This window comes from Verrucosispora sp. WMMC514, assembly GCF_027497295.1.
Taxonomy (GTDB): domain Bacteria; phylum Actinomycetota; class Actinomycetes; order Mycobacteriales; family Micromonosporaceae; genus Micromonospora; species Micromonospora palythoicola.
Genome location: NZ_CP114906.1, coordinates 57,672 through 173,014, shown reverse-complemented (window position 1 = coordinate 173,014; position 115,343 = coordinate 57,672). Strand labels below are relative to the sequence as shown.

Sequence of the window (115,343 nt, the reverse complement as noted above, 5' to 3'; positions counted from 1 at the left end):
CGGCGTCATCGACACCACACTCTCCGCGGCGCGGCCGACGGAGAACGTCGACGTCTACGACGGGGATCCCTACGTCAGCCCGGGTAACAACTCGCCGTACTACGGGGACTCCCGGGGCGTGGTGAAGTTCCCGACGCTGAGCGGCATCCCGACCGACGCCAGGGTCGTCGGCGCCGAGCTGCGGATGTACAACAACGCGCTGTTCCCCGGCACGGACACCGACGAGTACGTCGACGTCTACAAGCTCAAGCGCGCCTTCAACGAGACGAAGGCAACGTGGAACACCTACGACGGGGTGAACGCCTGGACCACGCCGGGCGGTGACTACGACGCCGCCTGGAAGGCGAGCTTCAACGGCTTCACCAACGACCCCGAGTGGGAGACCTGGGACGTCACCGCCGCCGTCGACGGCTGGGTGAAGACCCCGGCCAGCAACTACGGCCTGCTGCTGCGCCAGCGCGACGAGGTCAACCAGACCGCCCGGGCGATGCTGCTCTCCTCCGAGGGTGCCGAGCCGATGCTGCGGCCGACGCTTGAGGTCACCTACCTTGAGCAGACCGCCGAGTCGACGTACTACGCCGCCTCGACCCCGCAGGTGCTCACGCCGAACACCACGTACACGCTGCCGGTGACCGTGTCGAACCCGACGCTCGCGGCCTGGAACACCAGCGACTGGGAGCTGTCGTACGACTGGAAGCGCGCCGACGGTGTCACCGACGGTGCCGACGCGAGCTTCGAGCTGCGCACGCCGCTGCCGAAGAACGTGCCGGCCGGCGGCACGGTGGACGTCGCCGCCCAGGTGAAGGCCCCGCCGTCGTCGACGGAGGGGAGCAAGCGCACGCCCTACGTACTTCAGTGGGAACTGCGTAACAAGCTCACCGGCAAGAAGCTGTCGGAGACCACGCCGATCAAGGCGCTGCCGCAGAACGTGGCGGTCGAGGAGCCGACCTCCGATCAGCTCGGCCTGGAGAAGTTCTACTCGTACGCGGGCAAGAACACCGGCGCCGGCTCCACCGTGATGAACAACCTGTACGCCGGCAACACCGTCTGGTCGTACAACGCGTTCACCAACCCGTCCCGGGGTCTGTCGACGTTCGTGCGGCTGGCGTACAACTCGCTGGACACCTCCGACACGGTCGCCGGCTACGGCTGGTCGCTGCAGGCGTCGTCGCTGATGCGGCTGGGCACCCCGCTGGACTTCCACCCCAACCCGAACCCGACCAAGATCACCCTGACCGATGGGGACGGCACCAGCCACTGGTTCACCTGGGACGCGGCGGCGAACGAGTGGAAGAGCCCGAAGGGCGTGCACCTCTACCTGCAGAAGCACACCCCGGTCGACTGCAAGCCCAATACGCAGGAGCCGCGGGCCTGGGTGCTCACCAAGCCGGACCGGACGCAGTTCTTCTACGACTGCGAGGGCTTCCTGTCCAGCGTGGTGGACAACAACGGCAACGAGATGCGCTTCGTGTACGAGGAGCGCAAGTCCAACAACAAGCCGACGAAGTTTCTCCGCTACATCACCGACGCGGCCGACCGACGCACCCTCACGGTCGACTACCACGCCAAGGGCCAGGCGTTCGACTACATCGATGACACGACCTGGACGCGGAAGTCAGGCACCAACCTGACCAACCCGCACATCATCGACAAGGTCTCGCAGATCACCGACATCTCGGGCCGTAAGCTCACCTTCACCTACACAGACAAGGGCCTGCTCGGTGAGCTGATCGACGGTGCCGGCTCCACCAACGGCGCGCCGAAGACGTTCAAGTTCGCCTACGACATGACCCAGGGCAACAAGAACGTCAAGCTGGTCAAGGTCACCGACCCGCGGGCCAACGCGACCAACCTGGTCTACAACTACCCGCAGACCGGGGACGACCCGAAGTGGCACTGGACCACCAAGTCCTACACCGACCGGCTCAACCACGCGACCCAATTCGCGTACACCGACCCGGACGGGCCGCAGGGCAACAACATCGACACCACTGTCACCGACGCGGAGGACCACGCGACGGCGTACCGGATGGACGGCTACGGCCGCCCGTACCAGACCACCAACGCGAAGAACGAGATCACCAAGCTCGGCTGGGACGACGACCACAACGTCACCCGGCTGGAGGAGGCCAACGGCGCGGTCTCGACCTGGGCGTACGACGCCAAGACCGGCTACCCGACCGAGATCAAGGACGCGGAGGCGGTCAAGAACGGCACCTCGGGCACGGTGCTCAACTACCAGCGCCAGCTCAACGGCTATGTCGCCGATCTGGTCGAAAAGACCAGCCCGGAGGGGCGCAAGCACACCTTCGGCTACGAGGCCGACGGTGACCTCGCCTGGGTGGTCGACCCGATCGGCAACACGACGTCGGACCCGGAGGACTACAAGACCTCCTACACCTACGACGCGTGGGGACAGATGCTGACGGCGACCGACGCCAACGGCAACACCACCAAGAACGACCTGTTCGACGACAACGGCTACCCACAGAAGATCATCGACGCGAAGACAAAGGCCACGACGTTCGTCTACGACGTGCGCGGCCAGGTCACCAAGGTCACCGACGCGTACGGCAAAGACACCACGCAGACGTACGACACGTTCGGCCGTCCGCTGGAGAACCGGGTACCGAAGGACCAGGCGGCCGGCGACTTCGTCGTCACCCCGGCCCCGGAGTACGACCAGAACGACAACGTCGTGAAGTCGTACGCCCCGAACGGCGCCCTCACCACCGCGTCGTACGACAAGGCGGACCAGCTGACCTACACGCTGGCGCCGGTCGACCAGACCGGTGACCCGGAGCGGAAGACGTCCTTCACCTACGACAAGGTCGGCAACCTGCTGACCGCCACCGAGCCGAAGGGCAACCTGACGCCGACGGTGGCCGGCGACTACGTCACCACCAACGCGTACGACCCGATCTACCAGCTCACCAGCGTGACAAACGCCGAGGGGCACCGCATCACCTACGAGTACGACAACGTCGGCAACGTGAAGAAGGTGGTCGACCCGCGCAAGAACGCGTCGGCGCCGACCACCGACTACACGACCCTCTACGACTACGACTGGGCGCACCGGGTCACCAAGGTCACCGACGCCATCGGCAAGTTCACCACCAGCCGGTACGACCGGGACGGTCTCGTCACCGCGACCATCGACCAGCTCGGCAACACGACCGAGGTCACCCTCGACCGGCGGGGCAAGCCGACCGAGGTGAAGGTGCCGCACAAGAACGACAACGGCGACATCACCTACCGGACGACCAAGTACGAGTACGACGAGGTCGGCAACCAGACGCGGGTGATCAGCCCGCGCGGTGTGGCCACCACGGACGACCCGGACGACTTCGCCACGGTCAGCGTCTACGACGAGCTGAACCGGGTGAAGGAGACCCGCACCGCGTACGACAAGGACGACGCCCGCTACAAGACCGCGGACGTCACCACCTACCACTACGACGACGTGGGCCGGCTGGCGAGGGCCAGCATGCCGCCGTCGGCGGGTGAGTCGGTCCGCAACGACACGACGTACTCGTACTTCGACAACGGCTGGACCAAGTCCAGCAGCGATCCGTGGGACATCGTCACGACGTACGACTACAACAAGCTCGGCGCGCAGACGGCGCGGACGGTGACGTCGGCGGGTGGATCGTCGAACCGCACGATGACCTGGTCGTACTTCCCGGACGGCAAGCTGGCGTCCCGCACGGACGACGGCGTGCCGGTCGGCAAGCACGTGGTGCTGGTGGACAACTCCGATTTCAACAACGTCACCACCACCGGCACCTGGACGGCCGCGACCACGGCCGGGAACAAGTACGGCCCGAACTACGCCACCCGGCCGGCGGGCACCGGCACGAACACCTTCACCTGGCAGCTCAACGTGCCGCAGGCCGGCACGTACGAGGTGTTCGCCCGCTACCCGCAGGTGTCCGGCGCCGCCACGGACGCTCGATACACCGTCAAGCACGGTGGCGGGGACACGGTGAAGACGGTCAACCAGACCGCCAACGCCGGGACGTGGGTGAGCCTCGGCTCGTACAGCCTCACCGAGGGCAACAGCCACACGGTGTCGCTGTCCGACCAGGCGACAGGCACGGTCGTCGCGGACGCGGTGAAGGTGGTGCGGGACACCACCGGTGTGACCGACAACGAGAAGGTCGACTACGCCTACCGGTACGACCCGAACGGCAACCTGCAAACCATCACCGACTCGTCGCCCAACGCCCGAGTGGACACGTACTCGGTGGCCTACACGGGCCTCAACCAGGTGCAGACGGTGACCGAGCGGAAGTCGGGGACGGTCAAGAACACGACGTCGTTCACCTACAACGAGAACAGTGCCCCGCTGACCACGGAGCACGACAAGCAGTACGCCAGCTACGGCTACGACGAGCGTGACCTGGTGTCGACGGTGGTCAACGGCAAGTCCGCCACCGACGCCGACAAGAAGACGACCACCTTCATCTACACCGATCGGGGTGAGAAGAAGCAGGAGACCAAGGGCAACGGCAACACCGTCGACTACTCCTACTACCTCGACGGACTGTTGAAGTACCAGGTCGAGAAGAAGTCGAACGGGACGTTGGTGTCCGAGCACACCTTCACCTACGACCTGAACGGCAACCGTTCGCGGGACGTCGCTAAGAAGATGAACGCCGACAACAACTCGGCGTATCTGAACACGACAAGCGAATACACCTACGATCCGCGTGACCGTGTGGTGTCGGTGAACAAGAGCGGTGACACGCCGGGCGACGAGACGTACGTCCACGATGCCAACAACAACGTCATCAACCAGACGATCAAGGGCGCCTCAACCACCTTCAACTACGACCGCAACCGGCTGCTCACGGCCACCACGGGTGGCGCGACCGCGTCGTACAACTACGACCCGTTCGGTCGGCTGGACACGGTGACCGCGGCCGGTGTGGTGATCGAGAAGAACCTGTACGACGGCTTCGACCACGTCATCGAGAACCGCAAGAACATCGGCACCGGCACCACGGTCACCAGGTACACCTACGACCCGCTGGACCGCACGGCGACCAAGACGGCCGACGCTGGCGGGGCGAAGGAGAAGACCACCACCTTCAACTATCTGGGCCTGTCGTCGGAAGTGCTGGACGAGGAGGTGGCTGGCGAACTCACCAAGTCCTACCAGTACTCGCCCTGGGGCCAGCGGCTGTCGCAAATCACGCACAAGGACGACGGCACCGAGGAGGAGGCGTACTACGGGTACAACCCGCACACCGACGTCGAGCAGCTGACCGACGGAACCGGCAACACGAAGGCCACGTACGGCTACACCGCGTACGGGAAGAACAACGAGGCCGAGTTCACCGGTATCGACAAGCCCGACGCCGCGGATCCGACGAAGGAGCCGTACAACGCCTACCGGTTCAACGCCAAGCGGTGGGACCAAGCCTCCGAGTCGTACGACATGGGCTTCCGCGACTACAGCCCGGGCCTCAACCGGTTCTTGTCCCGGGACAGCTACAACGGGGCCCTGGCCGACATGAACCTCGGTACGAACCCTTGGACCGGCAACCGCTACGCCTACGGCGGCGGCAACCCTGTCAGTGCGATCGAGATTGATGGTCATGACTTCTTTAGGAGCCTCGGTGAGTTTGTGGCCGGAGCCAGAGCTGGCTGGGACAACTGGGGTGCGGACACGGCGAGCGGCCTGATCTCTTTCGCGAAGGATCCGGTGGGAGCCTTTAAGGGGATGGCTGAGGAGTCGATCAACTGGAGCCAGAAGTACGGGCACGCTCCCGGGACTCCGATGGGGAACGGTATCGGTTGGGGCTGCACCCTCACCGGCGCCTGCGAGATCTACGAGAATATCAAGGCAGGGAATTACTACGAGGCCGGATATCAAACGGGAGGGATGGGGCCTGAACTGGCGATCAGTGCCGGGACAGCGGGAGCCGGTGGCGGAATCAGCGCTGGTTTAAAGGCGCTCAGGACGGCGGCCAAGGCCGGCCGGCCGGATCCTGCCTATCCCAAGCCGAAGGCCAAGGCGGGCGTGGCCCTTCCGGACAACCCGTTGGACCTGGTGCCGGCATCCGCGTCGAAGCGGGATCTTACCCCTCACTCCGGTGGTGGTGCTCAGTACGGTGTGGAGTACAAATGGTTGCAGGATGGGCAGACGATTCGTCTTCGCATCCACGGCCCTGATTCGACGGCGCCAGCCGGCTCGAACGCGGCCAGTGGTGTCACCTACCGCGTGCAGGTCGGACAGCGGTTTCTCGACCCGGCTGGCAATCTCTACCCGAGTGGAGTGCACAATCCACGGAGTTCGAACTATGATCCGGCTGCGGCCAACGCGACCCACATCCCCTGGCCGTCGAACGTTCCGTATCCGTGGAGCTGATAATATGGTCGAAGCGTCCTATCTAATCACGACACTTGTCCGCAGCATAAGAGAGGTAGGCTTCGATGAAGGTGACCTTTTAGACTCCTTCACGGACCAGCTCGGTGCCTACTCGGATGATGAGGCGTACCTGGTCGTATGGTGCCTGACACGAATGGTCATCGAGGGTTTGAGCGCTCGTCCTCGAGAAGCGGCATTGCATGCGATGGCTGAGGTTGTCGAGTGGCATCCATCGGCACTTCAAGCTGCGCACGGTATCTGTGGTTTGGACCGCTCACGCTGGACGGCATCCGAGGTGGAGTACGCCGAAACGATTTGTCGTAACGCGACTGGTTCCTGAACGGTGTGACGGGTGCGTCGGCTGTCTGCCGGCGCACCCTTCACCTCCCGCTTGGGAAATCTGTAGGGGTTTGGGCGTCGGACCTGCCGGCCGACGCGAACGGGACGGTGACCGTCGCGTTGTTGAGTTGCGGCGCGGGCGTGGGAGCCGGTGAACTGTACGTATTCAGTTTGAGGTGAGTCGGCGGCGTTAGTCCACTCTGGTTGATCGGATGGCCTGATCATGGTGTGTCGTCTGCCTCGTGGGTCCTGCCCTCGTACGAGGAGCTGTTGGCGATGCTGGTTGAGCTGCGGGAACGGGTGGATCGGCTGGAAGCCGAGAACGTGGAGCTGCGGCGCCGGCTGGGGTTGAACTCGTCCATACCGCGTCTTTTGACGGGCTGGCGAAGCCGCGCCCGCAGCCGGGCGAGAGCAAGCGCTGTGGTAGGCGGCGCGGTAAGCAGCCGGATGCGTCGGGATCGACGTTGGAGTTGGTAGCCGACCCGGATCAGGTGGTGGAGCGTCGGCCGCAGCGGTGCTGTTGCCCGAAGGTTGGGAGGAGGAGACCGTGATCGCCGGATGCGAAGAGTTCCCGTTGACCGATGGTGCGTCGATGCTTCAGGATCCCCTGTTCTGGCCGACCTACCTCTCGGCCACGATGGCGCCCCACCGGGATTCGCTGGTCACCGAAGCTTTCGCGGTTGACGTAGCCGCCTGCTTTGAATACTTCGATCGGCTGACCGACCCTGACGAGTGGCCGGTGTTTCGGATCAGCCTGAATAACGGATACGAGATCGATCTGGTCTACTGGAACGAGCCGGACGACAACAGTACGGAGTTCGTCTTGAGTCGACCTGGCCAGAATTCCAAGCTGGATCTGGCAAGTGTGGGAGGGCACGAGTTCCGGCCGGGAATGAGTTGGCCGGAGTTCGTTGCCGCCGCCAACCTCTCCGGCGATCCGCATGGGATCGTCGAGCCGCATGCTCGACTGCTGTTGCTGCTACCCGCCTTCGGGGACGCGGACCTGCCGGCCGACGCGAACGGGATGGTGGCCGCCGCGTTGAGGAGTTGTGGCGCGGGAGTGGGAGCGGGTGAACTGGCCGCGTATATGCTGCGGCAGCCGGAGAGGTGGCCTCGCTGGCGGTCCGACGTCAACGGTGCGCTGGTGTGCGATGGGCGACACAGTCGGCGCAACCCGGCGGGACCAGCTGCGCATTCACCCGCCGACCTGCTCGAGATCTCAACGGCGCTAGCTGCAAGATGATCTGTGTGAGAGCGGGCCTGGCCTGCATGGGTTTGCTGGCTAGGCGTTTTTACCCGCCGGATCGTTACGCTGACGCGCCGTCGTAGCCGATAGACAATCGCCACGATTGTCGTCGATCGATGCATCTTGTTGTCGCCTGCGGCCGGCATTTAGCCTGAGCGCGCTCGAAGGCTCAACGGGGGAGCGAAACATGCAGGTTGACCTCAGGCTACTCGGCCGGATGCAACTGATCGTAGACGGTGCCACCGTCACGCCGGGATCCGTGAAGCGGCAGGCGGTCCTCGCCGCCCTGGCCCTGGCGGCGAACCGGCCGGTTTCGCTGAACCGTCTCTCCGAAGTGGCCTGGGGCGACGAGCCGCCGCCTTCTGCGGTGGCCAACCTGCGGTCGCACGCGATGAGGCTCCGCAAGGTGCTCGGTGACCGGCTGGTCGCCCGTCCCAACGCGTACGAGTTGTGCGTGGCTGACGAGGAACTGGACGTCGACCGGTTCCAGCGGCTGGCCCGTGCGGGCCGGGTGGACCTGGCGGCCGGGCGTCACGGCCCGGCGGTCGCCTCGCTGACCGGTGCGCTTGATCTCTGGCGGGGCCGCGCCGGTGACGGACTTCCGTCGGGTCCGGCGTTGGACGGCCACTGGGCCAGCCTGGAGGAGCAGCGCCTTCAGGTGTTCGAGGAGTGGGCGCAGGCGCGCCTGGCCGTCGGCGAGCACGGCGATCTCCTCGGTGAACTGCGGCGCCACCTCGCCGCGCACCCGCTGCGGGAGCGCGCGTGGGGGCAGTTGATGCTCGCCCTCTACCGGTGCGGGGACATGCCGGCGGCGCTCACCGCGTACCAGGAGGCACGCGCGGCGCTCGACGAACACCTTGGTATCGAGCCGGGGGAGGACCTGACAGCGCTGCACCGGTCGATGCTGGATCGGTCGCCCGATCTGGCGCACGGCGACAGTGCCCGGAGCCGGCCGGACGAGAAGTCCCGGCTCGTGACCCCGGCTGCCCTCGTACCCCGGGAACTGCCGGCGGACCTCACGACGTTCGTCGGGCGTACCCGGGAAGTGGCGGACGTGGTCGCGGCCGCGCGCGGCGGCAGGCCGGCCGCCGTGGTCGTCAGCGGGCCGGCCGGCAGCGGGAGGACGGCGGTCGGGGTCCGGGCGGCGCACGCGGTCGCCGCGGAGTTCCCGGAGGGGCAGGTCTTCGTCGACCTCGGGTCCCGGCCGTCGGTGACCTCCGGTGAGGTGCTGGGCCGGGTGCTGCGCGCCCTGGGTGTGCCGGCGGACGAGGTGCCGGAGGATGTGGACGAGCGGGCCGGCTGGTACCGGACCCGGGTCGCCGGCCGGCGGATCCTGCTGGTGCTCGACGGGGTGATCCGGGCGGAACAGGTGCGACCGCTCGTCCCCGCCGGGCCCGGTCCGGCGCTGATCGTCGTGGGCCTGCGGAAACTGTACGGCCTGGACGACGTCACGTCGGTCGGGTTGCGGCGGCTTACCGACTCCGAGGCGCGGGCGCTGCTGGCGGCCCATGTCGGCGCCGACCGGCTCGAGGCGGAACCCGCCGCCACGGCGAGGCTCGTCCGGCTCTGCGCCGGTTCGGTGCTGGCCCTGCGGATCGCCGCCGCACGGTTGGCGAGCCGTCCGGAGCTGCCGGTCGGCGTTCTGGCGGAGCGGGCGGACGACGGGCGCGGCCGGCTGGACGTTCTGGCGTTCGGTGACCTGTCCGTGCGGAGGAGTCTGGCGACCCGGGTCGCCGCGGTCCGCGCCACGGACGAGGTGACCGGCCGGATCCTCGCGCTGCTCGGGGAGTCACCTGAGGCGTCGGTCGCTCCCGAGCAGACCGCGGCGCGGCTCGGCGTCACCACCGAGCGCGTGTGGCGGGCACTGGAGGGCCTGGTCGACGCGCACCTGGTCTACCGGGACGAGCCCCTCGGTTACCGGCTGCCCGCGCTGGTCAGCGACTACCTGGCCGAGCTGGTGGCCCGGCCGAGGACGGAAGCGCGGGCGAGACCGGTCGCGGCATGAACGTCAGGTGACGGCGCCCCGGACAATAGCGACCGCCACCCGGCACAACTCGTCCATGTCCGGTTCGAAGCCGGCCGCGATGTCGGGGTGCAGGCCGGCCCGGGTCTCGTCGAGCAGCCGCTGGCAGACCTGCTCCACCGGCTCGCCGGCGTAGCTGTCGCGCACCCGGTCGGTGGCCACCTGCAGGGCAGAGGTCAGCTGCTCCTCCAGCGGCCCGCGCAGCTTCTCCTGCACCGGGTCGTGGGGATCCAGCGTGACGTGTGGCTCCGACATTGGTGCTCCCTTCATCGGCGGCTGCGGTACCCCACCGCTGCCGTCGGTCAAACCCCGTCCGGCACGGCGGCGACGCGCACCTGGTACGAGAACTCCTCGGCTGGCTGTTCCAGGTAGGACAGCCGGCGGATCTGCTTGTCGTCGTCGTAGAGTGCGACGTCGACCAGCACGCCGAGGTGGGCCAGTCCGATGCTGGCGACCCGTTTCTTGTCCTGGAGCACCGCGCACACCCCACCCAGCAGGGTGCTGGCGTCGGAGGTGCGGTGCCCGGACGGGCAGCGCAGGGTCAGGTCGATCTCGATCGGGCCGGACAGTGGCGTCCAGCCGGTCTCCTGCGCGGCCGCGCAGGCGGCCTGCAACAGGGCGCGCACCCTCGTCGCCTGCCGATGTCCGGCGGCGAAGATGGACAGCGCTTCGGTCTTGACCGGTGGCAGGCCGCTCACCTCGAACGTCAGGGTGAGAGCGCGGGTGTCCTGCACCACGGCGGCACCTCCTCGTTGGGGACGATCCTGCCCAACCGGTAACCGGTGAGGGGCTGTTCCCGCGAGAACCAACCGATCGGGCGGGTCGGGGTCGGCCGGTGGCGTATCGACGGCGACGGCGTACGCGCTGGCGGCGGAGCTTGTTAAACGCTAGTCCACCTGACGGTCGCCCGGTAGCACCGGCCGGTCAGTCCCCCGGTGGGAAAGCGCAGAATTCGTTGCCCTCCGGGTCGGCCAACACCCACCAGGACACCGCGTCGTCCGGCTCCCGCAGCAGGGTGGCTCCGGCCCGGATCAGTGCGGACGGCTCGGGGTCGGTCAGGTCGACGTCCCAGTGCATCCGGTTCTTGACGCTCTTGCGCTCCGGCACCGGGTCGAAGACCCAGTGGTCCCAGGGGAAGCCGGCCGCGCCGTTGACCGAGGCGTACCCCTGCTCGCTGACCTCGACCTCGCCGCCGACGACGCCGGCCCACCAGGTGGCCTGGGCGCTCGGGTCGGCGGAATCCACCACCAGCTCGAACGGCCCCGGGCGGGACTCGTCTCCGGGAGCGAACGCGCAGAACAGGTTGCCGTCGGGGTCGGCCAGCACCCACCAGCTGATCTCCGAGTCCGGCTCGCGGACCAGCCGCGCGCCGGCTTCCAGCAGCGCCGCCGGGCTCGCCTCGGCCAATCGGAGGTCGAGGTGTACGCGAGTCTTGACGGTACGCGGTTCGGGCACCCGGTTGACCCAGATCGATTCCGCGCTGGCACCGGTGGGCGGGTCGACCCGGGTGTCGCCGTCACCGACGTCGACACGCTCCCCGTGCAGAATTCGGGCCCAGAACCCGCCGAGGGCGTGCGCGTCGGCGGCGTCGAGACAGAGGTCCTTGAAGCGTGCGATCATCCGCCGATCATGCCGGCCGGCACCGACATCCGCCGCCGGAGGGCGCGGCCCCGCCCGTGCCGCGGCTGCCGGTGCGCCGTGACATGGGCCACACACTTCGGTGTTTAGCGCGCCTCGGCTCGGGCAGGTTTCGCGGCTCCCCCGCTCGGGCAGTGTTTCAACCACGAAACGCAGGGGTGCGAAACCGCAGGTCACACGCCCTGGCAGTCTCGCCGTGCGCCGGGGCACGGAGACCTCCCCGGCTGTTGGCCGAGATCGAGGGGAGGGTCATGAGCGAGCGGAGTGATCCGGTCGGCGTTCGACGCCGGCCCCGCGTGCGGATGGCGGCGGCAGCCGCGGCACTGACGTTTGTGGCACCGATGGCGGCGTGTGCCTCCGGCGACGACGGCGGGGTGCCCACGATCAACCTGTACTACCCGCCGGAGCAGAACCTCCAACAGGTGGTCGACCGGTGCAACACCGAGGCGGGTGGGCGGTACCGCATCGTCAACCGGGTGCTGCCGCGGGAGGCCGACGAGCAGCGGGTGCAGATGGTGCGCCGGCTCGCGGCCGAGGATGACGGCATGGACGTGCTCGGCCTCGACGTGACCTGGACCCAGGAGTTCGCCAGCGCCGACTGGATCCGGGAGTGGACCGGGCAGGACCGCGCCGAGGTGGAGGACGGCACCCTCGAAGGGCCGTTGGAGACCGCCCGGTACGAGGACAAGCTGTACGCCGCGCCGAAGAACACGAACGTCCAGTTGCTGTGGTACCGCAAGGACCTGGTGCCCGAGCCGCCGACCACCTGGGACGAAATGATCTCGATGGCGCAGCGGCTGCGGGATCAGGGCCGGCCGCATCAGGTGCTCACCATGGGCGCCCAGTACGAGGGACTCGTGGTCCTCTACAACACCCTCGTGGCCAGCGCGGGCGGCAACATCCTCAACGACGAGGGCACCGAGGCCGTGGTGGACGACGGCGCCGTCCGGGCGCTCGAGGTGCTGCGCGACTTCGCCACCTCCGGGGTGACCTCGCCGTCGTTCAGCAACGCCACCGAGGATCCGGTGCGGCTGGAGTTCCAGAGCGGCAACGGCGCGTTCCAGGTGAACTGGCCGTACGTCTATCCGGCGATGCAGGAGGCCAACCCGGAGCTGGCCGAGCAGGTCGCCTGGGCCCGGGTGCCCGGGGTCGAGGAGGGCACGCCGGGGCGGGTCACCATCGGCGGCATCAACCTGGCCGTCAGCCGGTACTCGGAGCACCCGGCGGAGTCTTTCGAGGCGGCCAGGTGCCTGCGCAACGCGGAGAACCAGAAGTTCTCCGCGATCAACGACGGGGTGCCGCCGACCATCGAGAGCGTCTACGACGACCCGGAGATGGACGAGGCGTACCCGATGAAGGAGACCATCCTCGAACAGCTGCGGGACTCGGCGGTGCGGCCGTTGACCCCCGCGTACCAGAGCATCTCCACCGTGACCTCGGCGATCCTGTCGCCGCCGTCGGCGATCGACCCGCAGGCGACCGCCGACGAACTGCGCGAGGCGGTCGCCGCCGCCCTGGAGTCGAGGGGAGTCCTGCCGTGAGCGAGCACCGCGAGCGAACCATCGGGCTCAGTGCGCCGGTGCCTCAGGCCGGCCCGGAGCGGAGCGGAGGGACGGCATGAGCGTCAACTCGACCCCGGCCGGCGCGGACGTGGCCGCCGACGGCACCGACACCCGCAGCGGGGGGCACGCCGCGGTGCCCGCCCAACGCGACAACCGGCGCGGCAAGGCGGCGCTGAGCGAGAACAAGCGGGCCGAGCGCCGGCTGGGTTGGCTGCTGTGTGCCCCGGCGGCGCTGGTCATGCTGGCGGTGACCGCCTATCCGATCCTGTACTCGGTGTGGCTGTCGTTGCAGCGTTACGACCTGCGGTTCCCCGCCGAGCGGGAGTTCGTCGGTCTGCAGAACTACGCCACCGTGCTCACCAACGAGTTCTGGTGGACGGCGTTCGGGGTGACCATGCTGATCACAGTGGTCACCGTGGCCGTGGAGCTGGTGCTCGGCATGGGCCTCGCGCTGATCATGCACCGTACGCTGGTCGGGCGGGGGATCGTCCGGACCTCGGCGCTGATCCCGTACGGCATCGTCACGGTGGTGGCCGCCTTCTCCTGGCGGTACGCGTGGACGCCGGGCACCGGGTACCTGGCCAACCTGTTTTCCGACGGTGCGCCGTTGACCGAGCGGGCCAGCTCGCTGGCGATCATCATGCTGGCGGAGATCTGGAAGACCACGCCGTTCATGGCGCTGCTGCTGATGGCGGGCTTGGCGCTGGTGCCGGAGGATCTGCTCAAGGCCGCCTCCACCGACGGCGCGACCGCCTGGCAGCGGTTCACCAAGGTGATGCTGCCGGTGATGAAGCCGGCGATCCTGGTGGCGCTGCTGTTCCGCACCCTGGACGCGTTCCGGGTCTTCGACAACATCTACGTGCTCACGTCGGGGGCCAACGAGACCTCGTCGGTGTCGATGATCGCCTACAACAACCTGATCCGAGGGCTGAACCTCGGCATCGGCTCGACCATGTCGGTGCTGATCTTCATCACCGTGGCGATCATCGCGTTCGTCTTCGTGAAGCTGTTCGGTACCGCTGCCCCGGGCAGCGACGACGGAGAGAGGCGCTGACATGGCTGACACCACCACCCGGGCCAAGGTGCGCTGGGGCCTGCTGGACGTCGCCGTGGTCGTGTTCGCGCTGACCCCGGTGCTGTGGATCATGTCGCTGTCGTTCAAGACGCCGGCGACGCTCACCGACGGGAAGTTCATTCCACGGGAATGGACGCTGGAGAACTACCGGACGATCTTCGCCACCGACCAGTTCGTTCGCGCGTTGGTCAACTCCATCGGCATCGCGTTGATCGCCACCGCGATCGCCGTGGTGCTCGGCGCGATGGCCGCGTACGCGATCTCGCGGTTGGACTTCCCCGGCAAGCGGCTGCTCGTCGGCGTCTCGCTGCTGATCGCGATGTTCCCGCAGGTGTCGCTGGTCTCGCCACTGTTCGAGATCGAGCGGCAACTGGGCCTGTTCGACACCTGGCCGGGCCTGATCCTGCCGTACATCACCTTCGCGCTGCCGCTGGCGATCTACACGCTGTCGGCGTTCTTCAAGCAGATCCCGTGGGACCTGGAGAAGGCCGCCAAGATGGACGGCGCCACCCAGGGGCAGGCGTTCCGGCGGGTGATCGCCCCGCTGGCCGCGCCGGGACTGTTCACCACGGCCATCCTGGTCTTCATCTTCTGCTGGAACGACTTCCTGTTCGCCATCTCGCTGACCTCCACGGAGCGTTCGCGCACGGTGCCGGTGGCGTTGTCGTTCTTCACCGGTGCCTCGCAGTTCGAGGACCCGACCGGCGCGATCTGCGCCGCCGCCGTGGTGATCACGGTGCCGATCATCCTCTTCGTCCTCTTCTTCCAGCGCCGCATCGTCTCCGGTCTGACCTCCGGCGCCGTCAAGGGATAGGTGAGAAACTCGTGGCTGACATCGTGCTGGACAAGGTGAGCAAGAAGTTCCCGGACGGCACCACAGCGGTGCGCGACGTCGACCTGGAGATCGCCGACGGCGAGTTCGTCATCCTGGTCGGCCCCTCCGGCTGCGGCAAGTCCACCACCCTCAACATGATCGCCGGGTTGGAGGACATCAGCTCCGGTGAGCTGCGCATCGGCGGGCAGCGGGTCAACGACAAGGCCCCCCGCGACCGGGACATCGCCATGGTGTTCCAGTCGTACGCGCTCTACCCGAACATGACCGTCCGGGAGAACATGGCCTTCCCGCTGCGGCTGGCGAAGCTGGACAAGGAGACGATCGCGCAGAAGGTGGAGGACGCGGCGAAGGTCCTGGAGCTGACGCCGCTGCTGGACCGCAAGCCGGCCAACCTCTCCGGCGGGCAGCGGCAGCGGGTGGCGATGGGCCGGGCGATCGTCCGGCAGCCCAAGGCGTTCCTGATGGACGAGCCGCTGTCCAACCTGGACGCCAAGCTGCGGGTGCAGATGCGGACCGTGGTGTCCCGCCTGCAGAAGCAGCTCGGCACCACCACCGTCTACGTCACCCACGACCAGACCGAGGCGATGACCCTCGGCGACCGCGTGGTGATCATGCGCGGTGGTGCGGTGCAGCAGGTCGGTCCGCCGCAGGAGCTGTACGACCACCCGAACAACCTCTTCGTGGCCGGGTTCATCGGCTCACCGTCGATGAACTTCCTCACCGCCACGGTCGAGGACGGCACGCTGCGTACCGCCCTGGGTGACGTGCCGATCGGCGACCGGATCCGCCGCGAGCTGGAGGGGGCCGACGCCCCTCGGGAGCTGATCCTCGGCATCCGTCCGGAACACTTCGAGGACGCCGAGCTGGTCGACGAGGAGACCCGCCGTCGGGGCACGGAGTTCACCGCCCCGGTGGACATCGTCGAGTCGATGGGCTCGGACAAGTACGTCTACCTGAGCGTCGAGGGGGAGCGGGCCACCTCCGCCGAACTCGAGGAGTTGGCCGCCGACGCGGGCGCGGCCGACTTCGGCGGTGCCGGGTCGAACCTGGTCACCCGGCTGTCGGCGGAGTCGACCGTCACCGAGGGGGAGGACCGGCGGGTCTGGTTCAACCTGGAGAAGATCCACCTGTTCGACCCGTCCGACGGCCGCAACCTGACGCTGCACGAGGGCCGCGCGGCCGGCACCCTCGCCGACTGACCGGTCGCGATGGCCACTGGGTACATCTGTTGTCGTCCCAGCGACAACAGATGTACCCAGGCGACCGGTCAGTGCGAGTGCCGGGGCACCGCGCTGCCGCTGCCGCCGACGAGGAAGTCCAGGTCGGCGCCCTTGTCGGCCTGCTGGACGTGCTCGCTGTACAGGCGTAGCCAACCGCGGTCCGCCGCCGGTCGCGGCGGCTGCCAGGCGGCGCGGCGTTCGGCGAGTTCGGTCTCGTCGACCAGCAGGTCGAGGCGGCGGGTCGGGACGTCGAGGCGGACCAAATCGCCGGTGCGGACCAGCGCGAGTGGACCGCCCACCGACGCCTCCGGCGCCGTGTGCAGGACGCAGGTGCCGTAGCCGGTGCCGCTCATCCGGGCGTCGGAGATCCGCACCATGTCGGTGACGCCGTCGGCGAGCAGCCGTCGTGGCATCGGCACGTTGCCCACCTCGGGGAACCCCGGGTAGCCGCGCGGTCCGGCGTTGCGCACCACGATGACGGTGTCGGGCGTGACGTCGAGATCCGGATCGTCGGCGGCGACGGCGTACTCCTCGATCCGGTCGAAGACCAGCGCCGGCCCGGTGTGGGTGAGCAGGTGCGCCGAGGCGGCCGAGACCTTCAGCACCGCCCCGGACGGGGCGAGGGATCCACGCAGCACGACGGTGCCCGATCCGGCGGGCTGGAAGGGTTCGGCGAGGGTGCCGATGACCTGCCGGTTCCAGCACCGGACGCCGTCGATGTTGTCGGCCACGCTCTTCCCGCTGACCGTGATCTGGTTCAGGTGCAGGAAGGGGGCGATCTCCGCCATCACCGCCGGCACCCCACCGGCGTACGCGAAGTCCTCCATCAGGTACGTCCCGGACGGCATCAGGTTGACCAGCATGGGCACGTCGCCGGTGAGGGCGTCGAAGTCCTCGAGCGACAGGGGCACGCCGACGCGGCCGGCGATGGCGAGCAGGTGCACCACGGCGTTGGTGGAGCCGCCGATCGCGGCGTTGACCCGGATGGCGTTCTCGAACGCCTCGCGGGTGAGCACCGTGGACAGGCGCTGGTCCTGGTCGACCATGGCGACGATGCGCCGTCCGGCGGCGTGGGCGAGCGCGTACCGTCGGGAGTCGACCGCCGGAACCGCGGCGGCGCCCGGCAGCTGCACGCCCAACGCCTCGGTCACGCAGGCCATTGTGGAGGCGGTGCCCATGGTCATGCAGTGACCCCGGCTACGGGACATGCAGACCTCCGCCTCGGCGCAGTCGGCCGCGGTCACCAGGCCGGCGCGGAGATCCTCGGTGAAGCGCCAGACGGCGGTGCCGGACCCGATGTCCTGGCCGCGGAACTTGCCGTTGAGCATCGGCCCGCCGGTGATCAACAGGGTCGGCAGGTCGACGCTGGCCGCCCCCATCAGCAGACCGGGTGTGGTCTTGTCGCAGCCGGAGAGCAGCACCACGCCGTCGAGCGGGTTGGCCCGGATCAGTTCCTCCGCCTCCATCGCCAGCAGGTTGCGGTAGAGCATGGTGGTGGGCCGCATGAGGGGTTCGCCGAGGCTCATCGCGGGAAACTCCAGCGGCAGGCCGCCGCTCTCCCAGATGCCGCGCTTCACCGATTCGGCCAGCTCGCGCAGGTGGGCGTTGCACGGGGTCAGCTCCGACCAGGTGGTGGCGATGCCGATCACCGGGCGGCCGTCGAAGACGTCGTCGGCGAAGCCCTGGTTGCGCATCCAGGAGCGATGGATGAACCCGTTGCGGCCGTCGGCACCGAACCACTGGCCGCTGCGCAGCGGTCGACTCGTCATCGACATCGGCACACCTTCCTGTCAACGGTCTGGCCGCGCGGTGCGCGGCGGTCGAGGGGGGATGAACGGTTGATCGGTCGGCGGTGGCGAGCTACCGGAGGCCCCCGACGGACAGCCCGCCGCGCCAGTGTCGTTGGAGGCTGAAGAACGCGATGATCAGTGGAATGACCGACACGAGGGAGCCCAGGATGATCAGGCTCCACAGCGAGGTGCCGCCCGCGTTGTTCGCCGAGGCGACCCCCTGCCACAGGCCCAGGCCGACGGTGACCGGGAAGAGCCGGTTGTCGGAGAGCATGGCCAGCGGCAGGAAGTAGTTGTTCCAGGACGCGACGGCGGACAGCAGGAGAACGGTGACCACCGCGGGACGCATCAGCGGGAGGGCGATCTGGAGGAACGTCCGTACCTCGCCCGCGCCGTCGGCCCGCGCCGCGTCCAGGATCTCGTCGGGCACCGCGTCGCGCGCGTATACGTGCATCAGGTAGACACCGAACGGGTTGAGCAGCGAGGGAAGGATCACGGCCCAGACCGTGTTCGTCAGGCCGAGCCGGGCGAACATGATGAAGGTCGGGATGACCAGGGCGGTGGCGGGCACCATCAGCGCGCCGAGCACGACGGCGAAGCTGAAGCGCCGGGCGGCGAACCGGTACTTGGCGAACCCGTAGCCGGCCATTACCGCCAGGACGGTGGCGCCGACCCCACCGGCGAGGGCGTACAGCGTGGAGTTCAGCAGCCACCGTAGGTAGATGCTCCCGTCGTAGGTGAACAACTGCCTGAGGTTGCCGAGGTAGTCGACCTGGTCGGCGAACCAGAGGGTGTTGCCGCCACCGAACAGGCCCGGTGCGTCCTTGGAGCTGTTGACGACGACCCACCAGAACGGCACGAGGAAGTAGATCACCAGGAAGCCGAGCAGGATCTGCAGCGGAAGGTGGCGTTGCGCGCGGCGGTTGCCGGCGCTGGCGCTGGCGCTCTCGGACATCAGAGGAAGCTCCTCCGCTTGCGGGTGAAGAACAGGAAGGCGTAGACGCAGATGAAGACGACTCCGCCGAGGGCGAACGAGATCGCCGACCCGTAGTTGAAGTTGGCCAGCCCGAATGCCTGCTGGTACGCGTACATGTTGGGCGTGAAGTCCGAGCCGATCGTGCCCGCCGCGAGGTATCGCAGGATCTGCGGCTCGTTGAAGAACTGCAGGGTGCCGATCAGCGAGAAGACCAGGATCAGGATCAGCGCGGGCGCGATCAGCGGAATCTTGATCCGCCGGGCGACCTGCCATCGTCCGGCGCCGTCCATGCGGGCGGCCTCGTAGAGCGTGGGGTCGATGCCCTGCAGGGCCGCGTACAGGATGATCATGTAGTAGCCGGCCCACTGCCAGGTGACGATGTTCAGCAGGCCGTAAAAGATCAGGTTGCTGCTGAGGAAGTCGGGTGCGGTGGCACCGAAGAAGCCGAAGACGTCGGTGAGCGGGCCGAAGCTCCGGCTGTACAGGAACCCCCACATCACCGCCCCGATGACCGTGGGGATCGCGTACGGCAGGAAGATCATGAGGCGGGAGAAGCGGGTGAACAGCGAGGTCACCGCGTCCAGGATGAGCGCCATGGCCAGCGCGACGGCGATCTGGACCGGAATGGCGACGAGCGCGAAGCGGATGACGAACCACGCTCCGGACAGGAAGCTCGGGTCGGTGAACGCCTTCACGTAGTTGTCGAACAGGACGAAGCTGGTGCCGCCGATCAGCTTCTTCTGGAACAGGCTGAGGTAGAGCGCGTACCCCAGCGGAGCGATGAGGAAGGCGAGGAAGACGACCCCGAACGGCCCGACGAACAGCCACCCCGTCAGGTGCTCCCGGCGGTGGATCGTGCCTCGGGTCTTGCGCTTCTCATGGCGGGTGCGCGGTGCGCGTTTGGCGGTGATCGATGTCATCTCGGGCTCCGGGACGTGGGCCGCTGGGGGTCGAGGGTGGGCCGGCCGGGGGAGGACGGCCGGCCCACCCGGTCGGTCACTGAACGGTGAAACCTTGTTCGGTGGCGTGTTTCGTCACGTCTTCCTGGATCCGGTCGGCAGCCTGCGAACCGGTGATGGAGCCGGCGCTCATCTCGCTGATCTGCTTGGTCATCGCGTCGAAGTAGTACTGACCGAACGGGCTGTAGACGACGCCCTGGTAGGCGTTGGCGGCCGGGACGTACACCTCCTTGTTCGCCTGTTGGCCGTCGAAGAACGCCACCTCGAGGTCGACGAACTCGGGATCGTTGAGCGCGGTCAGGTTGAGCGGGAAGATGATCTGGTTGGTCCAGCCGTCGGTGAGTGACTCCTGGTCGGCGTAGAGGCCGTAGGCGGCCTTGGCCGCGAGTTCCGGCTGTTTCGACTGGCTGGTGACCGAGAACGCCGACCCGCCCCAGTTCACCTGGACCGGACTGCTCAGGTCCCACTGCGGCAGGGGCGCCACCGCGAAGGTGCCGGTGTCCTGTCCCTGGCCGACGCCCGCGCCGGTCAGGTACCCGGGCGCCCAGGCGGCGGAGATGTAGGTCGCGTAGTTGCCGTTGATGACCCCGGAGATGTACTCCGGGGTGAACTGGTCCTGCGTCCCGACCAGGCCCTTGCGGACCAGGCCGCCCCAGTAATCGAGCACATCCTTGGAGGCCTGGTCGTTCAGCCGTACCCCGATCGACTCGGGCTGGGCGGGATCGTAGGTGAACGGGGCCGCGCCCTTCTGGATCTGCAGCGCCATCATCAGCGCCGGGACGTTCGCGCCGAGGTCACCGAAGAGCGGTCCACCCGCGTCCTTCACCTTCTGGGCGGCCTGCTCGTACTCGGCCCAGGTCTTGGGTGGGGTGATGTCGTACTTGTCGAAGATGTCCTTCCGGTAGATCATCGCCAGCGGACCACCGTCGACCGGTACGCCGTAGACCGCGTCACCGACCGAGACGTCCTTCCAGGCGCCTTCGCCGTAGTTGGCCCGGACCGCGTCGAGGCCGTACCCGCTGATGTCGACGAGCGCGTTCTGGATCTGGAAGGTCGGGATCCGGTCCATCTCGACCATCACCACGTCGGGCGCGCCGGTGCCCGCCGAGATGGCCGTCTGGAACTTGTCGTACTGGTCACCGCCCTGTCCGACGTTGGTCCAGCAGACCTGGACCTCGTCGTTGGCCTTGTTGAAGTTGTCCACGACCAGTTGCATGTTGGGGTACCAGGCCCACATCGTGACAACCGGCAGATCCTGCTTGGTGATGGTGTTGGTGCAGTTGCTCGCGTCGCTGCCGCCGTCGTCCGAGGAGCAGGCGACCAGGCCGATCGTGGCGGCGAGCATCGCGGCCGTGGCGAGTGTTCGTGTCGTCTTCATTGACGTGGTTCCCTTCGGGCTCGGTGCGCGAGGTGCCATGCGTCGACGTCAGGGCTGGGGATCGGTCCCGGGCACCCACCTCCCGTCGACTCGGCGGGGAATGGCGGTGTACTCGTCTCGCAACTCCTCGGGGAGGATCCACTCCGGAGCGTTCTGCCAGGCCAGCGGGCGCAGGAAGCGTCGGATCGAGGTGGCGCCCACCGAGGTGTGCACGGCGTTGGTCGACGGCCAGGGACCACCGTGGTGCTGCGCCCACGACACCCGGACGCCGGTGGGGTAGCCGTCGAAGACGATCCGACCGGCGCGGGCGGCGAAGACGTCGACCAGCCGGCGTACGGCGTCGGTGTCGTCGCCCGGCCCGCGGTGCACGGAGCCGGTGAGTGACGGCGGCACGGTCGCCAGCGCGGCGTCGAGGTCGGCGACGTCGCGGTAGCGGACCACGACCAGCAGCGGGCCGAAGCACTCGTCGGCGATCTCGGCGGTCAGGCCCGGCAGGTCGACCTCCAGCAGCGTCGGTGCCACCGTGAAGCCCGCTCCGGCGTCGATCCGGGGCTGCGCGACGAGGCGGGCGCCGGCCTTCTCCAACGCGGTGGCTCCGCTCTCGTACGCGTCCCGGATGCGCTGGTTCAGCAGGACCGATCCGCCAGCGGAGGCGACCTTGCCCCGGAGCGTGTCGACCAGGCGGTCACCTGCCGGGTCCGCCGGGAGGAACGCCAGCCCCGGCTTGGTGCAGAGCTGGCCGCCCGACGCGGTGAAGGAGGCGAACAAACCGTCGGCGATCTGGTCCCCCCGGCCGGCCGCCGCGTCGGGCAGCACGACGATCGGGTTCACGCTGCTCAGTTCGGCGTACAACGGGATGGGGTCGGCGCGTTCGTCGATGGCCGCCTGGATGGCGCGGGCCGCGCCGACCGAGCCGGTCAGGGCGGCGGCCTGGATCGCCGGCTGGCGGACCAGCCAACGGCCGGCCCGCTCCCCGTACACGGCGGTGAGCACACCGTCGGGCCCGCCCAGGTCGCGCACGGCCGACTCGATCGCGTCGGCGGAGGCGCGCGACGTCAGCGGATGGGACGGGTGCGCCTTCGCCACCGTGGGACAGCCGGCGGCCAGCGCCGAGGCGGTGTCGCCGCCGGCGACGGAGAAGGCGAACGGGAAGTTGCTGGCGCCGAAGACGGCCACCGGCCCGAGGGGTACGAGCATCCGTCGCACGTCCGGGCCGGCCCCGAGGGGCGTGTCGGCGGCGTGGTCGATGGCCGCCTCCAGGTACCCACCGTCGCGCAGCACCGCCGCGAACATCCGGAACTGGACCGCCGCCCGGGTCAGCTCTGAGTCGAGTCGCGCCTGACCCAGCCCGGTCTCCGCCTCCGCCGTCGCGACCAGATCCGCCCGTCGGGACTCCAGGGTGGCCGCGACCGCCTCCAGCAACCGCGCCCGGCCGGCCCTGCCCAGGTCGGACAGCCACTGTGCCGCCCGGGACGCCTGGCCGGCGATCGCCGCCACGCCGGACTCGTCCGTCTCGACGAGATCCGTCGGGTGCTGCCGGCCGTCGCGCGGATCGGTGGTGGTGACTTTCACAGCAGTCCTCTCCTTGCCAGATTGCCCATGAGATCGCGGACGCCGAACCGCCACGGCTCGCACCGCTCCGCGTGCCACACCCGGTTGACCAGGGTGCCGAGCGCCGGGCAGTCGATCCGCACCACGTCGTCGACCTGGTGGGTGAAGCCCTCGCCGGGGCGTTCGCGGTCCTGGGTGGGAGCGAACATGGTGCCGAGCATCAGGACGGCGCCGTCGGGATACTGGTGGTGCGGGCCGATCAACTGCCGGACCAGCGACTCCGGGTCGCGTGCCATCCGCGCCATCTCCGAGGTCGCCGCCAGGTGGAAGTCGTCCACCCCGTGGACCTGGAGCCCCACCGTCAGCTCGCGTACCCGACTGAGCGGAAACCGCTCGTCGAACAGCCGGATCAACGGACCGAGGGCGCAGGAGGCGTTGTTGTCCTTGGCCCGGGGGAGCAGCAGCGCCGAGCGTCCCTCGACGTCGCGCAGGTTCACGTCGTTGCCCAGGGTGGCACCGACGATCCGGCCGCTGGACTGGGCGATGAGCGCGACCTCGGGCTCCGGGTTGTTCCAGGTCGAGGCCGCGAGTACGCCGACCGGGACGGCGGTGCCGACGGCGGAGAGCGGCTGGCCCTTCGTGAAGATCTCGGCGTCCGGCCCGATCCCCACCTCCAGGTACTGACTCCAGAGGCCCTCGGCGACCAGTGCGGCCTTGAGCCGCTCCGCCTCGACCGAGCCGGGGACCAGGCTGTCCAGGTCGGCACCGATGTCGGCGAACATCCGGCCACGGATGTCCGCCGCGCGGGTCAGGTCTCCCCGGGCCCGCTCCTCGATGACGCGTTCGAGCATCGAGACGGGGAAGGTCACGCCGGCAGCCTTGAGCGCTTGCAGGTCGACCGGGGCGAGCAGCCAGGGCCGGCTCCGGTCCCGGTCCGTGGCACCGGTGTTGGCCAGCAGCTCGTCGAAGCCGCCGACCCGTGGCCCGTCCGACCCGGCCACGGTCTTGGCGGGTTCGGGCAGCTCGCAGATGTCCCGGACGGTCGGGAACCGGCGGCTGAGGTCGATGACGTCGCCGTCGCGGACGGTCACCGGGGAGGGGCCGTCGACGGACGGGTCCCAGATCCGGCCGATGAGGACGCTGTCCTCGGCATCGTCCGGCAACGCCTCGGCGGCACCGCCGAACCAGGGCTCCTTGCTCATCGTCGCTCCCCTGTGGCAGGTCAGAGTCGCCGAGCTGGAATCTGCAACGATCGTAGCGCTATATGCAACGGTGTCAACGGCCTGTTGCGAGAGCAGCGCAAGCCGTTGCGTATGATGCAACGGGCGGTCGTCGGGATCGCCGCGTGGAGGGAGACGCCACCGTGTCGCAATCGGTTCGCCGTGCGGTCGACCTGATCCGTCGCGCCGCGGAACATCCGCTGTCCCTCACCGAGGCGGCGGACGTCCTGGGGGTCCACAAGTCCACCGCCCTGCGGATCCTCCAGACGCTCGAATCGGCGCGTTTCGTCCGCCGGACCGGCGCCGGGACCTACGTGCTCGGCAGCGGCATCATCGAACTGTCGGAACTCGCGCTGGGCTCGATGGACCTGCGCCAGTTCGCCGCCGCGCCCCTGCGTACGCTCCAGCGCAAGACCGGCCACACCGTGCACCTGGCGCAGTTGACCGGCGACGAGATCATCTATATCGACAAGGTCGACAGCCCGGCCTTCGACGCGGTCAAGCTACCGTCGCGGATCGGGCGCGCGGTCTCGATCTACGCGAGCGCCGTCGGCAAGACCATCCTGGCGTACCTGCCGACGGCGGAACGCGACCGCCTCCTGTCCCACGTCGTCTTCGAACGGTTCACCCCCACCACGTACGCCGACCGCGAGTCGCTCGACGCCGAACTCGTCCGCATCCGCGACCAGGGTTGGGCCGTCGACAACGGCGAACACGACACGTACGTCATGTGCGTGGCCGCGCCGATCAGGGACTCCCGTGGACGGGTCATCGCCGCCGCCTCGATGACCGCGATCGAGGTCATCGCGAGCCTCGACCAGCTCAAGGAGAGCCTTCCCCTGCTGCTCGACACCGCGAACCAGATCTCCGGCGAACTCGGCCACACCGCCGAACCCGCCTGATCGAGCGTCGCGGTACCGGTCAGACCGGCGGGAGCGGGTTGAGGCGGGCGAAGACGTGCTCGGGATGGCCGTACTTCTCAAGGAATCGCTGCCGTACGAACGCCAGGTCCGGGTCGCCGTCGGTGATCACATCCACCTCGTGCACCGTCCCGGGGCACCGTCGCAGCTCCACTCTGACCGAGCCGTTGTGGGCGCGGGCAAGATGGGCGATCACCCGAGCGTCGGCCAGGTAGTGCCGGTCGCCGATGTCGAGAAACCGGCACGAGTACCGCCGTCGTCCCTCCTCGTCGGTGAGGGTGACACCCGTCAGCCAGTACTCGGTGAGCGCCACGCCACCGTCCCACAGCTCGTCGGCGCGTTCGGTGACGAAGCTGCCGAGCGGCGACACCGTGGAGACCTCCAGTTGCGAGTGATCGCCGGAGAGCTTGCCCAGCGGTAGGAACGACGCCAGCAACTTGTCGTCCCACTGGTACATCTGCACCGATGCGGCGGCGGTGTAGAGCCGGACCTCGAAGCGTGCGCGGGAGGTCTCGTCAAGGCCCTGCCGAAAGGCTTCGAGTGTTTGCAGGTTGCGGCGCGATTCCTGGCTCACGTCGCGGCGTCCGGCCAACTCGGTCGTCCGCAGCACCGCGGCCACCGAGTCAGGGTGCATCAGCAGGACCTCAACCCGGCCGCCCCGGCGTATCAGACCCGCCGCCGCGGCGAGGAATCGCTGGCTGTACGGCGGCGAGAACAACCGCGAGAACGTGTGCAGGACGCGCACCGACCTGGTCGCGGTCATCACCCGGTCGGTGTACCAGGAGAAGTCGAGGTGGCGGTGTTCGCGGACGCGGCCCTGCTGGGAGCGCCGGACGATCGGGGTGAGCGCGAAGATCACCACCAGTGCACCGACGAACTCGGCGCCCAACTCCATCGCCAGCGTGCGGCCGTACTCGGCGGCACCGCGAGCCAGGAGGAGCATCACGGCGGACAGTCCGGCGAAGAACAGCAGGACCGGAAGCGTCCGCGTCCGCACGCCGTGCGCCAGACGCACCCAGGCCGACCGGGCCAGCAGCTCCATCGACGATCGCCGTGCCATGCCCCGAAGCGTACGAGGCCAGGTCACCACCGGGCGATCACCGACAACGCCGGTCGTCGGCAGAGCCCCCGCGCCCGCACCGGGGGAGTGCGCGGACCGGGGCGGGCGGCCTACCTGGATCGGGCCGGCACCCAGTCGGTGAACCGCCGGTGCAGGTCGGTGGGCGGCTCGCCGCCGCACGCCGCGGCGAACTGCTCGGCGGCCTCCTCGCGCAGCGTCACGAGATAGACCATCAGGCCTGGCAGGTTCTCCCGGTACTCGGCGAGCAGCCGCAGCTTCGCGGGGGAACAGGGCCAGGCGATCCCGCAGGCCCGGCACCGCCAGGTCGGACGGGACGCGACATGCTCGTGCGGGCCGGTGCTCACCCGTCCGCCCGCGCCGGGCGGGAGCGGGGCGGGCGTCCACGCGCGGCGTAGGGGACCGGTGGCACGTTCACCGGCCGCATGCCGTGCGGCATCACGAACAACTGCCGCTTCTCCGTCGCATCGCCGTACCGGTCGAGCTGATAGCAGTCCACCCAGGTCCACCCGTGCGGCGGGTGCCGGTCGGGCAACTCGCGGATCACCCGCACCAGGATCGGGCTGGCGAACTGCGGGGAGGCCGCGCGGTCCAGGAGGTACACGCCGGGGGAGACCCGAGGGGTGCCGTCCTGCCGCGTCACCCGACATGGCGACGATCAAGGCGGGCCGGCCGGCGGAACGCGGATATGGCGGTGGTGGGCTCCGGAACGGGCACTGTGGGCCTCCTCAGTCGACAGAGTGGGGGAGGGCCGCCCGAGAGTGCTCGCCCGTCGGGCGGCCCGGTGCTGGTCCCGCCGACGGGCCGTGCCACGTCCGCGGTTCCGCTGGTGACACTCTGCTAGGGCGGCCATTACTCTCGGAAGGTGCTTTCGTCGTCTGGGCTGAGCTGGCGAAACGGCTGCTGACTCGGTGGCGACATGGCTAGCCGATCTTCAGTGTGAGGAGCCCTGAATGCGAGACACGCCAAACCCGGTGGCGTCCTTCATCGTGGGCGAGATCCGCCGGGCGCGGGGAGCGGCCGGCATGACGCAGGAGGCATTCGGTCGCGGCGCGGGCTTCAGCGCCTCCCACGTCAGCGCCGTCGAGGGCGGCACTCGGGCGTTGACGTTGGACTTCGCCCGAGGCGCCGACCGCGCGCTGAGCACCGGTGGCCTGTTCGAGCGGCTGGCGATGAAGCTCGGCACACCGTCCTGGTTCCTGCCGTGGCTCGACGCCGAACGCGGCGCGACGCAACTCCGCTACTTCGAACCCAACCTGATCCCGGGCCTCTTGCAGGTGGAGCACTATGCTCGTGCGGTACTTCGGACCGTGGACAGCCTGACCGACGACGAGGTCGAGCAGCGCGTCAAGGCGCGCATGGACAGGCAAGCGATCCTGACCGGCGAACGCCCGCCGCAGTTCGTTGCCGTGCTGGACGAGGGCGCGCTCCGCCTCACTGGCGACGGCCTCGGCGGGATCATGGCCCAGCAAGTCGCCCATTTGATCGCACTGGCCGAGCTTCCGCACGTTCACGTGCACGTCATTCCCCTTGGTAACGGCCTGCACGTCGGGCTGTCCGGGCCGTTCGCACTGGCGCGGTCCCGTGACGGTGTCTGGGTCGGCCACCTTGAGAATCAGCTCGGCGGGGATGTCGTCGACAACGATCACGCTGTGGCTACGCTTCAAGCGAGGTGGGAGAGCGTGCGCAACGAGGCGCTACCACGCAGGCAGTCAATCGACCTGTTGAAGGAAGTTGAGAGCCAACATGGACCTCAGTAACGCGCGGTGGCGCAAGAGCACCCGCAGCGGCGCGAGCGGCGGTAACTGCGTCGAGGTCGCCGACAACCTTCCCGGTGTCGTCGGCGTCCGCGACTCGAAGAACCCGAACGGTCCGGCGCTGACCTTCGCCCCGTCCGCATGGCGCGCGTTCGTCGCCCAGCTCACCCATCGGGCCTGACCCCGACACACGAGAGTGCCCGTCCTTCACGCGCCGGGCCGGGCCGCCGACAACTTCGGGGGTACTGCTGCCTCAGGACGCGCCGGGGCAGCAACATCCCCGAGCTTGTCTCATCCTGTTTGTGCTGGTGGTGGGGGCTTGACGTGGTGGTGTGAGGTGTTTGGTCGCAGGCCATGGGTTAGTTGATCTTTGTGGTGATCGTTTGTCTGGGTCAGCGGTTGATTTCGGTGTTGGTGAGGACGAGTAGGGCGCGGAGCAGGGTGGTGGCGTGGTGGTGCCAGCCGTGGCGTAGTCGGGTGAGGATGCGCCAGTTCTTGAGGTGGGCGTGGGCGTGTTCGTTGGCGACGCGTTCGCGGGCGAGCAGGGTGTTGGCGGTTTTCTCGGCGGGGGTGAGTTTGTGGTTGCGGCAGGCGCGGCGGCCGACGAGGACGGTGGGGTTGGTGGTGGGTTGGTCGTCGAGGCGGGTGTGGATGCGGTCGCAGATGATCGCGAGGTGATGGTGGCGCAGGCGGGCGGGCAGGTGCAGGCGTTTGGCGTGGGTGGCTTCGTGGAGTCGTGCGGGGGTGGCCGCGGAGAGCCAGAGGAGTCGGCCGTGTTGGTCGGTCAGGGTCATCACGCGTAGGTGGTGGACTTTGTGTTTCAGGCACCAGTGGCGTCGTTCTTTGGCCTTGTCGGCGGGTGCGTGCACGGGCACGCAGGTGCCGTCGAGCAGGAGTGGCTGTTCGTGGTAGGTGCGGGCGGCGGCCGCCAGGACACGGTCCAGACGTGGCGCCATCCGCGCCACGGTGGTGATGACTTGTCTGACCCAGCGGCGGACGCTGTGGTGGGACACCCCGTGGGCGGCGGCGAGGTCGGCGGGATGCTGGTCGTGGCGCAGTACCGCCAGGACGATCGTGGTGGTCTGCAGGTCGGATAGTTTGCGCCAGCGGGACTTCACCTGCCGCCGGTAGGTGCGTATCGCCTCGGTCACCAGCGCGACAGTGTCACTGGACACGGGCAGGCGGACTTGGTAGACCAATTCGTGGCCCTCGGTGGGCGGATTGATGTGTGTCACGACCAGCAACCCTCGCCGAGGGTTCCTTCATGTCCCGGGTCGCCACGCCGCAGACTTCCCGCGGAATCCGAGTCAGACGATCACCACAAAGATCATCCGGCCCCTGACCTGCAACCAAACACCTGCCATGCCCATGTCAAGACTCGCCCACCAGCACAAACAGGATGAGACAAGCTCCCCGAAGTTGCGCATCCTCGGCCAGTTACGGCGTCGGCCGGTCGGGCAAGGGCAGGGCGTCGAGCAGCTCGGCTTCTCGGCCGGCGCTCAGGCCGGCGCGTCGGTCGCGGTGCAGTCCAGCCTCGCGTTCCCAGGCTAGGGTGTCCGCCAGCAGGTCCGGGCGCGGCCGGTGGCGTAGGCCGGCGGCGGCCGCCGCCGCACCGCTGCGCGCCGACCAGCCGGAGTGGCCCGGCTCGACCAGCCACATCGGCAGCGACTCCGGGCCCATGTACTGGGCCACGCCGCGGGCCACCAGCCAGCCGGCGTCGACGTCGACCACCGGTCCGGTGTGCCCGCCGACCGCCCGGCACAGCGCGACCCACTCGCCGAAGGGGATCACCGGCCCGACCGCGTTGAACGTGCCGACCGTGCCGGCTGCGGCGCTGTCCAGCAGCCAGGCGGCCAGATCGCGCACGTCCACCACCTGCGTGGGCAGATCGGGGGTACGGGGTACCAGCATCGGCGCTTCGGGGGCGCGGGCGGCCCGCGCCACCCAGTAGCCGGAGCGATCAGTGTGGTCGCCGGGGCCGCCGATCAACCCGGCGCGGGCCACCAGCAACCGGTCTCCCACCTCGGTCGTGGAGAACTGCTCGCAGGCCACCTTCGCCTCGCCGTACTCGGCACGGTCGACCACGTCCCGAACCGTCGCCGGGAGGGTCGCCGCCGACTCGTCGGCGCCGGGTGTGTCGTGGCTGGCGTAGGCGCTGACCGACGAGACGTAGCACCAGTGCCGGGCCCGGTCGCCAAGCGCGTGCAGGGCCTGCCGGACGAAGCCGGGCTGCCACGACACCTCGATGACGGCGTCCCAGTCGCGGCCACGCAACGCGCCGTACGCCGCAGGGTCGCTCCGGTCCGCAGCGACCAGGGTCGCACCGTCCGGCACCGCGCCGCTCTCGCCACGGGCCAGGCAGGTGACACCGTGTCCCCGTCCGACGGCCTGCCGGGCCACCTCCCGCCCCAGCCATGCCGTCCCGCCCAGCACCAGTATCTCCATGCCGCCCAGCCAAGCAGCGACGGCGGGACGCAGCCAAGGATCTCTGCCGTGGGCAGAAGCGGGCTGAGTGGAAATACCGAGCTGTCAGCCCTGACCACCGACCTGAGACGCTGGGCACGGCGGCGACCCCGCGTTCGTCCGATCGTCGCCGGTGGCACGCAGCATGGTTCGCACACCGGTGGGAGGACGTGATGTCGAAGGTCGTCGTTCGAGCCACTGCGGTCGCTGGCGCGGCAGGAGCCCTCGTCGCGGCCGTCGGCCTGCCCTGGGCCTGGTACGGCGACCGGGCCGTACGCCTCACCGAGTTCCCCGGATGGGCCTGGTATGTCGGCGCGGCCGTGCTGCTCAACGTGGTCACCGCGTGGACGCTCGTCGGGCCGGGCCGTCGAGGGTGGCTGCCGCTGGTGGCCGGTGGGCTCGGTGTCGTCACGATCGTGGCCGCCGTCGTCGTCATGGCCGGCTACGCCGAGGTGTTCCTCGGCCCGGTCGTCCCCGCGGTCCGCCCGTCGCTCGGGCCGGGCGGGCCGGTCGCGGTGTTGGCGGGGCTCGCCAGCCTGTTCGCCGTGGTCGGTGCCGGGTTCAGTCGTTCCAGGTGATCCGGGGTGGCAGACCGAGGAAGTCGGCGTACCGGTGCAGCGCCTGCTCGACCTGCTCGCGGTGGGCCGGATCGAGGTCGACCAGCGGGTGCACGGTCAGGGTGACGCGGGTCTTGGCCAGGCTGCGTTTCCAGGTGCCGACCACCCGGCCGCCGACCACGACGGTGGCCTGGAAGACCCCGTTGCCGCCGGGAATGATGGCTTGCTTGTGCTCCGGGTCGAGCATCAGCGCGCGGTCCTTGTAGCCGAGCAGGTACTCGTCGAAGCCGGGCAGGGTCAGCACGTCGTCCACCGCGGCGCGGGGCGCGTCCAGCAGCGGCGTGTGCAGCACCGCCTCGGCGCCGTCGACGAGCACGGTGGTCAGGTCGGCACCGGCGGCGGCGATGCCGCGTTTGGCGTCGGCGGCGGTCAGGCCGGTCCAGCCGGCGAAGTCCTGCCGGGTGGTGGGACCGTGGCCGCGGAAGTAGCGCAGCGCCAGGGTGGCCAGCGCCTCGTCGCGGTCGAGCTGGCGCTGGCCGGGCGCCCACTCGTCGAGCAGGGCGAAGGTCTGTTCGGTGCCGACGTTGGGGGCGATGCAGGTGACGCCGCGCTGGGCCGCGTACCACAGCAGGTGGTAGCCGCGCTGGCCGGCGCCGTCGATGCCGGCCGCGACGAGCGTGGCCACGCACTCGGCGCGGGTCAGCCGGCCGCCGCCGGCGAGGGCCTCGCCCAGCACGTCGGCCGCGCGGTCCGCCTCCGCTTCCGACAGCCCGAGGAACTCGCGTCGCTTGGCCGCACCGGCGAGCGCGCGTACGCCGGTCAGCTCCAACTGCCAGCGGGCGTCGCGGGCCGGCACCAGGTGGATGGTGCCGCGCATCGGCCAGGTCCGCAGGGCCTCGCGGCGCTCCAACGCGGCGTGCACCTCGGCCTGGGTGAACCCGGGCAGCCGTACGCCGAGCGACCACATGCCGCTGGCCAGGTCCTGTGCCTGCATGGCGCCGAACCACTCCACCACGTCGGCCACCGTCGTCGGCGCGGCGGCGGTGGGATGGGGGCGCAGCAACAGGCTGGTCATCCGCAGCGCGAGGGCCTCGGAGCCGCTCAGCGCGATCGTGCCGGGAGCTGCCACGACGTCGGCCGCCTTCCACTCGGTGGTCGACGGCAGCATAGGTGCGGGCACCGACAACACGACCTGCCCGGTGGCCGGGCGGCTCCCCTGATCGCGCTACGCCAACATCATTGGTGGCGGAGCGCGATCCCCCGTTCAGGTCGACCGGTGCGGGGCGGCGACGCGGATCGCCGGCACCGGTGTCATCAGGATGACGTTTTCCTACCTGTCCGAGAACTGTGAACCACGCAACTTGCGGATATCTTGAGCAAGCCGCGCGGTCAGCCCCGGCGCGGCGGCGGCACCCGCACGGCGGCCATGCCCGCCGCGGTCGCCGCCTCGATGCCCAGGTCCGCGTCCTCGAAGACCAGGCAGGACGTCGGCGGTACGCCGAGCAGTTCGGCGGCGCGCAGGAACGGCTCCGGGTCGGGCTTGGGACGGGCGTAGTCGCCCGCGCAGACCAGCACGTCGAATCGGTCGAGGATGCCCAGCGCGTCGAGTGAGGCGGTGACCGCCTCCCGGGTGCTGCCGGAGACCACGGCGAACGGGATGCGGCCGTGCGCGTCGTCGATGTGCCGGAGCACCCCGGGGATACCGGTGGCGGTGGGCAGCAGCTGCTGGAAACGGGTCTCGCGGTGGGCGACGACCGTCTCCACCGGCATGTCCAGGCCGTGCTGTTCGTTCAGGGCGACGACGATGTCAGCGGTCGGTCGCCCGGCCCAGGCGTAGAAGAGGTCCTCGGGGAAGGCACAACCCCACCGGTCGAGGGTGTCGCGCCACGCGGTGTAGTGCTGGGGCATCGAGTCGACGATCGTGCCGTCGCAGTCGAACAGGTACGCCTGGAACTCGCCGATCGGCAGGGGCAGCATCACCGGCCCAGGCTATCCGGCGACGGCCGGCGCGCCGCTCAGAGCCGCCGGTGCATCACCAGCAGGTCGACGTAGCCCTCGGTGGAGTGTCGGAAGCCCTCCGGGATCCGCCCCACCACCTCGAAGCCGAGCGACCGCCACAGCGCCACCGCACGGGTGTTGACCGCCACCACCGCGTTGAACTGCATCGCCCGGTAGCCGTCGGCGCGGGCCAGGTTCAGCACGTACTCGCCGAGGGCCCGCCCGACGCCGCGCCCGGCCGCTGCCGGGGCGACCATGAAACTGGCGTTGGCGACGTGCGCCCCGGGGCCGAGCTGGTTGGGGGTCAGCTTCGCCGAGCCGAGGACCGTGCCGTCGGTGTCGACGGCGACCACGGTGCGCCCGGGCGGAGCGACCAGCCACATCTGCCGGGCCTGTGCCTCGTCGACGTCCCGGGGCCAGGTGTACGTCTCACCCGCGGCGACGATCTCGCGCAGGAAGGGCCAGATGCCGGGCCAGTCGTCGGTGGTCGCGATCCTGATCTCCATCGCCGGACAGCCTGCCACCCCGCCGCCGGTGCCGGCCACCGGAATCCGCCCGCGGGGACCGGTGGACACCGACCGATGTTTGTCGCCGCAAACATCGGGTAGTCGCCGGAGCTGATCCCGATGAGGAAGGACGAGCGATGGCGGCACAGGTCAAGGTGGCGGTGATCTACTACAGCGCGACCGGCATCACCTACCAGATGGCGCAGGCGGCGGCGGAGGCCGCCGGTGAGGCGGGCGCGGAGGTCCGGCTGCGCAAGGTGCGCGAGCTGGCGCCGGACGAGGCGATCCGCTCCAACTCGGGATGGCAGGCGCACCGGTTGGAGACCCAGAACGTGGAGGAGGCACAGCCGGACGACCTCAGCTGGGCGGACGTGGTGATCTTCGGTTCGCCGACCCGCTACGGCCTGATCGCCGCCCAGCTCAAGCAGTTCATCGACACCACCGGCCCGCTGTGGGCCCAGGGGGCGCTGGCGAACAAGGTCTACTCCGGCTTCACCTCCACCGCCACCGAGCACGGCGGGCAGGAGTCGACGCTGCTGTCGCTGTTCCACGTCTTCTACCACTGGGGCGGGATCGTGGTCACCCCCGGGTACACCGAGCCGAGCCAGTTCACCGCCGGCAACCCGTACGGCGCCTCGCACACCAGCAACAACGGCGAGACCGCGCCCGACCACATCGCGCTGGAGGCGACCGCGCTGACCGCGAAGCGGGCGGTGCGCATCGGTGCCGCGCTCAAGCAGGGCCTCGCCGGCTAGGTCGGGACAGCAGGACCGGCGGTCCGGGCGGGGGCTCTCAGACCCGCCCGGACCGCCGGCTGTTCACAGCGCTACCCCGGATCGATCCGGCTATGCCTGCGCCGCCGGGGACAACTCACCGGCCGGCGCCGGCAGCAGATCGCGCAGCAGGTCGGTCAGGACCGCCAGCCCGTCCGGGCTGAGCACCGACTCGGGGTGGAACTGCACCCCGGCGAAGCCGCGCCCGCGCAGGGCGTGCACCGCACCGTCGGCCTCGTCACGGGCAAGTGCCACCGGTCCGTACGGGCCGTCGTGGTGGTCGGTGGCGGCGCGGGCGGTGAAGGTGGCGTAGAAGCCGACCCGGCGGGGCGTGCCGAACAGGGTGACCGTGCGTTGCAGCCCCTGGTAGGGCGCGTCGCGGCGGTGCACCGGCAACCCGAGCAGACCGGCGAGGAGCTGGTGACCGAGACAGACGGCGAGCGTCGGGTGTCCGGCGTCCAGCAACCGGGTGAGCAGGGCACGCAGCCTGGTCATCTTCTCCGTGTCACCGTTCGGGTCACCCGGGCCCGGACCGACCACCACCAGGTCGTACGCGCCGACCGGCTGCTCGTCGTGCCAAGGCCGGACGGTCACCGACAGGCCGAGGGCGCCGAGCTGATGGGCCAGCATCCCGGTGAAGGTGTCCTCCCCGTCGACGATCAGGGCCCGGCGGCCGGCCAGGGCGGGCAGGGCCAGCGCTCCCGGTGGCCGCTGGTCCAGCCAGAACCGGGCCAGCGGGGCGTTGCGGGCGGCGAGGGCGGCGCGTACCTGCGGGTCGTCGGCGAGACGGAGCGTGGGGTGCGGCCCGGCCGGCGCCTGCGGGCCGAGACCGAGGGCGGCCAGCACACCGGCGGCCTTGGCGTGGGTCTCCGCGACCTCGGCGGCGGCGGTGGAGTGGCGCACCAGCGTCGCACCGACCGGTACCCGCAGCTCACCGGTGGGGGAGATCTCGGCGGTACGGATCAGGATGGGCGCGTCGAGGCTCTGCCGGCCCGTCTCGTCGTGGCCGAGCAGGGCCAGCACCCCGGAGTAGTAGCGACGCCCGGTGCGTTCGTGTCGGGCGATCACCCGGCAGGCGTTCTCCATCGGGCTGCCGGTCACCGTCGGCGCGAACATCGTCTCCCGCAGCACCTCACGGACGTCCTTCGTGCCCCGTCCGGCCAGCAGGTACTCGGTGTGCGCCAGGTGCGACATCTCCTTCAGGTACGGCCCGACGACCTGCCCGCCCCGCTCGGCGACGGTGGCCATCATCTTCAACTCCTCGTCGAGGACCATGTACAGCTCTTCGGTCTCCTTGGTGTCGGCGAGGAAGCGCAGCAGCGCGGCCCGGTCGGCGGCGGCACCGGTGTGCCGGAAGGTGCCGCTGATCGGGTTCATCATCACCAGACCGTCGTCGACGCTGACGTGCCGTTCCGGGCTGGCGCCGACCAGGGTGCGCGCTCCGGTGTGCACCACGAACGTCCAGTACGCCCCGCGCTCGCGGGTCAGCAGGGAACGCAGCGCGGCCAGCGCGGCGGTCAGCGGGGCGCCCCGCACCTGGGCGCGCAGGGTGCGGTGGATGACGAAGTTGGCGCCCTCGCCGTGGCCGATCTCGTCGGCCAGCACCCGGGCCACGGTGGCGGCGTACTCGTCGTCACTGGTGTCGAAGGCGGCGCCGGTGGTGCGGACGGGCTCGGTCGGCAGCGCGTCCAGCACACCGGCCAACGGCAGCCGGTGGTGGTGGTCGATGCGGAGGCATTCCAGCGGCACCCCGTCGTCGACACAGGCGAAGCCCCGCTCGGCGATCTGCCGGTACGGCACCAGGGCCAGTGTCTGCGGGCCGGCGGTGGCGGCGGGCAGGGGGATGTCGGCGAGCCGGTCGACGGTCGTCACGGTGCCGGTGAACAGGTCGAGATGCTCGGCGCCGTCGCGGCGTAACAGCGCGAACGGGCCGGGGTCGAGGCCGGCGGCGAGCGTGGTGAGCAGGTCGGTCAGCTGGTGCATCGGTCTCCTCGGGCCGGGCGACCGCTGTCGGGGGCGGCCCCGAGGACCGGGACATGACCGGCGGCCGCCTCGTCGGGCGGCCGCGTGGGTTGAAGCTACGCGCGGGGGAGGGCCGCCGGGTCGGCGGGCCACCAGCAGGTCAGTCGCGCGAGCATGCGAACACCCTACGCGTCGGACGGCCGTCGTGGAAGCCGATCGGCGGACCCGGTGCGCGCCAGCGTTGTGCCGTGGGGATCACCGGGTACCTTGACCCGCGATGAAGATTCTCGCGCTGGACCTGGGCACCTCCTCGGTGCGTGGGCTCGTGCTGGACGACGCGCAACCGCTGCCGGGGGCGCTGGCCCGTCGCCGGATGGTGGTCACCGTCGACGACGAGGGTGCCGGCACCCTCGACGCCCGTGCCTACCTGGCCTGCCTGATCGAGTGCCTGGACGAATTGCACGGGCAGGGCTGGCTGGACGGAGTCCAGTTGGTGGCGGTCAGCGGCCAGTGGCACTCGGTGGTGCCGCTGAGCGCCGGCGACGAGCCGCTCGGGCCGGTGCTGACCTGGCTGGACACCCGGCCCGAGCCGCCGGCGACGGCGGTCGGTCCGGCCGACCCGGACGCCTTCCACCAGCGCACCGGCACCTGGTGGCACCGCTGCTACTGGTCGGTGCGGCTGCCCTGGCTGCGCGCCCGCACCGGGGCGCGGATCGCCCGCTTCACCGGCCTGGTCGAGTACGTGCTCGGCCAGCTGCTCGCCGAGGCGCCGATGTCGATGTCACAGGCGTCCGGCACCGGCCTGCTGGACCTGCACACCCTGGACTGGGACCCCGAGGCACGCGCCCTGGCCGGCAGCGACGGCGCCGATCTGCCCGAACTGGCCCCCCGCGACTGGCACGGCGGGCTGCGCGCGGAGTACGGCCGGCGGTGGCCGGCACTGGCCCGGGCCCGCTGGGCGCCACCGCTCGGTGACGGTGCCGCCTCGAACGTCGGCTCCGGTTGTGTGGATCCCACCCGGGCGGCGGTGACCGTGGGTACGTCCTCCGCGGTCCGGTTGTTGCAGCGGATGCCGACGTCCGCCGGGTCGACCGTGCTGCCGCACCGGCTGTGGCGCTACCGCGTCGACCACGACCATGTGGTGACCGGGGTCGCGTACTCCTCGGGTGGGAACCTGTTCGCCTGGGCGGACCGGGAGCTACGGCTGCCGACCGGCCGGGCGCTGGAGGAGGCGCTGGCGCTGCTGCCGCCCGACGGCGGCCGGCCGGCCAACGTGCGGTTCGGCGGCGACCGTCCGCCGGGCATCCGCCCGGCCGGGCTGGGCGAGCTGCGCGGACTGGGCTTCGGCACCACCGCGGTGGAGATGCTGGCCGGGCTCATGTACGGGGTGTGCGAGCAGGTCGTCGAGGATCTGGTGGTGCTGGAGTCCACGGTGGGCGGGCCGGTGGAGGTGGTCCTCGGTGGCGGCGCGATAGCCGCCTCGACGTGGTGGCGGGAGGCGTTCGCCGCGGTGCTGGCTCCCCGGCCGGTCCGGTTCGCGCGGCACCCGGAGATCGGGGCCACCGGCGCGGCGCTGGTGGCCACCGGCCGGATCGCCGATGCCGTGGTGGTGGCCGACATCGGCCGGACGGATGATCAAGACTCGGCGACCTCGGCATAGGGTGGCGACCGGCAGTACCCTTCCTTAACCCTTCATAAGGGCAGGGCGTTGACACTGCTCTCGGGCCTGGTTGGATGGACCGCGCTCCCCGGACCGCGGCGGACGCGTGGGGGAGGAGGAGCGGGTGGGTGTAGGACCGGAGCAGGCGCCCGGGGTGTCGCAGCACCGCCGGCGTCGGTTCGACGTCCGGGTGGTACCCCACCGACGTCGCTCTGCCCTGCGCCTGCAGGACTGGCGGATGCGCACCAAGCTGGCCACGGTGCTGGTCATCCCGTCGGTCGCCTTCCTGGTGCTGGCCGGCGTGCAGACCCAGAGCCTGGTCGGCCGGGCCAGCGTCCTGGGTGACTTCGCCGCGCAGGTCGGCATCGGGCGCGAGATCACCGCGCTGACCCATCGGTTGCAGCTGGAGCGTGACCGCACGGCCGGCGAACTGCCCGCCCTGCGTGACGCCGCCGACGAGGAGGCCGGTGAGGAGCGGCTGGCCGTGTTGCAGCCCTACCGTGACGCCGCCGACCAGGCGGCGGCGGAGCTGCGCGCGGCGGCCGAGCCGTTGGCCGAGGCGGACGCCTCGTGGCGGGACGTCTACGTGGTGGCCTCCCAGGCGTACCAGCAGGTCGACTACATCCGGAACACGATGACCACGGTGTTGCTCACCGACGACACCATCATCGGTAACTACCACCGCGCGATCGACGCGTTGCTGAATCTGCTCGCCCAGCCGACGCCGGGCGCCGACCGGCCGGAGCTGGCCGACGCGGTGCTGCGCTACGTGCAGTTCGCCCGGGCGAAGGAACTCTCCTCGCGGGTCCGGGCGGAGCTGTACTCGGCGGCCCGGGCCGGCAGCTACGACTCCGAGGACGCGGCCCAGCTGCCCGACCTGCGGGCGCGCCAGCTGACCGCGCTCGGCGCGTTCCGGATCGCGGCGACGACCGCACAGGTGAACCGCTACGACGAGATGAGTCTGGATCCGGCCTTCGTCGCCGCCTCCCGGATGGAGGAACAGGCGCTGGCGCAGGGCGTGTCGGGGTCGGCGGTGCTGGACGCGGAGCAGTGGTGGACGGCCAGCGAGGCCCGCCACGAGCTGTTGCAGCGCTTCGAGGCGAGCGTGCTGGCGGCCTCGGCGCGGCAGGCCGACGACGCGAGCGACACCCAGCTGCGGGAGACGCTGCTGGTCGTCGGCGTGATCATCACGGTCCTGCTGGTGGCGGTGCTGATCTCGGTGCTGATCGGTCGGTCGTTGGCCCGGTCGATCCGGCTGCTGCGCTCCCAGGCGTTGCGGATCGCGCAGATCGAGCTGCCCGAGGCGCTGGCCCGGTTGCGGTCGGTCTCCGGTGGCGTACCGCCGATCGACGTCTCGCCGGCGGTCGTGCGGTCCCTCGACGAGATCGGTGAGCTGGCCGAGGCGTTCGTCGCGGTGCACCGCAGCGCCGTCGGGGTGGCCGTCGAGCAGGCGAACATGCGCCGTAACGTCAACGCGATGTTCGTCAACCTCGCCCGGCGCAGTCAGGTGCTGGTGGAGCGGCAGCTGGAGCTGCTCGACGACCTGGAGCGCGAGGAGGGCGACCCCGAGCAGCTGGAGAACCTGTTCAAGCTCGATCACCTGGCCGCCCGCATGCGCCGTAACGACGAGAGCCTGCTCGTGCTGGCCGGCACCGAGTCGACCCGCCGGTGGAACCGGCCGATCGGGCTGAGCGCGGTACTGCTGGCGGCCAGCGCCGAGATCGAGCAGTACCAGCGGGTGCGACACGAGGCGGTGGCGGACCTGCACGTGGTCGGGCACGCCGTCGGTGAGCTGGTGCACCTGCTGGCCGAGCTGTTGGAGAACGCCACCGCCTTCTCCCGGCCGGACACCATCGTGCAGGTGATGGCCCGGGTGGAGGGACCCGGTGCGGTGATCGAGATCGCCGACCAGGGCCTCGGGATGAGCGCGACGGCGCTGGCCGAGGCGAACGCGGTGCTGGCCGCCCCGCCGGCGGCGGACGTGGCCACGGTCGAGCGGATGGGTCTGTTCGTGGTCAGTCACCTCGCCGCCCGGCACGGCATCGAGGTGCGGCTGCACGGCGGTGCCGGTGGGCTGGTGGCCCGGGTACGGCTGCCGCGTCCGCTGCTCGCGGCGGCGCCACCGCCGAGCCTGGACCCGGTGCCGTCGCCGCGCGGGCTGCCGGTCGCGACACCTCGCCCGGCCGCGGTCGCCCCGGCCGACCCGGGGCCGGCGGATCTGCCGGTGGCCGGACGCCGTCCGACCACGGTGCCCCGCCAGGCCCATCCGGTGCCGGTACGCGCGGAGGACGTACTCGCCCCGGCGGCGGTGCCGCCGAGCGGCGGTGGCGGCTGGTGGTCGCGGGAGGGACCGACGTCGGCGGTCCCCGCGGCCGGTGCCGGCGCACCGGCACCGCCGGCCGTGCCGGTGACCGCCGGGACGAACGAGCGCGGCCTGCCGATGCGGGTGCCGATGGCGCAGCTCAGTGCGGTGACCCAGCCGGCCCGCCCGGAGCAGCGGCAGCCGACCCGCGACGATCCGGACCCGGAAGCCGTCGGCGGGATGTTGTCCAGGCTGTACAGCGGTGTGCGGCGGGCCGAGGCCGAGGAGACCACCGAGATACCCGTGCCACCGCTCGGGGCGTGGAGCGAAGGAGGACGGAAGTGATGACGTTGTCGCAGGAGGCTCGCGACCTGAGCTGGCTGGTCAGCGCGTTCGCGGAGCGGGTGCCCGGCGTGGCGCACGCGGTGGTGGTCTCCTCCGACGGGCTGCTGGTCGCGATATCCGACCACCTGCCACGGGACCACGCCGACAAGCTCGCCGCGGTCACCTCGGGGCTGATGAGCATCACCGCCGGCGCCGCCCAGATGTTCGACGGGGACGTGGTCAAGCAGACCGTGGTGGAGATGGGGCGGGGCTACTTCCTGGTCATGCAGGTACGCGACGGCTCGATCCTGGCCACCCTGGCGGCGGCGGACGCGGACATCGGCGTGGTGGGCTACGAGATGGCCCGGCTGGCCAAGCAGGCCGGCGAGATGCTGACCCCGGCCCTGCGCGCCGAACTGCAGCAGGCGCTGCCCCGCTGAGCCGGCGGGGCGGCGGCTGCCGGCCGTTACCGTAGGCCGAGCCCGGCACCGGGAGTGGTGGGGCGGGAAGCGAGCCACCAGGCGACGGTCGCGGCCACGGCGACGACGCCGCTGAACAGGAACGGTGCCTCGATGCCGGCCCGGGCGGCCAGCGCACCACCGGCCAGCGCGCCCAGCGCGGTGCAGCTGTAGGTGACCAGGCGGGAGGCGGCGATGACCCGCCCGAGCAGCCCGCCCGGCACCAGCCGTTGGCGTACCGACAGCGCGGCGACGTTGAGCACGGCGAACGCGGCGCTGGTGGTGACCACCACGACCACCGCGACGGCGCGGTGCCCGACGACGGCCAACAGGACCGGCACGCCGGCGGTGACGGCCATCGACCAGGTCAGCACGGACCGGTGGTGGAAGCGGGCGAGGACCCGGTCGGCGGCGAACGAGCCGAGCAGGCCACCGGCCGCGCCGGTGGCCAGCAGCAGACCGAACCCGAACGCGCCGAGGCCGAGAGCGTCGCGGGCGTAGAGTACGAAGATCGCGAACCAGGCGGTGTCCGCGGCCGCCACGGCGGCGGTGACGAGCACCAGGGTACGCATCATCGGCTGGCGGAGGAGCCAGCGCAGGCCGGCCAGGACGCCGTCACCGTCGGTGGCCGGCGGGGCGTCGGCGGGGTCTGGGGTGGCGCGGTGCGCCAGGGTCAGCGGCAGCGAGAGGACGAGCATCACCGCCAGCGCCAGGGCGGCCCCGTTGACGGCGAACGGGATGGCGGCACCCAGCACGAACAGCAGGGCGCCCACCGGTGGACCGACGAACTCGTTGCCGACGATCTCCCCGGCGACCAGGCGTCCGTTGGCCTTCTCCAGCTGCGCGTCGGGCACGAGTCTGGGCACGGCGGTCTGGGCGGCGGTGTCCCGGATGGTCTCGCCGACGCCGAGCAGGAACGCGGCGGCGACGACGTGGGCGATGGTGGCCCAGCCCAGGGCGACCGTGGTGGCCAGCGCGGCCAGCACGACGACGCGGCCGGTGTCGGCGGCGGCCAGCAGCGTGCGGGCCCCTCGGCGGTCGGCGAGCGCGCCGGCGAGCAGACCGGAGACGAGCCACGGCAGGAACTGGGCCGCGGCGACGGCACCGACGGCCAGCGGGTCGTCGGTGAGGGCGGCGGCCAGCAGCGGGAAAGCGGCGACCCGGATGCCGTCGCCGAGGTTGGCCAGCGCGGCCGCGCTCCAGAAGGTCCAGAACGGCCGGCCCAACCCGCTTCGATCACGCATGCGGGGATCGTACGTGCCTCGGCGGCGGCCCGGAGCCGGGCCGCCGCCGAGGCGGGCGGGTCAGACCGCGTTGTCCGCGATGACCTGGCGGTACCAGTGGGCGCTGCGCTTGAACACCCGCCGCTGGGTGGGGTAGTCGACGTAGATCAGTCCCCAACGCTGCTCGTAGCCCTCGGCCCACTCGAAGTTGTCGAGCAGGGACCAGACGTGGAAGCTCTCCAGCGGCACGCCCTCGGCGACGGCCCGGTGGGCGGCGGTCAGGTGGTCGCGGAGGAACGTGACGCGGCCGTCGTCCTCGACGGTGCCGTCGGCACCGAGTTCGTCGGCGGTGGGCAGGCCGTTCTCGGTGACGGTGAGCGGGATCGGCCCGTAGTCGCGGGTGACCCGGGTCAGGATGTCGTACATCCCGTCCGGGTAGATCTGCTGCCACTCCGCCTCCGAGGTGGGCCAGCGGCGCGTCGTGCCGCCGGACGCGGTGACGTAGATCGGGGTGTAGTACTGCACGGCGAGCAGGTCGATCGGGGTGGAGATGATGTCCAGATCGCCGTCGCGGATGCCGCGGACCATCCGGCTGTCGGGTCCGAGGTCGGCCAGCACGTCGGCCGGGTAGCTGCCGGTCAACGCGGAGTCGAGGTACAGGCGGTTCTCGTAGCCGTCGAAGAGGCGGGTGGCCTCCGCGGCGGCGGCCGAGTCGTCGGCGGGATAGCAGGGGTGCAGGTTGAAGGCGGGGCCGATGCGGCTCTTCCCCCCGGTGGCGCGCAGGGCACGGACGGCGAGGCCGTGGGCGAGCTGGAGGTGGTGCGCGACCAGGTACGCCGCGTCGGGGTCCTGCCGACCGGGGGCGTGATGGCCGAAGAGGTAGCCGTTCTGCACCACGGTCTTCGGCTCGTTGATGGTCAGCCAGACCGGTACCCGGTCGCCGAGGGCGTCGAAGACGATCGCGGCGTAGTCGGCGAAGCGTTGGGCGACGTCGCGGTTCTCCCAGCCGCCGGTGTCCTGCAGACCCTGCGGCAGATCCCAGTGGAACAGCGTGGCCATCGGGGCGATCCCGCGTTCGTGCAGGCCATCGACGAGGCGACGGTAGAAGTCGAGGCCGCGTTGGTTGGCGGCGCCGGTTCCGTCGGGCTGGATGCGCGGCCAGGAGATGGAGAACCGGTAGCTGCGCAGCCCCAGGTCGCGCATCAGATCGAGGTCTTCGGCATATCGGTGGTAGTGGTCGGCGGCCACGTCGCCGGTGTCACCGTTGCGGGTACGCCCGGGGGTGCGGCTGAACGTGTCCCAGATCGATTCGCCGCGCCCGTCCTCCTTGGCGGCGCCCTCGATCTGGTACGCGGAGGTCGCGGCACCCCAGCCGAAGTCGGGCGGGAAGGAACGCCGGGTGGCCGGGGACGACGCGGTGGCCGTGTCGTCGGCCGGGTCGCCGGTCTGGCAGCCGGCGAGACCGGTGGCGGTGGTGGCTGCGGCGGTGGCGCCGAGCACGGCGCTGACCGGGGTGGCGGCGGTGGCCGAGAGCGCCGCGCGGCGCAGCAGGTGCCGCCTGGTGAGTATCGACATGGGTTCTCCTCGTGGATGGGGACGACCGCCTACGCCCGGGAGCGCTCCCAAGAAGGGTAGAGGGTAGGCGGTCCCCGCTGGGCCGAGTCGTCACGAGGGGGTGGGGCGGACGGCTTCGGTGGCGGGATGACGTGGGTGGGGAAGGGCGCGGTGCCGGTCGGGTAGCTGGTGCGGCGGGACCGGGTTGCGCCGAGTGCCGCGGGCGGACCGGTGGTGCGCGCCCGGGCGGTCGGCGGGGCGTCGCGGATGGCGGTCGGCGGGCGGGTCGACTGCCGTGCGGGGCGCGCGGGTGGTGCGCGTCTGACCCGTCGGCCTCTTTTCCCATCGTGAACGGGGGTTTAGTGTGGGGACGGGGGAGGGCAACCCCCGTCCCCACCGTGTTGCGGTACACGCACGTTCGGATTGGCGTCCCAGTTGTGCGTGTCGCGCGGGAGCCGGGCCACGCGAGTGGCTGAGGATCCACCTCCCTCCACTGTGGTGGGGTGACGGCTGACGGCGGTGTCCGGGCTGGCCCGCCGTCGGCCTGTGGTCTGTTCCCCGGAGCCGTGGGCACGACCCCGGGCGATATTCCGGGTGGAACTCTGTCGATGGAAGCGCTCCCATCGACGTTGCTGCGACTGTAACGCCCGTCACGGCTTTGTGAAAGCCCCAAAACGAGATCGAAACAAGTCGGTGTTTCCGGAAGCTCTCTCGCTGGTGTTGGGAGCGCTTCCATGGCACACTGTCGATCGACCGCGCGGAGCCAAGGTACGCGTGAGCGCGGGTCGCCGAGGGCTTCCGGCTCGTCCGGTACGGCGTCCTGCCAGCAGCGGGAGCAGCTGCCGTCCCGTACGGTGCCCCGCCGCGCCGGCCCCACCCGGGCCGCAGCGACCACCATCCACTGGCACCTCGGCGGACCTGTCGTTCCCGAGGTGTCACCGCCGGGGCGCCATCGCCACCGGCCTGGTCCGAGGAGACACCGCGCAGATGAGAAACCTGGCTAGACGTCGGCGCCTGGCGTGGCTCGCCGCCGCGGCGCTGGCGATCGGTGGGGCGACGGTTCCCGCCGCCGCCGCACAGGCCGCACCGGCCTGCGACGTGGTTTATACGACGAACGACTGGAGCAACGGCTTCACCGCCAACGTCACCATCCGGAACACCGGTGACGCGATCAACGGCTGGACCCTGAAGTTCGCCTTCCCCGGCAACCAGCGGGTCACCCAGGGCTGGTCGGCCCGGTGGAGCCAGAGCGGCAACGAGGTCACCGCCGTCAACGAGTCCTGGAACGGCAACATCCCGGCCGGCGGCAGCACCAGCATCGGCTTCAACGGCTCGTACTCCGGCACCAACGCGAAGCCGACCTCGTTCTCGGTCAACGGGGTCACCTGTGGCGGTACGGCGCAGCAACCCCCGACGGTCAGCCTGTCGGTGCCCGCCGGCCCGTTCACCGCCCCGGCCACCGTGCCGCTGACCGCCACCGCGAGCGACCCGGACGGCACCGTCGCCCGGGTCGAGTTCTACCGCAACGGCCTGCTGGTCAACACCGACACCAGCGCGCCGTACGCGTACACCCTGGAGAGCCTGCCGGCCGGTGACTACACGGTGCAGGCCCGGGCGTACGACAACAGCGGCCTGTCCGCGATCGCCGAGCGGTCGTTCACCGTCGCCGCCTCCACCTCGCCGGCCCTGGTCGCCACGCCGACCGCGGTGACCGTCCCCGAGGGCGGCAGCTCGACGTTCAACCTCAAGCTGAGCCGGGCGCCCACCGCGAACGTCGCGGTGAGCCTGGCGCGGACCGGTGACGCGGACGTCACCGTCACGCCGACCTCGGCGACGCTGACCACGTCGAACTGGAACACCGGCGTCACCGTGACCGTCCGGGCCGCGGAGGACGAAGACACCGTCGGTGGCACCGCCACCGTCACCGCCTCGGCCACCGGCCACACGCCGGCCACGGTGACCGTGACCGAGATCGACAACGACGTGCCCGGCGGGGACGACGAGTACGTGCAGCGCTTCCTCACCCAGTACAACAAGATCAAGAACGCGGGCTACTTCAGCCCGGAGGGCGTGCCGTACCACTCCATCGAGACGCTCATCGTCGAGGCGCCGGACCACGGCCACGAGACCACCTCCGAGGCGTTCAGCTTCTGGCTGTGGCTGGAGGCCTACTACGGTCGGGTGACCCAGAACTGGACGCCGTTCAACAACGCCTGGACGGTGATGGAGCGCTACATCATCCCGTCCGACGCCGACCAGCCGACCGCCGGCTCCGCCGGTGACGCCACCTACGCCGCCGAGCACGACCTGCCCAGCCAGTACCCGTCGCAGCTGGACTCGAACGTGCCGGTCGGCCAGGACCCGCTGCGCGCGGAACTGCGGTCGACCTACAACACCGGCTCCGTCTACGGCATGCACTGGCTGCTGGACGTCGACAACGTCTACGGCTACGGCCGCTGCGGCGACGGCACCACCCGCCCCGCGTACATCAACACCTTCCAGCGGGGCACCCAGGAGTCGGTGTGGGAGACCGTGCCGCAGCCGTCCTGCGACACCTTCGCCCACGGTGGCCAGTACGGCTACCTGGACCTGTTCATCAAGGAGTCGCAGGCCCCCGCCAAGCAGTGGAAGTACACCAACGCCCCGGACGCCGACGCGCGCGCCGTGCAGGCCGCGTACTGGGCGCTGACCTGGGCCAAGGAGCAGAACAAGGCAGCCGACGTCGCGGCCACCGTGGCCAAGGCCGCCAAGATGGGTGACTACCTGCGGTACGCCCTGTTCGACAAGTACTTCAAGCGGGTCGGCAACTGCGTCGGGGCCAGCGCCTGCCCGGCCGGCTCCGGCCGCACCTCCGCCCACTACCTGCTCTCCTGGTACTACGCCTGGGGCGGCGCGTACGAGACCAGCCAGAACTGGTCCTGGCGGATCGGCTCCAGCCACAGCCACTTCGGCTACCAGAACCCGTTCGCGGCCTGGGCGCTGACCAACGTCGACGAGCTCAAGCCGCGCTCGCCGACCGCGGCGGCGGACTGGACCAACAGCCTCAACCGGCAACTGGAGCTCTACACCTGGCTCCAGTCGGCCGAGGGCGGCATCGCCGGTGGCGCGACCAACAGCTGGGGCGGGCACTACGGCCAGCCGCCGGCCGGCACGGCCACCTTCTACGGCATGTTCTACGACGAGGACCCGGTCTACAACGACCCGCCGTCGAACCAGTGGTTCGGCATGCAGGCCTGGTCGATGCAGCGCATCGCCGAGCTGTACCTGGTCAGCGGCAACGCCCAGGCCAAGGCGCTGCTGGACAAGTGGGTGCCGTGGGCGATCGAGCACACCACGCTGGGTGAGGACTGGTCCATCCCGTCGGACATGGAATGGACCGGCCAGCCCACCAACTGGAACCCGACCAACCCGCAGCCGAACAACAACCTGCACGTCGAGGTGATCAACCGGGGCCAGGACGTCGGCGTCGCCGCCGCCTACGCCCGCACCCTGATCGCGTACGCGGCCAAGTCGGGCAACACCGAGGCGAAGGAAACCGCCAAGGGGCTGCTGGACGCGCTGCACTCGCACAGCGACGCCCAGGGTGTCTCGACGGTGGAGAAGCGTGGCGACTACCGGCGCTTCGACGACGTCTACGACGCCTCGACCGGGCAGGGCCTGTACATCCCGCCGGGCTGGACCGGTGAGATGCCCAACGGTGACGTCATCGCGCCGGGCAAGAGCTTCGTCGACATCCGGTCGTTCTACAAGGACGACCCGGCGTGGCCGAAGGTGCAGGCGTACCTCGACGGTGGGCCGGAGCCCGAGTTCCGTTACCACCGCTTCTGGGCCCAGGCGGACGTCGCCATGGCCTACGCCGACTACGGGAAGTTGTTCCCCAACGGCTGAACGAACTCCTCCGGGTGGGCACTGACCCACCCGGAGGCGCCGGCCGGGCCTCGGGGGTAGAGGCAGGTCCGGTTGACGGCCTGACACCCACGGTCAGGCCGGGGTGGGTCGGCCCTCTGGCCGACGCAGCGGAGCGGTCGGCCCACCCCACCACCGACGAGCCGCCGGGCACGGCGCGCACATAGCGAAAAAAAGTGACCGCCCCGGGATCACAACCCGGCCCGGGACGGAGTAACGTACATCACCGGAGAGGCCGCTCCCCCCGTGGCGGCCTCTCCCTTATTGTCCCAGCCCCGGCGCGTCGGGCTCGCCGGTGTCCGGCCGGCTCGCGGCCGGGCCGGTCGGCGGCGGCACCGGGTGCCGCAGCCCCGGATGACCGGCCGGCAGCGACCGGCGCAGCACGGCCCAACTCACCGCCAACGCCGCCGCGACCAGCGGCCAGGTCAGCCCCACCCGGGCGGCGGTCAGGGCGAGCACGTGACCGCCGAGATACAGCGGCACGAAGACCGCCACCCGCAGCAGGTAGGTTCCCGTCCACACCCAACTGGCCCGCCCGTACGCCCGCAGCAGCGCCGGGTCACCTCGCCAGCGTCCGCGCTGGCCCAGCGTGGTGCCGACGACGACCCCCAGCAGCGGCCACCGGACGATGATGCTGACCGCCCAGGCCAGCGCGCTGGCGGCATTGGCCAGCACCTGCACGAGGAAGAAGTCCTCGGCCCGACCGGTGCGCACCGCCACCAGCGCGGCCACACAGACCGCCAGCAGCCCGACCAGCACCGACCGGGGCCGGTCACCACGGCGCAACCGCCAGCCGGCCACCACCGCCCCGGCGACCAGGGCCGCCACCACCCCGACCAGGACCGACCGACCGGCCACCAGCCAGCCCACCGCGAACGCGACCGGCGGCACGGTGGCGTCGACGGCTCCTCGACGCCCACCGAGCAGATCGGCCAGTGACTCGCCCCGCCCGACCGTGGTGGCGTCCCGCTCCGAGGTACCGGTCACGTGCCCTCCTTCACCCGCGGCCAACCTATCGCCACGCCACGGGCGGGCCACCGGCCGGACGCCGCGAGCGTGCCGCTAAGTTGTGCGGGTGCGCGTGACGCCCCGGGGTGGTACAGCGGTCTGGCTGGTCGTGCTGGCCCTCATCCAGACGGCGGCCTTCATCGCCGTCTGGCGGTTCGCCCTGCACACGGAGGTCGGTCAGTGGATCGACACGGTGGCTCTCACCGGTAACCGCATCGGCCAAGACCACATCGAGGAGCCGGTCGACCGGATCCTCAACGCCATGTCCGTGGTGTCGCTGCTGGCGGTCACCGTGATGATCGGATTCATCGCGCTGATCCGGGGTCGGGTCGCCCTCGCCGTCGCGGCGACCCTGCTGATCGCGGGCGCCAACGTCACCACCCAACTGCTCAAGTACGGGCTGAGCCGCCCCGACTACGGCATCGACCTGGAACGGGTGTACGTCGGCAACAGCCTGCCCAGCGGGCACACCACGGTCGCCGGGTCGGTGGCGGTGGCCCTGGTCCTCGTACTGCCGCCGAAGGTGCGGGCCGCCGGCGCCGTGATCGGTGCCGGCTACGCCGCGACCGCCGGGGTGGCGACCCTGTCGGCGGGTTGGCACCGGCCCAGCGACGCGGTCGCCGCGTTCCTGGTGGTCGGCGTCTGGGCGGCCTTGGCCGGCCTGCTGCTGCTGATCACCCAACGGGAACGGGCGGAGGTCGCGGCCGGCGACGCGCACCGGCTCACCGCCCTGCTGCTGGGCGTGGGCGGGTTGCTGGCGATCGCCGGCTGTGCGTTGGCCCTGTGGTGGCTGGTGGGGCTGCGGTCCACCCCGGCGGCGGAGCTGTCCCGCCGTCCGCTGTTCGTCGGCTACGCGGGCAGCGCCGCCGGCATCGCCGGCTCCATGGCGGTGGTGATGGCGCTGGTGCTCACCGCCGTGCACCGTCTGGTCCCCCGCTACAAGGGCTGAGCCGATGGACGTCGTACGGTCGGCCTTCCACGACGAGTGCGACCGGCTCGGCACGGTGCTGCGCACCCTCGACCGGTCGGACCTGGACCGTCCGACCCGCTGCGCGCCGTGGACGGTGGCCGACCTGCTGGCCCACGTGCGCACCGGAGCCGGCCGGCTGGCCGACATGCTGGCCGCCCCGGCGCCCGGCCCCGCCCAGGTCGACGCCGCCGGCTACTTCGGCGCGGCGAAGTTCCTCCCGGCGGTGGATGCCGCCCGGATCGCCGCCGCCCGGGATCAGGCCGCCGCGGGCGACGCCGGACCATCGCCGGGCCGGACCGGCGCGGTGCTCGCCACGGACTTCGACCGTGCCTGGCGGGCCACCCTCACCGCGGTCGACGCCCACCCCACCGACCGGGTGGTACGCACCCGGCACGGCGACGCGATGACGGTCACCGAGTTCCTGCGTACCCGGGTGGTGGAGGTCGGCGTGCACGGCCTCGACCTGGCCGAGGCGCTGGACCGGCCACCGTGGCTGACCCCGACCGCAGCCCGGGTGATCGCCGACCTGCTCACCGGCGGGCAGGCCCTACCGCCGGACCTCGGCTGGGACCGGCTGACCCTGATCGGCAAAGCCACCGGCCGCAGCCCGCGCAGCCGGACCGAGCAGCAGGCCCTCGACACCGCCGGCATCCGGCTGCTCGCCTTCGGCGGCTGACCGGCGTCCGACCGCCGCGCACCCGCCCGCGCGAGCCGCCACCGGCCCGATAGCCGGAACGCGGCCGGTGGGTCGTGGGTCAGGCGGCGGTGCGCGGCGCCGGCACGTGCGGAACGGCGGCCCGCAGGTGGGCCAGGACCACCGGGTCGATCCGACCGGGCGCCAGCCGCTCCTCCAGGTTCTCCAACCCGGCCCAGGCGACCAACGCGTCCTCCGGCTCCGCCGGGTCGGCCGGATATCCGAGCGCGGTCAGCAGGCCGGCGACCTCGGCGGCCAGCGCACCGGTCAGGTCCAGCAGGGTCGCCGGATCGGGCCGGCTGAACAGCAGGGTGTGCACCGCGAGCAGCCGGTCGAGTTCGGTGATCGGGTCAGGGTGGTCGTCGACCCGCAGGTCGATCATGGTGTCGCCGGTGCCGCCGTACCCGCCGCCACGGCGCACCACCAGCAGCCCCGCGCTCTGCCGGCCGCGCCGGTCACCCCCGGCGGCCTCGCCGGCCCGCAGCGCCGCCAGCAGCCGCTGCGGGAACGGCAGGTCGGTACCGGTCAGCCAGGCGTCGCGTAGCCCGTCGACGACCTGCGGGCCGGTGAGGATGTTGCCCTGCGCCGCCCAGCCGTCGCCGGCCTGCCCACCGGCCCACCCCCGGCAGTGCACTCCGGTCCAGGTGGCACCCGACCCGGTGGCGGCTACCACACCGAGCTGCCGGTGATCGCGTTCCGGGTCGGCGGCGACCAGGCCGGCGACCACCCCGGCGGCGGTCACGCCGGTCCGCAGCAGCGCCAACCCCTGCGGCCGGTAGGCCAGGTTCACGTGCGCCTGGGTGGCGATCGCGCCGACCTCGGCCGCGGCCCCCGACACCAGGGCGCCGGCGGCCAGGAAACGGCTCGCCACGACGACGCCGTGCAGTCGGCCGTCGTCGGAGCGGGCCACCAGGGAGAAGGTCACGCTGGACAGGTTAGCGCTGGTGACGGTCCTGCGACCGTCACCATGACCTTGCCCGACGAGGCCGGGCCGGGCACCATCGACCGATGACGACGCGATGGGCAATGACGGTGCCGATGGGCGGGATCCCGCTCGCTGACCACGCCGCGGTGTACGCGGCCCTCGCCGACGCCGGCTTCACCGACGTGTGGTCCTCCGAGGTCAACGGGGCCGACGCGTTCACCCCGCTGACGCTGGCCGCCGCCTGGCAACCCGGGCTGCGGCTGGGCACCGCGATCACCCCGGCGTTCACCCGTGGACCCGGCCTGCTGGCGATGAGCGCCGCCGCGCTCGCCGACGTCGCCCCCGGCCGGTTCGCCCTCGGCATCGGCGCGTCGTCGCCGGTGGTGGTCTCCGACTGGAACGCCGTGGAGTTCACCGAACCGTTCCGGCGCACCCGGGACGTGCTGCGTTTCCTGCGAGCGGCGCTGGGCGGGGAAGCCGTCGACGGCGCCTTCGACACCTTCGCCGTCCGCCGGTTCACCCTGGAACGGCCGCCGGCGGTGCCGCCGCCGCTGCTGCTGGCCGCGCTGCGTCCCGGCATGCTGCGGCTGGCCGCCGCCGAGGCCGACGGAGTGATCCTCAACTGGCTCGCCGCCACCGACGTGCCCCGGGCGGTGGCCGAGCTGGGGCGACGACGGGCGCAGTTCGAGGTGGTCGCCCGGATCTTCGTCTGTCCCACCGAGGACGCCGGGTACGCCCGCACCCTCGGCCGACGGATGATCACCAGCTATCTGACCGTACCCGCGTACGCGGAGTTCCACCGCTGGCTCGGCCGGCAGGAGGCACTCGCCGGCATGTGGACGGCGTGGGCGGCCGGCGACCGACGGGCCGCCCTGGCCGCGATCCCGGACGAGGTGGTCGACGCGCTGATCCTGCACGGCTCACCCGAGCGGTGCCGGGCACAGGTGAACCGGTACGTCGACGCCGGGGTGGACGTGCCGGTGCTGGCGCTGCTGCCCACCCCGGAGGCCACCGCCACCGACCCGGCGGCCCTGACCACGCTGCTCGCCCGGCTCGGCCGCGACGCCAAGGAGGCGGCGTGAACCTCACCGACCGGGTAGCGGTGATCACCGGCGGGGCCGGGGGGATCGGTGCGGCACTGGCCCGGCGGTTCGCCGCCGAAGGCGCCGCCGCGCTGGTCCTGGCCGACCTCGACGGTGCCGCCGCCGAGGCGGTCGCCGCCGCCGTGGGCCCGCTGGCCCGTGGGGTCGCGGTCGACGTCACCGACGAGGAACAGGTACGCGCCCTGGTCGCCGACACCGAACGTCGCCATGGCCGGATCGACGTGTTCTGCGCCAACGCCGGAGTGAGCACCGGTGGGGGAGTAGAGGTCGACGACGCCGGGTGGGAACGGTCCTGGCGGGTCAACGTGCTCGCCCACGTGTACGCCGCGCGGGCGGTGCTGCCGGCGATGCTCGCCCGGGGCAGTGGTTACCTGCTGCACACCTGCTCGGCGGCGGGAGTGCTGACCGCCGTCGGCGACGCCGCCTACACCACCACCAAGCACGCCGCCGTGGGCTTCGCCGAATGGCTCTCGGTGACCTACCGCGACCAGGGCATCCGGGTCAGCGCGCTGTGCCCGCAGGGAGTCGACACCCCGATGCTGGCCGACGGACTGGCCGCCGGACACCTGGGTGCCCGCATCATCGCGGCCTCCGGCGCCGTGCTCAGCCCGGACGACGTGGCCGCCGCTGCGGTCGCCGGAATGGCGGAGGAACGGTTCCTGATCCTGCCGCACCCGGAGGTGGCCGACTACACCCGCCGCCGCGCCGAGGACCCCGACGGCTGGCAGTCCGGCCTCCGCAAACTCGTCCGCCGCCTCCGAGCCACCCCCTGATCGCCGATCCCTCCGCCGCACCGCGTCGCCGATCATGCAGTTGTGGCACCCGAAAGGTTGCGAAGATCCTTTTTGTCAGGTGCCACGACTGCATGATCACGGTAGGCGGGTGAGGGTTAGCGGCAACGCCGCTCAGTTAGGGCGGTGGGTTGGTTGTCAATGCTGCCGCGTCGAGGATGTTGATCTTGAATGTGGCGTGGTAGGTGGTGCGGTCGATGGTGCCTTTGGCGCGGTGTTTGGAGATCGCGCGTTTGACCACGCGGGGGCTGATTCGGGTGCGGCGTGGGGGGAGCAGGTCGGCCAGGACGGCGCGGCCGATGGCTCCGACGAGGTCGATGACGGTGTCGGCGATGACACCGGCGGCGTGGGTGATCTGGTCTCGGGCGGCGTGGACGGCGATGGTGAAGCTGGCCCGGTCGGGGTTGGTCGTGGGCCGGCTGGCGGTGGCGTCAGCCATCGCCAGCCGGACCGCTTGGTAGGTGGTGAGCAGGGCGTGGACCTCTTGACTGATCCCGTTCGGGGTTCGGGCTCGCAGGACCCGTCCGCCCAGCAGGGTGGACTTCAACTCCAGGTATGCCGTTTCGATCTCCCAGCGGTGGTGGTAGAGGGTGACCAGGTCCATGGCCGGGAAACGGCGCTGGTCGGTGAGGGTGGTGATCAGCCGGTACCGGCCGATGTGGCGTTTGCCGTTCATGCTCACGACGATCTCGGCGTCGACGACCCGGACGCTCATCGTGCCGATGACCGACAGCCAGGAACCGTCGTGATGGCGGCGGATGACGGGTAGCCGCCGGTCGTCCTTGTCACGGATGAGTAGGTCAGCGCCGGTGCCGGCGAACTGCTCGATCATCGTGCGGGCAGCGAAGCCCCGATCGGCCAGCAGCAGCATGCCCGGGTGCAGACAGCCCAGCAGACGAGCGGCGCAGCTCAACTCGCCGGTGCTGATGGGAGTGAACACCGCATCGATGAGGGTCCGCGTGCCGCACACGACGACCGCGACCAGCCGCAGCATCGGATAGCCCGAGCCGCCGTGAGTTCCGGCCTGACGAGGATAGACCGCGAGGTTCGCCGTGCTGTCGGGCACGAACATGCTGGTGCCGTCGATTGCACACACCAGCAGACCTCGCCATCGCCCAGCCCCGGCAGGCGGACCTGCCACCAGCCGGAACAACGCTGCCAAAGGTTTGTCCCCAACCCGACGGCGAGCCTGAGACAGGGCTGAGGAAGTCGGCATCGCCACCGGCAACCCGTCCAGACCAGCAACCAGCCGAGCCCACACCTGCCGATAACCCAACTCGGTGAACAACCCCGCCGCGAGCAGCAGATACACCACCACCCGCGACGGCAGATCCCGCACCCGCGCCTGCACCGCCCGCGTCTGCGCCAGGACGGCATCGACCATCTCGAAGGGCACCTGCTGCGTCAACTCACCCAGATGACCTGGCGCGAACCGGCCGGCTGCCACCGTGGCGGTCCGAGCAATGGCACACTGTTCCAACGGCGGGGCTCCCGGTCCAGAGGCTGTCTTGGAGTGACAAACCTCTATACCGAGACCCCGCCGCCCTCGTCTATCGACACGCTCTTGACAGACGCCCCGTCTCCCTAACTGAGCGGCATTGGGGTTAGCGGGGCCAGCGGAGGGGGCCTGGGTGGACCGACCAGAGCAGGCGACGCCAGAGGGGGTGGGCGGCGCGCAGCGTCGCGCTGTAGGTGGTGGCGGCCTCGGCGGCGACCTCGGCCTGTTCGGCGGTAGCCGTGCCGGGCGCGAAGCCAACCTGGTTGATCAGCGTGGCGAGGTCATCGACGGCGAGCTGCGCCGCCGTCGACACCGGACGGTCCTCGTCGGCGGTGGAAGTGGCTTCGGCGGTGACGACGTCGCGACGGGTGGCCTCGGCCAGGGTTCGTCCAGCCACGGCGGCGACCTCGGTGGCGGACAGGTCCGCGGCGACCGGTTGGCCGGCCAGCCGCAACGCGTCGGTCAGTTCCCGCCAGGCACCGGCGATGCGGTGGCCGGGGTCACCCCGGTGCAGCCGGGCCCGGGTCTGTGCCCGGCGCAGCCCAGCGAGGGTGACCAGCAACGCCACCACGACGAGCAGCAGGCCACCGCCGGTGCCACCGACAAGCACCGGCGTCGGTACGCCGCCACCGTCGGCGGGTCCGCCGGGCGCGGCCTGCGCCGGTGGCGAGGCGGTCGGCTCCAGGGTGGGCTCCGGCTGCTCCGACGGTGGCGGGTCCTCCGGCTGCGGGCGGAAGTCCTCCTCCACCGGCCGGGGTTCCTCGTCCGGTCGGGGCAGCGGGTCGAACGCCACCCAGCCGAGACCGTCGAACAGCACCTCCGGCCAGGCGTACGCGTCGGCGGCCCGCACCGGACCCGACGAGGGGGCAGCGAAGCCGACCGCCACCCGGGTCGGTAGCCCGGCCAGCCGACCCAGCACCGCGAACGACGCCGCGAACTGTTCGGACGTGCCGCGCTGCCCGCCACCGTTACGCGGCCCGAACAGGAAGAACGCCAGATTCGGGTAGGCGTGGCCGCTCGGCGCGTCGGCGACCAGCCGGTAGTGCTCGGCCAGCCACTGCTCGATCGCCGCCGCCCGCGCGTACGGCGCGCCGTTCTCCTCAGCCAGCTGGGTGGCCAGCCGGCGCAGCTGCTCCGGTGCCCCGTCGGGAACGTGCAGCACCCGGGCCACCGCGTCGCCGGCCGGGGTGTTCGCGGTGGCCAGCAGGTTGCTGTCCGGGCGCTCCCGGGCCGAGGTGACCGTGTAGCGCAGGCCGGGGGTGAGACCCTCGGGGCGGATCAGCGTGCCGGTGCCCGGGTCGTAGGCGACCCGGGCACCGCTGACCTCGCGTGGGGTGGGCACCGCGGGCAGCAACCGGCCACTGAGGTCACCCATGGTGATCTCCTGCCGGACGGTCTCGACCGTGGCGTGGGGCGCCGGTTCGGTGGCGGGCAGGACCCGGCCGGCGTTGCGGTAGGTCGCACCCACCCGCCAGGTGACCCCGTCGTAGTCGCTGAGCACCGCCAGCCGGATCCGCACGCCGGCACCGGTCGACGCGGCACCCTCGGCCGGGTCCGCCGGGCCAGCGTCGCCGGGTAGGTCGGTCGCCACCTGGAACAGTTCCTGCTCCGGATTCAACGCCCAGCCGGAGATCCGGATCAGCGGGTTCTCGTCGAGCGTCTCCACCTGCGGCGGCTGCACGTAGCGCCGGGGATCCACCGGTCGGGTCTCCACCAGGGCGGCCACCGCCGGGCCGAGCAGCGCGGCAAGCGCCACCACCACCGCCGTACCGGCGGCCGAGGCCACCGCCAGCCGGGCCCGTAGCCCGGACCGGCCCGCCGGGGAAAGCCCGTCGACCGGGTCGCCGTCCGGGGGCCGGGACGACACGGCCAACCCGAGCGCCGCCGTCACCACCACCGCCACCGTCGCACCGATCGCCGGCTCCGCGTTGGGTCCGACCACGTACACCGCACCGGCGTGCAGCAGCATTGGCGGCAGGTAGCCCAGCAGCACCCGCCCGGCCCGCAGCGCCACCTCCGCGCCGGCCAGCCCGGCCAGCCAGGCGGCGACGACCGGCAGCAGGACCGTGTCCGGCGTGGCCTGCACCGGGATCATCGCGGTCAGCAGCCGGGGAATCGCGTTGCCGGCGGCGTCGCCGGCCACCTCGACGAACCCGCCCGGCAGCTGCGCGTCGGTGGCGGCCACCCGCAGGGACACCGCCGTCCACCCGAGCATGGCCAGCACCGACACCGGCGCGACCAGCCAGGACGGCAGCCGCCGGGTCACGACGCTGACCAGCACCGACCCGACCGCCGCGCCGGCCACCAGCATCGTCAGCAGCGACCCCGCGTACACCCGACCGAGCACCACCCCGGCCAGCGTGACCAGCACGACGAGCGTCGCCGGCACCGCCACCGCCCGCAGCAGCCTCACCACCGGCGTACCCCGTCCCACTCGGCGGCGAAGGCCGCCCCGTCGGCCGCGTCGACGACGACCAGCCCGGCCGCGCCCGGCGGCGTCGGCTCCGCCGCCCCGAAGATCCCGACCACCACCGACGGGTACGCGCCGCGCAGCGCCCCGACGTGTCCCAGATCGTCGCTCGCTCCCGGTCCGGTGAGGACGACAAGCGTGTCGCCGAGCCGGTCGCGGCGCAGCCGCGCCACCGCAGCCTCCAGCGTGCCCTCGCCGGTAAGCGTCACCGCCGCCAACCGGTCCAACGGTCCACTCGGACCGGTCCCCGACCCGTCGCCGCCGGCACCGCCACCCGCCGCGCTCCCGCCCCAGCCGTTTCCGCCGCCCGGGGCCGCGCCGTCCCGCCCGGTGCCGTCCGCCTCACCACCGCCCGTCGCCGTCCGGCCCGGACCGGTCCCTATCGATCCGGCGGACGTGTCCTCGGCGGCGACGAACAGCAGCACCACCGGCAGGTCCTCGCGGACCGCCGCGGTGACCACCGACGCCGCCGCCTCACAGGCCGACTCGAACGATTCCGCCAGCCCGCCGACCCGGTCCGGATGCGCGAGCGCCCGGTTGTCCAGCAGCACCACGATCCGGGGCAGGCTGGTGTCCACGTTCTCCCGCACCATCAGCTCACCCACCCGGGCGCTGGTGCGCCAGTGCACCCGCCGCAACTCGTCACCGACGACGTACTCCCGCAGCGAGTCGAAGGTGATCGAACCGTGCGGCACCGCGTCGACCCGCCCGTCGAGACTGCGGCCCGCGCCGGTGGGCACCGCCCGCAGCGGATGGACACGCGGGTGCACCCACACCGGCACGACGTCACCGTAGGAACGGGCCAGCACCATCAGGCCGAGCGGGTCGCGGCGAACCACCCGCAGCGGCCCGACCGGCACCACCCCACGCCGGCTCGTCGGCACCGGGTAGCTGACCGTGGTGTCCGCGCCGGGCCGCAACCGCAGCACCGGCACCGGCACCACCCGGTCACCGCAGCGGTCGGTGGCCAGCATGCTCGCCGCCGGCACCCGCCCCGCATTCCGGACGGTCAACGTCATCGCCGCCGGCTCGCCCCGGGCCACCCGGTCCGGGTCGGCCCGTCGGGACACCAGCAGCCGGGGCCGCCGGGCCGCCGCGACCACAGCGACCACCAGTGCGGTGCCGGCCGCCGCGCCGAGCAACGTCAACTCCGGGTACCCGAACCGGAAACCCGCCCCCAGCAGCAGCACGGCCGCCACGAGCAGACCGATGCCCCGGGCGGTGATCCCCACGCCAGACCTCGCCGGTCAGGGGTGCGCCGGGGCCGGCTGGCCCGACGGCAGCGGCACCGGCACCGAGGCGACCGCCTGCCGCAGCACGTCCGCGGCGGTCACCCCGCGCACCTGGGCGTCGGGCGTGAGCAGCAGCCGGTGCGCGAAGACCGGCTCGGTGAGCGTCTTCAGGTCCTCCGGCATGATCCAGCCCCGCCCGTCGATCAACGCGTACGCGCACGCCGCCCGGGTCAACGCGATCACCCCACGTGGACTGACCCCCACCCGGACCTGCGGATGGGTGCGGGTGGCCGCCGCCAGCCGCACCGCGTACGCGTACAGCGGCTCGGCGATGTGCACCCGCCGGGCCATCCGGACCATCTCGCCGACGGTGGCGGTGTCGGTCACCGCCGCGAGCGCCTCGGGGGAGCGGACCGTCGCCCCGCGCAGCACCTCCACCTCCACCGACTCGTCCGGATACCCCACCGACAACTTCACCAGGAACCGGTCCAGCTGCGCCTCGGGCAGCCGGTACGTGCCGTCCATCTCCACCGGGTTCTGGGTGGCCACCACCAGGAACGGCTGCGGCACCGGATGCCGCACCCCGTCGACGGTCACCGTCCGCTCCTCCATCACCTCCAGCAGCGCCGACTGCGTCTTCGGCGACGCCCGGTTGATCTCGTCGGCGATGACGATGTTGGCGAAGACCGGGCCGGGGTGGAACTCGAAGCCCCGGGTGGCCTGGTTGAAGATGGTCACCCCGGACACGTCGGAGGGCAGCAGGTCCGGCGTGAACTGGATCCGCCGCCACTGTCCCTGCACCGTCGCCGCGATCGCCCGGGCCAGCGTCGTCTTGCCCACCCCGGGCACGTCCTCCAGCAGCACGTGCCCCTGGGCGAACAACGCGGTGAACGCCAGCCGCACCACCTGCGGTTTGCCGAGCACCACCGTGTTCACGTTCTCGGCCAGCCGGGCGGCCAGGGCGGCGAAGCCCTGCACCTCCTGCTGGGTGAGCGGTTCCTGGCTGTTCACGGTGGTGCTCCTCGCCTGGGGTGGATCAGCAGGTGGGCAGGACGCCGATGTCGTCCCCGCCCTCCAGGTTGAGCCAGGCCCAGGGGATGTAGTTGCGTCCGCTGTAGTCGACCTGCACCCACCAGGTGCTGCGCTTCTCGTTGTTGTAGATGTACGCGTACACCTCTTCGCCCCGCTGCTTGCAGTACGCCTTCAACCGGGTGCCGGGCTTCGCCCAGCCGACCTGGCGGTCGTTGTCCTGCCGGGTGACCGAGAAGATCTCGTTGCCGTTGCGGCCGTCACGGTCCCGGTCGCAGTAGGTGGCCTCCGCGCCCGAGTCGCCGTTGTTGCAGGTCGCGACGCCGAACAGGGCGTCGGTCTGCTGCGCTTTCGTGGCGGTGCCGCGGCCGGCGGCGTTGGTCGCCGTCACCGTGAAGGTGTAGCTGGTGCCGGGGGCCAACCCGCTCATCGTGATGCTCGAACACGGGCCAGTCTTCGCCGGCTGACCCGACCGGGACAGCGTACAACTGGCCTCACCGCCACCGGCGTCCACGGTGAACGTCACCGTCGCCGCCGTCGCGGTCGCCGACGAACCGGTCACCGTCACCCGGGGCGCGGCCACCGTACGCGCCGTCGTCGTCGCCTGCGCACCCTCGCCGGCCTCGTTGACCGCCCGGACCCGCACCGTGACGTTCTGACCGTCACCGAGCCCACCCACGGTCGCCCGGGTGTCGGTGACCTCGCTGCGCTCGCCGCCCACCTCGACCACGTACCCGGTCACCGGCCGACCGTTGGCCACCGCCGGTGACCACTGCACCGCCACCGTCCCCGGCTGGTCGGCCACCGTGCCCGCCCGCAACTCCAGCGGCTCCCCGGGAACCGTGAACGGCACCACCGTGTTGCTCACCGGCGACGCCTGCGACGCGGCCCCCTTGTCGTTGACCGAGACGACCGTGAACGCGTACTGCGTGCCGTACTCCAGCTCACCGGCCTTCACCACCAGCTCCGTGCCGGTCGCCTCACCCACCGGTGCGTTCGCGCCCGCCGAGGTCGCCGACACCGCGTACCGGGCGATCGTGTTGCCCTGCCCGTTCGCCTCCGGCCAGCTCACCACCACCGTGCCGTCCGCCCGCGCCTCGGCGGTCACCTCGGTCGGCGCGTCCGGCACCTCCGCGGTCGGCGTCACCGGGTTGCTGGTCCGGGTCGGACCCGCGCCCTTCGCGTTCACCGCGTGCACCGAGAACCGGTACGTCTCACCGTTGGTCAGCTCGGTGACCTCCACCGACCGCTGGTTCGCGCCGACCTCCAGCCGCTGCCCGGCACCCTCCACCACGTACCGGATGATCTCGGCACCGTTGCTCGCCGCCGGCCGCCAACTCACCCTGGCCCGCGCGTCACCGGCCGCCGCGCTCACGTTGCGCGGCGCACCCGGCTTGCTCACCTGCGGCTTCTTCGGCGGCGGAGGCTCCGGCGGCGGATCACCACCGAGCACGTCGTTGGCGTACTTGTCGACCTCCCGTACCTGGTGCGAATCGTTCACCACCCGCGCGGTAGCCGCGTCCGGCGCGTTGATGAACAGGTAGTTCTCCCGGACCTCCAACTCCAGCGGGCCACCCCAGCGGCCCCGGATCGTGTCGGTGAGCTGGCCCGTCGCGTCGAACGCGTACACCGTGCCCGCTGCCTCGTCCGCGCAGTAGAACCGCCCGGCCCAGGCCACCGCCGGACCGAGCCGGTCACCATCGCCCGGCACCGTGAACGACCGCACCTCGCCACCGTCGCCGATCGCGTGCACCTGCCGCTGCCCCGGCACCGTCACCGGCACCACCGGCCCGCTGGTCCGCACCGGCAGGATGCCGGGACCGGTCAACGTCGACGCCAACGCCGTGCGTCGGGTCGTACCGGCCACGACCGTCACCAACACCCCGGCCGTGCGGTCCAGCACCGCCACTCCGTCATCCAACGTGGAGACCACCAGTTCGTGGCTCGCCTCCGCCACGTCGTACGTCTGCACCCGCGGCGAACCCACCGGCGAGTCCGCCGCCTCCGACGGCAGGATCACCGGGGTGATCGCCGAGACCGTGCCCTCGGCCGGCACCGCCACCCACAGGCGACCCTCGCCGTCGAACGCGCCACCGGTGATCCCCGGTGGATAGCGGACCGGCTCGCCCACCGGCGCCAGCGAACGCGGATCCAACTGCCGCACCACACCCTGGACCGCGTCCACCACGAACGCCGCGTCCTCGTGCAACGCCACACTGACCCCGAGCCCGGGAGTGGTCGGCGTGGTCGCGGTGATCTGCAACGTCGCCAGGTCCAGCGCGCTGATCTGACCGGTGTTCAGATCCCGCAGCACCAGCAGCCGGTCCGTCTGCGTCACCTGCATCGGATGCCGCCGCGCCGCCGGCACCTCCATCCGGGTGTCCACCCGCGCGGTGACCCCGTTGACCCGCGCCAACTCGCTGCGCGCGGCGCTCCACAACCACGAACTCGCGTCGTAGTTGGCCACCGCGTTGTCCGCCGAACCCAGACCGAGCACGGTCAGCCCCATCGCCGCCAGCAACGCCAGCACCGTACCCACGGTGACCAGACCACCGCGTACCCGGGACCGGGATCGTGGGGTCCGGGTCGCAACGGCCTCGTCGATGCTCGCCACAGCCGGCAGCCTCCCGTGTCGTCTCGGCAGGTGGCGCCCCCGTCCGGCGACCCCTCCCCTGAGCCGGGAGCCATCATATGGTCACGCTACGGACGCCGGGAACCCGCACCGTCCGCCTGTGGACACCCAGCGTGGCGTGTCGTCGGCGTGTCCCGCCAGGATCGTCCGATCGGGACCGGTCGTCCGCCGGTCAGCCGGTCGGCGCGGTCTACCGTGACGTGCACACCTGGTCGGAGGTGGCGAACTGGTCGGTGTCGTAGACGGCGAGCACCGCGAAACAGTAGTTCACCAGGGTGCTCAACCCGTTGACCGTGTAGCTGGTCCGGCCCGGGTCCACCGTGGCCATCATGCCCAGCGACTGCCCGGTCCGCCCGCCGGCCACCATGAACGGCACCAGCCCGTCCGACGGATCCGTCCAGGTCAACGTGATCGTCGTGGTGTCGTCGCGCATCGTCAGGTTTCCCGGCGGCGGGCCCACCGCACCGAGCGACGGCGTCGTCGGTTCCGTCGGCGGTGCGGCCCGCCGGTCCAGGACCAGCAGACCCACCCCGATCACGGCGGCCAGGGCCACCAGGACCGCCACCACCGCCACCACGATCGCGACCCGGTTGCGGCCCGCCGTCGGCTCCGCGCCCGGCATCGCCAACGGTCCCTGGTACGGCGCGGCGACCCCCGGAAGCTGCGAACCGGACCGACTCCAGGCCGGCGACGCGGCCGGTCCCGGATAGGGCGGCGGCGCACCGTGACCGCCGGGCTGCGGATAGGCCGCTGGGCCGTGCGGCTGGGCACCCGTCCCGTACGGGCCGGGTCCGCCAACCTGGCCGTACGACGCACCGCTGACCGGCTGGTACGGCACGGGTGCGGGGTGGGGAACTCCGCTTGTCGGCGGGTGGCCGACCGGCCCGCTGACGGGTGCTCCGCTGGTCGGTGGGTGGTCAGCCGGTCCGTCGGTGGCTGCTCCGCTGGTCGGCGGTGCATGGCCGGATGGTCCGCTGGTAGACGACATGTAGCCGGCCGCTCCGCTGGTCGCCGCGTGACCCGGCGGTCCGCTGGTCGGGCCGGGCTGCGGCAGTGGTGCGGTCATCTCGTGCGGGCCGGCCGTCGGGCTGACCAGCGCGGCGCCGTGCGCGGGCACGGACGGACCCGGCGGTGTGCTCACCGGTGGCGCCCAGCCGGGTGGTCCGCTGATGGGTGGTCCGCTCGTCGGTGGTCCGCTGACGGGTGGTGCCCAGCTCGGTGGTGCGCTGACGGGTGGTCCGCTGATGGGTGGTCCGCTCGTCGGTGGTCCGCTGACGGGTGGTGCCCAGCTCGGTGGTGCGCTGACGGGTGATGTGCTGACGGGCGGTGCAGTGACCGGTCGTGCCTGGCTCCGAGGTGCCTCGGCGGGCTGCCCAGGCGCCGGCGGTGCGCTGACCGACCAGGCCGAGGCGGGAGGAGCACTGACCGGCTGATTCTCGACCGACGGTCCGGTCACCGCCGATGACCAGGCCGGGGCCGCGCTCACCGGTGAGGGCACACCAACTGCCGGTTCCGGCGGTACGGGCGGACCACCGGCCCGCGCCGTTTCCTCGTCCAACAGCGGCCCGATCTGCTGGACGCGGATCGTGGGCCGGGCCCACTCGGGATGCCCGGTCGAGGCGGCCCCGCTCCGCGCCGACGTCGACCCGTCGGCGGCTGGATAGGGACGCGGTACGCCCGTCTGTTCCTCGTCCTCGACCCGCTGACGAGCCGCGCCGCTCGACGGTGTGACCGGCGTCGTGAGCGACGCCGCGGTGGGCGACGGAGCCGGCACCGTGCCGACGGGCTCGGCCACGGCGGCAGGCGAGACCGGCGGCACCATCGGCGCGGGTGGCACCGCAGCCGATCGGGCCTGGTCGGCCGGGCGGGCTGACTGATCTTGAGAGGCGGTCCGCGACCGCGGCACCACTGGTGGCGGAGGCACCGCGGGTGGAGGCGGAACCTGCGGTCCGGCGGACGGCGGCGGTATCCGAGGGGCAGGCGACGCGGCGGATGCGGGAATCTGACGTGGGATCTGCGGCACCGCTGCCGGTGGTACGGCGGCTGGTGGCGGGATCTGCGGCGCCGCTGCCGGTGGCACGGTGGGCGGTGGCGGGATCTGTGGCGGGTTCGGCTCGGCAGACGTCCGTGGTGCCGCCGGAATGACCGGCGGCGGTACGCCGGGACCCTGGGGTGAGCCGGGTGGGTGAGAGACGCCCGCCGTTCCCGGGCCGCCGGAAACAGGATGATCGATGGCCGGCGTGGATCCCGACGCTGAGGGCGGCGCCGCAGTCGAGGCGTCGTGCGGCTTCCACAGCGTGGAGAGCGCGGCCAGGGACACCGTAGGTTCATCCAGTGCCCCCCGGGCCGACCGGCCAGCCGGGCCAGGATCGGAGGCAGGAAGGACCACGGGCTGCGGGGCGGGAGCGGCGTCGCCGAGGTACTCCCGTGACATGCGTACCGCAGGATGGTCGGCACCGAGCACGGCGGGGCCGGCGGCGGCCACCCGGGTGTAGTTCCGGCGCGCCTCGTGGCGGTTGCCCAACTCGTCCGCGACGGACCCCAGCTCGAAGGCCAACGCCAGCATCAGGGGATCGGCATGCGGCCAGCGACGCTCCCCGGCGGCGAACGCCTCCTCCAGCACCCGCCGGGCCGCGCTCGGGTCGTCCGCCTCCCGATGCAGCCTGGCCAGCAGGTGAGCGGTGCTGAGCATGTCCGGATGATCCTTGCTGAACGGCGGCCGAGTCGACTCGACCGCCTCGATCAGCAGGTCACGGGCGGCGGCGAGATTACCCGCAGCACGCAGCGCGAGGGCCCGTTGCTGAGCGACGGCCAGGGGAGAAGCATGGGGCACGGGGCCCATGCTGCCGGGTACGGGCACCTCGACGCTACCCGGCGAGGGCCTGCCGCGAACCCCGTGCCGCGACGGCCAGACGCACCCGATGCCGATGTGCATGATCCATCTGGGGCGTGTACAGTAACTCCCCGTGCAGCCCACCGGGCGGCCTTCGGGTGATGGGATCACCGGGGCCGACACGGTAGGCTGGACAGGTAGGTCCGGGTGGCGGAATGGCAGACGCGCTAGCTTGAGGTGCTAGTGCCCGTATAGGGCGTGGGGGTTCAAGTCCCCCCTCGGACACAGATTTTCCGCATCGGTGCGCACTTTGAGTGCGCATGCGCTGATACTACAGTCCGCTGCCACGGCAGCGGAGCGCGCACCGCGTGAGAATGTGCTCCACAACCAGCTATTGGCTGGCCATGGTTGCTACGGACAACCCTACGCGGGTCGGTTTACAATTACTTGATGCGGTGCGTCACGCACCTGCCGGCTCGCCGAAAACGCCACGTGGCATCGAGCGGGACCTGGCCGATACCGGGCTGGGACCAGTCGCGACGCGGCCCGGCAGAGCTGCCGGAGCCGGTCAAGCTCGGCGTTCGTGAACTGCACGTCGTAGTCGCCGACAGCGTCGTCCCAGTAGAGGAATCGGATGCCTGGGCGAGCGGCAACAACCTCGATGATTCGCGCTCGTGACTACCCGGCTGCACCGTCAGGCACTGCCACAACGCATCCAGTTGTGACCAGTCGACCCGGCCGTCCACCGGTACCTCGGCTGGGCGCAGGTTGAGCATCCTGCTCGAGCGGGCGAGACGCTTCAGGCCAGCACCAAAATTCACCTCGACATCAGCGGGCGGGACTCGTCGGACATCACCGACCGGTCGGAACCTCCCGGATGCAGCAGGCACGCAGACGAGCCCGGACGGTCGCTCGGACCAGCAGTAGCCTGAGGTCCTCCGACACGCGGCGACACTCACCTTCGCCGTCGGGGACAGGTGCCGGTGGCTACCAGCGGCCGTGGTGAGACTCAGGCGAGTGAGGGCAGCTGAAGGGGATCCGTGATCAATACTGTTAGCCTGGCCGTCCGCCGGAGATGTGGGGGAGGACGGCGATGGCAGACAAGAGCGTGGAATCCTGCGACGTAGAGGTGGACGAGCTGGGGCTGTCGCTGCTCGGGTGGCAGATCGTGGATGTTCGGGCCCGGCTGATGACCGAGTCGTATCGGGACGGGACCCACTACCAGAAGGTCACGGTGGCCGGCAGTGCGCGGTTCTTGGAGGAGGACTGGAGCACCAGGTTCGACAGCGGGACCTGGGCTCCCAATCTGATTCTCTCGCTGAACCTGCGGGACGGCGAGGCTCCGCCGAACTACGAACGCGCCGTCATGGAGACGATCGAGGTCGCCGCTAAGCGCCCGGTGCGCTTCACCGAGACGAGCGATCAGTGGGAGACCGCGCGGCGGCTGACTCCGGACCAGCTGCGGATCCGCTTGACGGCCTATGACTTCGAGGAGATCCGGCGGGACTTCGACCTGCCAGCCCGGAAGGTCACACCGCTTCCGGTGGAGGTGATCGACGAGACCACGTGGAATTCGATCCGCCTGCTGCCCACGGTGACCGCGCAGGTGTGGCACGACGAGTACGGTGACAAGGTCCGAGTGCATGCCGAGGGCATGATGGCTTTCGGGGCCGCGGAGGAGATGCTGGCCGAGCGGAAGGCCCGGCGTTCCTGGGGACAGGATGCGACAGTGGCCTCCGAGTCCCCGTTCGAGGTCAAGGGCCCCGGCTTCGTCGTGGAGATCCTCGATGACGACGACTTCCTGCTGGAGAAGCACGAGGTCGACCTGTACGCCAAGATCCCGGTGAACGATCAGGGGCGTACACCGGACCGCCAGCCGCGATGGGTCGCCAACACCACCGACAACGTCGAGGACCTCGCCGGCAAGCCGGCCCGGGTTGTCATGCGGATCCTGGACGGGGACGACCTGTGAGTGACACGCTCGCGCGGCGTCTTGAGCTTCTGCAGGAGACGCTGGTCCGGGAGAACGCGCAGGCGCCCGGACTATTTGGGGAAATCGCCCGGATGGAAGGCCTACTCGCCGAGACCTATCGGGACCGAGTGCCCTACGAGCTGCTGCAGAACTCGGACGACGCCGGCTCCCGCACGGTGGAAATCACGCACCGGGCCGACGGGTCGTTCGTCTGGCGCAACGACGGACGCGAGCTGAACGCCGCGGACATCGAGGCACTCTGCCGCAGCGCCAGCTCCACCAAGCAGCGCGGCGACTTCATCGGCTACCGGGGGATCGGCTTCAAGTCTCTGGCGGCCATTGCCACACGGATCGAGGTGCGCTCGGGGAACGTCGCGTTCGCGTTCGACCGGGATCGCGCCGCGGCGTTGCTGGGTGGCGTGCCAGTCGATTCGGTGCCGCTGATCCGCATCCCGACCGACATCCGCGACGAAGAGCGAAAGGCCGGTGTCGCCTTCACCGTGACCCGGAGCGCGACGGGCGCGGCTTTCGGCGCCATCGATCCAATCGCCGCTCTGTTCCTGCGGCACGTGGGACGCGTCGTCACCACCTCGGAAAGCGGCAGCGACGCCCTCCGGATCATCCGGAACGCGGGCCCAAGCGCTCCCCACGGTGACGGCGGCTCGGTCGCGCTGCACAGTGACGGCGGCGAGGCGCGGTTCACGCTACTCCGGCTTGGCACCGCGACGGTGGCCGTCCCGCTGGACTCCCGCGCGGTCGCGCTGACCGGGGTGCGCGGCCGCCTCGCCTGCTTCCTACCGCTCCAGGACGAGGTCGGCCTCCCGGTGGTGGTCTCCGGTGACGTGTTGACCGACCCGTCCCGCACGCACGCCGTGGTGGCCGACGCCTCCACCCGCCAGGTCCTGCGAGACGCGGCCACCGCGATCGCCGAGCAGCTGGCCACACCAGGCGCGCCCGCCTTCGACCGGCTGTGGGAGCTGCTGCTTGAAGGAGAGGACATCCGAAGCGCGTTGGTCGCCGCCACCGACACCGCCGGAAAGGTGCTGCTCAGTGCTCTCCGAGACGCGATGACCTCGCGTCGGTTGCCATTCTCCTACTCGACCCTCGTCCTGGAGCCGGAGGACGTTCCGGTCCTCTTTCCGCAGGGTGCACCGGCCGCCCTCTACGCCGCCGGCAATAGGGCGAGCGCCCGCGCGATCAAGGCAACCTTGGGCCTCACCACGTTGGACTTCAACGCGTTTTTGATCGGCCCGGACGTGCCGAAGGTCTCCGCACCGCTGCGGACGCGCCTGGCCGAGCACCTCACCGAGCTGGCGAAGATGCACGGCCGGCGGCTGAGCGAGGCCGAGCGACGGTTCGTCGAGGCCGTGGGTGGGCCGCCGAAGGAGAATCCCCAGAAAGAGGTACCCGCAACGGTGGTCGAGCGGACTCCTCCTCGTGCGCCCTTCCGCGGGGAGCCACTCTCCGAGGTAATCAGTCGGTGGCGGGTCGCCGAGGAAGCCGCACGGCAGTACCTGAATGCGCGCGGCTGGGACCTGCGCGACGTCAGCACCCAGAACATCGGCTACGACCTGGAGGGCACCCAGCCGGACGGCACTCCCGTGCGGATTGAGGTCAAGAAGGTCGAGCGCTCCGACGCCCGGTTCGCCATGACGAACAACGAGATGTCGCTGATGCTCGGCACGCCGGGGGCCTACTACCTCGCCGTCGTGGTGGGCGACGGCCGCTACGCGAAGCTGATGCTTCTGGATCCGTCCCGGGAGGGCCTGACGCGCGAGCGTGTGTGCCGCCGCTGGGACTGGGAGTTCACCGACTGGGCCCGGTTCGCGCTACCGGTGGAATGAAGCGTGCGGACACCCTCGCGCCGACGGCCGGGAGCGAGCGCGCAGACGATCCGCGTCGTCAACCCCGATGGCCGCCGACACCCCCGGGCGGCAGCGTCGAAGGGGTGATCTTCTACAGCGACAGGGGCAGCGAGTACACCTCGGCCGACTTTGCCCCAGCCTGTAATCGGTGGAAGGTGCGCCAGTCGATCGGCCGGGTCGGGTCGTGCTTCGACAACGCGTCGCCGAGGCCCACCTTCTCCACCATCAAGGTCGAGTACGTGCACCGCCGCCAGTTCCGCACCCGCACAGAAGCCCGCTTGAAGATCGCGACCTAGATCACCGACTTCTACAACCGGCGCCGCCGGCACTCCGCCTGCGCCTTGCGCTTACCCATCGACAACGAGCAGAGACCCGCGCCCTGGAGACCCGGGCGGCATAACGGAGCCCTCCACGATTCCAGGGGATTGACAGCCTGCCCCTGGCTCCTTGTCGCCGTATTTTAGCGTTCCGATTACGGTCAAGGCCGGCCGGCAGGACGCTCGTCCTCAGCGCCTTGAGCGAGATACGTGAGGAGATCCACGGCACGGTGCCGCACGGCTCGGGACCGTGCCGTGCCCACGAGAAGGCCTCAACAACCGCGGCGGCACCGGCCGCCGCGGTCAGGACGCAGACGGTGCCAGGCGGAGGTCCGGCACTTCTGACGGAATGAGGACGGTCCTTCCGCCGGGGCGGCCCGTCTCGGGCATTGCGGTTTTCGGTGCCGGGTCGGCGGGTGGGCGGGGTCCGTAGCCGTCCCATCCTGGGCGCCGCGCTCGTTGCACTCGGGGCTACATGTAGTAGCTGTACTTGGTGGCGGGCTCCTGGTCGGCGGGTACCTCGCGTAGGACTGCGCCGACGAGCCTGCTGAACCTCAGGGTGATGGGCAGGGCCTCGGCGTATTCGGCGGAGTTCCAGTTCATCTTGGTCAAGAGGAGGATCTCTCGGAGTAGCCGGTCGTGCGGGGTGTCGCCGACGTGGTCGGCGACCAGCAACGGTGTGGGCACGTGACCTTGCGGGTAGTAGCCGAGCGCGGGAATGTAGCCGGTCGCGTAGAGGTAGCTGTCGTCGCCGAGAGCGAAGGTGGTTCCGCGCAGCGGGGGGTATTGGCCCTGGCGCATGAGGCGTACATCGCTGCGCGGTGCGAGGCATACCAGGTCGTGTTCGGCGACCTGGTCGAGGCCGTCTTGGAAGCCAGCACGTTCGGGGCCGGTGAACAGCGAACTCTTGTGCACGACCACCCGGCGCGGGGTCTGCTTGCGTTCCTTGCGGTAGCGGTCGAGGACCATGCGGACCAGGTCGGCCGCGAGGTCCTCAGGAAGATGGGGGGACCGGCCGTCGCGGGCCTCATCCCAGCGGAAGTCATGACCCCGCAGGACAAGGCCGTCACCGTTTTCATCGAAAGCTTGCACCACGGAGGTGCGCAGGGTCTTGTCGCTGCCCATTGGTCGGAAGAAGCTGACCCCGATGAAGCAGGTGCCGGGGGTGATGTCCGCTGGTGACCACGGCAGTCCGCCCGCTTTGAAGTACAGGCCGGTGAACAGGTTCCAGGCGATTTCGGAGGGGTGGTCCATCTGTCGGCGTGTGTCGGTGAGTCCGGTGGTGGATTCGCGCAAGAACTGGGTGGGGATGCGGTACCGCATCGCCATCGCCTTGAACGCCCGGCGGAGGTCGCGTTCGACGAGTTGGCCGTTCTGCCGGTACTTGACTGACCGGCATGCCTTGAACAGCGCCTCCGGGATGACGATGAACACGCAATCCAGAGGATGGTCGCGGTCCTGCAGCAGCGCCATCTTCTCATCGAGTAGCGCCAGTGCACGTTCGAACCGCTCTCGGGTCTTGGTGATGTCCAGCAGTGCGTGCATCTCCCGTGTGGTGATCCGCTCGACGAGGTCGTCGTCGAGCCGTAGATCGCTTCGGAAGCCCTCGCCGGGTTCGCACCCAGGGAACGGGTGGTGTTGCGTGTCGCCGTCGACGCCACCCGCTGCTTGAGCAAGGAACCGCTGGGCTCGGTCGACGGCCTCGGCGGTCCCGACGAATCCGACGTGGATCTCGGCCGGGTGCCGGCCGGTGCCGAACGAACGGGGTCCGTGCAGCGGAATTCCGACCTTGGGATCGAGGTGCTCGGCGTCGCCAGCGAAGCGGAGCGACGGTTCGGGCAGCCACCGAGCGCCCAGGGTGGGGCGCGCGAGCGTGGGCAGGTTCCTCGGCGCAGTGGCCAGCAGGCGCGGATCAGCCTTCATCATCGTCCCAGTCGTCGAGGTCGTCATCGAGGTCCGAGGCGAAGTCCTCGGCGTCGAGCAGGCTGAGCAAGTCGTCCGGGACCGGCCCGGCGGTCAGCGCAAGCACGTCGTTGGGGACGCCGGGCCAAGTGATGTCGCAGCCGAGCAGCTCGTTCTCGATGACTAGGCGCTGGCCACCGACACGCAGCACCCTTCGCGGGCGACTGGCGGTGATGACCTCTCGCCAGAACTGGATGCCGTCGATGTACTGGCCGTTGTAGATGCGGGACTTGCGGCGTGTGACCCGCCGGCCGACCAACGGCCCGGCGAGGGGCTCGCGGCCGTCGTTGGTTAGGTGGTACTCGGGGCGTACCGACAACACGCAGCCCCGTCCGCGAAGTGGAAGGAACCGCAACGCGACCGCGTCGTGCCACCAGAAACCGCGGGACGTGCCGTCGCGGCGCACGGCCTCGCGAACCACGTCTCGGGACATCGCCCGACCGGTTTTGGACCGGTAGTCCATACGCGGACTCGACCCATCCTCGCGCAGAGTGAAGTAGTACCGGTTGTGCCCCTGGTCGAACCGCATCCCGAGGCTGCGTAGATGCCATGACAGCGTCCGGTTGAGCAGCTCCACGTACCAGCGCTGCCCGTCTGATGTGCTGCACAGGTCCCGGGCCGTCAGTGACTCGACCGCGCCCCGGTCGACTGAGCGGGCGAACGGACCCGACGCCGACCGCAGATCGTGGAAGGCAAACAAGCGCCGCTCACGGGTGATAAACGCGACCGGGCCCTCGTCGGCATCCCAGCGGACCGTGGCAGCCACCTCCTTCGGGCTGGCGGCCACGTACGGCGCCGACCGAATCTGCTGCGGCAACTCCGAGACGACCAGCAGGCTCGACAGCAACGTCTCGGACACAACGGGGGCTGCGGTGGCTTCAGTCGGCGCGGCGAGGAACGGCGCCTCGTGGCGGCGCTTCATTTCTGTCAGCACATCGACCGTGTAGGTGCGCGGCCTACGGTCGACGATCTTGTGGTGCCGTTCGCACAGCAAGATCAGGTTTTCGGCGCTGTTCCGCTCGTCGTCGGTGAGCACCCCGCGCCCGCGCGGTCCCTGCCTGCTCGCGGCGACGATGTGCGCCATCTCGCCGGTGACCACTCCGGGCTCTCCCGAATCGCCCGGCTCGCACAGCCGCTGTTCACAGCCGGTGAAGGCGCAGAGGTTTCCACTGACCGCATAGAGGCGTTTGACTTCCCGGTCCGGTATCGCTCCGCGGCTCGCCAACCGGATCCACCTCCTCAAGGTCGGGCCTGACTGTAACGGGCCGGTACGACACTCCCGCTGCCGCGAACCCTAAGCAGCGGGAGCTGGTCCACGGCCGCGGCAAGACCGTCAGCAGGCACAAGACGCCGTCTGCTGCCGAATCGACGGCTACGAGGCGCCCGCGGAAACGATGATTGCCGTGGTGCGCCGGCTCCCACAGTTCAATCCATCGGCCGCATGGTCGTCGTTCGGACCATGGAACATGTCGGTGGCCGCAGCGGCCCGGCAGGCCGTTGGACTATGCACCGGCTCGCGCGACGGCTACCTTCTGATCAATGCCGGCAACGGAAGGTGACAACGATCTGCCGGATCCCCGTGCCGTCTCGGGGTGCGGTACCAGCTGACGGTCGTCGTCACTGCTGCCATGTGTGCCGTAGTGGCCGGCTAGCGCTCGTACGCCGCGATCGCTGAGTGGGTCGCTGACGTCCCGGCCGCGACCGCGCTGGGAGGCTCCTTTGTCCTGGTGGTGAGGTAGCCGCACTCATCAGCGCTGACCCAACGCTCGGTGAGGTCCTGCCGAATGAGACGACGACCGTCGAGTACTGACCGGATATGCTGCTGCGGCCGGAGCGGTGGGGACGAACCGGGCGCGGCGCGGAGGGTGGAACAGTGGTAGAGGCTGGGCAGGACCGGTGGGTCGACGTCTCGCCCTCGCAGTTTCCTCACGAAGCCGAGGGACTGGCCCTGGTCCGGGCGATCATGCCCGACGAGACGCCGTTTCGCGCCTGGTCGAACTTTGAGTTCCGCGATTCGCGGGGCCGATGGCACGAGGTCGATCTGCTCCTTCTCGGTCGTAAGCAGCTGCACCTCATCGAGCTCAAGTACTACTCCGGCACACTGCGGGGTGACGATCAGCGCTGGGCCCGTGACGGTCGGCGGCCGGAAGATTCCCCGCTCAAGCTGACGCGGCGTAAAGCGCAGTATTTCGCGAGCAAGTTGAGAGACGAGCTGCGGCTGTGGGCGCAGGAGCAGAACGTTCAGATCTCCGACGAGCGGGACGTCATTCCGTTCGTCCAGGAGGCCGTCTTCCTGCACCACCCCGACCTGCGCTGCGTTCTCGGCCCGGCGAGTGCGATCAACCTCTATGGCCTCGACGACCGCGTCTCGCAGAGCCACCTCACCGGCATCTCCGAACTCGTGCTCGAACCTGCAGGGCGGCGGGCGATCGGCCCGAACCAGGAACACATCCTGGTCAAGCTGCTGGAGCGCATCGGCCTCGTGCAGCGCCGCGAACGCGAGGCGGGCTCGTGGGTCATCGAGGACCAGGCCATCGACTCCGACGAAGGCTGGCAGGACTGGCTCGCCTACCACCGGGTGGTCCAGCAGGACCGTGCCCGGATCCGTTTCCGGGTGCTGCCGCCGACTGCGAGTCAACCGGAGCGAGCCGCGGCCCGTCAGATCGCGGAGCACGAGTTCCGCATCATGTCGCGGCTGCAGCACGACGGGCTGCTGCGCCCTCGTGACCTGGTCGAATCCGAACTTGGCATCGGGCTTGTCTACCCGTACGACCAGCAATGGCAACGTCTCGACCTGTGGCTCGCCGGCCAGGAACAGGGCGTACCGCTGGCGACGCAGCTGTCGATGATCCGCCAGATCGGTGAGGCTTTGCAGTACGCCCACAACAACCGGGTCGTCCACCGCGGGCTGATTCCGCCCGCGGTGTGGGTGCGTCCGGTCCCCGGCACCCAGGGTGACGTCAAAGTTCGGGTCGGTGACTGGCAGGGCTCCGGAAGTCTCCAGAGCGTCTCAGCTACCAGCGGCACCGTTCATGGCGTGACCTCGCTGGTCGACGTGTCCCTGGACGATCACGGATCAGGGGCGGCCGAGGTGTTCACCGCGCCCGAGGGGGCCTGGAGCGCGGACGCCGACCGCATCCGGCTTGATGTGTTCGGTCTGGGCAGCCTGGCCTTCTATCTGCTCACCGGGCGATCGCCGGCACCGAGCCGGAGTGCCCTGAAGCAGCGCCTGCGCGACCAGCAAGGCCTCGACTTGGCGATCGAGCTGCCGCAGATCCCCTCGACGCTGCGCTCGCTCGTCCTCAAAGCGACCGATCCGGCACCCAGCCGGCGGACGGCTGACGTCACGACCTTCCTGTCGCAGCTCGGCGCGGCCGAGCGCGACGTCGCCACCGCGAACGAGGAGACCGACCCGCTCGAGGCGGCACCCGGCACCGTTCTCGACGGAAGGTTCCGCTTGATCCGGCGGCTCGGGCAGGGCTCGACGGCCGTGGGCCTGCTCGTGCAGGATCTGCTCGCCGAAGGAGACCCCGAATGCGTCCTCAAGGTGGCCCTCAACGATACGGCCGCGACGCGTCTCGACGATGAGGCGGAGGCGCTCAAGCGGCTCGACCACCCCCGTATCGTGAAGGTTCTCGATCCGCACGTGGTCGTTGGTGGCCGGCGGGCGCTGCTGCTCGAAAGCGCGGGACCGGAAACCTTGACCAGCGCTCTGCGGGCGCGTACCCGGCTGTCATACGACCTGCTTGACCGGTATGGAAAGGACCTTCTCGACAGCCTCGTCGCGCTGGACAAGGCCGGAATTGATCACCGTGACATCAAGCCGTCCAACCTGGGCGTACGGGAGAGCCGCGGCGACCGCACCAAGCACCTGATCCTCTTCGACTTCTCCCTGACCCGCGCCGCAGCCTCCGCCACGCAGGCCGGGACCCCGCCGTACCTCGACCCGTTTCTGACCGGCGCCCGGGATCGATACGACTCGGCGGCGGAACGCTATGCCGCAGCCGTGGTTCTCTTCGAGATGGCGACCGGCAGCGTCCCGGTCTACGGAGACGGCAAGGGCGACCCGGGAAGCACCCGGGACGAGGCCACCATCAGGCCGGAAATGTTCGACCAGACGTTGGCCGGCGATCTGGTCGACTTCTTCCGTAAGGCATTGGCCAGCGACGCCGGAGCCCGGCATCACACCGCCGAGGCCATGCGCACCGCGTGGCTGACGATCTTCGCGAAGGACGACACCACCGAGCCCGGCGAGTCGTACGACGAACTTGCTGCCAAGGCCGCTCTGACCACGCCGTTGCGTGACTCCGGGCTGACCGGCCGGGCACTGTCGGCGCTGGAGCCCTATGCCGTCGAGACCGTCGGCGAGCTGCTGACCGTCGACCCGGTCAGGCTGTCCCGGCTGCAGGGGGTCGCGAACTCGACTCGCTTGCAGATCACGTCACGCATCAAGGAGTGGCGCGCCCGGCTCGGTGACGAAGTCCGTACGACCGACCGAAGCGGTCCGGCGCTCAGTCCCACGGCCGCCGCCGACCTGTTGCTGCGTGTCGTCGCCACACCGCGTTCACCGTCACGCGGCGGAGTCGTCCGGCTGGTCCTGGGGTTCGACACGGCGCTCGATGCCTTCGCCACCCATGCCCAGCTCGGGGCGAACCTTGACGAGCCGGTGCAGCCGTCGCGCATCACGACACTGCTCGGAACCCTGCAGGAGCGGTGGGCGGGCGACGATGACGCGCGAGCCCTTCTTGACCGGCTGGCAGAGGCGGTCTCAGCCCGCCTCACCGAGCTCGGCTCCGTCGCGACCGTCGCCGAGCTGACCCGCACGGTGCTCGAAACGCTCGCACCCGAAACGCATGTGGACCAGCGATTGGCGCGTGGCCTGCTCCGCTTCGCGCTGGAACGGCGCAAAGCGATGAACAAGGCCGACGGTTCGCAGCTTCCGGTCTGGGTCCGCCGACGGGCGGGAGTCGTCACGCTCCTGGCCGAGGATCAGACGCTGTGTGACGTCGCCGAGTCGCTCGCCGCCGAGGCGGACCGCTTGGTCGGTGCCACCGGCGACGCTGCGAACGCGCTCATTCCAGCCCAGCGTGTGCAAGCCCGCCTCGAAGCGGCCGTCCCCGCCGAGAGCAGCTGGCCGGCGGCCCTCGCCGATCCTCTACGCCGCGTGACTCTGGCCGCTGCCGCGTCGACGCACGCGGCCGCCACCGGCGCCGGCGACCTGCACCACCGCGAATTCACCGCGCTCGCGGCCCTGGCTCAGACCTTCGCGGACTTCGGTGGGCAGCAGCTCACCCCGGACGAGATCCGCGAACGCGTACGGGTCCGGTTCCCCGCGGTGCCGGGGTTGCCGCAACGGCCGGCGCTCGACAGCCTGATCACCGACGCGGGTCTCGGCCTGACCTTCGACGACCGGCTGCGCGTCTATCGGGCCCTGCAGACCGGCGCGGCCACAACCGGGCTGGAGTCCCGGTCGGCGACCAGCCTCGCGGTGACGACATCTCCCGTCGGCACGACCGGCGCGTTGGGAGCGAGGCTGGAAACGTCCATCGGCAGCCGGTCGTTCCTCGCGCTCGGCACCCGGGCCGACCGCCTGGGCCGGTTGATCGATGCTGCCCAGGCCCGCTACGGCGCCACCACGGTCGACCTGACCGGCGCATTGCTGGAGGCACTGCGGTCGGTGTCCGCGGCTGCCAACATGCCGTGGGATCTGGTACGCGCCGCGGACGCCGAACGCGAGTCGAGCCGTCCCCGCCGGGGTTTGGAAGAGCTGATCCGCCGATCCTGGCCCGAGGTCGAGGCGGCCGTCGAGCGAGCCCTTACCGACGGGAGCGCGGACTCGCCGGTGCTGCTCACGGACGCGTCGCCGCTGGCGCGCTATGACAACATGGCGCTGCTGACCCGCTGGACCGACCTGGCCGCGCCGCGCCGCCGCGCGGTCTGGCTGCTCGTGCCGCAGCTCAACGGCAACCACGGTCCTGTGATTGACGGCCGGCCGGTGCCGCTCGCCGCACCCAACCAGTTCGTCAACCTCGACAACGAGTGGATCGACAGCACGGCTGCTCTGAGCGCAGCCACCCAGAAGGAGCAGTAGCAATGGCGGTCTCAACGGGGTTGACGGCAGCGCTCAAGAAGGTCGTCCTCGATCTGGAGGACGACCTTCGCGACCGTGTCGCCTCGCAGCCCGACGTCCTGGCGACCTGGAAGCAGGAGCACAAGGCCGCGGAAACCCGCGAGCGGACGGCCATGTCGTGGCAGGAATGGCGCGACGACCGGGTGACGCAGGCTGCGGTCGCGTGGGTACTGACCACGGTCTTCGTACGATTCTGCGAGGACAACCGCCTGCTCAAGCCGGTCTGGATCGCCGGCCCCGCCGACCGCCGGCAGGAGGCACTGGACGCGGAACTCGCCTACTTCCGCGCCCACCCCGAAGACACCGACCGGGAGTGGGTGCTCCATGCGGTCGAATACCTGCGGAACACGAAGGCGACCCGGGATCTGGTCGAGTCGCATTCGCCGCTGTGGACGGTCTCTCCGTCGGGTCAGGCCGCCAAGCGGCTCATCGCCTTCTGGCGTGAACGCACCGCCGACGGCGACCTCGTCTGGAACTTCGCTGATCGCGATTTGTCGACTCGATTTCTCGGCGATCTTTACCAAGATCTGTCCGATTACGCCAAGAGCACCTTTGCCTTGCTTCAGACGCCGGAGTTTGTCGAAGAGTTCATTCTCGACCAGACGATGGAACCAGCACTCGACGAGCGGCCGCTCGAAGGCTTCAAACTCATCGACCCCACGTGCGGATCAGGCCACTTCCTGCTTGGCGCGTTCGTGCGACTCAAGGATCTCTGGGCGACGCACGCGCCGGGCATGGAGGTGCAGGCGCGAGTACAGAAAGCCCTCGACGCCATCCACGGCGTGGACCTAAACCCGTTCGCCGTAGCCATCGCCCGCTTCAGGCTGATGGTCGCAGCGCTTCAGGCAGCCAGCCTCACGTCCTTGGAATACGCACCGGCGTTCCAATTCCAGCTCGCAGCCGGGGATTCGCTGCTGCATGGGCGCGCGCAGCTGGCGTTGGACCTGCCGGGCATGGAGGACTACGACTCAGGGCTCAGCGGGTTCGCCTACGCGACCGAAGACCTTGCGGCCCTTCGTTCGATCCTCGAACCGGGACAGTACGACGTCGTCGTCGGCAATCCGCCGTATATCCCCGTTAGGGACAAGAAGCTCAACGCGGCCTACCGCGAACTCTATTCAACTTGCAAGGGAACGTACGCGCTGACGGTCCCCTTCATGGAACGATTCTTCCAGCTGGCTAGGCCTACGTTGGGTGATCGCCAGGGAGGGTGGGTCGGTCAAATCACGTCGAACTCGTTTATGAAGCGGGAGTTTGGATCCCGACTGATCGAGGACTTCCTCAGCAAACAGGACCTTAGGCTGGTCGTTGATACCTCTGGTGCCTACATCCCTGGTCACGGAACTCCGACGGTCATAATAGTAGGTCGACACCAGGCGGCCTCGACTGACACTGTCAGGGCAGTATTAGGGATCCGCGGCGAACCAGGCCAACCCGATATCCCGGGAGAGGGCCTTGTCTGGACTGAAATTGTTAAAAATATCGGCAAAGGCGAATATGATCAGGGTGGTTTTGTTTCGGTCACCCGTCTCCCGCGCACGGTCTTGGCGACACATCCCTGGAGTCTTGCTGGCGGCGGAGTATCGGCGCTCGCTCAGAAAATCACGGACGCAAAAAGCCAGGTGCTTGGAGAAGTCATCCTCGACCTGGGCCGCACCACCAAGGTGGGTGGCGACGACGCGTGGTACTACCCGAGCCTTCGGACTGTCCATCGATATGGCCGAAACGTCGACGCTCGCCCCATCATGCAAGGTGAAGCTGTTCGCGACTACGTTGCAGGTGCCAATTCATTTGCGCTTTGGCCTTACGCTGATGATCGCGCCAATCAGTCAGTCGCCCATGACTCGGACGTGGTTTCACTGCTTTGGCCGCACCGGACGGTACTTCGTAGGCGATTGATCTTTGGCGAAACTCTAGAGGACAAGAAGCGGCCGTGGTTCGATCATCTCGAATCCTACCCGAAGCGGCTGGGAGGCCTTTCCATTGCGTTCGCTTTCGTGGCAACTCACAACCAATTTGCGCTTGATCGCGACAGTAAGCTCGCTGCCAGCACAGCGCCGGTGATTAAGCTGCCGGAGGGGGCGACGGAGGACGATCACCTCGCGCTGCTCGGAGTGCTCAACTCGTCGACAGCCTGCTTCTGGCTCAAGCAGAACAGCCATAACAAGGGAAATGGCGGGATCGGTGGTGGAATCGGCGACGAAAGCTGGGAGCCTCGTTACGAGTTTACTGGAACGACTCTTGAGGATTTTCCGCTTTGTGCCGTCCTTCCTGTCGATCGCGCACGCTCGCTAGACCGGCTTGCGCAAGGCGCGGCAATGCGTTTTGGTTCTGTAATGGCTTCAACCTCGCGCGCTCCATCTGAGGATCTTGTGCGAGATCTTCGATCAGATGATGATGCGTCGCGGAGCCAGATGATTGCCGAGCAGGAGGACCTCGATTGGAAAGTCTACTGGCTGTATGGGATAATCGATGAAGATCTAACATCTTCCCTAGAGGAATTGCCGCACCTATCTCTTGGTGAGCGAGCTTTCGAGATAGCACTTGCTCGCAAGGTTGCGGCTGGCGACGAGTCGACGCAGTGGTTCGCCCGCCATGGATCGACCCCGATTACGGAGATTCCGACACGCTGGCCGCAGGGATATCGGGAGCTGGTGCAGCGGCGGCTTGATCTGATCGAGTCAAACAAGTTTATCAACTTGCTTGAGCGGCCCGAGTGCAAGCGGCGGTGGGCAACTGAGCCCTGGGAGAAGCGGGTTGAAAAGGCGTTGCGGGCGTGGCTTCTCGACCGGCTAGAGGCCCACACGTACTGGTTCGATGCTCAGGGGCGGCCGACTGTGCGGTCGATTGCTCAGCTCGCCGACATCGTGACCCGTGACTCAGACCTCGTCTCCGTCCTGCAGCTGTGGGACGGTCGCAAGGATCGGTCGGTTACCCAGCAGCTCTCCACGCTGCTGGACACGGAGAGCGTGCCCTTCCTGGCCGCGTACCGGCTTAAGGATTCCGGGCTGCGTAAGCGTGAGGCCTGGGAGCACACCTGGGATCTGCAGCGCCGCGAGGACGAGGGTGAGAAGGTGGGCGAGATTCCGGTGCCGCCGAAGTACACGTCCGCGGACTTCCGGAAGCAGTCGTGGTGGCAGCACCGGGGCAAGCTCGACGTACCCAAGGAGCGGTTCATCCTCTACCCGAACGCTGGGCGAGAGACCGACCCCACCCAGTTGCTCGGGTGGGCCGGCTGGGACCATGCTCAGCAGGCCCTGGCCCTGAACGCGGTGATCGCCGAGCGGGAGGCCGAAGGCTGGGCCGACGATAAGCTTGTCCCCCTGGTTGCCGGTCTCGCGGAGCTTCAGCCCTGGGTGCGGCAGTGGCACGACGAGACCGACTCCACCTATCAGCTCAACCTGGCCGACTACCTCGAAGAGCAGCTGCGCGGTCGCGCTCACCAGGTGGGCATGACGGTCGAGCAGCTCGGTGCCTGGAGGCCGCCGGCCGCCAGTCGCGGACGGCGGCCGAGGTCGTGACGGCCATGACGATGCAGCTTGAGGAGAAGGCGTGAACACCCCGCTCCGTGACGTCATCAGCATTCCCGAGCGTGCCGGCGCGGAGGACTACGTTCTGCGTCTGACCGACTCGGTCGGGCACAGCGCGGTCCAGCGCACGCTTGACGAGTATGTCGTCACCGATGCACTTGTCGAGGCGTTCGACGCGGCTATGGGCTTGGTGGCGGAGGGCATCACCTCCGGCACGAGCCGCGGCTCGTTCCTTACCGGTTCATTCGGTTCGGGTAAGTCGCACTTCATGGCCGTGCTGCATGCCCTCCTTCAACACGAGCCGGCCGCCCGCTCCAAGGCTGAGCTTCAGCCCGTGGTGGCGCGCCACGACCCCGTCCTGGCCGACCGCAAAATCCTGCCGCTCGCCTTCCACATGCTCGGGGCGCGGACGATGGAGGAGGCCCTCTTCCAGGGCTACATCCGCCAGATCGGCGAGCGTCACCCGGGGGCGCCGCTGCCGGCTGTACACAAGTCTGATGCTCTTCTCGAAGACGCTGAGCGTTACCGGGCCCAGCTCGGTGACCAGCAGTTCTTCGCCGGCCTTAACGGCGAAGCAGGGGGCGAGGGCGGCGGCGCGGCCGATCCCTGGGCTGCTGTGCTGGGCGCGGGGGAGTGGGATGCTGTTCGCTACGCCGAGGCGCGTGCCGCCTCGGCCGCGAGCCCCAGCCGGCAGAAGCTGGTGTCGGCTCTGGTCGAAACGTACTTCCGCTCCTACACGCAGCAGGCGGAATACGTCGACCTGGACACCGGACTGGCGGCGATTTCGACGCACGCCAAGAGCCTCGGCTACGACGCCGTGGTCCTGTTCCTGGACGAGCTGGTCCTGTGGCTGGCGTTCTCGGTGCAGGACCGGGAGTTCTTCCGCCGCGAATCGCAGAAGCTCACCAAACTGGTCGAGTCGTCCATCGGTGGTCGTCCTATCCCGCTCATCTCCTTTGTGGCCCGGCAGATGGACCTGCGGCGCTGGTTCGCCGACTCGGGCGCCAGCGGCGCGGAGCAGGACGCGCTCGACCGCGCCTTCCGCCACCAGGAAGGCCGGTTCGGTGTCATCCCGCTCGGCGACGACAACCTGCCGTACGTGGCCAATCGCCGCCTCCTGCAGCCCAAGGACGAGGATGCTGCCGTCGTGCTCGAGGGCGCGTTCGGTGCGATCGACCGCCGGCCGGCGGTGTGGGACGTGCTGCTCGACGGTGTGAACACCGATGAACGGCATCGGGGCTCCGATGAGAAGGCGTTCCGCCTCACCTACCCGTTCTCGCCGGCCCTGGTGTCGACCTTGCGTAGCCTGGCCAGCGTCATGCAACGGGAGCGGACCGCGCTCAAGGTCATGCAGCAGATGCTCGTCGACCGGCGCGAGACTCTTACGATCGACCAGATTATCCCGGTCGGTGACTCCTTCGACCTTGTGGTGCAGGGGCAGACCGGGCAGGCGCTGGACGCCGAGGCGGCTGCTCTCTTTCGGTCGGCCAACAAGCTCTACACGGACAAGCTGCGGCCCTTGCTGCTCGGGATTCACGGCATCGACGAGCGGACCCTGCGCGAGGAGCCCGAGAAGGTTCCGCCGGGATTCCGCACCGATGATCGGCTGGCCAAGACTCTCCTGTTGTCGGCCGTCGCCCCGAAGGTTCCGGCCCTGATGGCGCTGACCGCGGCCCGGCTCGCGTCGCTCAACCACGGTTCCATCGTGTCGCCGCTGCCGGGTGGTGAGGCGGCTGTCGTGCTGTCCAAGGTGCGCACCTGGGCCCGGGACATTCCGGAGATCCATCTCGACGGCGACGACCGGAACCCGACGATCCGGGTGCAGCTGTCCGACGTCGACTACGAGTCGATCGTGGAGCGGGCCAAGGCCGAGGACAACGAGGGCCGGCGCCGTGAACTGTTGAAGGAACTCGTCAGCGAAAGCCTGGGCATTACGCTGGCGTCCCAGGACCTGCAAGGCGCCTACCCGTACGACTTCACCTGGCGTGGCTCGAAGCGCAAGGTCGATGTACTCTTCGGCAACGTTCGCGACCGCAGCTGGCTGTCCGACGACCACTTCCGGGCGGCCCCGGACACCTGGCGCATCGTCATCGACCACCCGTTCGACGACCCGGGCCACTCGACAGCCGAGGACCTGCAACGGCTGGACGAGATGGTGGCTCGCGGTGTGCAGGAGCGGACCGTGGTGTGGCTGCCGCGGTTCCTGTCGGACGACAAGATCCGCGAACTGCGACGCCTCGTCATCCTCAACTGGCTGCTCGAAGGCAGCACCGAGCGCTGGCAGGGGCACGCCGACCACCTCAACGAGACCGACCGTGCCCTGGCCCGGTCAATCCTGGAGTCCCAGCGAAACACGCTGCGGCGCAGCCTTGAGGACGCGGTGCAGCAGGCATACGGCGCCGCGTCACCGCGCCCGGGTGTCCTCATCGAGGACGCGTCACACGAGCGGACGCTGTTCTCCTTCGAGCGCCGCTTCGCCCCTGTCAATCCGGTCGGCGCCACGCTCGGTCAGGCCTTCAACAACCTGCTCGACCAGGCGTTCAAGGCCCTCTACCCCGCGCATCCGCTGTTCGAGCCAGGCGACGTCGAGGTCAAAGTCCGCGACCTCAAAGCCGTTGCTCGGTACGTCGCACAGAGCGCGGCGGACAGCGAGAAACGCGTCGAGCTTCAGGCCGACGCCGCCGTGGTACGACGGATCGCGGAGCCGCTCGGCGTCGGCAAGGCCACGGAGATGCACTACCTCTTCGGCGACGATCGGTTCACCCCGTGGGGCCAGGAGATCGAGCGAGCACTCGGCCGACGAGCGCAGGAACATGGCAAGCCCGCCGACGGTCCGGTGACCGTCGCGGAGCTGCGGCGCTGGATCCGAGACGTCTCGCCCGCCCATGGGCTGCGGGACGAGGTCGCCGACCTGGTTGTCATCGCGTGGGCGGCGCTGCGGCAGCGGGCTTGGTTCCAACAAGGGACGGCGCTACCGGTCGTACCGGAGCCTGGCTCGCTCACCCCGGTGATGGAGCTGCGCACCCAGGAACTGCCGTCCGCCGGTGATTGGGAGACGGCGCGAACCGTGGCCGGCGCGATGCTCGGCATCACAGCCGGGGCGTATCTCACCGCGCCCGCTGTGGCTGATTTCGTCGGGCAGGTCGCCACCAAGGCAGCGGAACTATCGAAGACAGCGCCCGGGCTGGTGGGAGCGATCGAGGCGGCGTACCGACGTCTGGCGATTGCAGAAGGTAGCCGGCTGAGGACCGCCAAAGCCTGTTCCGCGCTGATGCAGCAACTACGTCACCTGGACGGCGTCAAGCTCGTCCAGGTGTTGGCGAAGGCGGATCTCGGCGGTGCGACTCCAGTCGCCGCGGGCAAATCGCTGGCTTCGGCGGACGCTGTTGACAAGGCACTCACTGCGTTTCCTTGGCACCGGCTCGACCCGCTTCGCGAAGCTATGAAGGGCGAGGGAAGCCGCGCCGCGGATGCTGCTGCCGTCGTGAACGGCCTACGGGCCGCTCTGGAGCAGGACGAGTTACCAGTCCCGATCGGACGGGCGCTTGCCTCCTGCGAGGACGGGATCTTCAGCTGGTTGGCGGGAAGCACCGCGCCCCCGGCGGGTCCTACGCCCAAGCCAAAGCCGCCGGTGGTGTCGGGGCCCAAGGCCGGGAGTTCCAGCCGGGCAGGCGGAGCGGGAAACAGAGACATCATGGACCAGCTGCAAGCCTTCTTGAACGACAACCCTGACGTCACCGTTGAGGTGACGTGGCGAGTGCTGCCGTGACCGTCGCCATGGCCACAACGCGGGTGAGCGCATCGATGGTGCTCGCCATCGTTGACGAAGCCCGCGCTAAGAACTACGGCAGCGGCGTCATCGGCATCCGTGGCGTCCCCGACCGCGCCATCACCGCCGACCTCCAACACCAGGGCCAGACCGTACGGGTCCGAGCGGCCGAGTCAGCGCTGGCCGCCCGCGAGCTGCTCGGCGACCACCGCGACGGCGACTGGCTCGTCGTCGTCACCGACCGTGACGACGCCGACCTCGGCGCCGGTATCCTCGCCCACTTCATCTGGCAGCGCTTGCGCAGCCCTGACCCGTGGGAGGCAGTGCGGACTCGATTCGCTGCCACCGGGATCGACCCTGCCCTGACCAGCCGACCGGACAACCGAGAGCTCGCCACCGCGTTGGTCGCTGCAACCCCGCAGGCGGGCTGGCCTGCAGCCCCGGCCGGAGTCCTCACCCGCACCCACGCACTTGGTGCCGTCGCCGCAACCCACCTCGGCTTCGATACGGACACCGCCGACGTCCTCGGCGTCCTCCGCTGGTCGATCGCTGCGCAGAGCGTCGCCTCCCTCGGTGCTTTGCGCCGAAGCGTCGGAGACCTGCTCGCCGACACCACGCTTGACTGGATCGCGCAGCGGGCGGGCTCGGCGGCAGGCCCGATACGTGCGCTGCTGTCTCGCGGCGAGCTCGCCGACGTCGTACCGCTCGGTCTGGTCCTCCGCTTGCTGACCGCTGACCGATATGACCCACCGACAGCGCATCAGGCCCAACTTGCTCTGGTCCGGCTCGAACCGCGGTGGGGCGATACCAGCCCTTCGCAGGCCGCGTTGGCCACACTCGGACAAGCAGCGGACACACTGTTGTCCGACCTGATTCACGATCGGCGCGCCGATGACGATGTCGCGCGCTCCCTCGACCGGGCCGACGTAATTCTCACGCATCTCCAAGCCGAGCCGCTGGCCCGCTACTCAGAACTTCTCGCCGGCGGATTACGAGCACGATTTGTCGCGCTTGCCGACGCCCTGCGACGGGCAGTCGCTTCACCTGGCCATCTCGACAACACGAACACCGTCGAGACCGCCTGGGCAGCAGTTCAGAAGCACCGGCTCGGAGCGAAAACGCCACTTCGCGTTCCCTTCGAGGCTGCGGTACGACTTGTCCGGTGGCTCGCGGAGGTTGATCCACCGCCCGGCGCTGCCTCGGATGCCGCTGCCCTCGGGGCTCTTGTGCGCCAGTACCTCGACAACGCGGCGTGGGCTGACGCGGCGATCAACGACGCGTTCGGCGGCGTTGACGATCCGAGCCTGTCAAGCGCACTCCATGCCGTCGTCACGGCCGCGCAGAAGCGACGTCGCGCCCAGGAACGTCGCTTCGCCCGGGCGCTCGCCTCAGCGCCAATCCCTACCAGCCGCGGCGTGCCCGCCGACTCGGGAACCATCTGGTACCTGGAGCAATTGCTACCAGGCTGCGTCATCCCGCTCGCCCGCAAGGCCCCCGTGCTGCTGCTCGTCCTCGACGGCATGAGCGCCGCTGTCGCGACGGAGATCCTGTCCGACGCGACTACACGTCTCGGCTGGCTCGAGGCTGCCCTCCCAGGAGCCGGCAACCGCCGAAGGACCGCAGCGCTCGCGGCGTTGCCGTCAGTCACCGAGGTGAGTCGTGCCTCTTTGCTCTCCGGCCGCCTAACCCGCGGGCAGCAGTCCGAAGAACAGCACGGGTACGCCGAAGTCACCGCCAAAGGCGGAAAGATCACTGCACGGCTCTTCCACAAAAAGGCAGTGGATACGACGGCAGCAGGCTGGTCGGTCAGCCCGGACGTCGGCGGTGCCATCGATGACATCGAGCTGTCGCTGGTGACCGTCGTCCTGAACACGATCGACGACGCACTCGACCGCAGCGACCCCGCGGGAACGGTTTGGACCGCTGACGCTGTCAAGCATCTTGAACCGGTTCTCGCTCGGGCTGCAGCCGCAGGGCGAACCGTCGTCGTGACCTCCGACCACGGTCACATCGTCGAACGCCGCCAAGGCGCACAACGCTCGTACCCGAATATTTCCAGTGCTCGTTCTCGCCCGGCGACCGCTCCCATCCAGGACGACGAAATTGAAGTCAGCGGTTCTCGCGTCCTCACCGACGGCCACCGAGCCGTCCTGGCCGTCGACGAGACCCTCCGGTACGGACCCCTGAAAGCCGGCTACCACGGGGGAGCGAGCGCAGCGGAGGTCGTCGTCCCGGTCGCCGTCCTCGTACCTGATGAAACCCGCAACCGGGCCGGCCTGGACTTGCTGCCACCGCAGGAACCCACCTGGTGGCTCACCTCCGCAGCCGCTCCGCGGCTGCCTGCCGAGCCGCCCGCCCCGAAAGCCGCGACCACCAAGAGCCGCGGAGATCGACAGGACAGCCCGACCCTGTTCGACCTGAGCCCACAGGCCACCGAGCAACCGGCGGTGACACTCGGCCAGGCCATCGTGACCAGCTCCGTCTACAAGGCACAGCGGAGGATCAACGGCCGCCTCATCGTCACCGACGATCAGATTGCGAGCATCATCGACGCGCTGGTGGGGGCAACTGCCAACCGGCTGGCACCAACCCTCGCGGCCCAAGCCCTAGGAGTGGCACAGACCCGGCTCCGGGGTGCGCTGACGCAGGTTCAGCAACTGCTCAACATTGAGGGGTACGCCGTTCTGGCCGTCGAACCAGCGACCGGCACGGTCACGCTTGACGTCACACTCCTGTCCGAGCAGTTCGAGGTGCCCTCGTGACGCTGGACGTCTCCCAGCGGCGCCGACGCGAGGTGATCGATGCGCTTCGCCGTGGAACCGTTCCGGAGAGCGGACTCGACCTGCTCGCGGTCGGCCTCGACCGATTTTCCGCCGCTCTCGACGGCGAGCTCGACACGGTCAGTTCTGGCGGCGCCGTGTTCAAGGCGGTGCGGGGCGAATACGGCGCTGGCAAAACCTTCTTTACTCGACACTTGGCCGAGCGGGCTCTCCGCCGCGGTTTCGCCGCGGCCGAGGTACAGATCTCCGAGACCCAGACGCCGTTGCACCGGTTGGAGACCGTGTACCGGCGCATCACCGAGTCCATGCGGACGGCGTCGATACCATCCAGCGCGTTCCGCGCTGTTCTTGACTCCTGGCTGTTCACGCTGGAGGCCGATGCGCTCGAAGCTGATCCCGCCGCGGAGGCAGACGTGGGCGCGGCGGTGGATCGGCTCCTCGAACAGCGGCTCGCCCAGGTCAGCAAGCACTCCCCGCTCTTCGCACTGGCGTTGCGTGGCTACCGGGCGGCGTTGAGCTCGGGCGACACCGTCGTCGCCGACGGACTGGCCGCATGGACGGCCGGACAGCCACAGGTCGCGGCGTCGGCGAAACGAGCCGCCGGAATCCGCGGCGAGCTCGACCATTTCGGCGCCATGGCCTTCCTTCAGGGGCTGCTCACCGTCCTGCGGGACGCCGGCCATCCGGGGTTGGTCCTTGTCCTCGACGAGGTCGAGACACTGCAACGGGTCCGTGGCGACGTCCGGGACAAGGCACTCAATGCGCTGCGCCAGATGATCGACGAGGTGCACTCCGGACGCTTCCCCGGACTGCATCTCGTCATCACCGGCACGCCTGCGTTCTACGACGGGCAGCAGGGCGTGCAACGGCTCGCCCCGCTGGCGCAACGGCTTGCCGTCGACTTCGGCACGGATCCCAGATTCGACAACCCCAGGGCCGTGCAGATCCGTCTGCCGGGCTTCACGATCGGGTCCCTGGTCGAGCTGGGTGGCCGCGTTCGGGATCTCTACGCCGCCGGGTCAACTGATCCCGACCGGATACGGACTCTGGTCGACGACGCGTATCTTGACCAGCTGGCTCGTGCCGTTGCCGGCGGCCTGGGTGGAAAGGTCGGCATCGTGCCGCGCCTGTATCTGAAGAAGCTGGTGGGCGATGTCCTCGACCGCGTCGACCAGTTCCCGGACTTCGACCCCAGGCAGCACTACGCGCCGACCATGTCGGCAGCGGAGATGACCGACGTGGAACGCAACGCCGCAAGTGCCGACGACATTGCACTAGACGTGTGACTGCCGCCGACCTGCTACATCCCGTGCTGCTGCACCACATCGTCAACTCCCTGCAATGGCCGGGTCTGCGACCCCTGCAGGATGCTGCTGTGGAGCCGCTTCTGGCTGGCGAGGACACGCTCCTCCTCGCCCCGACCGCTGGGGGCAAAACCGAAGCGGCAGCGTTTCCGCTGTTGTCCCGGATGGCAGCCGAGGGCTGGTCCGGAACCTCAGTGCTTTACCTCTGCCCGCTCAAAGCTCTGCTCAACAATCTGCTGCCGCGCTGGGAACGCTACGCCGACTGGCTGGGACGGCGAGCCGCGCTGTGGCATGGCGACGTCACCGCGTCGAGACGGCGGGCCATCCTGGCTGCCCGCCCGGACGTGCTCCTGACCACGCCGGAATCCCTGGAGTCGATGCTGGTCAGCCGTAACGTCGACCATCGGGCGTTCTTCGTCGGCCTGCGTACCGTGGTCGTCGACGAGGTGCACGCTTTTGCCGGCGACGACCGTGGCTGGCATCTGCTCGCCGTCCTGGAACGTCTGACCCACCTGATCGGCCGGCCCGTTCAGCGGATCGGGCTCTCGGCAACCGTGGGCAATCCGGATCGCCTGCTGACCTGGCTGCAGGGCTCCGGCGCGGGTGTTCGGGTCGGACGCGTCGTCGCTCCTGACCTGCCGGTCGCCGCGACAGCGACTGCGGCGACAGCTCCGCCGGGCGAAATCGAACTCGACTTCGTCGGATCCCTGCAAAATGCTGCCACTGTGCTCGCCGGGCTGCACTCCGGTGAGAAACGGCTGGTCTTCTGCGAATCCCGCCAGGCCGTAGAACAGCTCGGCAGTCTTCTGCGGGAGCGCGGCATCACCACCTTCCTGTCACACGCCTCGCTGTCCGCTGACGAAAGAAGACGCTCGGAAGAGGCGTTCGCCGAGGCGCGTGACTGTGTCATTGTTTCGACCAGCACACTCGAACTGGGGATCGACGTCGGTGATCTCGACCGCGTCATTCAGATCGACGCCCCCTCAACCGTGGCCTCATTCCTGCAACGACTCGGGCGCACAGGTCGGCGGCCTGGCAGCCTGCGCAACTGCCTCTTTCTCACCCGCAGCGGCGACGCCCTGCTGGAGGCAGCGGCCCTGCTGGTGCTCTGGGGCCGCGGATGGGTCGAGCCGGTCGTCGCCCCGCCAGAGCCACGGCACCTCGTCGCCCAGCAGATGCTCGCGCTCTGCCTGCAAGAACACCGAGTGGGAGATCAGAACTGGCCGCAGTGGTGGAACGGTCTGGACCCCTTCGGCCGCGGCGCCACCCCGATCGTTCGCCATCTGATCGATCAGGGCTACCTCGACAGCGACAGCGACATGCTTTACATCGGCCCCGAAGCTGAACGGCGCTTCGGGCACCGACACTTCATGGGCATGACAGCAGTATTCGTCGGAGCACCTGAGTTCACCGTTCTGGTGGGCCGCGACGAGCTGGGCCGCGTCGACCCCGCGCTGCTCACGGAGGAGGTGCAGGGCGACCGCCGACTGTTACTCAACGGGCGAAGTTGGCGGGTCACCTACATCGACTGGCGGCGCCGGCGCTGCTTCGTCGAACCCGCCGAGAGCGGCGGAAAGGCTCGCTGGACGACCGGGGGCTGGGCAGGCCTCGGATTCGAGCTGAGCCGCGCCATGCGGGAGGTACTTCTTGGTGCTGATCCCCCTGTGAAGCTCACTCAGCGAGCAGCGAAGCGGCTCGCTCACGAACGGGATGAACGATCCTCGCTGGTACATCCGGGAGGCACCGTCATCCTCCGCGATCAGAATGGTGGTGACCTGCGGTGGTGGACCTGGGCCGGTTTCCGCGCGAACGCCACCTTGGCGGCCACGTTGACCGAGGTGGTCGACCCGGTCCAACGCTTCGATGACTGCCAGGTCCGCCTACGGGCGAATCTCACTCGGGAAGAATGGCGGACACTCATCGCCGATGCAGATCAGCGTCTGTGCTTGCCCGAGGTCAACAAGAAGGCTCTTGACGGACTCAAGTTCAGCGAGGCACTGCCGGAGCGGCTCGCGCTGGCGACGTTGGCGTCTCGCCTCGCCGACCTCGATGGCGCAACCGCTGTCCTGCAGGAGCCGACGCGGTTCGTTCAGACATAGCCGGGCAGCGGGTCGATCTGGCTGTGTGACGTGTTCGAGTTCGGCTACGAGGTTCGCGAATGTGCCGCTCCAGTCTCGGGGTCGATGGGACCCATGATCTTGGCTGCCGCTTCGTCTCGGCGGGTTGCCGGGGCGGCGGTATTGGCCGCCTCGGGGGTAGGTGGCAACAGTCAGGGCGATGTCGGTAGACGCGTGGGTCACGTCCGCGCCGGTGGCCGTACGCGGGTTTGATCTCGTGCAGGCAGGCCTGCCACACGGCGGTCTCCCCACGCCGGGCACCACCTGGCCTGCATTGGGCCCACCGCTCAGCAGCACCTCCACGCTCTGACGGTGCGAAACGTAGTCAGCGGTCCGGCTGCACCACGAGCGGCAGGAGTGGGAAGCCTTGTGCCGGGTGGTCGCTGCTCTGTCGGTGCCTCCGGGCAGACTGATGCCGTGCCAGTCATCACCGCCGTTCTCGGCGACATCACGACGCAGGACGTTGACGCCACCGTCAACGCGGCGAACAAGGCTATGCGCGGAGGCGGCGGTGTGGATGGCGCGATCCATCACAGCGGAGGCCCGGCGATCCTGCGTGACTGCATTGCCCGGTTTCCTAACGGCCTCGCCACCGGCGACGCCGGATGGACAACAGCAGGCGACCTGCCCGCCCGGTGGGTCATCCACACGGTCGGCCCGAACTACAACGCCGGACAGCGCGACCGCTCGCTGCTGGTGTCGTGTTACCGGCGTGCCCTGGAGGTCGCCGACGAACTGGGCGCGCGCAGCGTCGCGTTCCCACTGATCAGCACGGGCGTCTTCGGCTGGCCGCGCGCCGACGCCATCTCGGCGGCGATCGAGACCATCGCGGCTGCCGAGACGTGCGTCGACGAGGTGCGGCTCGTCGCATTCGAGGAAGCCATGTACAAGCAAACTCGCGCGGCGCTTTGGGTTCGGTGTCCGCCGCCGGTCGGCACAGACATGGTCGGCTTCTTGTTCGAACGCGAGCCGATCCAGTACGGGCTGCGCGGCGATCCCTACCTGTGGCGAGAACTCCGCGCGCGGCTCGCCGACACCCCGCTGCCAGACGACTGGTTCACCTTACGGACGCTCATCATGGACACCATCGAGCAGGTTGTTGGCGAACATCTCGGCAGCCGCGAACTCGCACGATGGCACGACAGCACCGAAGCGGTATACGTCCCCGAGTTCGATCCAGGCCACGGCATGTCTGCCGGCGCCGTCCAGGTTCCGTGGTGGCTGCACACGGGAGTGCCGATCTTGCTCGACCGCTACGCCGCGCTACGTGAATCCGGCGGATTCCCGGCTGACTGACTCAGTCTCACAGGAACTCTCCAGCCTGTACGACCTGATCATCGGAATGGCGCGCCTTCTCCCGCCCACCACACCGTAGTAGTTCCTCGGTCACATCCCTCTACTGGGCGGAAGCGCTCGGCAGCAGTCGGGTCCCGATGACCCCCAGGCCATCGCCGTCGCTGATCAGCTGAATCTCGTCATCCATAGCCCGCCACTCCTGCCGCGCCTCGCCGTTGACCAGCGTGACGTCGTGCACACCGCTGCGTTGCTCACTCAGATAGGTCGCCGCGGTGTCGGCGGAGAACTCACGGCCGTTCACGCTGATTGCCTTGGCGTTCCGGAACACCCAATCGGACGCAGATGTCTCTATGGAGATCGCGAGTCGGCTTCGGCCGCATTCACGTCCCCGAAGACGAGCATCGGCTGCATCGTGTGATGCCCGCCGAATTGGTGGATGCGCAGGTCCTCGTCGGACATGAATGCGACGCCGCACTTGGGGCACGGGAATGTGGGCGGCGGTGGCGGTCCGAGCTCTGGCACGATGTGAGGAAGCTCGTGGAACTCCATGTACCCCGTGTGCCAGAACCCCATTCACTCCCGCCTGGGACGTTGGACGGGACCGCACCCGTGCGGGTCGCGGCGCCAGGACGCTCATGATAACCAGGACGGTCGACATCGGCCTTCGCGCGGGTGGCAACCGCCAGTGAGCCGCGGTGGGACCAAGATGCGGTGTACCAGGGGGAAGGGGACTGCGTAGATTTCCGTGTTTGACCTGGGTGTGGTCCGTTGGACAGGACGTTGATCCTGTCCGGGAAGGACCACGTCATGGCAGACAAGAAGAATGCTGTTCAGCTTCCGCAGCCGACGGCGGCTGAGGTGGAGTTCGCGCAGCAGCTGGTGCAGCGGGCCAAGGCCGACGGAGTGTCGTTGGTCGGGCCGGGAGGGCTCCTCGCAGGGATCACTCGCACGGTCCTGGAGTCAGCGCTCGACGCCGAACTGGACGCGCATCTTGACGAAGCAGGTGTCGACGAGGAGTCGGGCCGGCGGGCCAACGTTCGTAACGGGCACGGGGCGAAGACGGTGCAGACCGAGGTCGGGCCGGTGCGGATCCAGGTGCCTCGGGATCGGGCCGGGTCGTTCACGCCGCGGATCGTGCCCAAGCACGTCCGCAGGTTGGACGGGTTCAACGAGGCGATCCTGTCGCTGTATGCCAAAGGCCTGACGACCGGGGAGATCTCCGCGCATCTGGCGGATGTGTATGACGCCGACGTGTCCCGGGAGTTGATCAGCCGGGTCACCGACAACGTCCTGGAGGAGATGGAAGCCTGGCGGCAACGGCCCCTGGACCGGATCTATCCGGTGGTGTTCATCGACGCTCTGGTGATGAAGATCCGCCAGGGGCAGGTCGCGAACCGGCCCGTCTACGTCGTGGTCGGGATCAGCCTCGACGGGGAACGTGACGTGCTCGGTATGTGGGCCGGGACCGGCGGGGAAGGCGCCAAACAGTGGGCCGGCTACCTCACCGAACTACGCAACCGGGGCGTCGAGGACGTGTTCATGGTCTGCTCCGACGGCCTCAAGGGTATGACCGACGCGATCGAGCAGGTCTGGCCTCTCGCGGTGCACCAGCAGTGCGTAGTCCACCTCGTGCGGGCGTCTCTGCGGTACACGAATCGCAAGGACTGGCAGAAGATCACCCCGGCGTTGCGGGAGATCTACACGGCTCCGACCGTCGCGGCCGCCGAGGCCCGGTTCGAGGCGTTCGCCGCCGAGTTCGGTGACCAGTACCCCGCCGTGATCCGGCTCTGGCGCCAGTCGTGGCCGCAGTTCGTACCGTTCCTCGACTACGACCACGAGGTCCGCAAGGTCCTCTACACCACCAACATCATCGAGAGCCTCAACGCCCGGTTCCGCCAAGCCGCCCGCCGACGCGGGCACTTCCCGACCGAGCAGGCCGCGATGAAGGTCCTCTACCTCGTCGTCCAGCACAAACGTAAGGGCGGCGGGAGCATCACCGGCCGGGTCTACGGTTGGGCCAAAGCCCTCAACGCCCTGCTCCTCGCCTACGGCGACCGGATTGACATCTAACAACCTCGATCACACCACAGGCCCAAACACGGAAATCGACACACTCCCAGTTAAATCGCCAGAGGGAAGAGGTGGCAGCTTCTTCAGTGGGGACCGGACGGGAGACAATCACAGCGTCATGTCTGATATACGGTCAGGGGGTTCAGTGAGCGGCGCCGACCTGGACGATCTGGATGGTGTGCCTACGCTCATCGCCCGGTACGGGCAGCTTCTGGGCGGCGGTCATGACGAGCGGGAGCGCGGCGGGCTGCTGCTGGACATCCTCCACGATCTCCTGACCGCGTCTGGCGTTCAGCTGCGGCCAGCGGCGCCGCTTGTCGGCACGAGTCCGACGCTGGGTCTGCGTCGTGGTGACACGAAGCTGTTGCTGGGTCTAACTTGGCCCGACTCGCCGCTGACGGCGCAGAACGTCGCCATGTGGCAGCAAGCCGCGCGGCAGCGTAGCAATGTGCAGGTCGCGCTGATCTCGATGTCGGGGTTCGACGCCGACGCCGGTGAGGCAATGGACCCCCAGGTCCCGTCAGTGGTCTTGCTGGATCGTACGCATGTCGAGGCCGCGCTGTGCGGCGTGCTGACGATCGAGAAGGCGATGCAGGAGGTCGGTGACCGGGCGGACTTCGGCGGCACTGCCTTTACCTCCCTGACCGACCTGCTGCTGACGGCACCGCGCCACGATCCGCCGTCGTTCGTGTCGTTCACCCGGTCGCCGATGCCGTGGGAACTCGAGATCGCCGCCGCAGGCGAAGTCTCGCTGCAGCATCTGCTCAGCGGAGGCGCGGGATGGGGTGAGATCACGGGTTTCACCGTTGATGGCCCCCGGATGCTGATCACGACCGGCGAAGGTGTCGTGGAAGTCGACACCCTGCGCGGCACCGCTCACCGGCTCCTGCCGCTGGCGGGTTGCTCGGGAAGCGCTCTGGCTTCGGCCGACGGCGGGATCCTGGTCCGGCGGGGCTCGGCCGTCGTAAGGTGGAAGGACGATGTTCTAACTCCGATCGCCGGGGACCTGGGCGATACCCGGATGCTGCTGTGGGGTCCTGGTGGCCAGGCTTGGGCCTTGTGTGGCAACGGCGCCGAACTGGGCGGCGCGACGCTGGGCCTGGTCCGGCTGGGTGGCACCGTCGGTGATCAGCAACGCTACTCGATCTCGTTCATCGCGGACGTGCTTAGCGCGGCATGGCTGGGTGACCTGCGCTTCTTCCTCGGCGCGGAGGGTCACAGCGCAGTCGTGGACCTGGGCCGCAGCACTATGGTGCGGCCCGAAGACTGGATCGAGTCGCCGCCGAGTCCCCAATACCTTGTGACCCGAGGCGGCGAGGTGATCGCCGCAGGTTCCAGTCGTACCGGCGTGCATGTTTTCCTGCATCGTGTTGATCCCGCCGCCGGAACGAACAGCCTTGTCACACAAATGCAGCTCAACCGGGTCCAAGGGCTTGGCGTCACCGCGCAGGGGCGGCTGCTCCTGCTCGGCGATGTGCGGGGCAACAGCCAAGTCCCACACCCGGTCATCGTCGAGATCAGTATGGGCTCCGGAATCCGTACCGCGGCCCGCACCAGCGGGCCAGCGACACAGGTCGAAGCTGAGCCGCCTGCGGCTGATGCGGCGAGCGGGACGCCGGTCGATACTGCGGCGCCCCTCTCGGTTGTCGCGGCGGGCGCCGCCGATCCGTACATGCCCGTGCGGCTTGTGGCGCATGGTGAGCGCAAGGACTATGCCTTGGAGCCTCGACCGCTCAAGATCGGTGGGCAGGCACAGGTGTTCCCGGCCAGACACAAGCCCACCGGAACGCCCGTCGCGTTTAAGCGGTTGCGGATGACGGGAGAGGATCAGCGGGCGCGGATGCGCCGTGAGGTCGACGCAGCCGGGATGTTCGGCTCCAACCGTCACCTGATGCCGGTGCTGGATTTCAGCGCTACCTTCGACTGGCTCGTTATGCCGTTGGCGGGTCGCTCGGCCGAGGAAATGGCGGCCGCCCTGTGCGTTGACGGACCGCTGCGGGAGCTGATCACGGCGATCTGTGAAGGCATGCGGGAGCCACACCAGGCCGGGTGGATACACCGCGACCTGAAACCGGCCAACATCCTGTGGCTTGACGGCCGCTGGGTCGTCGCGGACTGGGGCTTGGGCCGCCGTCCTCACGGGCATACCACCGCGCCGGGACGCACGCAGGTCGGCCAGCTCTACGGCAGCCTCGGCTATGCCGCGCCCGAGTTGTACACCGACGCCCACGCGGTCGGCCCGCAGACCGACATCTACAGCATCGGCCAGATCATCGGCTGGGCACTCCTGCAGACCGATCCCCGTGCGAACATACCGCATCTCCCCCCGCCAGGCCCCTGGCGGGCGGTCGTACGCGCCGCGACCCATTACGACCCACGCCAGCGCCCAGCGACCGTAGACGAGCTCCTCGCGCTGATCGCGGCCGAACTCGACCCTCCGCCGATTCCCCCCGTCAACCGTGGCCGGGCGCTCATCGCAGCGGCCCTCGAAGGAGGCGATCTAACACCGCCCGCCCTCTTCCGTCTCGCCGCGGACACGAGCAGCGACTACTTGCTGTACACGGAAGTGCTGGTCCACCTCAACAACACCCAGGTCGAACAGGCGGTGTCCGCCGACCCCACGACCGCCCGCGCCGTAGTCCAAGGCATCCAGGAGCTACCTACAGGCGGGTACGAGATGACGATCGACGCCGGCGACGTCCACAACCTCACCCTATGGCTGCTGCAAATCGCTCGTGACGCCGAATCAATCGAGGCATGGGACCTGCTCGAGGACACGGTCGACGCCATCTTTTACCTCAACAACGACTGGGACCGGGTCCACTGGGAAGTCCACGAAGCCATCCGCGCCTGGCTATCGGAACGGTCCGGCCCCGCCGCGGCCATCGCGGCGCATGCACTGCGCGCACACCCACACTCCATCCCGGTCTTCCGCGATCTCGCGCAGCAGGAAGCCGTGGACCACCGAATCCGGCAAGCAACCATCCGGGCAAGTCAGCATGCCTCCGACTACGTCTCTCGCCCAACCCGGCTTGGGCCATCCGGCGAGGTTGTGGGCCGAGTAGTTCATGGCGGCGGGCCGGCCTCCACGCGGGCGAGCACCTCTTCGTAGGCCCCGCGGCGGCTGTGCATGTGTTCCAGCCACCACGTCGCGCCTGCCTCCGCATACGTCAGGACCATGGTCCCATCGGACGGCCGGGACGAGCCGATGAGCCCAGCACCCCGTGCCGCATTCGCGGAAGTATCGGACGTCGTCCGCCAGTCGTTCCGGGACACGGTCATCCGGCCCAGATCGTCGTCCCCGCCTTTGAGTCAACCGTCCCAGTCGGCGCACGGCGGTCCGGCTGCTGCCTCCGATCCAGACACAGCTTTGGGTTGTCGCGTAACCCCGTGAAGTCGTTGCATGTTACGGGTTGCCTTATCGCCATGCTGGTCAGGTTCTCTCTGTCGCCTGAGTCTGACTCGCAATCCCTGGATGGGAAGATCATCACGTGTCAGTTGCCAAAGCATGGCCAGCGCGCGTCGCCGCGATGCTCGAACACCACCTCGGGCTGCGTCGTCAGCACTACGGAATCGCGACCACCATCGTGCTTGCTATCGGGGTGCTGCTGCTCATCCTGGCGGTCAACGTGTACCGGCTTGAACGCCCTGAGGCGTCTCCGCAGGTGCCCGCAGGGACGCCGCCCGAGTCCGTTGCGAGTCCTGCCGAACCGTCTGCACCACTCGATGACGAGCCCGATGATCCGCCGGGCCTGCCTGATGATGTCCTCGACGACTTGCGATGGGGCGGGCAAGGTACGACCTGGTTTCCGCACATCACTGCTGTGAGGTGGCGTGTGGTCGACGGTCAGCAGATGTTGGTGGCTTCGACCGACCTGGAAGCCCGCCGTGAGCACCGTGAGCTAGCTGCGAAGGTGTGTGTACAGGTCGGGGTGTACGCGTTGACCGACGACGGACGTATGTGGCCGATCATGGTGGAGGGAGGGTTGGGTGAGGTTCTGGCAATCCGCCGCGACATCTCTGACCCATGCAAGGCGCGTTTCTAAGAGGTCCTGATGAGACCGGGTTTGATCAGGTCGGTTGAAGGCGTGGCGGGCTTGTCGGTGTGCCGATTGGCTGCAGGTGATGCGGTGGGTCGTGCCGGCGACGGCGGCCCAGCGGATGAGGGCTGCGGACACGGCGGGCTGACGTTCGTAGTCGCTGGCTAGCCCGTGTTTCGTAAGGGCTTCCGGGCGGTGAGGTAGGCCCGGCGTGGCGGTGATCGATAGAGGTTGAGGTCTCCGGTAGATCGGTTAGCGACCAAGCAAACCGAGAACCTTCCGGAGGCGGTGAGCCAGGCCAGGGTGCGTTCACGACCCAGCGGCGGCGAAGCCGCGTGGTCGGCGGGTTCGCGGACGATCTCCAGGGTGTCGCGGGTAAAGTCGGCCAGCCGTCCGGAGAAGCCTTGGTCGGCGTAGACATACCGGATCGGGGTGGCCCCGCGGCGCTGCGTGAACTCGGATCGGACCGTAGCCCACGAAGGGCCGACGAGACGGTCCTCCGCCAGGCGATCGACGTTGCCGACCGAGCCGGGGCGGCTGGCGAACGGCCGTGCGAGACGGTGTTGCCACGGCAGAGCCGCGAGTGCCCGACGTCGAAGAACTGCTCGACGATCTACCCGCCGCGCGGATTGATCAGTTGGTAGCCAACGACGGTTGCTTTTGCCAGCCCTGGGATGGGCTGCCGTGCGCGTCGACGACGAGCGGGCGCTGCGCCGGACGGCATGCTGGGTGCGGCCCGCAGTAGTGGGTCGGGTCGTGGTCGCAGGGGCATGACCGGCCATCGGCCGTCGACCGTGCCGGCTTCATGGACGACGAGGCTGTTTTGACTGCCTCCGGCAGTGCCGATAACGGCGGGAACGCGAGAAGGTTGCCCGGTCACCCGAGTGAATGGATTTGTTCACTTGCTCGCTGGGCCGGTGCCTCGGGGGAAGTGGTCGTAGCTCGTTGAGGAGGTCTCAAGTGCTGGCCCTTGTCCTCATGAGGGCGGGTCTGAGCGGGTTGCGGTGCGGCGTGAGTCCGCAGGATGTGTCACGAGGCGGCTGCGGTGACGGCAGCGGCCTGGCCGGATTCGCGGGCGCAGTGCCGGCAACGCTGTGGGCAGGGCGTTTGCGGTGTCACGGAGGTGAGGCCGCTGGCGTGCAGGATGGTGGTGACTGTTTGCTCGAAGTTGCTGGTTTCGCCGATGACGGTTTCGCCGGCGACGCCGAGTAGGTCGCGATGGGCGTACCAGCGGCGCATCTCATCGGGAGTTACGGCAGTGGGCTCGGCCCGGTTGAGGTGTCGGCGGACGGTTTCGCCGAAGGACACGTTCAGGTAGAACACAGCGACTGGTCCGGGATGGCTGTCGATGAGCTGGTGTAGGACGGTGGCGTAGCGTTCGGTGTGCAGGATGCCTTCGACGATGACGTGGTAGCCCAGGTCGAGGGCGGTGCGGGCGGTCGTGGTGATGAACGATGGGGCGACTGGCTGGATGTGGGCGCTGTCGTGCTCCCGTAACAGGGTTCTGCGCAGGTAGTCCTGTTCGAGCAGGGCCGCACCGCGTCCGAAGCGGCGGCGTACCTCGCGCGCGGTCGTGGTCTTCCCGCTGCCGGAGTTTCCCCGAATGATCACCAGCGTAGGCGAGCCCGGGGAATTGCGTTCAATGCGCGACGGGTCGGAGGTCATCGTGGCTCCCCGGAGTTGGGCCAGGTGACGGTGATCGTGGTGTGGCGGCGGGTTACGAGTAGCTGGGTTTCGTCGGGTGTGGGCGGGTGTCTGCCGGTGGGGTGCACGGTGATTGTCGGATCGGGTCCGTGTCGGTGGTGGTGTTCCCAGATCGTGATGAGGTTGAGCATGTCGGTGGTGAGGGTGTCGGCATCGGGTCCGAAGCCGTGGGTGCCGAACTGCCAGGTGGTGTCGTCGAGTTTGCGCATCGCGAGGTGAGCGAAGCTGTCGGTGGTGAGCAGGGTCGGGCAGACGAACCGGTCTTGGGGGTCGACCAGGCCGGCGGTGCGTTCGCGGTCTACGGCGAGAGTGCCGAAGGGTCGGGGCTGGCTGGCCAGCCACAGGTGCAGCGACTCGAAAGAAGAGCCTTCGTGCATGGTGATGGTGACCGGCGACCATGCTTCCAGTCGCGGTGAGTGCAGGGCGGAGGCGAGTGCGTCTGGGTTCACGTCGGTGGTGGTGTCGTCCAGGGTCACTGCGATGTCGTCGCCGTGCAGGAGCAGGCGGCGGGTGGGTTGGCGTCCGTCGCCCTGCATCGGTACGAACCCGCATTGCAGTGCGGCGGTGGCGAGGAGATGGTCTTCGTGGCGTCGCAGGGTGAGGCACTGGGTCATGCCGCGTATCCGCAGTGGCACGATGAGAACACCGGCGGGGGTGAGTTGGTCGAGCCAGGCCGGTGGAAGGTCCGGTGTCTCCACGGTGACGATGATGGCGTCATACGGGGCGGCGGGCGGGTGTGCGTACTCGCCGTCGCCGTGTACCACCGCGACCTGCCGGTAGCCGGCACGGTCCAGGCTGGTACGGGCGCGGTCGGTGACGTCGGCGTCGATGTCGACGGTGGCGACTGTGCCGTCGGTGCCGACGACGTCGGCGATCAGCGCGGAGTTGTAGCCGCCGGAACCCACTTCGAGGACCCGGGCACCAGGCCGCAGCCTGGCTTGCTCCAGCATGTAGGCCTGCAGCCATGGCGCGGAGATCGAACTCGTCGCGCGTCCGTCCGGGCCGCGTCTGGTGATGACGACGTCGTCGGCGTACGCGGCGTCGATGCTGACGCCGTCGGTCGCGAACAGATGTCGCGGTACCCGGCGAAACGCCGCCTCCACCGCTGGCGAAGTGATCCACCGGCCGGCGAGGAGTTGGTCGACGAGCCGGGCGCGGGCCTCATCAGCGGAGACGGTGTCGAGCGCGGAACCAGCCATGGGTTGACCTCCGTGAACGGGCGTCGGTGGGGATGCGGATGCGCGGCGACGATATCGGGCGCATGTGACAAAACGTTCCTGGGGCTGCTTCATGGGGAAATCCCCGGCATCCCACCTGTCGCCCTACCGGTGTAGAAGCGCGTTCGGGATGTGCGCTGGTCGGGCGCGGCGCACAGTGGGTTTGTCGGTAGACGGGGACGGATCGAGTGCGGCGGTGCCCGCCCGACCTGACCGGCGTCGAGGGGGAGATCGTCGAGCCGACTCCGCCTTGCCGGTTCGTCGTCTGGACCGGAGTGGCCCGGTGACCGTTCCTGGGCACGGCACTAGCGACTGTCATACGGGCAGCGTCGGATGCCCATCTCGCCGTCAGATCCGCCGAACACGGTCAGGAGGCAGGGCTACGGCTAGGTGACGGTCGGTAGGGCAGCGAGTATACGCCGAAGGCGGCGGCGGAAAGCGGCGGCATCAAAAGGGGCGGTAGCGGCAAGCTTCGTGAGGTACGAAAGTAGAGCGGGTTCAGCGTCGCGTCACTTGGGGGGATCGAGGCTCGAACAGCCTATTCGGCGCGCTGTAGGGGAGGTGATCTGTGTGGGGGCAACTTCAGATGTCGGACTGGAGGCCATGACTTCCCGGCGGTGGAGAAAGAAGCTTGTAGCGGGTGTGCTCGCGTTCGACGTCGCGGTTGCGATTATTGGCCCTATTGTCGATACGGTTTTTTGGGAAACTCCGCACTACACTGGGTTGATGTCAGGCTCTGCTGCCATTGGTCTCGTAACTCTTGTCGGGTTCATCTTCATTCTGCGGTCGATGCGCGGCGTTTCTGCAACCGACGCGGTACGTGACTCCATAGCCGTATCGTTTGTGGCTGTCTTTCTCGTTATCATAGGTTGGGCCGCCTTTTATTCGGGTTACCCTGGGAAAGATCTCCCACCTCTGGCGGCGGGGCTATTGCCCAACTTCATCAGTCTGGTAGGGGTGGTGCTGGCCTTCTACTTCGGCACAACCTCGGTGGATAAGTTCGTCGAGGCGAAGTATGAGTCCAGAGCTAAAAATCAGACCTCACAATCTAGTCAAAGAGTTTCTGAAGTTGAGGAGTAAGCGCCGCAGGGCAGCCATCGGCCGGTGATGGTGAGGGCGCGGGTTCCGTCGGAGAGCAGGACGGTGCGGGGCCAGATGGTGATGTGTTCGCGTTCTACGGCCTCCGCTGGAGGGGCCAGGTGGTCTTTGGCACCCACGAACGCGCATCGACTGGATCGCCCGGCGGGTCGACCCGCTTCTCGCTGGTCAGCCAGCTATCCTCCGCCAGCGTGACCGCACCACCGACCCACCCAGTTGACGTACTACTCCTGCTCACCCGCGCCGACCACGTCCTCCTCGCGCTCCGCGACGGCACCGGCTACGCCGACGGACAATGGAACCTGCCCAGCGGCAAACTCGAACCCGACGAGGACGCGATCAGCGCCGTCATCCGCGAGGCCCGCGAAGAAGTCGACGTGCGGCTCTCCCCGGACGAACTACGGCTTGTCACCACGGTGCACCACCGCAACCCCTCCGGACACGCCCGCGTCGGCCTCGTCTTCACCGCCACCCACAACCCTCGCCAGCAGGGCGAACCAACCAACGCGGAACCGCACAAATGCGCCAAGATCGAATGGTTCCCGGTATTGCTGCTGCCTATGAACACCTACCCGTACACCACAGCCTGCGTCCAAGCCTTCCGCGACGGCCGACCCCTCGCCCTGGACGGCTGGCAGTAATCCGAACGCCGGAGGCACGACGACACCCGACAAGGGAATTCCGGGTAACCCGGTCGCGCATGCGCCGAGGCTCTCGCCGTGCTCCAGCGCCCGCAGGCGCGGCCGGAGCGGATCACCTGATGCAGAAGGACGCCCCAGCGGTCGTCGCCAGCGTTGTCGATCAGATGGGTGTTCACACACGCCGCATGCGGCCGGCGGCCAGGCGTGGCTGAAGGTTCTTACCGTCGCCGGCGAGATGGTCTTCGTCCGGCAGCAGCGCGGCCCGTACGCGAGATGTCTGCTGCTGCCAGCGGCAGGATCCAGCTCGGAGAGTCGGCGCAGGACGCAGTCCACCGGGAGGCGGCAGAAGAAGCCGGCTTCGAGGCCGGCGAGCTGACACCGACTGGGATATACGAGATTCGCGGCGAGAATGGCTCATACCACTTCCTGATGTTCGCCTTCCACGCCGGCATCGCGATCCAGGTGACGCCCGGCGGGCATCACGTGAACGGGCGTGCTCCAGGCAGCGGTCGACGACGTGCAGCCGCATCCGACGGTGATGCAGATCCTCGATGACGCGTTTTGCCCGCTACCCCGTGCGGGACATCAAGGCAGGACTGCGCCGACGGAATCCTGATGCGCGGGCGTCTGACCTCAGTTGCGGGCACCGCACGAAACGCGGCGTGTCCCGGTTCGTCTCACCTACAGCGGATCATTGGGGGACTGGTCTCGGTGGCTCCAGTCGATGTTTGTGGGTCGTTGGCGTGTGGCGGCGTACTCGATGAGGGCTGCTCGGGCTGTTGCGGGAGTGACTCGGGCGAGTTCGGGGGAGATGTCTATCAGGCCAGTGTCGGGTGATTCGTAGACGGTGATTGGTGTGTCGGGTTCGTGTTCGGTGGCGTAGCTGCCGTCGGGTAGCCACTGCACTGCTGCGCGGTCGGCGTCGATGTCGATGTCGATGCGGAGGACCGGCGTGTCGTGGGTACCGATCGTGAGGGTTTGTCCGCATCCTCCGTGGGGCATGATCGTCTGGGTCTGTTCGTCGAACCAGTGTCCGGCGTCGTCGGGGCTGGTCGCGTCGTGGGCGTGACCGTGGTAGTCGCGTAGCAGCAGTGTCACGGGGTGATCCTTTCTCCGGTGCCGGTGTAGACACGGTGCCACCATGTGGTTCCGCCGTCGCGGGTGACCCACACGCGGAGGCGGCTACCCGCTGGAAGGATGGCGGGAAGCATCTTGTCGCAGGTCCAGGGGTAGCTCTGGTCGCGGTCGTTGCTGCCGCAGACGGTGTTGTCGATCGCGAGGTCGGCCTCTTGGGAGTTGGTGTGGCGCATTCGCGCGGCGGCTTTGGACTCTGCGTGGTCGTAGAAGGTGACTGGTGGTCCGCGTAGCGGATCGTGGTCCAGGTCGGCGGCCAGGGACCGGTCGCCGCCTCCTGAGTAGATTTCCTCGCCGTTGAACAGGCCGAGGGTGGGCCGGGTCGTGCCGGCGGGGCGAGTCTGGAAATGGTCGGCGGCGGGGCGTATGCGTTCGGGCAGGGTCGCCGGATCGGCTGGTATCCAGTCGGGGCCGACCGGCCGTGGGATACCCGCCGTCGGTGTTCCGCTCGGTCCACCCGCGTCGCCACCGGAATCTTGCTGGGGTCGTGCCGCATCGTCGGCTGCTGCGGGTGCGGCGGGCGGTCGGTTGGTGTCGCTTCCGCCGCCCATCGCTAGTTTCCCAGGTCACCGACTTGTCTGGCCTGTGCCAGTGCCGCGTCGACGTGTTGCCGGGCCGTAGTCCCCCGGGCGCGGACCGTGGCCAGGATCTGCAGTATCTGCTGCAGGCGCGCCAGCGTCGGGCCCGGCTGCCCGCCCTGCAGCGCCGTCGTGGCCATCCGTCGCGCATCGTCGACCGCGGACGCCGCCGCCGTCACGCTGCCCTCGGCTGTCGTCAGCGCCGCGACCACCGGTGTGAGGGCGGCGATGGTCTCCTGCGGTGAGGGCTGCCGCCCCACCGAGCCCACCGCCCGGGACGCTTCACCCAGAACATCCGTGGCCTCTGCCAGCCGGGACCGGGCCTGCCCGATCGACTGCCGCACCCGAGCCAGACCCGCCGTAATACCGACGAAACCGGAGGCCACCGCCCGAGCGGCGACCTGCTCGACACCATGGTCGGCCGCTGCTGCCTCCTGCTGCGCCCGAGCCACACCCGCCGTCATCGACTGCACGTCGACACCGATGCTGTCGGTCAGCGACATCGCACCACCCCGCTCAACGCCTCGCATCCACAGCGGACCGTGGCAGCGTAGAGACGCACACCGACGAGACACAACCACCTTGGATAAGGTGCCTTGGACGCGACGCCACGCCACGCCACGCCGCTGTTCTAACCATCTGCCGCCGCGCTCCGCAGCAACGAGTCGTACGTATCCGTTGTGCGCATCACCGGCACCCCGAGCGAGCAAACCAAGCCGTCCAGACGCTCCTGCACGGCCCGTCCAGACTCGTCGGCGCCGATGAACGCCTCTGCCTCCACGAATGTGCCCAGCCCTTCGACGGCGTCCAGGCACAGCGACACCTCATCCCATCGGCCGGTGCGGCGCCTCTTGACGATCCGTACCGTCGGCGTGAAGCCCATCGTCACCAGCGCGGCGTGCATCTGCTCCCGGTCGGCCACCACGGTCTCGTGCTCCAGACAGGCCATCTCGTTGTCTACCGGCCGCTTGACGGTGAACAGGTGCCGGCCGTCCTGGGTGCGCAGCCGCGCGAACGGCACCCCGATCTTGCTCATGCCGTACCGCCACGCCGCCGGCGCGTACGCCTGATCGTCCTGACTCACCACGTCGGACAACACAACCCCGTGAGCTGCCAGAGCAGCCACCAGCGCCGCCTCGTCGCCCACTCGATACTTGACCTCGACCTCATGCACTGACTCCGGCATAGCAGTCACATCGCAGCAGCCTAGTCGCCAGCAACCCGCCGCATGGGCATGCGCACCGCGGCACGCCCGAAGCACACCGGCCCGGCAGGTGGCTGCCGATCGCTATAGGGCTCGGCGACTGTGGCAACACCCCGTATCCCCGCTTGTAGGAAGTCAGCCCATGTCCAGCCCGTAAGAGGTCCGTGAAGCCCGCCTCGCGAATGGGTGGAAGCTGGAAGCGCTGCGCAGGGCCGCCGGCTACACCCAGAACGGTCTGGCACTGTTGACTTTGTATGGGCCGAGGCTTCTGGGTCCGCTGCGAACAGATACTCGACGCTGGTGGCGTGCTGTTCGCCGACCATGACCGGATGCAGGCCCGCGCCCGACAGGTGGACCGCTTGTCCGCCCTTCGTGGTCTGCCGCAGCCCCTGAACCGGACTACGTCGACCGTGAAGACGTCGACGGGCGATCGCCTCTTCGGGACCCGGAGACAGGCCCCGCACCGGCATCCGGCTCAAGTATTAGGACGTCTCTTGTGCTGGTGATGGGCGTCGGTGTTGATCAGTGGCGGGGCAGGTCGGCAAAGGGGGTCCATCGGGTGTGGTCGTCGCCGGTAGTGATTGCGCGGAGGCGTAGGGCGAATTCATCGGCGATGCCGGGGCTGCTGTTAAGGAGTGGTACGGCTGCGACGATCATTTTGAGTTCGCGTGCTTCGCGGAGCAGTGGCCAGTGTGGGTCGGTGGTGATGTCGTAGCCGTAGGCGGTGGCGAGGCGTTGGTGTTGTCCGGCGCGATGGAAGCGGGCTTCGCCGACGGGTACGGCGACGAGGTCGACTTGCCAGGGGCCGAGGCTGGCGGCGTCGAAGTCGCATAGCACGGTGTTGCCGGTGGGGTCGCGTAGGAGGTTGCTGGGGTGGGCGTCGCCGTGGATGAGTCCTGGGCTCGTGTTGTCGCGGAGAGCGTCGATACGTGGGGTGAGTCTGTCGCACCAGGCCAGCAGGAAGTCCCGGTGGTGGGGGGTGAGTCCTTCGGCGTCGGTAATGCGGTGCCGGGCGTCGCCGATCGGGTCCCATGGCGGCAGGGCGATCGGTGGACGGGGCAAGTGGTGAAACTGCCGCAGGACGGGGCCGAGGTCGTCGACGGTCGGTGGGGGTGGTTGTGGGGGTAGGTAGGTCCACACGGTGGCGGCGAGCCCGTCGACGATGAGGGGCTGGTTGACGCCGGGGACGAGACGAATGGTCGGCGCGTTGGTGTCGGCGAACCAGGCGCCGAGGGCTGCGACCTTGGTCGCGCGGTCGAGGAGCCGTCGGGTGCGGCTGATGCGGACGACGATGCCTGCGGTGGGTAGAGCGAAGACGGCGTTGTTGGCGAGGTGTAGCAGGCGGGCGTCGTTTGAGGTGACACGCAGGTGTTCGGCGATGTGGTGTAGGGCGGCGGTCATGGCCTCGGCGGTGAACCGTCCGAAGGTGGGGTCAGTCATGCGGTCACGCTGGCCAGGTTGTCCCTGAACTCCTGGACGGCCGGTCGGCCGGCGTGGTGGTTGAGGTCACGGCGCAGGTTATGGATGCGGTCGATAACCCGGGCGGAGGCGAGTTGGTCCGTGTGGTCGAGGACCGTCGCGCCGATGGTGAGGGCGCGGTCGGGTTCGCCGGCGAGGAACATGGCGCTGCACAGGCCGATCTGGTTGAGCACGCTGCTGCGTACGTTCTGCGGCCCGAACGCGGTGATCGCTTCGCTGGTCCATCGGACGGCCTGCTCACCGTGGCGCGGGTCGTCGCGAGCCATGTCGCGGTAGACCCGCCCGTGCTGGGCGAGGACCTCCGCGTAGCTGAAGAAGCTCATCCAGTCCGGCTCGCGATCCGGCTCGACACGTGAGTAGGCGTCGGTCGCTGACGCCAGCCGGGTTCGTGCCTGAGCGTGGTCGCCGAGGGCCGCCAGCGATGCCGCTTCGGCACTGTCGAGCATGGCGGTGATCGCCGGGGTGGCTGCACCGCCCAGGTGTGCGCGGGCCAGCCGGAGGGTCTCCACCGCGTCGCGGTTGTGGTGAAGATGCTGGAACTGGCGGGCCTGGCAGTAGCGCACCCGGGCGGCCAGCCGGGCATCGCCCGCTGCGACCGCCGCCCGTTCAGCGGACAGGAAGTGCCGTTGGGCATCAGAGTGGTGGCCGGCATCGAACGCTGTCCAGCCTGCCAACTGGCGTGCCTCCGAGGCGGCGGTCAACGCCGCCTGCCTGAGCCCGTCGCTATGCGTGCCGTCGAGCATCCTGGAGATTACCTCGGCGAGCGCCGCCACCTGCTGGTGGACCGCGCCGCCTCCGTACTCGTAGTCCATAGACCGGTACAGCGTGATGATCGCGTGGATGCGGGCAATGTCTGCCGCTCCGATACGGCACCCTCCAGTCGGCCTTCCTAGCAGTCCGGATGCTGCGGCGATCGCCGTGATACCGGCCAACAGTGCATGGCGTCGGTGCACGGGCGACGCGCTCATCTGCGCCAGCGTGTCGACAGCGCAGCCGGGCAGCGCTGGCCTTGTGAGGGCGTCCGCCGTCGGGGCGGGCACCGTCTGGACGCCGGCGCCTTTGGCTCTCCGGTACTCGCGTTCCAGAGCCACGATGCGGTCGTAGCCGGCGGCGAGGATCCCGTCGGTGCGGAGGATTTCGTCGCAGGTTTGCCAGAAGATGCGGTCCGGCCGTTGGTGTCCCGTCTCGGCATTCGCGACTGTGCTGCGCCCGTAGAGGGTGAGGGGAGCCAGCGAGTGCTGGGTGTGGCCAGCGGCCTTTCGAAGCGCGGCAAGTTGCTGGCCGAGTCTGCGTCGCGCCTCGCGGATGTCGCGAGGGTCCACTGGGTTGACCACTTCCCACCTCCCTGGTCCGCAGCCTGCCGCGATGATTGTGCCGCCGACGGATGGCTCGCGTGAACACTGACACGGCCCGGTAGAGGCGCGCCGCTGTCCACGGGCCTGCACCTGCCGGTCTCGCCAGTCCGGTTCGCCCAAGACAAAGTCCAGGTCAATGCTGGTTGGATCGGGAAGGGCGTGCCTGGGCGACCCGCTTGGATCGCAATGTCGGAATTTTGTCGGCGTTCCCGCCTGCAAGATCACTTACGGGCTCCATACCAGGTCTCACCGGCAACGCGGCCAGGGAGGTATGGCGAGGGCTTAGAAAAGAGATTGCGTTGCGGCTACCGCCCTGCATCTGACGCGAACCCGGGCGTCGATGTTGACGGTGTGGGCAGCGTGATCGGTGAGGCCGTCCAAGCGTGGTTGGTGCAGGTATGCGGCGGCAGCCAGGTGGGGCAGTAGCCCAGGGCCCGTATGGAGGTAGTCGAAGCGGTATCCGTTGCCGCCGCGGCCGATCCAGCTGTGGGCTTGTACGCCGGGATGCAGGCTCTGGTGGATGTCGGCGAGTCCGAGGTCGCTGAGGGTGTCGAGGAACTCGTATTCGAAGGTGAGGAAGCCGGGGTAGCGGGGTTGGTGGTCGCGGCTGATGACGTTGTAGTCCCCGCCGACCACGAGATGAGCCCGGTGGGCGGCGGACATCGTGGCCAGGGTGTTTTGGACGGTGGTGAGGAAGGCGCGTTTCTTGGCGACCTTGGTGGGTGCGCGGTCGCTGGAGGGCACATACAGGCCGAGCACGGTGACGGCGGGGTTGGTGTCGAGGGTGATGGCGGGGGCGCGGCCGGGCAGGCTGATTCCGGCGGTGAGGTGTGGGGCGGGTCGGGTTGGGACGCGGGTGGCGATGGCGCAGCCGCGGTCGCCGTCGGGTGTGCTCTGGTGGGTGACGGTGAGGCCGGCAACGCGGAGTTCGGTGAGTAGGTGTCGGGTGCCGGGGCCGTTGCTGGTCTCGGTCAGGATGATCACATCGTCGTCGCGGGCCAGGAGCCAGGTGAGCAGGCGCTGCGCGCGGGCTGGCGCGGCGGCTTGCACGTTGATCGTCAGGATGGTCAGCACGGTTGCTGGGCCTCGCTGGTCAGGGGCAGGTCGGCGGGTAGGAGGCTGAGGATAGTGGTCACGACGTGGTCGGGGGTGAGTCTGTTGCAGGCGACGGTGTGTTGGCGCCATTGCTGCCGGTGTAGGTGTCGGGCCGCGTCGCGGTAGTGGGCGAGTTCTTGTTCGGGTGAGCCGGCGCGTTCGAGGCGGGTCAGGTGCGGTCGGGCGTCGAGTCGGGCGCGGATGACGTCGGGGTCGTCTTCGAGGTAGATGACGGTGGCGGGTAGGACGTACCGGTTGTAGGACCAGATCTCGGCAAGGTCGAGGCCGTCGACGCGTTGCAGGACCAGCGAGGAGGCGACGTATCGGTCGGTGACGACGTGGAAGCCGTCGTCGAGGCGGGGGATGATTTCGTTCTCGATGTGCGCGGCCCGGTCGGCGGCGAGGGCGAGGGCGAGTGCTTTGCCGTGGAGGAAGTCTTCCTGCCGGCGCAGGAGTTGACCCAGCGGCGTGCGGCTGGGTTCCGCGGTGAGTTGTACGCCGGCGGGGCCGAGGTCGGCGAGGCGGTCGGCCAGGAGGCGAGCGATGGTGCTCTTGCCGACCCCGTTGGGGCCTTCGATGGCGATGAACAGGCTGATCACTCCTCGGCGACGGCGAGCGGTAGTAGACGCCGCCCGTGCGGGGCGGTGACTGGGCACTGGTCGGCGTCGACGTCGCCGATGCGCCCGCCGGCCGCGACGACCGCCGCGGGGCAGCCCTTGCCGCACTGCCCGCCGAGCGCGCAGGAGCCGCAGGTCGGATTCCCGCCGGGCTGGTAACGGGTGTGGAAGTCGTGGCCGTCGAGGTCGGCGGTGATGTCCGCGTCGAGGATGTTGCCGGCCAGGAACTCGGTGTCGCGGTGCGGGGAGGCCGGTGTGCGGGCGGCGAAGACGAGGTACGGGCAGATCGCGACCTGCCCGTCGACGAAGACGCAGATCAGTTTGCCGGCGTCGCAGCCGCCCAGCGGCAACTCGTCGTTGGGGAAGCGGATATGGACGAGGTCGAGTTGGTCGGCGAAGCGATCGGTCACCGCGCGGATGGCGTTCATCGTCGCCGCGGTGGCGGCCAGCCGTGCGCGGCTTTTCACCCCTCGTCCGAAGGACGACAGCGGGTTCATCAACACGTACTCGGCACCGACCTGCACGCCGAAGGCACACAGGTCAGCGAACTCCTCCGGCACGGTCAGCGCATTGGGCGTCGACAGGAGCCCCTTGAGTAGGCCGGCCTGGGCGAACTTGCGGGTGGTGGCGAGTGTGGTGGCGAACGACGACCGGTCGCCGCGGAACCTGCCGTGGCTTTCGGGGCGGAATCCGTCGAAGGACACGTTGATGTGGACGTTGCCCAGCGCGGTCAGGGCGGCGATGTGATGGTCGGTGGTCTGCGTCGCGTTCGTGCAGATGCCCACGGGCAGCCCTCGCTCGGCCACGGCCTGGCACATGGCGATCAGGTCGGGGTGCACGAACGGCTCCCCACCGGTGAGCGTGATGCGTTGCACCCGGGCGTCGAGCAGCCGGGGCAGAACCCGGGTGGTGAAGTCCTCCGGCGTCAGGTCGCAGCCTTGGGTGGTGGAGGAGACGAAGCAGTGGGCGCAGTGCAGGTTGCACCGCTCGGTGATCTGCACCAGCGCTTTGCGGCCGTCCCCGCCCACTGAGGTGCGGAAGTAGCAGGACGAGGCGTGGGTGTCGACGATGAGACGCTTCACGATGATCTTCCCGCTTCCACTGATAGAGGGGCGGCGCTGGCAGGTGGTGCTGCTGCGAGCAGCTGCGCGGCCGCGTGGAGCTGCCGAAGCACGACTTGGGCATGACGGCGGTCGGTGTCGGGCCGGTGGTGGCCGGCGGCGGCGATGGTCAGGAGCCACCAGGCCGCCCAGACCCGGTGCCAGCCCAGCGCCCACCGGCCGGCGGGAAGACCGCCCCGGTCGGCTTCCGCGTCCGGGTGCCCGCCCGCGGCGACGTAGGCGCGGATGAGTCGGGTGAGCAGTCGGGGTTCGGGTGGCGTGCGGGTGCCGAACCAGGTCGCCAGGTCGAGCAGCCCGGGCCCGGTGAACGCTTTCGCCCAGTCGACGAGGCGGCATCCGGCACGGCTGACGTGCAGCGAGCTGCGGTGGAACTCGCCGTGGCACAGCCCGAACGGTGGCCGCTCGGTGCCGTCGGCCCGGCGCTGTGCGACGGCGGCCAGCCGCTGCAGCGACACCTCGATCGGACGGGAGTCGGGGAAGCGTCCCTGCCGGCGCAGCGCGTAAAGGGCGTCGAGGGCCTGTCCGGGCAGCCGCGCCAGCCCCGCCTGGTCGAACGTCGGCAGCCCGGTGACGCCGGCAACGGTGTGGACCCAGCGGGCCGCGGCGGCGGCTTCCGCCGCGGTCGCTGCCCGGACCGGGGCGCCGAGATCGTCCATCAACATGCCCAGCGTCTGCGGGCGCATCGCGTAACCGTGCAGCACCGGAACGGCGGCTTCCCGCTCGTTGAGCGCCCGCAGCACGCTCGCCTCACCGGTGAACGGCGCGACGGCGACCTTGCAGACCACGCTGCTGCCGTCACCGAAGAACAGCCGCTCCACAGCGGACAGCTCCCACTGCTGGATGGCCTGTCGCCCGGTCGGTGCCCGCCGCGCGGCGGTGAGCAGGTCACATCGCAGCTGCGCGACGAGGTGCTCGTCGAGCCTGCCGGCGTTCACCGTGGCCCCGATGCGGCGATGGCGGTGGCCTGTTCGAGCCGGGCGAGGACGGCGTGCAGATGCGCCGACATGCTGGCCGGCACCCTCGGATGCGCCGCCTGCTGGAAGGATCGGAAGTGCGGCAGCAGCCCGCACAGCACCGGCCGGCGGGCGAAGTACCCGGTCACGTCTCCGGTGGTCCGTGCCCGCTGCAGCAGCGAGGTCAGCGCGACGATCTTGTCGGCGGTGGAGGCGAGCAGCACCGGCTGGTCACCGACACAGATGGGCGGGTCGGGTTCGTCGAGGGCGGAATGTTCGGCCTGGAGTGCGGCGATGATCCGCGCCACCTCGGGCCCGTACCCGTTGGTGAGGACCTGGTACACGTCCAGTGTGGCCGGGGCGAAATCCGGTGCGTCGTGCAGCAACGCCGCCGCGATCACCTCCTGCGGCGGCGTGGGCACGTGGTCACCGATGGTCACCGCGACCCGGACCGCGTGGACCAGGGCCGGCCGGTCATCGATGGTGTGCCCTGCACACCACGTTCTGGCGTCACGCAGGGCGCGGTCGATGACGGCAGGACGCGGAGGGGATAAGACCGTCATACCCTGATACCTCCTGGTTACCGTACGATCGGCGCCATGTCCGGGCCGCTTCCGCACTGGTGTGAGCAGACCTGCGTCGTGTGTCCCGCTCAGCAGCTCGGACCGGGCCAGTTCGACGTGGTCGACCGGCCCGGACCCGAGTTCGCCTACCGCCCCGACCTCGGCTGGCGGGCCACCGCCGACGGTGTCGCCGTGTGCGTCCACCCGTTTCGGGTGGGCCTTCCCGCCGGCCGGTACGCCTCGGCCGGGGAACCGGTCCCCGCCCAGGCGTCCCGGCCGGCGCCGACACCGGCGGCCCTGGAGTTGCCCGCCGACGTGGTGGATCTGGAAGGCTGGCTCGTCGCTGTGCTGCGGGACGCACCCGCCGAGCAGATCTTCACCGCGGTCGCTCGGGCGGAACGGCTGGCGGGCGAGCGGTTCGATCCGAAGCGGGTGGTGGCGGCCATGCGGCGGGTTTTGTCGGTGGAGCTGGCTAACCGCTGACCCCGGCAGCGACCAGCTCCGGCTGGTCGAAGTCGAAATCGTGGCTACGTCCATCACGGCCGAGACCGGCAGCCTGGTAGCGGGTGTTGAGCAGGTCCAGGCGCCGGGTCACCTCGACCGAGTCCAGCCAGTACCGCAGCGGCTGCTCACCCCACCCCGCAGCGGCGTAGTACGCGTCGGTGACACACCCACGGGTGTAAGTGAACTCCTCCAACTCCGTCGCGTGGGGGAAGACCACTGCCAGGTCGGCCTGCATTCGCGTCATCAGCGTGAACTGGGCCAGCACCGCGTGGATCATCTCGTCCACCGGCGCCGGCACGAGCAGCTCGGCGGCCTGCTCGTCGCCATCGGACAGTTCGAACACCGCCGCCTTGAGGGCCAGCACCCGCAGCGCCTCTTCCAGCAGCGGCCCGGCGTCACGCTCCAGAGACCAGCGGCTGATCGCCGGGTATCCGGTGAACGTGGCCCAGCAGGTGGAGTACTTCATCGACGAGCTGTGCAACCGGTCGTAGGCCGGATGGGCGCGCATCCGGTCGAGGATCTCCGCGGCCCGACGACCGACCTCTGCGACCTGCGGCATCGATGAACTGGTCATGGTGCATCCCCTCCCAAGGGGCAGTGGACACAGGGAGACCCGCACGCCGGAAGCGGCTGGGGTCCCTCACCGCCCGCCGAACCCATGCGGGCGGTGACAAAGCCATCAGAAGCTGCCGTCGCCGATGTCGATAAGAGACGCGGTTGACCTCCGACAATCTGCCGACATTTCACCGTGAAAATCGTCCGGCGCTAATCCCCGCACCGGGATTGTTGCCGGAATGTCGGAACCTGCCGATAGTGCTGGCCGACATAGATCGTCCTCGCCTTTAGTCGTCTCGTTGGCACGCGATCCGGCCGGCCGGCCGCCAGTCGAGCCGGGTGCACCACGGCTTCCTCATTCCGCCGTGTCATGGGTCGTTGACCGTGCGATCTGAAGGGTTCTGCTGTGCGTGTTGCCCGGAGACTGACGTTGTTGCTGGCCATTCCGCTGTCCGCGACCATGCTCTTCGCCGCGTGGGGTGTGACCTCGACGGGACGCCAGGTGATAGCCGCCGATGGGCTGCCATCGCCGGTGGCAATCTTGTCGGCTGTCGGTGACGTGCTCCATCAGGTTGATCGAAAGCGTCAGATCGCGGCGGCGGTGGTCTCGGATGCCGATGGCGGGTTGAACGCTTTCTCAAGCAGGGCGCCGTGTCCGATAGCGCGTGCCGCCACGCATCTCACACAGAAAGGTGATGGCAGTGTGCGTCAAGTGGTTCGTCCCTGCTAACGGCGAACACCCGTTCAGGCCCTTCGGCATTGAGTGCGAGGATGCAGCCACGCGCTTCGCCAGCTGTGGCGAAGCGACGCCTCGCGACCAGGATGAAAACACCGCATTGCCCCATGGTGCCCTCGATCGGAGCCGGCCGTGCGGGGCGAACTCCGGTCGCCCTGTCCTGGACTCCGACCCTCGACATCGAGGGCGTCGAAGGACGCGGCCGTGAACCGCAGCCCGCAGCCCCTGCCCGACGTAGCCCCGGGCACTCTGCTCCAACTTGAGGCGAACGACTGGTCCTACGGCCGTGACCTCACCCCCGGGACTCCCGTGGCCGTCACCGTGGCCGCGATTCGCGACCTGCCGAACCGCAGCGACGAGTGGGTATGGGTCCTCGGCCACCGGCCTCAGTGCGACTACCCGCACGTCGACCGGCATCCGCCGTGCATGGAGGTGCGGGTCACCGTCGCCGCGCTCCACCGCCAGATCCCCCGTTCATGACCAGTACCGATGACGGTGACCGCGCCGTCGATCGCTTCGAATCAGCGCGCAACACGGCGCTCCAGCACCGCGACGGCGGTACCTGCTTCCACTGCCAGACCGGTGGATGCGGGCAACACGCCTGGGCGATCGAGGAACTGGCCCGCCACCCCGGCGGCCGGAAGCTCCTCCGGCAGCTCGGGTTTCCCATCCCCTCTGACGAATCGACTGAGGAAGGTCAGCCGCGGTGAACACCCCACCCTCCGGCGCATCCCACGACCACGCACCCCACCTGTACGAACACCCGGCACCAGTAGAGCCGGCCCGGCCGGTGCGCGCCGTTGGCAGCGCCGCCGCCCACACC

The 115,343-nt window shown here is 69.5% G+C and carries 87 protein-coding genes, 1 tRNA gene and 1 pseudogene (2 of these 89 cut by a window edge); 43 read left to right on the top strand and 46 right to left on the bottom strand.

Going from position 1 to position 115,343, the window contains the following annotated elements; translation table 11 throughout:
- The 3 genes from O7597_RS00715 to O7597_RS00705 all read left to right on the top strand — a co-directional run.
- Window positions 1-6,376 carry the 3' portion of a DNRLRE domain-containing protein gene (locus O7597_RS00715; protein ID WP_281581750.1) on the top strand. 2,324 nt of this gene lie to the left of the window's left edge, so 6,376 of the gene's 8,700 nt are visible here — the last part of the coding sequence; its start codon lies off the left edge, out of view; it ends in the stop codon at window positions 6,374-6,376.
- Window positions 6,377-7,229: 853 nt separating this feature from the next.
- The gene (locus O7597_RS00710; protein ID WP_281581749.1) at window positions 7,230-7,958 is read left to right on the top strand and encodes a hypothetical protein; all 729 of its coding nucleotides are present in this window, start codon (window positions 7,230-7,232) and stop codon (window positions 7,956-7,958) included.
- 220 nt (window positions 7,959-8,178) lie between these two features.
- A complete protein-coding gene (locus O7597_RS00705) occupies window positions 8,179-9,966 on the top strand; it encodes an AfsR/SARP family transcriptional regulator (protein ID WP_281581748.1) in 1,788 nt (595 codons plus the stop codon).
- Between the two features lie 3 nt (window positions 9,967-9,969).
- Here the strand turns inward: O7597_RS00705 and O7597_RS00700 are convergent, their stop codons facing one another.
- From O7597_RS00700 to O7597_RS00690, 3 genes are all read right to left on the bottom strand, one after another.
- A complete protein-coding gene (locus tag O7597_RS00700; protein ID WP_269742419.1) occupies window positions 9,970-10,239 on the bottom strand; it encodes a hypothetical protein in 270 nt (89 codons plus the stop codon).
- Between the two features lie 47 nt (window positions 10,240-10,286).
- A complete protein-coding gene (locus tag O7597_RS00695) occupies window positions 10,287-10,718 on the bottom strand; it encodes a hypothetical protein (RefSeq protein ID WP_269742784.1) in 432 nt (143 codons plus the stop codon).
- 190 nt (window positions 10,719-10,908) lie between these two features.
- Window positions 10,909-11,604: a VOC family protein gene (locus O7597_RS00690; RefSeq protein ID WP_269742418.1), complete on the bottom strand. Its 696-nt coding sequence runs from the start codon at window positions 11,602-11,604 to the stop codon at window positions 10,909-10,911.
- A 269-nt stretch (window positions 11,605-11,873) separates the two neighbouring features.
- On the opposite strand from O7597_RS00690, the gene O7597_RS00685 reads away from it, so the two are divergent.
- The 4 genes from O7597_RS00685 (at window position 11,874) to ugpC (ending at window position 16,293) form a co-directional block, all read left to right on the top strand.
- On the top strand, window positions 11,874-13,163 hold the full coding sequence (locus O7597_RS00685) for an ABC transporter substrate-binding protein (RefSeq protein ID WP_269742417.1): 1,290 nt from the start codon (window positions 11,874-11,876) through the stop codon (window positions 13,161-13,163).
- Between the two features lie 76 nt (window positions 13,164-13,239).
- On the top strand, window positions 13,240-14,238 hold the full coding sequence (locus O7597_RS00680; protein ID WP_269742416.1) for a sugar ABC transporter permease: 999 nt from the start codon (window positions 13,240-13,242) through the stop codon (window positions 14,236-14,238).
- A gap of 1 nt (window position 14,239) precedes the next feature.
- On the top strand, window positions 14,240-15,073 hold the full coding sequence (locus tag O7597_RS00675; RefSeq protein WP_269742415.1) for a carbohydrate ABC transporter permease: 834 nt from the start codon (window positions 14,240-14,242) through the stop codon (window positions 15,071-15,073).
- An 11-nt stretch (window positions 15,074-15,084) separates the two neighbouring features.
- Window positions 15,085-16,293: a sn-glycerol-3-phosphate ABC transporter ATP-binding protein UgpC gene (gene ugpC / locus O7597_RS00670; protein ID WP_269742414.1), complete on the top strand. Its 1,209-nt coding sequence runs from the start codon at window positions 15,085-15,087 to the stop codon at window positions 16,291-16,293.
- 68 nt (window positions 16,294-16,361) lie between these two features.
- Here ugpC and O7597_RS00665 read toward each other — a convergent pair whose 3' ends face one another.
- The 6 genes from O7597_RS00665 to O7597_RS00640 all read right to left on the bottom strand — a co-directional run bounded on the left by O7597_RS00665 (window position 16,362) and on the right by O7597_RS00640 (window position 24,170).
- Window positions 16,362-18,089, bottom strand: coding sequence for an IlvD/Edd family dehydratase (locus O7597_RS00665; protein ID WP_281581747.1), 1,728 nt, complete (start codon window positions 18,087-18,089; stop codon window positions 16,362-16,364).
- Window positions 18,090-18,174: 85 nt separating this feature from the next.
- Complete coding sequence (locus O7597_RS00660; protein WP_281581746.1) at window positions 18,175-19,059, bottom strand: carbohydrate ABC transporter permease; 885 nt, start codon at window positions 19,057-19,059, stop codon at window positions 18,175-18,177.
- Window positions 19,059-20,000, bottom strand: a complete 942-nt coding sequence (locus O7597_RS00655) for a sugar ABC transporter permease (RefSeq protein WP_269742411.1) — start codon at window positions 19,998-20,000, stop codon at window positions 19,059-19,061. The genes O7597_RS00660 and O7597_RS00655 overlap by 1 nt, the downstream gene beginning before the upstream one ends.
- A 76-nt stretch (window positions 20,001-20,076) precedes the next feature.
- On the bottom strand, window positions 20,077-21,417 hold the full coding sequence (locus O7597_RS00650) for an extracellular solute-binding protein (RefSeq protein WP_281581745.1): 1,341 nt from the start codon (window positions 21,415-21,417) through the stop codon (window positions 20,077-20,079).
- 48 nt (window positions 21,418-21,465) lie between these two features.
- The gene (locus O7597_RS00645; RefSeq protein ID WP_281581744.1) at window positions 21,466-22,989 is read right to left on the bottom strand and encodes an aldehyde dehydrogenase (NADP(+)); all 1,524 of its coding nucleotides are present in this window, start codon (window positions 22,987-22,989) and stop codon (window positions 21,466-21,468) included.
- On the bottom strand, window positions 22,986-24,170 hold the full coding sequence (locus O7597_RS00640) for a fumarylacetoacetate hydrolase family protein (RefSeq protein ID WP_269742408.1): 1,185 nt from the start codon (window positions 24,168-24,170) through the stop codon (window positions 22,986-22,988). The genes O7597_RS00645 and O7597_RS00640 overlap by 4 nt, the downstream gene beginning before the upstream one ends.
- A gap of 161 nt (window positions 24,171-24,331) precedes the next feature.
- Between O7597_RS00640 and O7597_RS00635 the strand changes: the two genes are divergently transcribed.
- Window positions 24,332-25,090, top strand: a complete 759-nt coding sequence (locus O7597_RS00635; protein ID WP_281581743.1) for an IclR family transcriptional regulator — start codon at window positions 24,332-24,334, stop codon at window positions 25,088-25,090.
- A 19-nt stretch (window positions 25,091-25,109) separates the two neighbouring features.
- Here O7597_RS00635 and O7597_RS00630 read toward each other — a convergent pair whose 3' ends face one another.
- From O7597_RS00630 to O7597_RS00620, 3 genes are all read right to left on the bottom strand, one after another.
- Complete coding sequence (locus O7597_RS00630; protein WP_269742406.1) at window positions 25,110-26,168, bottom strand: hypothetical protein; 1,059 nt, start codon at window positions 26,166-26,168, stop codon at window positions 25,110-25,112.
- 110 nt (window positions 26,169-26,278) lie between these two features.
- Window positions 26,279-26,533, bottom strand: coding sequence for a flavin reductase (locus O7597_RS00625; protein ID WP_281581742.1), 255 nt, complete (start codon window positions 26,531-26,533; stop codon window positions 26,279-26,281).
- A complete protein-coding gene (locus tag O7597_RS00620) occupies window positions 26,530-26,829 on the bottom strand; it encodes a hypothetical protein (RefSeq protein ID WP_281581741.1) in 300 nt (99 codons plus the stop codon). Before O7597_RS00620 ends, O7597_RS00625 begins: the two co-directional genes overlap by 4 nt.
- Before the next feature lie 310 nt (window positions 26,830-27,139).
- Here O7597_RS00620 and O7597_RS00615 point away from each other — a divergent pair, with 310 nt between their 5' ends.
- Together O7597_RS00615 and O7597_RS00610 are read left to right on the top strand one after the other, a co-directional pair.
- On the top strand, window positions 27,140-27,946 hold the full coding sequence (locus tag O7597_RS00615; RefSeq protein WP_281581740.1) for a helix-turn-helix transcriptional regulator: 807 nt from the start codon (window positions 27,140-27,142) through the stop codon (window positions 27,944-27,946).
- Window positions 27,933-28,124, top strand: a complete 192-nt coding sequence (locus O7597_RS00610; protein WP_281581739.1) for a DUF397 domain-containing protein — start codon at window positions 27,933-27,935, stop codon at window positions 28,122-28,124. Before O7597_RS00615 ends, O7597_RS00610 begins: the two co-directional genes overlap by 14 nt.
- Before the next feature lie 211 nt (window positions 28,125-28,335).
- Here O7597_RS00610 and O7597_RS00605 read toward each other — a convergent pair whose 3' ends face one another.
- Together O7597_RS00605 and O7597_RS00600 are read right to left on the bottom strand one after the other, a co-directional pair.
- Complete coding sequence (locus tag O7597_RS00605; RefSeq protein ID WP_281581738.1) at window positions 28,336-29,178, bottom strand: transposase family protein; 843 nt, start codon at window positions 29,176-29,178, stop codon at window positions 28,336-28,338.
- 202 nt (window positions 29,179-29,380) lie between these two features.
- On the bottom strand, window positions 29,381-30,388 hold the full coding sequence (locus tag O7597_RS00600; RefSeq protein ID WP_281581737.1) for a reductase: 1,008 nt from the start codon (window positions 30,386-30,388) through the stop codon (window positions 29,381-29,383).
- 191 nt (window positions 30,389-30,579) lie between these two features.
- Here O7597_RS00600 and O7597_RS00595 point away from each other — a divergent pair, with 191 nt between their 5' ends.
- On the top strand, window positions 30,580-30,984 hold the full coding sequence (locus O7597_RS00595; RefSeq protein ID WP_269742397.1) for a hypothetical protein: 405 nt from the start codon (window positions 30,580-30,582) through the stop codon (window positions 30,982-30,984).
- Here O7597_RS00595 and O7597_RS00590 read toward each other — a convergent pair.
- The 3 genes from O7597_RS00590 to O7597_RS00580 all read right to left on the bottom strand — a co-directional run bounded on the left by O7597_RS00590 (window position 30,968) and on the right by O7597_RS00580 (window position 33,467).
- Window positions 30,968-32,038 carry a winged helix DNA-binding domain-containing protein gene (locus tag O7597_RS00590; protein ID WP_281583352.1) on the bottom strand — a complete coding sequence of 357 codons (1,071 nt, stop codon included), beginning with the start codon at window positions 32,036-32,038 and terminating at the stop codon, window positions 30,968-30,970. The two genes, O7597_RS00595 and O7597_RS00590, sit on opposite strands and share 17 nt — an antisense overlap.
- A 314-nt stretch (window positions 32,039-32,352) precedes the next feature.
- The gene (locus tag O7597_RS00585) at window positions 32,353-32,943 is read right to left on the bottom strand and encodes an HAD-IA family hydrolase (protein WP_281581736.1); all 591 of its coding nucleotides are present in this window, start codon (window positions 32,941-32,943) and stop codon (window positions 32,353-32,355) included.
- A 35-nt stretch (window positions 32,944-32,978) separates the two neighbouring features.
- Window positions 32,979-33,467, bottom strand: a complete 489-nt coding sequence (locus O7597_RS00580; RefSeq protein WP_281583351.1) for a GNAT family N-acetyltransferase — start codon at window positions 33,465-33,467, stop codon at window positions 32,979-32,981.
- Between the two features lie 137 nt (window positions 33,468-33,604).
- On the opposite strand from O7597_RS00580, the gene wrbA reads away from it, so the two are divergent.
- The gene (gene wrbA, locus O7597_RS00575) at window positions 33,605-34,222 is read left to right on the top strand and encodes an NAD(P)H:quinone oxidoreductase (RefSeq protein ID WP_269742390.1); all 618 of its coding nucleotides are present in this window, start codon (window positions 33,605-33,607) and stop codon (window positions 34,220-34,222) included.
- 90 nt (window positions 34,223-34,312) lie between these two features.
- Here the strand turns inward: wrbA and O7597_RS00570 are convergent, their stop codons facing one another.
- Window positions 34,313-36,223, bottom strand: coding sequence for an anthranilate synthase family protein (locus O7597_RS00570; protein ID WP_269742389.1), 1,911 nt, complete (start codon window positions 36,221-36,223; stop codon window positions 34,313-34,315).
- A 256-nt stretch (window positions 36,224-36,479) separates the two neighbouring features.
- On the opposite strand from O7597_RS00570, the gene O7597_RS00565 reads away from it, so the two are divergent.
- The 3 genes from O7597_RS00565 to O7597_RS00555 all read left to right on the top strand — a co-directional run bounded on the left by O7597_RS00565 (window position 36,480) and on the right by O7597_RS00555 (window position 40,928).
- Window positions 36,480-37,862 (top strand): FGGY family carbohydrate kinase, encoded by a 1,383-nt coding sequence (locus O7597_RS00565; RefSeq protein WP_281581735.1) that lies wholly within the window; start codon window positions 36,480-36,482, stop codon window positions 37,860-37,862.
- Window positions 37,863-37,986: 124 nt separating this feature from the next.
- Window positions 37,987-40,509: a nitrate- and nitrite sensing domain-containing protein gene (locus O7597_RS00560; protein WP_269742387.1), complete on the top strand. Its 2,523-nt coding sequence runs from the start codon at window positions 37,987-37,989 to the stop codon at window positions 40,507-40,509.
- A gap of 5 nt (window positions 40,510-40,514) precedes the next feature.
- Window positions 40,515-40,928 (top strand): roadblock/LC7 domain-containing protein, encoded by a 414-nt coding sequence (locus O7597_RS00555; RefSeq protein ID WP_155218583.1) that lies wholly within the window; start codon window positions 40,515-40,517, stop codon window positions 40,926-40,928.
- A 26-nt stretch (window positions 40,929-40,954) separates the two neighbouring features.
- Here O7597_RS00555 and O7597_RS00550 read toward each other — a convergent pair whose 3' ends face one another.
- Both O7597_RS00550 and O7597_RS00545 read right to left on the bottom strand, forming a co-directional pair.
- On the bottom strand, window positions 40,955-42,190 hold the full coding sequence (locus O7597_RS00550; protein ID WP_269742386.1) for an MFS transporter: 1,236 nt from the start codon (window positions 42,188-42,190) through the stop codon (window positions 40,955-40,957).
- A gap of 60 nt (window positions 42,191-42,250) precedes the next feature.
- A complete protein-coding gene (locus tag O7597_RS00545; protein WP_269742385.1) occupies window positions 42,251-43,744 on the bottom strand; it encodes a GH1 family beta-glucosidase in 1,494 nt (497 codons plus the stop codon).
- Between the two features lie 966 nt (window positions 43,745-44,710).
- Here O7597_RS00545 and O7597_RS00540 point away from each other — a divergent pair.
- The gene (locus O7597_RS00540) at window positions 44,711-47,611 is read left to right on the top strand and encodes a glycoside hydrolase family 48 protein (protein ID WP_281581734.1); all 2,901 of its coding nucleotides are present in this window, start codon (window positions 44,711-44,713) and stop codon (window positions 47,609-47,611) included.
- Between the two features lie 279 nt (window positions 47,612-47,890).
- Here O7597_RS00540 and O7597_RS00535 read toward each other — a convergent pair whose 3' ends face one another.
- Window positions 47,891-48,616: a DUF3159 domain-containing protein gene (locus tag O7597_RS00535; RefSeq protein WP_281581733.1), complete on the bottom strand. Its 726-nt coding sequence runs from the start codon at window positions 48,614-48,616 to the stop codon at window positions 47,891-47,893.
- A gap of 82 nt (window positions 48,617-48,698) precedes the next feature.
- Here O7597_RS00535 and O7597_RS00530 point away from each other — a divergent pair, with 82 nt between their 5' ends.
- Together O7597_RS00530 and O7597_RS00525 are read left to right on the top strand one after the other, a co-directional pair.
- Window positions 48,699-49,586, top strand: coding sequence for a phosphatase PAP2 family protein (locus O7597_RS00530; RefSeq protein ID WP_269742382.1), 888 nt, complete (start codon window positions 48,699-48,701; stop codon window positions 49,584-49,586).
- A gap of 4 nt (window positions 49,587-49,590) precedes the next feature.
- Window positions 49,591-50,283 carry a maleylpyruvate isomerase N-terminal domain-containing protein gene (locus tag O7597_RS00525; RefSeq protein WP_281581732.1) on the top strand — a complete coding sequence of 231 codons (693 nt, stop codon included), beginning with the start codon at window positions 49,591-49,593 and terminating at the stop codon, window positions 50,281-50,283.
- 79 nt (window positions 50,284-50,362) lie between these two features.
- Here O7597_RS00525 and O7597_RS00520 read toward each other — a convergent pair whose 3' ends face one another.
- Window positions 50,363-51,226, bottom strand: coding sequence for a DUF1028 domain-containing protein (locus O7597_RS00520; RefSeq protein ID WP_269742380.1), 864 nt, complete (start codon window positions 51,224-51,226; stop codon window positions 50,363-50,365).
- A gap of 101 nt (window positions 51,227-51,327) precedes the next feature.
- Between O7597_RS00520 and O7597_RS00515 the strand changes: the two genes are divergently transcribed.
- Window positions 51,328-52,308, top strand: a complete 981-nt coding sequence (locus O7597_RS00515; protein WP_281583350.1) for an LLM class F420-dependent oxidoreductase — start codon at window positions 51,328-51,330, stop codon at window positions 52,306-52,308.
- Window positions 52,305-53,102, top strand: a complete 798-nt coding sequence (locus O7597_RS00510; RefSeq protein ID WP_281581731.1) for an SDR family oxidoreductase — start codon at window positions 52,305-52,307, stop codon at window positions 53,100-53,102. Before O7597_RS00515 ends, O7597_RS00510 begins: the two co-directional genes overlap by 4 nt.
- Before the next feature lie 136 nt (window positions 53,103-53,238).
- Here O7597_RS00510 and O7597_RS00505 read toward each other — a convergent pair whose 3' ends face one another.
- The 6 genes from O7597_RS00505 to O7597_RS00480 form a co-directional block, all read right to left on the bottom strand.
- Complete coding sequence (locus tag O7597_RS00505; protein ID WP_269738909.1) at window positions 53,239-54,567, bottom strand: IS4 family transposase; 1,329 nt, start codon at window positions 54,565-54,567, stop codon at window positions 53,239-53,241.
- Between the two features lie 157 nt (window positions 54,568-54,724).
- Window positions 54,725-57,034, bottom strand: a complete 2,310-nt coding sequence (locus tag O7597_RS00500; protein WP_281581730.1) for a transglutaminase domain-containing protein — start codon at window positions 57,032-57,034, stop codon at window positions 54,725-54,727.
- Window positions 57,028-58,320: a DUF58 domain-containing protein gene (locus tag O7597_RS00495; RefSeq protein ID WP_281581729.1), complete on the bottom strand. Its 1,293-nt coding sequence runs from the start codon at window positions 58,318-58,320 to the stop codon at window positions 57,028-57,030. The genes O7597_RS00500 and O7597_RS00495 overlap by 7 nt, the downstream gene beginning before the upstream one ends.
- Window positions 58,321-58,335: 15 nt before the next feature.
- Window positions 58,336-59,331 (bottom strand): MoxR family ATPase, encoded by a 996-nt coding sequence (locus O7597_RS00490; RefSeq protein WP_269742376.1) that lies wholly within the window; start codon window positions 59,329-59,331, stop codon window positions 58,336-58,338.
- A gap of 25 nt (window positions 59,332-59,356) precedes the next feature.
- Window positions 59,357-61,963, bottom strand: a complete 2,607-nt coding sequence (locus tag O7597_RS00485; protein ID WP_281581728.1) for a fibronectin type III domain-containing protein — start codon at window positions 61,961-61,963, stop codon at window positions 59,357-59,359.
- A 208-nt stretch (window positions 61,964-62,171) separates the two neighbouring features.
- Window positions 62,172-63,122: a fibronectin type III domain-containing protein gene (locus O7597_RS00480; protein WP_281583349.1), complete on the bottom strand. Its 951-nt coding sequence runs from the start codon at window positions 63,120-63,122 to the stop codon at window positions 62,172-62,174.
- Window positions 63,123-63,150: 28 nt separating this feature from the next.
- Here O7597_RS00480 and O7597_RS00475 point away from each other — a divergent pair, with 28 nt between their 5' ends.
- Window positions 63,151-63,414, top strand: a complete 264-nt coding sequence (locus tag O7597_RS00475; protein ID WP_281583367.1) for a hypothetical protein — start codon at window positions 63,151-63,153, stop codon at window positions 63,412-63,414.
- A gap of 306 nt (window positions 63,415-63,720) precedes the next feature.
- Complete coding sequence (locus tag O7597_RS00470) at window positions 63,721-63,858, top strand: hypothetical protein (RefSeq protein WP_281583366.1); 138 nt, start codon at window positions 63,721-63,723, stop codon at window positions 63,856-63,858.
- A 518-nt stretch (window positions 63,859-64,376) separates the two neighbouring features.
- On the opposite strand, the pseudogene O7597_RS00465 reads toward O7597_RS00470, so the two are convergent.
- A pseudogene (locus tag O7597_RS00465) lies at window positions 64,377-64,823 on the bottom strand (tetratricopeptide repeat protein); the annotation flags it as partial.
- Between the two features lie 192 nt (window positions 64,824-65,015).
- Between O7597_RS00465 and O7597_RS00460 the strand changes: the two are divergent.
- From O7597_RS00460 to O7597_RS00440, 5 genes are all read left to right on the top strand, one after another.
- Window positions 65,016-65,099: transfer RNA gene (locus O7597_RS00460), tRNA-Leu, on the top strand.
- 165 nt (window positions 65,100-65,264) lie between these two features.
- Window positions 65,265-65,492 carry a hypothetical protein gene (locus O7597_RS00455; protein WP_281581727.1) on the top strand — a complete coding sequence of 76 codons (228 nt, stop codon included), beginning with the start codon at window positions 65,265-65,267 and terminating at the stop codon, window positions 65,490-65,492.
- Between the two features lie 415 nt (window positions 65,493-65,907).
- Window positions 65,908-66,786, top strand: coding sequence for a hypothetical protein (locus O7597_RS00450; RefSeq protein ID WP_281581726.1), 879 nt, complete (start codon window positions 65,908-65,910; stop codon window positions 66,784-66,786).
- Window positions 66,783-68,630 carry a DUF3883 domain-containing protein gene (locus O7597_RS00445; protein WP_281581725.1) on the top strand — a complete coding sequence of 616 codons (1,848 nt, stop codon included), beginning with the start codon at window positions 66,783-66,785 and terminating at the stop codon, window positions 68,628-68,630. The genes O7597_RS00450 and O7597_RS00445 overlap by 4 nt, the downstream gene beginning before the upstream one ends.
- Window positions 68,631-68,734: 104 nt before the next feature.
- Window positions 68,735-68,947 (top strand): hypothetical protein, encoded by a 213-nt coding sequence (locus O7597_RS00440; protein ID WP_281581724.1) that lies wholly within the window; start codon window positions 68,735-68,737, stop codon window positions 68,945-68,947.
- Window positions 68,948-69,439: 492 nt separating this feature from the next.
- On the opposite strand, the gene O7597_RS00435 is transcribed toward O7597_RS00440, so the two are convergent.
- Window positions 69,440-70,918 (bottom strand): hypothetical protein, encoded by a 1,479-nt coding sequence (locus O7597_RS00435; protein ID WP_281581723.1) that lies wholly within the window; start codon window positions 70,916-70,918, stop codon window positions 69,440-69,442.
- Window positions 70,881-72,155: an HNH endonuclease gene (locus O7597_RS00430; protein ID WP_281581722.1), complete on the bottom strand. Its 1,275-nt coding sequence runs from the start codon at window positions 72,153-72,155 to the stop codon at window positions 70,881-70,883. Before O7597_RS00430 ends, O7597_RS00435 begins: the two co-directional genes overlap by 38 nt.
- 648 nt (window positions 72,156-72,803) lie before the next feature.
- On the opposite strand from O7597_RS00430, the gene pglW reads away from it, so the two are divergent.
- The 7 genes from pglW (at window position 72,804) to O7597_RS00395 (ending at window position 91,856) form a co-directional block, all read left to right on the top strand.
- Window positions 72,804-77,021 (top strand): BREX system serine/threonine kinase PglW, encoded by a 4,218-nt coding sequence (gene pglW / locus O7597_RS00425; RefSeq protein ID WP_281581721.1) that lies wholly within the window; start codon window positions 72,804-72,806, stop codon window positions 77,019-77,021.
- 2 nt (window positions 77,022-77,023) lie between these two features.
- Window positions 77,024-80,581: a BREX-2 system adenine-specific DNA-methyltransferase PglX gene (gene pglX, locus O7597_RS00420; protein ID WP_281581720.1), complete on the top strand. Its 3,558-nt coding sequence runs from the start codon at window positions 77,024-77,026 to the stop codon at window positions 80,579-80,581.
- Between the two features lie 31 nt (window positions 80,582-80,612).
- Entirely contained in the window at window positions 80,613-84,359 is a 3,747-nt protein-coding gene (locus O7597_RS00415; RefSeq protein ID WP_281581719.1) for a hypothetical protein, read from the top strand.
- The gene (gene pglZ, locus O7597_RS00410; protein WP_281581718.1) at window positions 84,356-87,121 is read left to right on the top strand and encodes a BREX-2 system phosphatase PglZ; all 2,766 of its coding nucleotides are present in this window, start codon (window positions 84,356-84,358) and stop codon (window positions 87,119-87,121) included. Before O7597_RS00415 ends, pglZ begins: the two co-directional genes overlap by 4 nt.
- On the top strand, window positions 87,118-88,425 hold the full coding sequence (gene brxD, locus O7597_RS00405) for a BREX system ATP-binding protein BrxD (protein WP_281581717.1): 1,308 nt from the start codon (window positions 87,118-87,120) through the stop codon (window positions 88,423-88,425). The genes pglZ and brxD overlap by 4 nt, the downstream gene beginning before the upstream one ends.
- Complete coding sequence (locus tag O7597_RS00400) at window positions 88,422-90,542, top strand: DEAD/DEAH box helicase (RefSeq protein WP_281581716.1); 2,121 nt, start codon at window positions 88,422-88,424, stop codon at window positions 90,540-90,542. The genes brxD and O7597_RS00400 overlap by 4 nt, the downstream gene beginning before the upstream one ends.
- Before the next feature lie 435 nt (window positions 90,543-90,977).
- Window positions 90,978-91,856 (top strand): O-acetyl-ADP-ribose deacetylase, encoded by an 879-nt coding sequence (locus O7597_RS00395; RefSeq protein ID WP_281581715.1) that lies wholly within the window; start codon window positions 90,978-90,980, stop codon window positions 91,854-91,856.
- 100 nt (window positions 91,857-91,956) lie between these two features.
- Here the strand turns inward: O7597_RS00395 and O7597_RS00390 are convergent, their stop codons facing one another.
- Window positions 91,957-92,157: a hypothetical protein gene (locus O7597_RS00390; protein ID WP_281581714.1), complete on the bottom strand. Its 201-nt coding sequence runs from the start codon at window positions 92,155-92,157 to the stop codon at window positions 91,957-91,959.
- Window positions 92,158-92,663: 506 nt separating this feature from the next.
- Here O7597_RS00390 and O7597_RS00385 point away from each other — a divergent pair.
- The 3 genes from O7597_RS00385 (at window position 92,664) to O7597_RS00375 (ending at window position 97,972) form a co-directional block, all read left to right on the top strand.
- Entirely contained in the window at window positions 92,664-93,926 is a 1,263-nt protein-coding gene (locus O7597_RS00385; RefSeq protein WP_281581678.1) for an IS256 family transposase, read from the top strand.
- Between the two features lie 145 nt (window positions 93,927-94,071).
- On the top strand, window positions 94,072-97,038 hold the full coding sequence (locus O7597_RS00380; protein WP_281581713.1) for a serine/threonine-protein kinase: 2,967 nt from the start codon (window positions 94,072-94,074) through the stop codon (window positions 97,036-97,038).
- 379 nt (window positions 97,039-97,417) lie between these two features.
- Complete coding sequence (locus tag O7597_RS00375) at window positions 97,418-97,972, top strand: hypothetical protein (RefSeq protein WP_281581712.1); 555 nt, start codon at window positions 97,418-97,420, stop codon at window positions 97,970-97,972.
- A 1,023-nt stretch (window positions 97,973-98,995) separates the two neighbouring features.
- On the opposite strand, the gene O7597_RS00370 is transcribed toward O7597_RS00375, so the two are convergent.
- On the bottom strand, window positions 98,996-99,631 hold the full coding sequence (locus tag O7597_RS00370; protein WP_281581711.1) for an AAA family ATPase: 636 nt from the start codon (window positions 99,629-99,631) through the stop codon (window positions 98,996-98,998).
- The gene (gene fxlM, locus O7597_RS00365; protein WP_281581710.1) at window positions 99,628-100,869 is read right to left on the bottom strand and encodes a methyltransferase, FxLD system; all 1,242 of its coding nucleotides are present in this window, start codon (window positions 100,867-100,869) and stop codon (window positions 99,628-99,630) included. Before fxlM ends, O7597_RS00370 begins: the two co-directional genes overlap by 4 nt.
- A gap of 588 nt (window positions 100,870-101,457) precedes the next feature.
- On the opposite strand from fxlM, the gene O7597_RS00360 reads away from it, so the two are divergent.
- From O7597_RS00360 to O7597_RS00350, 3 genes are all read left to right on the top strand, one after another.
- Window positions 101,458-101,967: a hypothetical protein gene (locus O7597_RS00360; protein WP_281581709.1), complete on the top strand. Its 510-nt coding sequence runs from the start codon at window positions 101,458-101,460 to the stop codon at window positions 101,965-101,967.
- A 209-nt stretch (window positions 101,968-102,176) separates the two neighbouring features.
- The gene (locus tag O7597_RS00355; protein ID WP_281581708.1) at window positions 102,177-102,626 is read left to right on the top strand and encodes an NUDIX domain-containing protein; all 450 of its coding nucleotides are present in this window, start codon (window positions 102,177-102,179) and stop codon (window positions 102,624-102,626) included.
- A 273-nt stretch (window positions 102,627-102,899) separates the two neighbouring features.
- Window positions 102,900-103,181: an NUDIX domain-containing protein gene (locus O7597_RS00350; RefSeq protein ID WP_281581707.1), complete on the top strand. Its 282-nt coding sequence runs from the start codon at window positions 102,900-102,902 to the stop codon at window positions 103,179-103,181.
- Between the two features lie 126 nt (window positions 103,182-103,307).
- On the opposite strand, the gene O7597_RS00345 is transcribed toward O7597_RS00350, so the two are convergent.
- The 11 genes from O7597_RS00345 to O7597_RS00295 form a co-directional block, all read right to left on the bottom strand.
- Window positions 103,308-103,724, bottom strand: a complete 417-nt coding sequence (locus O7597_RS00345) for an Imm1 family immunity protein (RefSeq protein ID WP_281581706.1) — start codon at window positions 103,722-103,724, stop codon at window positions 103,308-103,310.
- On the bottom strand, window positions 103,721-104,311 hold the full coding sequence (locus O7597_RS00340) for a DddA-like double-stranded DNA deaminase toxin (RefSeq protein ID WP_281581705.1): 591 nt from the start codon (window positions 104,309-104,311) through the stop codon (window positions 103,721-103,723). The genes O7597_RS00345 and O7597_RS00340 overlap by 4 nt, the downstream gene beginning before the upstream one ends.
- Before the next feature lie 2 nt (window positions 104,312-104,313).
- On the bottom strand, window positions 104,314-104,841 hold the full coding sequence (locus O7597_RS00335) for a DUF6244 family protein (protein ID WP_281581704.1): 528 nt from the start codon (window positions 104,839-104,841) through the stop codon (window positions 104,314-104,316).
- 128 nt (window positions 104,842-104,969) lie between these two features.
- Complete coding sequence (locus O7597_RS00330) at window positions 104,970-105,512, bottom strand: CYTH domain-containing protein (RefSeq protein ID WP_281581703.1); 543 nt, start codon at window positions 105,510-105,512, stop codon at window positions 104,970-104,972.
- 552 nt (window positions 105,513-106,064) lie between these two features.
- Window positions 106,065-106,982 carry a phosphotransferase gene (locus O7597_RS00325; protein ID WP_281581702.1) on the bottom strand — a complete coding sequence of 306 codons (918 nt, stop codon included), beginning with the start codon at window positions 106,980-106,982 and terminating at the stop codon, window positions 106,065-106,067.
- On the bottom strand, window positions 106,979-108,355 hold the full coding sequence (locus tag O7597_RS00320; protein WP_281581701.1) for a helix-turn-helix transcriptional regulator: 1,377 nt from the start codon (window positions 108,353-108,355) through the stop codon (window positions 106,979-106,981). The genes O7597_RS00325 and O7597_RS00320 overlap by 4 nt, the downstream gene beginning before the upstream one ends.
- A 303-nt stretch (window positions 108,356-108,658) precedes the next feature.
- Window positions 108,659-109,450, bottom strand: coding sequence for an endonuclease/exonuclease/phosphatase family protein (locus O7597_RS00315; RefSeq protein WP_281581700.1), 792 nt, complete (start codon window positions 109,448-109,450; stop codon window positions 108,659-108,661).
- A complete protein-coding gene (gene tmk, locus O7597_RS00310; protein WP_281581699.1) occupies window positions 109,444-110,070 on the bottom strand; it encodes a dTMP kinase in 627 nt (208 codons plus the stop codon). Before tmk ends, O7597_RS00315 begins: the two co-directional genes overlap by 7 nt.
- Entirely contained in the window at window positions 110,067-111,170 is a 1,104-nt protein-coding gene (locus tag O7597_RS00305; RefSeq protein ID WP_281581698.1) for a radical SAM protein, read from the bottom strand. Before O7597_RS00305 ends, tmk begins: the two co-directional genes overlap by 4 nt.
- Window positions 111,167-112,144, bottom strand: a complete 978-nt coding sequence (locus O7597_RS00300; protein WP_281581697.1) for an aminoglycoside phosphotransferase — start codon at window positions 112,142-112,144, stop codon at window positions 111,167-111,169. The genes O7597_RS00305 and O7597_RS00300 overlap by 4 nt, the downstream gene beginning before the upstream one ends.
- On the bottom strand, window positions 112,141-112,725 hold the full coding sequence (locus O7597_RS00295) for a metal-dependent phosphohydrolase (RefSeq protein ID WP_281581696.1): 585 nt from the start codon (window positions 112,723-112,725) through the stop codon (window positions 112,141-112,143). The genes O7597_RS00300 and O7597_RS00295 overlap by 4 nt, the downstream gene beginning before the upstream one ends.
- Window positions 112,726-112,761: 36 nt before the next feature.
- On the opposite strand from O7597_RS00295, the gene O7597_RS00290 reads away from it, so the two are divergent.
- Complete coding sequence (locus tag O7597_RS00290; protein WP_281581695.1) at window positions 112,762-113,208, top strand: hypothetical protein; 447 nt, start codon at window positions 112,762-112,764, stop codon at window positions 113,206-113,208.
- Here the strand turns inward: O7597_RS00290 and O7597_RS00285 are convergent.
- The gene (locus tag O7597_RS00285; RefSeq protein ID WP_281581694.1) at window positions 113,198-113,803 is read right to left on the bottom strand and encodes a hypothetical protein; all 606 of its coding nucleotides are present in this window, start codon (window positions 113,801-113,803) and stop codon (window positions 113,198-113,200) included. The two genes, O7597_RS00290 and O7597_RS00285, sit on opposite strands and share 11 nt — an antisense overlap.
- 921 nt (window positions 113,804-114,724) lie before the next feature.
- Between O7597_RS00285 and O7597_RS00280 the strand changes: the two genes are divergently transcribed.
- The gene (locus O7597_RS00280) at window positions 114,725-115,000 is read left to right on the top strand and encodes a hypothetical protein (RefSeq protein WP_281581693.1); all 276 of its coding nucleotides are present in this window, start codon (window positions 114,725-114,727) and stop codon (window positions 114,998-115,000) included.
- 226 nt (window positions 115,001-115,226) lie between these two features.
- Window positions 115,227-115,343 carry the beginning of a GPP34 family phosphoprotein gene (locus O7597_RS00275; RefSeq protein WP_281581692.1) on the top strand. The gene runs 450 nt beyond the window's last position, so only the first 117 of its 567 coding nucleotides appear in the window; its start codon is at window positions 115,227-115,229; its stop codon lies beyond the right edge, outside the window.

Excerpts from the sequence above, each read along its gene's own strand:
- O7597_RS00675 (WP_269742415.1), top strand. The coding sequence starts at position 14,240 with ATGGCTGACACCACCACCCGGGCCAAGGTGCGCTGGGGCCTGCTGGAC.
- O7597_RS00580 (WP_281583351.1), bottom strand. The coding sequence starts at position 33,467 with ATGGAGATCAGGATCGCGACCACCGACGACTGGCCCGGCATCTGGCCC.
- O7597_RS00435 (WP_281581723.1), bottom strand. The coding sequence starts at position 70,918 with ATGACGACCTCGACGACTGGGACGATGATGAAGGCTGATCCGCGCCTG.
- O7597_RS00295 (WP_281581696.1), bottom strand. The coding sequence starts at position 112,725 with ATGACGGTCTTATCCCCTCCGCGTCCTGCCGTCATCGACCGCGCCCTG.
- O7597_RS00700 (WP_269742419.1), bottom strand. The coding sequence starts at position 10,239 with ATGTCGGAGCCACACGTCACGCTGGATCCCCACGACCCGGTGCAGGAG.
- O7597_RS00590 (WP_281583352.1), bottom strand. The coding sequence starts at position 32,038 with ATGACCAGCCTGTTGCTGCGCCCCCATCCCACCGCCGCCGCGCCGACG.
- O7597_RS00545 (WP_269742385.1), bottom strand. The coding sequence starts at position 43,744 with ATGTCGATACTCACCAGGCGGCACCTGCTGCGCCGCGCGGCGCTCTCG.
- O7597_RS00455 (WP_281581727.1), top strand. The coding sequence starts at position 65,265 with ATGCGGTGCGTCACGCACCTGCCGGCTCGCCGAAAACGCCACGTGGCA.
- O7597_RS00600 (WP_281581737.1), bottom strand. The coding sequence starts at position 30,388 with ATGGAGATACTGGTGCTGGGCGGGACGGCATGGCTGGGGCGGGAGGTG.
- O7597_RS00450 (WP_281581726.1), top strand. The coding sequence starts at position 65,908 with ATGGCAGACAAGAGCGTGGAATCCTGCGACGTAGAGGTGGACGAGCTG.
- O7597_RS00335 (WP_281581704.1), bottom strand. The coding sequence starts at position 104,841 with ATGTCGCTGACCGACAGCATCGGTGTCGACGTGCAGTCGATGACGGCG.
- O7597_RS00385 (WP_281581678.1), top strand. The coding sequence starts at position 92,664 with ATGGCAGACAAGAAGAATGCTGTTCAGCTTCCGCAGCCGACGGCGGCT.
- O7597_RS00655 (WP_269742411.1), bottom strand. The coding sequence starts at position 20,000 with ATGACATCGATCACCGCCAAACGCGCACCGCGCACCCGCCATGAGAAG.
- O7597_RS00475 (WP_281583367.1), top strand. The coding sequence starts at position 63,151 with ATGGGTGGTCCGCTCGTCGGTGGTCCGCTGACGGGTGGTGCCCAGCTC.
- O7597_RS00340 (WP_281581705.1), bottom strand. The coding sequence starts at position 104,311 with ATGGGCGGCGGAAGCGACACCAACCGACCGCCCGCCGCACCCGCAGCA.
- O7597_RS00660 (WP_281581746.1), bottom strand. The coding sequence starts at position 19,059 with ATGTCCGAGAGCGCCAGCGCCAGCGCCGGCAACCGCCGCGCGCAACGC.
- O7597_RS00570 (WP_269742389.1), bottom strand. The coding sequence starts at position 36,223 with ATGCACCAGCTGACCGACCTGCTCACCACGCTCGCCGCCGGCCTCGAC.
- pglX (WP_281581720.1), top strand. The coding sequence starts at position 77,024 with ATGGCGGTCTCAACGGGGTTGACGGCAGCGCTCAAGAAGGTCGTCCTC.
- O7597_RS00550 (WP_269742386.1), bottom strand. The coding sequence starts at position 42,190 with ATGCGTGATCGAAGCGGGTTGGGCCGGCCGTTCTGGACCTTCTGGAGC.
- O7597_RS00370 (WP_281581711.1), bottom strand. The coding sequence starts at position 99,631 with ATGACCTCCGACCCGTCGCGCATTGAACGCAATTCCCCGGGCTCGCCT.
- O7597_RS00610 (WP_281581739.1), top strand. The coding sequence starts at position 27,933 with ATGGACCTCAGTAACGCGCGGTGGCGCAAGAGCACCCGCAGCGGCGCG.
- O7597_RS00650 (WP_281581745.1), bottom strand. The coding sequence starts at position 21,417 with ATGAAGACGACACGAACACTCGCCACGGCCGCGATGCTCGCCGCCACG.
- O7597_RS00705 (WP_281581748.1), top strand. The coding sequence starts at position 8,179 with ATGCAACTGATCGTAGACGGTGCCACCGTCACGCCGGGATCCGTGAAG.
- O7597_RS00525 (WP_281581732.1), top strand. The coding sequence starts at position 49,591 with ATGGACGTCGTACGGTCGGCCTTCCACGACGAGTGCGACCGGCTCGGC.
- O7597_RS00515 (WP_281583350.1), top strand. The coding sequence starts at position 51,328 with ATGACGGTGCCGATGGGCGGGATCCCGCTCGCTGACCACGCCGCGGTG.
- O7597_RS00630 (WP_269742406.1), bottom strand. The coding sequence starts at position 26,168 with ATGGCACGGCGATCGTCGATGGAGCTGCTGGCCCGGTCGGCCTGGGTG.
- O7597_RS00680 (WP_269742416.1), top strand. The coding sequence starts at position 13,240 with ATGAGCGTCAACTCGACCCCGGCCGGCGCGGACGTGGCCGCCGACGGC.
- O7597_RS00665 (WP_281581747.1), bottom strand. The coding sequence starts at position 18,089 with ATGTCGATGACGAGTCGACCGCTGCGCAGCGGCCAGTGGTTCGGTGCC.
- O7597_RS00685 (WP_269742417.1), top strand. The coding sequence starts at position 11,874 with ATGAGCGAGCGGAGTGATCCGGTCGGCGTTCGACGCCGGCCCCGCGTG.
- O7597_RS00595 (WP_269742397.1), top strand. The coding sequence starts at position 30,580 with ATGTCGAAGGTCGTCGTTCGAGCCACTGCGGTCGCTGGCGCGGCAGGA.
- O7597_RS00350 (WP_281581707.1), top strand. The coding sequence starts at position 102,900 with ATGTCTGCTGCTGCCAGCGGCAGGATCCAGCTCGGAGAGTCGGCGCAG.
- O7597_RS00285 (WP_281581694.1), bottom strand. The coding sequence starts at position 113,803 with ATGACCAGTTCATCGATGCCGCAGGTCGCAGAGGTCGGTCGTCGGGCC.
- O7597_RS00325 (WP_281581702.1), bottom strand. The coding sequence starts at position 106,982 with ATGACTGACCCCACCTTCGGACGGTTCACCGCCGAGGCCATGACCGCC.
- O7597_RS00615 (WP_281581740.1), top strand. The coding sequence starts at position 27,140 with ATGCGAGACACGCCAAACCCGGTGGCGTCCTTCATCGTGGGCGAGATC.
- O7597_RS00565 (WP_281581735.1), top strand. The coding sequence starts at position 36,480 with ATGAAGATTCTCGCGCTGGACCTGGGCACCTCCTCGGTGCGTGGGCTC.
- O7597_RS00690 (WP_269742418.1), bottom strand. The coding sequence starts at position 11,604 with ATGATCGCACGCTTCAAGGACCTCTGTCTCGACGCCGCCGACGCGCAC.
- fxlM (WP_281581710.1), bottom strand. The coding sequence starts at position 100,869 with ATGGCTGGTTCCGCGCTCGACACCGTCTCCGCTGATGAGGCCCGCGCC.
- O7597_RS00640 (WP_269742408.1), bottom strand. The coding sequence starts at position 24,170 with ATGAGCAAGGAGCCCTGGTTCGGCGGTGCCGCCGAGGCGTTGCCGGAC.
- O7597_RS00290 (WP_281581695.1), top strand. The coding sequence starts at position 112,762 with ATGTCCGGGCCGCTTCCGCACTGGTGTGAGCAGACCTGCGTCGTGTGT.
- wrbA (WP_269742390.1), top strand. The coding sequence starts at position 33,605 with ATGGCGGCACAGGTCAAGGTGGCGGTGATCTACTACAGCGCGACCGGC.
- O7597_RS00540 (WP_281581734.1), top strand. The coding sequence starts at position 44,711 with ATGAGAAACCTGGCTAGACGTCGGCGCCTGGCGTGGCTCGCCGCCGCG.